Source organism: Streptomyces sp. NPDC018019, from assembly GCF_044327805.1.
In the GTDB taxonomy this organism is placed as follows: domain Bacteria; phylum Actinomycetota; class Actinomycetes; order Streptomycetales; family Streptomycetaceae; genus Streptomyces.
Genome location: NZ_JBIRGD010000001.1, coordinates 338,776 through 452,208 on the forward strand (window position 1 = coordinate 338,776; position 113,433 = coordinate 452,208).

A 113,433-nucleotide genomic window follows, 5' to 3' on the forward strand; every position below is an offset into this window, starting at 1 on the left:
ATGCTGGACGCGGCCGGCTGGAAGCTGGACGGCAAGGTCCGCAAGAAGGGCGGCCAGGAGCTGAAGCTGCGCTTCGTGATCCCCACCGGCCAGCCCGCCTCCAAGAACGAGGCCACCATCCTCACCCAGATGTGGGCCCAGGTCGGCGTGCGGCTCGACGTCCGGACGGTGCCGGTCAACGAGTTCTTCGACAAGTACCTGGTCCCGGGCGACTTCGACGTCGCGCCGTTCAGCCTCTCCCGTACGCCGTTCTCCGCCAGCGGGTCGAGCAACACCTACGCCCGCGGCGGCGGCAACAACAAGTCCGGCACCGGCAGCGAGAAGCTGGACGACCTGCTGGCCAAGGCCGCCCGCACCACCGACCCCGGCCAGGCGGTGGAGGCCGTGAACCAGGCCGACGCGGAGGCGTGGCGGGTCGCGGGCGTGCTGCCCACCTACCAGCTCCCGGAGATCACCGCGGCCCGGAAGGACCTGGCCAACCTCGGGGCGCAGGGCATGGCGGACATCACGTACGAGCGCATCGGCTACACGAAGTAGCTCCGCGGCGGCTCAGCGCGGCGCGGGCCGGCTGCCGGGTCCGCCTACGGGCCCGGCGACCGGCCGGGCGGCGGCGTCCGCGCCACCGGCACCGCCGTCCCGGTCGTCACCGCTGTTGATACGGGCCAGCACCGCGTCCCGCTCCGGGGTGTCCTCCGGTTTGAGGAAGCCGACCAGGACGTACAGCACCAGCGAGGTGGCCACCGGTGCGACGATCTGGATCTGGAGCCGGACGCCGGCCAGCCCGTAGTTGGTGAGCCAGAAGGCGAAGAGCCCGGCGGCCCAGGACACCAGCGCGGCGGTCGGCCCCGACCTGCGGAACCGCGGCACCATGCCGAGCAGGAACGGGATGGAGATCGGCCCCACCAGTCCGGCCACCCACTTGATGACCACGGTGATGATGTCCTTGAACGTCGGCGAGTTGACCTGGGTGGCCACGGCCATCGACAGGCCCAGGAAGGCGACGGTGGACAGGCGGGCGGCCAGCAGGCCCGCCCGGTGCGACCAGGTACGGGCCCGCGCGCCCAGCTTCGGCAGCGCGGGCGCGATGTCCCGGGTGAAGACGGCCGAGATCGCGTTGGCGTCGGAGGAGCACATGGCCATCGTGTGCGAGAAGAACCCGACGATGACCAGGCCCAGCAGGCCGTGCGGCAGCAGGTGCTCGGTGAGCAGCGCGTACGCGTCGGACGCGTCCGGCTTCTCGGCCCTCACCAGGAGCGGCGCGGCCCACATCGGGAAGAAGAGCACCACCGGCCACACGAACCACAGGGCGGCGGACAGCCGCGCCGAGCGCCGCGCCTCATGAGCGCTGCGGGTGGCCATGTAGCGCTGAGCCTGGTTCCACATCCCGCCGCTGTACTCGAAGGTCTTGATGAACAGGTACGCGAGCAGGAACGTCAGCGTGTACGGCCCGGCCGTCGGCTGCGCGTGGCTGTCCGGCAGCCGGTCCCACACCGTCCACAGCGCGCTGACGCCGCCCAGCTCGGCCAGCACGGTCACCAGCATCGCCACGCCCGCCAGCAGCTGGATGACGAACTGGCCCAGCTCGGTGAGCGCGTCCGCCCACAGACCGCCGACCGTGCAGTAGACGCCGGTGACCACACCGGTGATCAGGATGCCCTGATTGAGGGTGAGGCCGGTGAAGACGGACAGCAGGGTGGCGATCGCCGCCCACTTGGCCCCCACGTCCACGATCTTCAGCAGCACGCCGGACCAGGCGAGCGCCTGCTGCGTGGGCAGGTTGTAGCGGCTCTTCAGATACTCCAGCGGCGAGGCGACGTGCAGCCGCGAGCGCAGCCGGTTGAGCCGCCCGGCGAACAGGCGGGCCCCGATGGCGATGCCGATCGCGATGGGGAACGACCAGGTGACGTAGGACGTGATGCCGTACTGGTACGCGATGCCCGCGTAGCCGGTGAACATCACCGCGCTGTAGCCCGACATGTGGTGCGAGATGCCGGAGAGCCACCACGGCATCCGGCCGCCCGCAGTGAAGAAGTCGCCCACGTCGTCCACCCGCCTGTGGGACCAGACGCCGATCGCGACCATCACGCCGAAGTAGCCGATGAGCACGGCCCAGTCGAGACTGTTCATGCCCCCTCCAGGGGTCCGCCATGTGAACGGGGAAACACGTCGCCGTACGTTCCGCGGGGCGGCGCCCCCGTGCGGGAGCGGGGACTTCGGGGATTGAACCGTTCACGGCGAGGGCCGGTCAAGGGGCCGTCGGTCATGGATATGAACTGCTGTCAGCTCAGCGAACGATTTTGCGTTCTCTTGGGCTCGGGGGTGGTTGTTGGGCGCGCCCGCCGGAAACCACGATGAGCGGACACTTCGCCGGGTGCGGGACGGGTGCGGGCCGCTCGGGGCCGTGGGCCGTCAGCCGTCAGCCGTCAGCCGTCAGCGCATGATCTCGCCCGCGTTCACCAGCAGCGACTGGCCGGTGATCGCCCGCGCCCGGTCGGACGCCAGGAAGACCGCGCTCTGTGCCACATCGGCGTCCGTGGCCATCTCCGGCAGCGCCATCCGCGCGGTGAGCCGGTCCAGCACCTCGCGCTCCGGGATGTCCTCGGCGTCCGCCGTGTACCGCACGTACGCCTCGACCTGCGGGCCCCACATCCAGCCCGGCTGCACGGTGTTGACCCGGATCCGGCGCGGCCCCAGCTCGCGGGCGAGCGAGTACATCGCCGAGACCAGCGCGCCCTTGGACGCCGCGTACGCCGCCTGCCGCACCTCGGACGGCGCGGCCACCGACGACTGGGTGCCGATCAGCACCACCGAGCCGCCACCGCGTTCCGCCATCGACGGCAGGCAGGCGCGGGTCATCCGCAGCGTGCCGAAGAGGTTGATGTCCACGACCCGCTGCCAGGCGTCGAAATCGGCGTCCGCCAGCCCGCCGAAGTGCGAGTCCAGCGCGGCCACCTGGATCACCGCGTCGATGCCGCCGAACCGCTCGGCCGCGAGCGCGGCCAGCGCCGCGCACTGCTCCTCGTCCGCGATGTCCGTCACCCGCCACGCCACGCGCTCGCCCGACGGGTCGGCCCGCGCCGCCGTCTCCGCCAGCCGGGACTCCGTACGGGCGCCGAGCACCACCGAAGCGCCGTCCCGTACGCACGCCACCGCCACCTGGTGTCCGAGCCCGGCGCCGACACCCGACACGACGACGGTCTTGTCCCGCAGCAGCATGCGCGCCTCCCGGCCGGGCCGGCCGTCGGCGACGGACCTTGGCCGCCCGCCGACAGCATATGACGGCCCGTCAGGATAAGGCGGTGAGCGGACAATGGCTACGGTGGCCGCGCGATGGCTACGGCGAGTGCGCGACGGCTACGGCAGGCGTCGCGACGGCTCCGCCTACCGCTCCCCGCCCCGCAGCGTCCTCGCCAGTCGCCGCAGCCCCTCCCGGATCTCCTCCGGCGGATGCGTCACGAAGGACAGCCGCATCGACCCCGCGTCCGCCGGGCCCGCGTAGAACGGCGCGCCCGGAACGTACGCGACATCGTGCCGGACCACCTCGGGCAGCAGCGCCGCCGCGTCGTACCCGGCGGGCATCGTCGCCCAGACGAACATCCCGCCGTCCGGCCGGTTCCAGCGCGAGCCGTCGGGCAGGGCGCCCGCCAGACCGTCCACCAGGGCATCGCGCCGTGCGCGGTAGGCACCGCGCACCCGGTCCAGGTGCGCGTCGAGGTCCGGCCCCGCCAGGTAGCGGGCCACCGCCGCCTGGTCGACCGTGGAGGTGTGCAGGTCCGCCGCCTGCTTCGCGACGACGCAGGCGCGGCGCAGTTCGGCCGGCGCGCGCAGCCAGCCCAGCCGCAGGCCCGGCGCCACGGTCTTGGAGAAGGACCCGAGCAGCACCGTACGGTCCTCGGCCCCGGGGAACGTGCTCAAGTAGGGCACCGGCTCGCCCTCGAAACGCAGTTCGCCGTACGGGTCGTCCTCGATGACCCACAGCCCGCGCCGGGCCGCCACCTCGGCCACCGCGGCCCGGCGTCCGGCGGCGAGCGTCCGGCCGGTCGGGTTCTGGAACGTCGGCACGAGATAGAGCAGCTTCGGCCGCTCACGCGCCGCGACCGCGTCCAGCGCGGCCGGGTCCAGGCCCGCGTCGTCGGCCGGCACCGGCACCACCCTGGCTCCGGCGAACGCGAAGACCTGCAACGCCGCCAGATAGCACGGGTCCTCGACCAGCACCGTGTCGCCCGGCTCCAGCAGTGCCGTGGCCAGCAGCGACAGGCCCTGCTGCGAGCCGGTGGTGACCAGCAGGTCGTCCGCCCCGGTGGCGAGGCCGCGGGCGCTCACCCGGGCCGCGACGGCGGTGCGCAGCGCCGGGTCGCCCTCGGTCGTCGAGTACTGGAGCGCCTGCCGCGGCGCCTCGTCCAGGACGTGCCGGAAGGCCGCCGAGATGCCCCCGGTGTCGAACAGCTCGCCCGCGGGCAGCCCGCCGGCGAAGGATATGACCTCGGGCCGCGCGGTCAGGGCGAGGATCTCGCGTACGGGGGAGCCGCCGGTCCGGGTGGCGCGCGCGGCGAGCGCGGGGGTGGGGCGGCCGGCTTCCGGCATGGCGTTCTCCCGTCGTGGTACCGCCTGCGCCGCGGGCGCACGCGGGCGCCCGCCCCTCGACAGGTGCAGGATGCAGGGAGCTTAGGCGGGCGCGCCGGAGCCGTGCAGCACTGCCCGCATGGTGAACCGGGGCCGCCGCACCCCTCCTCAACTGATGGCCCGTCAGCTACACCTGGTGCCATGACCCACGACCCCGGTACGGACGAGCAGGACCGGGCCCCCGGCGCGGACGGGGCCCCGGACGCGGACACCCGCAGCGCCGCCTACGCCGAACTGGCCGCCGTCGGCCCGTACGGGGTGCACCCGGGACACGCGCTGATCACCATGGTCGAGCCGCACCCCGGCCACGAGTACGCGTACAACCGCTGGTACGAGGACGACCACTACCTCGCCGGCGCCATGGCGATGCCGTGGATCTTCGCGGGCCGCCGCTGGGTCGCCACCCGCGACCTCCAGCTCCTGCGCTACCCGGCGCGGTCCGCGGTCGCCCGGCCGGTCACGGCGGGCTGCTATCTGTCGACGTACTGGATCACCGACGGCCGCTACGACGACCATCTGCGGTGGACCGTCACCATCAACCGGCGGCTGAACGCCGACGGCCGCATCCACCACGCCCGTACGCACGTCTTCACGGCCTTCCACGACCACGCGGCCACCGTCTACCGGGACGGCGCGCGTGGCCCGCGCGACTTCCACGCCCTGGACCACCCGTACGCCGGGCTGGTCATGGAGGTCATCGACACCGAGGACGCGGACGGCCGCGCCGCGCTGCTCCACCGGCTGCGCACCGAACTGCTGCCGCGCCGGCTGGCGGACTCGCCCGCCGCCATGGTGACGGTCTTCCGGCCCACTCCGCTCCCGGACGACCGGATGCCCTACGTACGGCAGGTGGAGGGCGTGGGCCACCGGCTGACGCTGCTGTGGTTCCTCCAGGAGGACCCGCGCGCCTGCTGGGCGCCGTGGTACACGGGGCTGGACGCGGAGGTGGCCGCCACGGGCCTGGGGCGGGTGGAGCTGGTCGCGCCGTTCGTCCCCACGGTGCCCGGCACCGACCGGTACGTGGACGAGCTGCGCTGAGCGCCGGGGCGGCGGCCGGGCCCGGCGCGGGCGGCTCCGGGCAAGGCCGAGCCCCCTCGGCCGGGACGGCGATCCAGTCGAGAGGGCTCTGGGTGGTGCTGGTTATGCGGTGTACGGTCGGCGGTTCACCGCCGGCTCAGCTCACAGGTCGTCGGCGCCTTTGCGCACGTCCGCCACGAAGGTGCTCCACGCGGAGGTGTCGAAGGTCAGACGCGGACCGTCGGGGTCCTTGGAGTCACGCACCGCGATGGCGGCGGGCGCCGGCACGGCGACCTCCACACAGGCGCCGTTGCCACCGGAGTACGAGGACTTCGTCCAGGAAAATGCGGAATTGGGCTGAATGGCCATGTTCACTCCGACTCGTTCTGAGGTGCACCGCGTTGCCGCGGATTCGGTAGACCCGACGCTACGCGCCAACATCACGGTGAGCAGGAGCAGTTCACTCATCCGTATGGCATATTCCTTGATCTCTTCTCAAGGGGGTAGGGGTCGGTGTACGGTGCCGCACTTCTGTCCGGAATCTCCGATTCAGCCATCCTGGCGCCGTGATCAGGCCATGCTGTCCGCGTGCTTCTTCGACGCGGCGGCGATGAACTCCCGGCTCTGGTCCGCGCTGAGCGCCTGCGCCCGCAGATGCTCGTACATGATCGTGTACTTGTGGACGTCGTTGGTCTTCTCCAGATACAGATCGCTTGTGACGCCTTCGATGTAGACCACGCTCGAATCGGCCGCGTCGTCGAACTCCAGGATCGAGAACGTCCCCGACATGCCCGCGTGCGCGCCCGCGTCGTACGGCAGCACCTGCACCGTCACGTGCGGCAGGTTGCTGACCTCCACGAGGTGGTCGAGCTGCTCGCGCATGATCAGGTGGCTGCCCACGACCCGGCGCAGCGCGCTCTCGTCCAGGACGACCCACAGCCGCAGCGGGTTGTCCGGATGGTTGACCCGGTCCTGGCGGCGCATCCGCACCTGAATGCGTTTCTCCAGCTGCTCCTGGGTCAGCTCCGGGACCGTACCGGGAATGACGGCCTCGGCGTACCCGGGCGTCTGGAGCAGGCCCGGCACGAGCAGCGACTCGTACACCCGCAGTGAGGCCGCCTCGGTCTCCAGACCGATGTAGACGCTGTACGGGATGTCGCCGAACGCGTGCCACCAGCCCTGCTGTCGGGAGTCCTTGGCCATCTGCATCAGCGAATCCACGACCCGGTGGTCGTCGACCTCGTAGACCCCGCACAGGTCCCGGACGTCCCGCTGGCTGATACTGCGGCGGCCGTTCTCCAGCCGGCTGATCTTCGACTGGGACACGAGCAGACGCTCGGCGACCTCCTCGGCCGTCATGCCCTTCAGCTCGCGGAGCCTGCGCAGCTCCTGGCCCAGCCGGCGTCGCCGGACGGTGGGATTGATGTTGGACGCCACGGGACGTGCACCTCCGGCTCCGTACTGCTGCTTTCTCCTGCTCAGCAGATTGCCATCCCAGGTCCGCGCAGCGCAGTGGAATGGACACACAAGGCGAGCGGACGTGCGCGCGGGGTGGCGGCCCGGCCGTCGTCCGGAGCGGCCGGCCCGCCACCCCGCGCTTGCTGCGGCTCCCGAACGGGACTGTGGGGACGGTGGTGCTGTGGTGCCGGTCATGCGGTGGTGCGGTGATCGATGTGGTGCTGCGGTGATGCCGTGTGCGGTGGTGCTGTGATGTGGCGGTGCTGTGCTGCGATGTGGTGTTGCTGTGCCGCGTGGGTGCCGGGCTACGTGGTGTACGACGTGCGACGTGCCCGCGTGGTGCCGTGTTCCGTCAACGCCCGCTGTCGCGGGGCGTCATCGCGCGCCGACGCGGGCCATGGACCCGTGCCGGGGCTGCGCCGGTACGCCCGCCGGCTCCGCCGCGACACGGGTGGCGGGCTGCCGGCCCGCTCCCGGCCCGGAGGCGGCCGTCACCGGTGCGCGCCTCGGCTGCGCCGCGACGCCGTTCTGCACATCCATGACGGCATGTGCGACCAGCCCGCCCATCGGGTCGTGCCGGATCAGGTCCCGGAGGCGGGAGCGCGAGGAGCGCCCCTCGTTCCCGGGATACAGGTGCTTGCCGAGACCGACCGCGTGGGCCAGCGCGGCGAGCGCCGCGGTCCGCGGGTCCGGCGGTACGCCGGTGCGGATCGCGCTGTCCAGCCGGTTCTTGATCTCCCGGCTGATGGCCGTGTCCGTCGCCTGGTAGCGAGTCGTCGGCAGCACCCCGCACATCTGGCCCGCCACGGCATGCACCATGCCGCACCGCTCCAGGTGCGTGAGATACGTCTGGCGCAGCCCCAGCCGGGGCCCGCCGATCCAGTGGACCGCGCGCACCGGGCTGCCGCGGCGTCGCAGCAACTCGAGCGCGGAGTCCAGAGTCGGATCTCCGGTCGGCCGTGGCAGCACCACGGCGATACGATCCCCGTCAGGGGCTATCCGTCCGGCCAGTGCCAGCTCTACTAGCTGCGCCCCGGCCAGACCGAGGTCGAGCGACTGCGGCTGCGCTGTGGTTCCCGTTGCCGGGTCCAAAGCGAGCAGCAGAAGCTCCTCCGGAATTGTTCTGCGGCTCCTGCCCATCCATGCCTCCCCGCGTGGATGAATGACAGGGTGACCCCTCTCACATTCATCTGTCGAGAGTGCGTGGGGGGTTAGGCAGGGAACCTGTAGGTATGTCGTTCTCGTCTAGCTGCTTGGCGACACCTCCTGTGGGGCGGGGCGCCCATCGTTTCGCGTGGCGGTGCGGACGCGCCTCGCGGACACAGGACACTTGGGAACACTGGGCCAGACAGAGCGCGACGTATCGCGACGTGTGAAGGAGACATAGGTGGCGGGCGAGTCCCCCGGCAAGCCGGAGCAGAAGCAGTCGTCGGGGGAGACGGCGGGGAGCGAACGCGATCCGCGACTTGCGGTCTTCCGTGAGGTACCGAGCCCGGCCGGTGAGGCCGGGAAGCCGGAGAAGAAGTCCGGGAAGCCGGAGGAGAAGTCCGGCGAGCCTGACAGGAAGACAGGGGCGGCCGACACGGCCGGGAAGCCGGAGGCGGCCGGGAAGGCCGCTTCGGCGGACGCGGACCGGGCCGATGCCGGTACGGCGGCCGATGCCGGTACGGCGGACGAGGCTGCCGCCGAGGAGAAGGCCGGGACGAACGGCGAGGGCCGGGACGCGCGGCTGCGCGAAGCGGTCGCCGCGTGGGTCGCTGCGTCGGACGACGAGGGTGACGACGGTGACGAGGGAGCGGCGGCCGACGGCGACGCCGAGACCGGGCCGGAATCCCGTGCGAAGGATGAGGCGGCCGAGGCGCCTGTGACGAAGGCGCCGGCAACCACCGGTACCGCGGCCAAGGGCGCCGGAGGCGCCGCGAAGGACGCCGCCGAGGACGCCGCCGAGGACGCCGCCGAGGACGAGGCCGGGGACGAGGCCGGGGATGCGCCTCAGAAGGGCTCCGAGGGGGCCTCTGAGAGGGCTTCTGAGGGCTCGTCCAAGGGCGGTGGCAAGGGTTCCGGCTCCACGGGCTCCAAGAGCGGCACCGGGGCTTCCGGGGCGCGTAGCGGCGCCGAGGGCGCCGGAACCGCGGGCAAGGGTTCTGCGGGTGCCGGTGCCGCGCCTGCGTCCGAGGAGGAGACGGCCTCCGAGGAGGAGACGGCCGAGGACGAGCCGGGGGCCGCCGGGCCGTCGAAGTCCGTCGACCAGCCGACGGCGATCTTCAAGGCGCCGGGCGCCGCGCAGGGCGGGCGGAAGCCGGTCGACGACGCGACGCGCGCGTTCTCGATCGCAAAGCAGAAGGGTCCGGACGACAGCGGTCCGGCGAAGGCGGCGAAGACCGCGCAGGACGCGGACGGAGCCGGGAAGGCCGACGCGAAGGCGGAAGGCGCCACCGAGACGGAGGCGGAGGCCAAGACCGGCCCGAAGTCCGCCTCCGCGCCCGGAAAGCCCGCCTCCGCGCCCGGAAAGCCCGACGCCGCGCCCGAAAAGTCCGACGCCGGCCCGTCGAGCTCCAAGTCGTCGACCGCCAAGCCGTCGCCCTCCAAGCCGTCGCCCTCCGAGCCCTCGGCCGACCAGCCGACCACGGCGATCAAGGCCGTCCGGCCGCCCGGTGCCGCGGAGTCGGACGGTGAGCGCACCAGCCAGTTCGTGGCGCTGAAGTCCACCGACCCGCAGCCGATCAAGCCGCCGCGCCCGGTCACGGGCGACAAGCCCGGCAAGCCGGGCAAGGCGGGTAAGTCCGGCAAGGCGGAGAAGGATGCCGCACAGACCGGCACCAAGGCAGCCGCCGGTACGGACGCGAAGCCGGCCGCCGACCCGGATGTCGCCCCCGGCACGAAGTGGGGCGCGAAGGCGGCCGGGACCGCCGGGACCGATGCGAAGGCCGGTACGCCCGAGGCACCCGCCGGGGCGACGACCGGCACGGCCGCGGAGCCCGGCGCACTGCCGGACGCCGAGCAGACCAAGCAGCAGCCGCTGCCGCCGCTGGACCTGCTGGCACAGCTGACCAACACCCCGCCGCCGCCCGAGACCCCGATGCGGACGGTCGCCCGCCGGTTCAAGATCTGGACCCCGGTGGTGGTCCTGCTGGCGATCATCTTCGTGGTCGTCCAGCAGGTGCGTCCGCTGCCGGATCCGGAGCTGGCGCTGGGCGAGAAGTCCTCGTACACCTTCGGGGGCAGCCCGTTCCAGATGCCGTGGCCCGGCCAGGGGCAGGCCGCGGCGAAGGTCGTGGGCGCGGGCAGTCTGGGTACGTACGGCGATGAGAAGCCGGTGTCGACGGCGAGTGTCGCCAAGATAATGACGGCCTACGTGATCTTGAAGAACCACCCTCTGAAGAAGGACGAGGAGGGCCCGAAGCTCACGGTCGACGCCAAGACGGTCAAGGAAGGCGAAGCCGAGGGCGAGTCGACGGTCAAGCTCAAGGAGGGGCAGCAGTACAGCGAGTACAAGATGCTCCAGATGCTGATGATCCCCTCGGGCAACAACATCGCCCGTGCGCTGGCTCGCTGGGACGCCGGGTCGGAGGCGGAGTTCGCCAAGAAGATGAACGCCGCCGCCAAGGACCTCGGCATGAAGAACACCACGTACACCGACCCCAGCGGTCTGGAGAAGACCACCGTCAGCACCGCCGTCGACCAGCTGAAGCTGGCCGAGGAGGTCATGAAGCAGGACGTGTTCCGGAAGATCGTCGCGATGCCCAACGCGGACAAGGGCCTTCCGCAGAGGATCTTCAACAACAACGACCTCATGGCCAAGTACCCGGAGCTGAGCATCAAGGGCATCAAGACCGGTTCCAGCACGGCGGCCGGCGGTGCCCTGGTGTGGGCCGCGTACAAGGGAGTCGGTGGCAAGGACCAGCTCATCCTCGGCGCCACGATGGGGCAGCACGTCAAGGGGCTGGACCCCAACGGAGGCAGCAGCCTGCAGCTCGTCCAGCAGCGCACCAAGAAGATGATCGAAGCCATCCGCAACGCCCTCACCTCCGCCACCACCGTCAAGAAGGGCCAGGTCGTCGGCTACGTGGACGACGGTCTCGGCGGGCAGACGCCCGTCGTGGCGACGGAGGACCTGAAGGCCATCGGCGTCCCCGGCCAGAAGATCGACTTCAAGATCGGCCCGGCCGCCGGCAAGCCCGTCCCCCACGAGGCGAAGGCCGGCACCGTCGTCGGCAAGCTGACCGTCGGGACCGGGGCGAGCGCCGCCAAGGTGGACGTGGCGCTGCAGAAGGATCTCGCCGAGCCGTCGTTCGGGTCGAAGCTGACGCGGATCGGCTGAGCCCCGGCGGACCGTACGGGCCATCGCGCACCGGTGGGCCCTCGCCTGCCGGTGCGCGACGGCTGTCGTACGGTCTATTCGTACGGTCCCCGTGTGTCCGCACAGTCCCGCCCGGCCCGGTGAAGCGGAGTCCGCCATCGATGTAGCGCAGACCGCATACGCGTCTCCCGCGCGCGCCCGAGGTGCATGGGCGGCGCGGGGGGCGGTCGCGCTGTACCCGGCCGCGCTGATGCTGGTCCTCGGCCTGTGGGGCATCCGCCGCCAGGGCAGCATGTGGCGGGACGAGGCGGTCACGTACGACATGGCGCACCGCACCCTGGCGGAGCTGTGGCCGGCACTCCAGACCGTGGACGCGGTGCACGGCCTCTACTACGTCCTCATGCGCGGCTGGTTCCTCGTCTTCGACGGGGGAGTGGTGGCCCTGCGGCTGCCGTCCGTCGTCGCGATGGCGGCTGCCGCCGCCGGTGTCGCCCTCCTCGGAAAGCAGCTCGCGGGACGGCGGGCGGGGCTCTTCGCGGGCGTCGTCTTCGTCCTGCTGCCGATGGTGCAGCAGTACGCGCAGGAGGGCCGCTCCTACGCGCTGGTCTGCGCGCTGGTGGTGTGGTCCACCTATCTGCTGGCACGGGTCACCGCCCGGCCGGGCAGGCGCCTGTGGGCGGGCTACGGGGCGCTGTCGCTGGCCGCCTGCCTGATGCACGAATTCGCCGTACTGGTGCTGCCCGCGCACGGTGCCGCCGTCGTCCTGTCCGGCCTGCCGCGTGCCGTCCGGCGGGCCTGGTGTGTGGTGGCGGGCGCGGTGGTCGTCGCGCTGGTCCCGCTGGCCCTGTTCAGCATGGGGCAGTCGGAGCAGTTGAGCTGGCTCCAATGGCCCAACCCGGTCCAGCTGGGCACGTTCACCGCCCTGGTGCTGGGCGGCCTGCTCTGCGCCCGCGCCCCGGTCGGCCGGGCGGGCCGGCAGCGGCTGCGGCTGCGGCCGGTCGCGCTGCCGCTGCTGGTGCTGCCCACGGCGCTGCTGGTGCTGCTCTCCCAGCTCAAGCCGATGTACGTGGACCGCTACGTCCTGTACTACGTGGCCGGCTTCGCCCTCCTGGCGGGCGCCGCGCTCGACTGGGTGCTGCGGCCGGCCGGTCACCGTGGCCAGACCCGGCGCCGGCTGCTGTACCGGTCGGTGGCGCTGGCCGTGGTGCCGGCGCTGCTCGTCCCCGTCAACCTCTTCCTGCGCAGCCCGCAGAGCCGTACGGACGACGCGATCGCGGTGACCCGCGCGGTCCAGGAGCTGTCGTCGCCCGGCGACGGGCTGCTGTTCCTGCCCGCCCGGAGGCGGGTGTGGGCGGCGGCCGAGCCGCACGAGTTCCACCGCCTGCGGGACCTGGCACTCGACCGGAGCCCGGTGGCCTCGCACACCCTGTACGGCACGGAACTGTCCGGTGACCGCATCCACGCGCACATGATGCAGATGCGCCGGATCGTCGCGGTCGGCGACGCGAAGGGCCAGCCGACGGACAAGACCGATCAGGAAATCGCCAAGCGGACGACCTTGAGCGCCGCGTTCGAGGTGTGTGCGACGCGGGACCTCACGGGGGCGCGGGTGACGTTGTACGCGCGTCCGGGGTATTGCTGATGGCCGTGCCCCGTCCGGGGTACCGCTGACGGCCGTATGCCCGCTCCGGGGCTGCTGACGGCCGGGCAGTGCCGAGGGCGCCCCTCAGACCAGCCCCGCCGCTTCCGCGTCCAGCCCGAGCAGGTCGCGCAGTGCGCCCGCGCCCGTCGGCGTCAGTCGTACGGCCCGGCCGCTGCCGACGCGCCGTACCCATGCCCGTTCCAGCAGTCCCGCGCACAGCCGGGCGCCCGCCACGCCCGCCAGGTGCTGCCGTCGTTCGGTCCAGTCCAGGCAGCCGCGGGCCGTCGGGCGGCGGTCCGTGCGGAGGGCGGCGGCGTCGGCGCCGAGGGCTTCGGCGAACCACTGGCGGCCCGTACCGGTGAGTGCGAAGCCGCCGTCCTGGTCGATCAGGCCGCGTTCGGTCATCGCGTCGGTGACGGCCACGCCCAGGCGCCCGGCCAGGTGGTCGTAGCAGGTACGCCCGCGGGCCAGCGCGGCCGAGGCGTTGACGGCGCGCAGTCCGCGCGGCGGGTCGGCGGGCGGGTCCAGGTGCGCGGTGAGCGTTTCGAGCAGTTCGGCGACGCGGGGGCTCGCGAGCTGCACGTAACGGTGGCGGCCTTGGCGCCGCTCCACCAGCAGCCCGCCCTCGGCCAGCCGGGTCAGGTGCTCGCTCGCGCTGGACGGCGCGACCCGCGCGTACGCCGCCAGCTCGCCCGCCGTCCAGGCCCGCCCGTCCAGCAGGGCCAGGCAGAACGCGGCGCGGGTGCGGTCCGCGAGGAGGGCCGCGAGGCCGGCCAGCCCGGCGCTGTGGGCGGACGCCGCATCCGGTGACGATGCCCGTATGGTCATGGGCCCATTGTGCGCGGGCACGTTTCGGCCGGGCCCGAAACGAGGCGGTCCTACGGTCCTGGCATGCAGACCTCGGACGACATGCGGGATCAGGGCGACGTACGAGTCCTGGACGACATACGGGTCAGGGATGACGCACGGGTCCCCGACGGCCCCCGGGCGTCCGACGGCCCCCGGGCATCCGAAAGCCCCCGGGCATCCGATGACACCCGGGCACCCGATGCCACCCGGGCAGGCGTCGGCCCGGAGGTGCTCGCCGGCCCCGGCTGGGTGGTGCCGCCGGTGCCCCAGGACGTACCGGAGGGCGGGACGGCCTGGCTGCGTGCCCGGGTCGCCCGCTTCAGCAGCGGGGGCGCGCACGCGCGGCGGCGGGCGCTGGCGGTCGGCCCGCTCGGTGGGCCGGACGCGGCCGACGCGCTGCGCGGCGCCGCACGCGCGCGGGCGGCGGAGCTGCTGCACGGGCCGGGCACGGTCGAGGTGATGGCGCGGCTGGCGCACGTCGTCCCCGCCGAGGTGCTCGCCGGTTTCCTCGGGCTGCCGGTAACGGACGAGACGGCCGGGCCGGTCGGAGACGTGACCCGCGCGTACCACGCGCACGGCGAGGCCGTCCCGGCCGCCGACCGCGCCTTCGCCCGGCTGGTGACGGCCTGCGGCGGTACGTGGGACGAGGCCACGGCGGCCCGGATCGGGCTGCTGGTGCAGGCGTACGACGCGACGGCGGGACTGATCGGCAACGCCGCGTACCTGATGCTGGCGCACGCGCCGGAGCCGCTGCCCGGACGGGACGCCGATCCCGTCATCGCCGGGCCGGCCGGACCGGGCGCCGACCCCGTAGCGGACTGGCTGGACCGAACCCTGCGCACCGATCCGCCCGTACGGGGCACCCTCCGTGCCCCCGCGGACGGCGGCGACCCGGTACGGATCAGCCTGGTCGCCCCCGACGGGTCGCCGGCCTTCGGCGCCGGGGCGCACGCCTGCCCGGGACGCGCCCACGCCCGGGCGCTGGCAGCCGGAGTGCTGGACGCGCTGCACGCCCGCGGCTGCCGCCTGGTCCGCCCGGACCTCGTGTACGAGCCGTCCGCGAACCTGCGGGTGCCGGCCGCGCTGGAGGTGAGGTGCGGATGAGCGAGGCACACAGGGGTGACATGACCCCGGCCCCCGGAGCGCCGCCGAGCCGCGCCGACCGTACGGACCGAACCCGCGCCTTCCACGCCCTGCACCACCGCGACGAACCGCTTCTGCTGCCCAACGCCTGGGACGCCGCCTCGGCCGCCGCGCTCGCCGCCGCGGGCTTCGCCGCGATCGGCACCACCAGCCTGGGCGTCGCCGCCGCCCTCGGCGAACCCGACGGGCAGGGCTCGGCCCTCGTACGGGATGCGACGCTCGCCCTCGCACGGCGGCTGGGCAGCCGCCTGCCCTGCCCGTACACGGTGGACGTCGAGGGCGGCTTCGGCGGGGGCCCGGAAGAAGTGGCGGAGCTGGCGCGAGAGTTGGCCGACGCGGGGGCTGCCGGCATCAACCTGGAGGACGGGGTTCCGGGGCGCGCGGGCGACGGCCCGCTGGTCCCGGCCGGGCAGCAGGCCGAGCTGATCCGCGCCGTCAAGGCGAGCGCGCCCGGCCTCTACGTCAACGCCCGCATCGACACCCACTGGCTCGTGCCGGACCCCGCGGCGCGGCCGCTGGACGAGACGCTGGCCCGCGCCGAAACGTATCTGTCGGCCGGGGCGGACGGCGTCTTCGTGCCGGGAGTCGCCGACGAGCGGGCCATCGCCACGCTCGTCGCGGCGGTCCCGGCACCGCTGAACATCCTGTACGCGCCGGGCCGGCACCGCCTCGCCCGCCTGGCGGACCTGGGCGTACGGCGTGTCAGCACCGGTTCGCTGCTGTTCCGTTCGGCGCTGCACGCGGCCGTCGGGCTTGCCGAGGCGGTCCGTACGGACGGGGACGCGGGCGGCGGGGACGGCCGGCCCGGGGTCGATCTCGCCGGTGTGCCGGGTTGCGGGGAGGTGCAGCGGCCGGCGGAGCAGCGGTGACGGTGACCGGTCCGCTGCCGAAAAAGTTCTGTAGCCGAAAAGGTTCTGTAGCCGAAAAGGATCTCTATACGCAGACAGAGGGGAGGCGGGGCTCGGCCTTACTGCGCCTGCCGGCGCCGGTGTACGGCGACACCCACGCCCGCCGCGCCCAGCACGCCCACCGCGCCCGCGAGGCCGCCCGCGGGGTGCTGGCCGATCCGCTCGGCGATCCCGGCGAGCCCGTTCTCCGGCAGTACGGCGGACTTGCGGCCCATGGCCTGCGAGGTGGTGGCGTCGCCGGTGCCGGCGGCGAACGCGCCGCTCGCCGGAAGGAGCAGAACGGCTGCGACACCGGTGGCGACGGCGGCGGTACGGATCACGGAGCGGCGCTTTGCCCGCATGGGACTACTCCTCGTCGTGGCGGTCCTGGCCGCCGTAGGTCTGCTGCGTTCGTCGTACGTGGATCTGCTGCTGCGTCGTGCTGGCGGAGATCAATCTACGAGGTGTGTTTCACGGCGATCCGTAGGTTGTGTAACAGCCTGGACCCGCTCTGCGGGCGGTGATGTCACGGCATGGGCGTGACCAGCCGTCCGCGCGCCCCCACTATGGGTAACTTTGTCTCGTTGTATAGGTCTGTGTCCGTATTGGGAGAGGTGGTGGGCCGTGCGGCGCCGGACGCTCTCGGCGGTGATGCCGCTCGTGGTGCCTCTCGTGGTGCTGCTGCCGCTCGCCCTGACGGCGGGCTGCGCGGACTTCACGGGCCTGCACGACGACGGGCGGGCGCGGAACGTGAAGGCACCCCTCGCCCTGTGGGCGGACCGGTCACCCGCGCCGCGGAACGGCGAAGCCGACCCCGGCGACCAGCGCGCCGTGCCGGGCATCGCCCGGGTCCCGTCCGGCGACATGAAGGACACCGATCCGGCGGCCGTCGTCCGGGCGGACCGCGCGGCCGACGGGGAACGGCCGCCCGCCGCGAACGCCGTACGCAGCCCGGCCTACCACGACCTCACCGACGACGGACGGCCCGACCTGATCAGCGCCGTCGACCTGGACGGCCGCGTCAGCGAACTGCGCGTCTACAGCGTCCGCAACGGGGTGGTGACCCGCGTCCTGACGCTGCGCGCCGTCCTCGCGGGCGTCGAACTGGCCGCCGGACACCTCTCCGTACGCGAGCCCACCAAGGACCCGCGCTACGTCAGCGTCACCGACTATGTGTGGGACGGCAGCCGGATGGGCCTGTGGGACCTCACCCTCGACGAATACCGGACGGCGCGGAACCCGCGGCCCACGGCGACGGCCGGCACTCCATCGGGCGCCCCGCCGAGCGCTTCGCCGGCGCCCTCCGGCGGGGGCCGCACATGACCCGGCTCGCACCCTCCGGCGGAGGCCGGACATGACCCGCCCGGCGCTCTCCCTCCGCTGGAAGATCGCGCTCACCGTGACGGCGGTGTGCTGCGCCGTGGCCGCCGTACTCGGCGTGCTGGTCCACAACGCCGTCGCGCGCCAGACCGTCGGCCAGGTGCACAAGGAGACGCTCGCCGACCTCGACGAGGCGCTGGAGCTGTACGAGTACGGCACCTCACGCGAGGGCCTGAACTCCGTCCTCGACCCGGCCGAACTGCCCGCGCAGCTGCGTACGTTGGTGCACCACGGCCGGCGCGGCAGCATCGTCGGCACCTACCGCGGCAAGCGCGTCATGTGGGCGGCGGCGCCGGCCGGCGACCAGGTCATGGCGGTCTGGTCCCCGTACGAGGACACCCGCCGCTCCCTGGAGAACCTCGACACGGCCATCTTCGGCTCGGCCGTCCTCGCCGCCACCGCAGTCGCCCTCGCCGGGCTGTTCCTCGCCCACCGCATCAGCCGGCGGCTGAGCACCACCGCCGCCGTCGCCCGCCGTATCACGGCGGGGGACCTGGACGCGCGGGTCGGCACCGAGGACGAGGGGCGCCGCCGCCCGGCGGCACAGGACGAGGTGGCGGCGGTGGCCGCGGCGCTGGACTCGGTGGCCGGTTCCCTCCAGGGCCGTCTCCAGGCCGAACAGCGCTTCACCGCCGATGTCGCACACGAGCTGCGCACCCCGCTGACCGGCATCCTCGCCTCGGCCGAGCTGCTGCCCGAGGGCCGCCCCAAGGAGATGATCAATGACCGGCTGCGGGCGCTGCACCGGCTCACCGAGGACCTGCTGGAGATCTCCCGGCTCGACTCCGGAGCCGAACGCGCCGACCTGGCCCCGTACGAGCTGGGCGCGCTGGTCCGCGGTTCGGTGCGGGGCACGGGGCTCGACACCGAGGTACGGATCGTGCGGGACGCGGTCGTACGGACGGACCGCCGCCGGCTCGACCGCATCCTGTGCAACCTCGTCCTCAACGCGCACCGGCACGGGGAACCGCCGGTCGTGGTGACGGTGGACGTGCCGCGGGGTCCTGCCGCGGCGGCGCGGGAGGGCGGAGACGCGTACGGCGACGATCCCGCCGCCGTCCCCGTCGTGGAAGTGCGCGACCACGGACCCGGCTTCCCGGACGTGCTGCTGCACCACGGCCCGCAGCGCTTCCGCACCGACGCGCCCGGCCGCGGCAAGGGCCACGGCCTCGGCCTGACCATCGCGGTCGGCCAAGCCGCCGTGCTGGGCATCGAACTGAGCTTCACCAATGCGCCGGACGGCGGCGCGCGGGCCGTGCTCCGCCTCACTCCGCCGCCGGCCGGTCCACCCGGATCGCCAGGGCGTACACCCGGGTGATCTGGTGCGGGCTGCTGTTGTTGTCCGAGACGAGGAACAGCGGCAACCGCCCTTTGTACGGGCCCGAGGACAGCGGCGCGGCGCCGAGCGCCATCCCCTCCACGTTCTCCAGCAGCGGGTTCAACTGCGGCTGCGCGGCGGCCGAACCGCCCCTCGGGCACGTCACGAGATCGACGGGCTCCCACTTCTTGGCGAACGCGTCGACCGGCTCGGACTGGAGCGACTCGACCCGGGAGACGTCCTTCGCACGGCTCAGATCGGCGCCGAAGATCCGTACCGCGTTCCCCTGGCCCTCGGCATGATTGGTCTCCAGGACCAGCAGCCGGTCGGCGCCCAGCACCACCAGCTCCGACACGCGCAGACCGGCCGCCGACTGGTACGCGTACTGCTTGTCCGGTACGTACGTGCCGCCGGGCGTCCCCTTGAAGCGCTGGATGCGCAGCAGGCTCCGGCCGCGCGCCTTGCCGTCGCGGAAGAGCGGCGCCTCCATCCCCGCGTACAGGTACCGCCCGTCCGGGGACGCGCCCAGCGCTTCCAGGTTCTCCGGGCCGGACCACTCGACGAGATGGCGCGGCAGCTCGATACGGCCCGTCTCGACACCGTCCGACACCCGGAACCTGCGGATCGACGGGCCCGCCTCCGAGGCGACCAGGACGGTGCGCCCGCCGTGCTCCAGGACCAGGCCCTCGCCGTCGAAACGGCCGCCGCCGGTGGGATGGAGGGTGCGCATGTCGACGGCGCGGGCGGCGGGCGGGGAGGCACCGGTGGTGCCGAGGTCCAGGTCGAAGATCCGGCCGGGCGGGTTGTCGGCCAGCGCCCAGGCGCGGGAGGGGCCGGCCATCGCCAGGCCGGACAGCCCGTCCACCGGGACGGCGGCCTCGTACTCGACGCCGTCCAGCGCGTCGCTGTGGCCGATCAGCGCCACATCGTCGGAACACGCCCCGGAGGACGGCTCGTCGTCCCGCGACTGCCACCACACGACGGACGGGACGGCGACGGCCGCCACACACAGCGCGGCGACCAGGGCCCGGCGGCGGGTCCGGCGCGTCTTCGCCGCCCGCTCCTGTTCCTGCTCCCGCAGCTGCGCCAGCGCCCGTTCCGGGTCCGGCAGACTGTCACCCGGTCCGCCCGCCGCCGTACCGTCCCGAGGCACCTGGGGGACGGGTCGCGCCGCCCGGTTCCGTACGAACGGCAGCTTCTCGATGCCGTTCTGGCTCTGCTGCTGGGGCAGCGGCCGGTTCTTCGCCCGCAGCGAGCGGCGGACCTCGTGATAGATCGCCTCCAGAGTCAGGTGGCTGTCCACCGCGCCCCTGTCAGGGGGCCGCCTGCCGGAACCGCCGGGCACGGATTCCGGTGCCCGCTCGGCACCCGACTGCCGTGGCCCCGGAATGCCCTCCCGCAACACCCGGAGGAACTCACCGGTGAACGCGGTGTACTCCTCGCCGTCGAAGGTCAGCGCCTCGACGTTCCAGGGCGTCGAGGTGAGCAGGTACGAGACGCCCTCCATGCCGTCCATGCCCTCGAAGAGGGCCTCACCGAGCCGGCTGGACGCCTGCTGGGTGGCCGCGGCGGTGGACATGACGCCCGCCATCGACCCGGCGGACATCCCCTTGATCACACTGCCGCTGTAACAGCAGTCGAGGATGACGATACGGAGCCTGGGCGGCGTACGGGTGCCCAGCACGCTGCGCAGCCAGGCGTACGGGATGCCGCTGTGCAGCTTCCCGGCCTCCGTACCGGGCAGCGTGAGATACAGCCCCGCCTGCTTCGAATCCAGGAAGCCGTGCCCCGCGTAGTACACGATCAGCGTGTCCTTCGCGGTGTGCACCGCCTGCTCGACGGGGCGTAACGCGGCGGTGATCGTCCGCGGGTTGAGCACGACCCGGCAGTTCCGCTTCGGTATGCCGCCGATGCTCCGGTCGGTCAGCGCGGCCCGGAGCGCCTTGAGGTTGTTCCGCACCGCGGGCAGCTGCGGCAGGCTGGTGTACGTATCCACGCCGATGATCACACAGGCCGACTCCTCGGGATCGAACGCCGGAGCCGGCACGCCCCCGACTTCATCCATGGGTCAGGCCTCGTTTCGGGGGTGTGGGTGGGGGAGGGGCTGGGGTGCGGGGTGGTCGTGGATCCGGCCCTGTCCCTGGTCCGTACGAGCCTCGCCCGCGCCCGTACCGTCCGAGCCCGCCTCCGTACCGGCCTCGTCCGCGCCCGTGCCGTCCCCGTCCGTACGGCTCTCGCCCGTACTGCCCTCGCCCGTACGGCTCTCGCCCGTACGGCTCTCCTCCGCCGTCGTGGGGGAGGAACCGGTCGCCCGGTCCAGCTCTTCCAGCGCGCGCAGGATGCTCCGGGCGCCGTCCGGGTCCGCGGTGGCGAAACTGACCCGTACGCCGTTGCGTTCCACCGTCATCTTGGCGCGCGCCGCGTACGCCCTGCGCCAGCCGTCGATGGCGATGGCGAGGCTGCTCAGCTGGAACGCGCTGTCCACGATCAGCTGTACGGCGTCGAACCCCAGCCCCATCCGCCCCGGCTCGGGCGCGCGCGCCAGCAACGAGACCTCCGCGGTCCGGCCGACCGCGGGATCGTCCGCCAGCCAGTCGCACAGCGACCGCAAATCCTGGCCGCTCTCGGCATCGTCCAGCCTGACCTGAATACTCATCAGCCCCCCATGGTCCTGTCCGGCCTCATGCCAACTCTCGCCCCATACCCCACCGCTTGGCGGGGATTCACGGAATGGTGGGCGTGCTCGTCGGGCGATCCACCCGAACGGGCCAGACTGGGTACTGGGGTTGACGTGAGGCGGGCCGGGCCGAGTGGCCGAGCGGCTGATCAGGCTGGGGTGGGCAGCCTCTCCCTGCCCCACCCCGCTCCTCTGCTCTCACTCCTCCTCGAACGGCGGCTCCTCGAACGGCGGCTCTCCCCAGTCCGGCTCCTCGCCCATGGCGTCACCGAAGCCGGTGTCCGGGCCGCCGGCCGGCGCCACCGCACCCGCATCCGGCCCCGCCAGTACGCCCAGGATCTGCTCGCCGTACTTCGCCAGCTTGTTCTCGCCCACGCCGCTCACGGAGCCGAGCGCGCCCAGGCTCGCCGGGCGGGCCGTGGCGATCTCGCGCAGCGTGGCGTCGTGGAAGATCACGTACGCCGGTACGCCCTGTTCCTTGGCCGTACGGGCCCGCCAGGCCCGCAGCTCCTCGAAGACCGGCACGGCCTCCTCCGGGAGGTCGACCGGTACCGAGCGCTTCCCCTTGGCCGCCTTCGCGGCCTTGGCGGCCCTGGTCTTCTCCGGCTCGCGCCGCATCGGCACCTGGCGCTGCCCCCGCAGCACCTCACCGCTGTCCTCGGTGAGCACCAGGGTGCCGTAGTCGCCTTCCACCGCGAGCAGCCGTTGTGCCAGCAACTGCCGTATGACGCCCCGCCATTCGGCCTCGCGCAGGTCCTCGCCGATCCCGAAGACGCTCAGCGCGTCATGATCGAACTGGATGACCTTCGCGGTCTTCCGCCCCATCAGGATGTCGATGATCTGCCCGGCGCCGAACTTCTGCCCCCGCTCCCGCTGCAACCGCACCACCGTGGAGAGCAGCTTCTGCGCGGCGACCGTGCCGTCCCACGTCTGCGGTGGCGTCAGGCACGTGTCGCAGTTCCCGCACGGGCCGCTCTCCTGCCCGAAGTAGGCGAGCAGCCGCACCCGCCGGCACTCCACCGTCTCGCACAGCGCGAGCATCGCGTCGAGGTGCGCCGACAGCCGCCTGCGGTGGGCGTCGTCGCCGTCCGACCCGTCGATCATCTTGCGCTGCTGGACCACGTCCTGCAGCCCGTACGCCAGCCACGCCGTGGACGGCAGGCCGTCCCGCCCCGCGCGCCCCGTCTCCTGGTAATACCCCTCCACCGATTTCGGCAGATCCAGGTGGGCCACGAACCGTACGTCCGGCTTGTCGATGCCCATCCCGAACGCGATGGTGGCGACGACCACCACCCCGTCCTCGCGCAGAAAGCGCGCCTGGTTCTCCGCGCGCGTCCGCGCCTCCAGCCCCGCGTGATACGGAAGCGCGGTGATCCCGTTCTGCACCAGGAATTCCGCGGTCTTCTCCACCGATGCCCGCGAGAGGCAGTACACGATTCCCGCGTCACCGGCGTGCTCGGTGCGCAGCAATTCCAGCAGCTGCTTCTTCGGGTCGCTCTTCCCGACGATCCGGTACTGAATGTTCGGCCGGTCGAAACTGGCCACGAAATGCCGGGCGCCCTCCATGCCCAGCCGCGAGGTGATCTCCTGGTGGGTGGCCTCCGTGGCCGTCGCCGTCAGGGCCATCCTCGGCACTTCGGGCCACCGCTCGCGCAGCATCGACAGGGCCAGGTAGTCCGGCCGGAAGTCGTGGCCCCACTGCGCGACACAGTGCGCCTCGTCGATCGCGAAGAGGGAGATCTTGCCCCGGTCCAGCAGGCTCAGCGTCTGCTCCACCCGCAGCCGCTCCGGCGCCAGGTACAGCACGTCCAGCTCCCCGGAGAGGAACTCGGCCTCCACCATCCGCCGCTCGTCGAAATCCTGCGTGGAATTGAGGAACCCGGCCCGGACCCCCAGCGCCCGCAGGGCGTCGACCTGGTCCTGCATCAGCGCGATCAGCGGCGAGATCACCACCCCGACCCCGGGCCGCACCAGCGCCGGAATCTGGTAGCACAGGGATTTCCCGCCGCCGGTCGGCATCAGCACGACCGCGTCGCCACCCGCTATGACGTGGTCGATGATCGCTTGCTGTTCCCCGCGGAACGCGTCGTACCCGAACACCCGCCGCAGCACACCCACCGCACCACTGGCGTCACCCCTCGCGCCATGGGCAACGTCCACCGCACCATTGGCGCTGTCCACCGCGCCATTGGCGTCGCCCATCGCGCCACTGGCGTCGTCGACCGTTTCCCCGGTCCCGGGAGCCATCTCCACCTCGCTCATGCCAGCAGCGTACGAGCTATCCCGCCCCGCGCGCTCAAGCCTGTGGATAACTCGGCACCGGACCGGCCGCCTCTGCTACTTCCGCAGGATTCGCGCAGCGGGCATGGCGCCCGGCCCCGAGCGCCCTCGTACAACGAAATCGACCACCCAGCCGTCTCATAAGACGACGAGGAACACCGAACGCCGTCCGTGATCCCGGCGATCTTCGCCACCGTGCCCCTGCGCCCCTGCACCCGCCGACTCGTTAACCCGGCCCCTTGTCATCGGCCCTGCCGCCGCCCCTTCCGAAGGACGGAGACCCACCATGCGCACCCATCGTCCCGACCGCCTCCGCTTCCACCGCCGCCCGGCCGTGACCGCCTCGGCCACTGTCCTCACCGCCGCACTCGTGACCCTCGCCACGCTCACCACCACCGCATCAGCAGCCACGCCCACGGCCTCCTCCACCCCCTCCGCAAACCCCACCCCCCACTGCCCCGAATCCGCCCTGAAGATCGCCGCCTCCGTCCTCACCCCGCAGCACCCCGACGTGCTGCGCATCAGCGTCACCAACCGCACCGCCGAACCGTGCGTCGTCGACCGCATCCCCACCGTGACCTTCGGCGATCTGGACGGCGCCGCGCAGCCCGATCCGCCCGCCGAGAGCGCCCCGTACCGCCTTGCCCCGGGGGCCACCGCGTACGCGACGGTCCGTACCGTCACCGGCCGCCCGTCCCCGTCCACCCGTACCGTCGACTTCGTCACCGTCGCCGCCGACCCCGCCCACCACGGCCGCCGCTTCGACGCCGCGGCGCTGGGCGCCCCGCCCACCGGCATCCGTGTCTGGTCGCCGACCACAACGCTGTGGCGCCCCACCGCCGGTTGATCCTCGTCAGCGGCGTACGCCCCAACTGGCGTCACCCGGGGGCGGGTTACCGCGAACCGCCCGCCCCCACCCCCGCCATCCACCAGAGTGAGCGCATGAGCCTCACCACCGCCGGCGAGCCGCCGGGGCCCGTGCGCTTCTTCCTGCTGTGCGACCGCATGGGCTGCGATGCCCGAGCCGTCCTCGACCTGGTCGTCGCCGACCCGCCGCCGGACATCGAGCAGGACCTCTTCGGCCACCTGCTCCACAGCGCCAAAACGGCCGCCCCGCACATCGCCGACCTGGGCTGGACGTATTACCAGGGCGACGGCTACTGGTGCCCGCGCTGTTCGGGGCCGCGCTCCCCGCGCCCCCGCCGAGGCCGCACCCGCTCCTCCTGACCCGAGCGTGCCCGTCCTCCGCCCGCCCTTCCCCTCCCCCTCCCTCGAACAGGAGTAACTGGCCAGTAGCACTCCGTAAGATTTTGCCTTCTTTCATTGCACGACTGAGCACTCCTGAGCGCTATTGCGGACAGAGAGCTCGTACTGGCTCTCCGGTGCCGGGACGAGCAGGCACCGTCCATCCACCGGAGGGACCGAGGGCTCCGTGAACCTTGATCTCGTACGTGACTGGGCCGTGGCCGCCATCGCGGTCCGCGTGTTCAGTGCCGACATACGGCTTCTGCTGCGCCGTCTGGCCGCCGCCCAGGTGCTGGCGGGCGTCTCCGAACTCACACGTTCCGATGCGGAAGCCCGTACCCGTGGCCGTACCGACAGCCGTACCCGCGCCCGTATCCGCACGCACCCCCGTACTCCTGCCGGCTCCCGCGTCCACCGTGCGGACGACTACGGCTCCCCGTACGGCCCTCAGCGCGACCACGACCTCCAGGAGGGCGAGCGCTGATGTCCGAACGCGAGCCGATCGCCGACCACGACCCACGCCCCGGGCAGACGCCGCACGCGGCCCCCGCCCGTACCCGCCGGACCGCCACCGGGTACGAGAAGTATCCCTTTCGTCCACCCGGCGCACCGGGCGCGCCCACTCTCGCCGGCTTCGGTCTGCCGGCCGACTTCCGCGCCTTCCACCAGCTCTACCGCGCGGGCTACATCCGGTACGCCGAACTCCACCTGGAGTCCCGCGCGGACGCCGAGGAAGCCGTCGACCTGGCCTTCGAGCAGCTCATGCTCTCCTGGCGGACCGTTCTGCAACAGCCGGTCCCCGAGGCGTACGCCTGGCGCGTCGTGAAGAACCGCACCATCGACCACGCCAGGGCACGCGGCCGGCGGCCGGTCGTCGTCGACGTGGCCGCCTTCGAGACCCACTCCCTGCGCCACTCCATCGACCCCATAGGCGAGTTGGAGGAGTCCCTCACCCTCTACCAGGCCGTCGCCGCGCTGCCCGAGCGCCAGCGGGACGTCATGCTGCTGCGCTACGCCCTCGGATACGCCACCAAGGAGACGGCGCGCCTCATGGGCATCACCGAGGCCGGTGTCCGTTCGACCACCCGCCACGCACGCCGCCGACTGCGCCAGGCGTTCGGCCTGGAGGAAGGGGAAGACGATGCCCGCCTTGCCGACTGACCTCGACCGAATTCTGGCCAAGGCCCGCCTCGACACGCCGCCGTACACGGAACGCGAAATTGCCGCTGCCGAGGCCAGGTTGAGCGCCCGCGTCGCCGATCGCGTCCTGTATGGAGCCCTGTCCTTCGACGCCGCCATCCAGGCCCGCGTGGAGGCCGCCATCGGCCGCGGCCGTACGACGGGCGAACGCGAGCCCACCGAACAGCGCCAGATGCACGACGCCGCGCAAGACCTCCAGCGCCTGTGCGCCCTCGTGGCGGGCGAACCCGAAGCGCTGCACCAGATGTCCGTCTTCATCGGCGGCCGGCTCCTCGAACCCGACGGCGCGCGCGTACTGGCCTGCGTCCTCCAGCTCGCCGGCCGGGAGGACTCCGCCCGCTTCTGGTGGCAGTACGCCGCCGGTGCCGGCGACACCTCGTCCGCCTACTGCCTCTACCTCCACCACCTCTCCCTCGCCGAGGTCGGCGAGGCCCACTGGTGGCACGCCCACGCCGACCCGGACCGCCCAGCCCGCACCCGCCCCTCCGCCGACGCGTACGACCTGGTCATCTCCTGGGCCATCAACCTCGAAATAGCCCGCGGCAGCGGCACACCCCCGCCCCCCACCACCGCGGCCGCCGTGGTCGGCTACGTCTCCAAGGCCATCCAGTTCACCGACGAAGCCGACCTGGACCTCCCCCTACCCCCCGCCGGCTTCGCCGAACGCATAGAACAACTGACCACCTCGAACCACGCCTGACCGCGTGTGTCGAGCACAGTCGCGGGGCAAACCGCCCTCTAATGCAACTCCTTCCGAACCAACACCTCAGCAATCGGCTCCCCACTCACCCGTGCATAAGCCATCCGCTCCCGCACTTCCCCGAGCGAGCGAGGCCGATAACCGGGCCCACCGCAACAACTCTTGTGAAAGCGAACCCCGGCATGCAGCAACACGGACAGCACCCGCCAAGCAGCGGCATCCCGCCTCCTGGGCGCGGCGAAGGCAGAACCGACGTGGGTCAGCGGTCCGGTGCACCGAGGGCAGATCCGCCCGTCGTCGTGACGACCGGGGTAGGGCTGCTTGTAGGAGGCCCGGCAGGGCAGGCAGACAAAGGAGGTCTTTGCGGAAGGCATGCGGAAAGGTTAAGGCCGTGTGCAACCGAACGCGACACATTTACGCGCGCTCAGCACCAGCCCTGCCCTTCCCTCATGCGCACACCAGGCAGCGTCACTCGCCCAGTCGTCAATCCGAGGCGCGGTTACCTGATCCGGGCTGCAGGTAGTCCCGAAGCGCCTCCGAGGGGCGGAATTCAGGACCGCTGATGAAACCCTCGCCCGTGGCCAGTACCTCATGGTTTCTCAAGGCTCCCTCGCAGAAGTATTCCGCGAACGGCAGCAAGTGATCGGTGAAATACCGGGACGCGAAATCCTTGTGAATCACATCGACGGCCAGGTGCCTTCCCGCTTCCCCCAGGAACTCGCCGTGTTCCTTGGGTTCGTGCCGGAAGAGCCTGCACCACGGCCTCGCTTCGAGTTCCACTCCGGAAGCATGGTTCTTGGCGACTATCATCGGTGCATCGAGAACAGCCACCGCGCAGATCAGGTACGCGTCGAACCAATGGGCGGTCGACGGTGGTCGCGAAGCTTCGATGAAGTGGGACGCGGCGCTGATCAACGGCATGACGATGCCGTTGTATGCGTCGGTGCCCGAGAGTTCGAGGCGGGGTCCCTTCCTCGCGCACTTGCTTACGATGGAGAAACCCTCTACCTGGTGAAACGGTTGCTGGGTGAGGTCCAGCGCTTCCACCGCAGAAAAATGCCAGGACGAGGGATTGTCGTCCGTCGTGACCACGACGTCCTTGACCCCCAGGCCGCAGATGGTGGGCAGGTCCAGCTTCCAGGGCGCTGGGCTGGTCGAGAAGAAGACATACGGCAGGTCCGACTGTTTGCATTCGACCATCACCGTAAGTGTCGGCCGAACTCTGGACTCCTGGGGCGCGGGGCGGGCCAGCTCCCGTGTGGCCAGCAGGTCGATCGAGCGCATGTCTCCCGAGATCCGGTCCCTGAACCCCCACTCCTGCTGCACTCTGAAATTTCGCTCAAGCAGCTGGAATACGGTGCTTTGCAGGGGGTAGCCGGACTTTTCCACGGCCTCGTGCAGTGCGTCGAGTGTAAGACCGGCCCTGAGCTGCCCCCAGGCTGGCGCGTCAGGTTCATCGGTGGGTTTCATCTGCCGTCCCCCGTCTTCCGGCTCGGCCACCGAAGAGGATAAGGGCGGAGCGAAGCGCAAGTCCCGAGAATTGTTCGACAAGCCGGCGCAGCGGGCGGGGGAGCGGCCAGGGACCGCGCTGCTTCTAGGTGAGCACCTGCATGCGCTGATGCCGGCTGCATACGTGAAGGCCCCGGACCATGACCGGTCCGGGGCCTTCGCGCTGGTGCCCCCGGCAGGATTCGAACCTGCGACACCCGCTTTAGGAGAGCGGTGCTCTATCCCCTGAGCTACGGAGGCGGGGAGTCGTCGGCGCCTGGTGGGCGCGGACGGGCTGCTGGTGGGCAGCTTTGGACAGGGTAGCGGATGTGGGCTGGCGGGGTGGGGACGGGCCGGGCCCCGGAGGCTGTGGGCAGCCTTCGGGGCCCGGTGGGGTCGCACCTTGGTGGTTATGGGGTGCGGGTGGGCGCCATGGGGTTATGTGAGGTCATGGGCCCAGGGGTGGATGGTGTCTGTTAGGGGGCGTGGGCCGGGTTGTCGGGGGTGGGGGAGTTGGTTGTGGTGGCGCTGCGGGTGGTGGACCACGTGGTCAGGGCTGTGGCGCAGGCGTGGTCGAGGTGGCGCAGGCCGGTGAGGTCGAGGTTGACCTCCCGGTCGTGGGGGAGGGCGTCCAGCTGGTCGAGGAGTTTGGGGAGGCGGAGGAAGGTGGCGTTGCCGAGGGCGCGTACCTGGACGGGCTCGGTGGCCGGGGCGTCCAGGCCACTGATCTCCAGGTGGACGTGGGAGGTCTCCCACGCCGTCTTGGCGACGGCCAGGAGGAGGCCGATCAGTACGCCCTCGAACATGTTGGTGACGACGATCGCGATGGCGGTCGCGGCGAGCACGACGGCCTCGCCCCGGTGTTCACGCCAGAGGGGGCCGAAGTCGCGCAGCGGGAGGAGCTTGAAGCCCGCGTGGACCAGTACGCCCGCCAGTGCCGCCACCGGGATGACGCCCAGGGCCGCCGGGAACGCCGCCGCGAAGATCAGCAGCCAGACGCCATGCATCACCCGGGACGCCTTCGTGCGGGCCCCCGCGTGGACGTTCGCGGAGCTGCGGACGATCACCGCGGTCATCGGCAGGGCGCCCAGGATGCCGCAGACGGTGTTGCCCGCGCCCTGCGCCATCAGCTCCTTGTCGTACTGCGTACGCGGTCCGTCGTGCAGCCGGTCCACGGCCGCGGCGCTGAACAGCGACTCGGCGGACGCGATGAGGGCGAAGGCCAGGATGGTGCCGATCGCGCCGACGCTCGCCAGCTGGGCGAAGTCAGAACCGCCCGGCGGCTGGATCGAGGACAGCAGGCCCGTCACCTCGACCCGCGCTATGGGCAGGTCGAGGGCGAAGACGGCGAGCGTGGCCAGGGCCACGGCCGCGAGCGGGGCCGGCAGGATGCGGGCCGCACGCTTCCAGCGCGGCCACAGTACGAGGACGGCGATGGTGCCCGCGCCCACGGCGAACGCGGTCAGCGCCGCGCCCGACCCGGCGGTGCCGGTGACCAGGCCGGGCAGGCCGCCGAGGTTGGCGAGGCCGCTGCCGGGGGCCTTGGCGTCGGTCAGTGCGTACAGCTGGCCGGCGATCAGGACGAGGCCGATGCCCGCCAGCATGCCCTGGACGACGGCCACGGAGATCGCCCGGAACCAGCTGCCGAGGCGCAGCGCGCCCATGGCGACCTGGAGGAGGCCCGCCACCAGGACGATGGCGCCCAGCGTGCCGAGCCCGAATTCCTTGACCGCTTCGTAGACGAGGACGGTCAGTCCGGCTGCCGGGCCGCTGACCTGGAGGCTGCTGCCGGGCAGCAGTCCGGTGAGCAGGCCGCCGACGATGCCGGTGATCAGGCCGAGTTCGGCGGGGACGCCGGAGGCGACGGCCACGCCGACGCACAGCGGCAGGGCCACCAGGAAGACGACGAGGGACGCCGTGAAGTCCGCCCGGAGGAAGGGCCAGCGGGGGGAGGAGGAGGGAGTGGCGGAGGCCGATCCCCCGGTCGGGGTGCCGGTGGGACGGGTGGAGGACGGAAGGGTGCTGGGACCGGCGGTGGGGCGGGTTTCCGCGCCGACCGCGGAGGGCGTCGCGCCCGGGGTCGTTTTCGATGTCATGTGGGGAGCGCCTTCGGCGTCAGAGGGGGAGGAACGTGTCGGTGGCGGGCTGATGCGCGGTGACCAGGCCGGTGTGGACCTCGTAGTACCAGCCGTGCAGGCCCACCTCGCCCGCGTCGACGCGCTCACGCACGCAGGGGTACTCGCGCAGCCGTGCCAGTTGCTCGACGACGTGCTTCTGGACCGCGGTCGCCACCGTCGGCGCCTCGTCCCGGGGCAGTTCGTCGGAGAGCTGCTGGGTCAGCCAGGCGCGTACGTCGGGAGCGCCGGCGAGGTCCTCGCGGCGCGCCATGGCGCCGACCGCCCCGCAGTGCGAGTGGCCGCACACCACGATGTCCGCGACGCGCAGCACACGCATCGCATACTCGATCGTGGCGGCCTCCGCGCTGGCCGGCATGTCCGGGTGGTGCGGAGGTACGGCGTTGCCCGCCGTACGGAGTTCGAAGAGCTGGCCCGGGGAGGCTCCGGTGATCAGGGACGGGATGATCCGTGAGTCGGAGCAGGTGATGAAGAGGGCGAGCGGCGACTGGCCGTCGGCGAGCCGCTGGTAGGTCTCACGCTCCTCGTTCACGGCCGCGATGCGGGCGTTGAAGGAGCGGGCGTGTTCGATGAAGGTTTCCACGAGGGAATGTCTCCTGCTGGTCGGTTAAGTGGTGCCATTGAGGGCATGGCAGAACCCGTTCGACTGGTGCGGAGCAGGAAGCCCCGGCGGTACTCCTCAGCAGCGGAAGACGCAGTGCAGACAGTGCAGGGATGGACGGGTGGCGACGCCTGGTCTTGATGTGGTGAGTGCGGCGGCGCCGGGGTGTGCGTGTGCGGTCAGGAAGCCGGTGCGCGGGTACGACCGGGCCGTACGGAGGCACGGCGGGGTCGGGCGGCGGTACGGGGACGGCTCGCCCTGCGCGGTCCGCGTGCAGCGACGCGCCTGATTGCGGTCCTTCTCCTTCTCCCGCCCGGGGTCGCGTTCGTTGTCACGCCGGTACTGGATGCCCGTGTTGCGGGCTTTGATCGCCGGGGACAGTTCGGTGGGTGGCCCGTGTGCGCCGGGCGGAGCCGCCGGGGTGGGGGTGGGGTCCGGGGCGGAGGCGAGGGTGTGCGCGGGCGTGGTGCCGGTGGCCGTGAGGAACGGGGTCTTGCCGCCCTTGGCCGCTGCCGTGCCAGAGAAGAGCAGGGTCAGGACTACGACGAGGGTGCCGAGGGCGCGGAGGACGCTGAGGGGGCGAAGGTCCGGGGTGGGGCGGAAGGAGCGATTGGAGCGCGTGGAGCGGTTGGGACGGGAGTTCTGGGGGTTGCGGGTGCGCTGAGGCCGTTGGTTGCGTGCCTGGTTGTGGTACGGCCGGTGGCCGTACTTTCCCCCGCCGTACGTCCGGGGCCCGGACTCCTTGAAGGAGGCGGTGCGCATACGGGCCCGCGGCGCGGTGCCCCGGGTGGCACTTGGCGTGCTGGTCGGCGTACGGCCGGAGCCATGGTCCGGCGTGCGCACCGGCGTACGGGCTGTGGCGCGCGCCGCCGTGCGCACGGGCGTACGCGTCACCGTACGCTCCGGCTCCGCGCCCGGCGGGCTGTGCGGGCGGTGGGAAGCCGTGTAGTGGGCAGGGTGGCCCGCCGTGTCCGGGCGGATGGACAGCGGCCGGGGGAACCAGGTGAAGCGGTTGCCGTTCGATCCCTTCATGACTGCTCCCCGGAAGGGGGAGAGGCGGGTGCGGGGGCAGGCGCAAGCGTGGTTACGGGCGCGGGTGTGGCCACGGGCGCGTTGCGGGCATCGCCCTTCGAGCGCCCGGCCAGCGACAGCAGAGGGACGACGGCGAGCGCCACGAACCCACCGGCCAGCGCCAGCGTGGTGTACCCGCCGGTGGCCACGACCAGCCCCGACGCCATGCCGCCGGTAGCGCCCGCGACGGCGATCCCCACGTCGACCAGGCCCTGCGTCGAGGCGCGGGTGGCCAGCGGTACGGCGTCGGTGACGATGGCGGTGCCGCTCACCAGGCCGAAGTTCCAGCCGATGCCCAGGAGTACGAGTGCGGTGGCGAGGGCCGGTACGGAATGCGCCGGCGCCAGCGCGGCCAGGGCGCCGGCGGCGAGCAGGACGATGCCGGAGGCCGCCGCGACCCGCAGCCGGCCGACCCGGTCCACGAGCCATCCGGTGAGCGGCGACGGCAGGTACATCGCCGCCACGTGCAGGGCTATGACCAGCCCGGCGGTCTCGGTCGCATGGCCGTGCGCCCGCATGTGGACGGGCGTCATCGTCATGATCGCGATCATGACGAGCTGGGTGAGCGTCATCACCGCGGCACCGCTGACGAGCCCGCGCACGTTCGGGCGCGCGGCCGTACCGGGCGCCTGCTCCGAAGCACCCTCGGCCTTCTCGACCCCCTCGGCCTTCTCGACCCCTTCAGCCCCCTCGGCCCCGTTCCCGTCGCCGGAGGCTGCCGCCGCACGCGCCCGCGCCAGGTGCAGCGGGTCCGGGCGCAGGAACGCCCCGAGCACCACCGCGGCCGCCACGTACGCGACCACCGCCAGCAGGAACGGCCCGGCCAGGCGCGGAATGCCCCAGCCGTGCGCGACGTCGCCCGTGACGCCGACGAGGTTCGGCCCGACCACCGCGCCGAGCGTGGTGGCGAACAGCACGAGGCTGACCGCGCGGCCGCGCCGCGCCGGCGAGGCCAGGTCGGCGCCCGCGTACCGGGCCATCAGGGTCGTCGCCGTACCCGCCCCGTAGACGAGGAGCGAGAGGAACAGCAGCCACACGTTGCCGACGACGGCGGCGATGACGACGCCGAGGCTGCCCAGACCGGCGGTGGCGTACCCCAGGGTGAGCCCCGGGCGCCGGCCCCAGCGCTGGCAGATTCGCCCGATGCCCACGGCACCGAGCGCGGCACCACCCGTGAACAGGGCCGCGGGCAGGCCGGACAGGCCCGTCGAGCCGAGCATCTCCTCGGCGAGCAGTGCACCCACCGTGATGCCCGCGGCCAGCCCCGCGCCACTGAGCGTCTGCGACAGCGCGAGCACGGTCAGCACACGTTTCTGCTCCGGCGGCTCGGTGCCCTCCGCGGGCTCGACGGGCGCAGACCCGGTGCCGGGCATCTCGGGCGCGCCGTCCTGTAGTTCGTGCACCTCGGGTGAAGCACCGTGCACCTCGGGTGAAGCACCGTGCGCCACGGGTGAAGCGCCGTGTGCCTCCGTCATGTGGTCGTGGGATTCGTCGTGCGGGCCATGGAGGTTCGCGTGGGGGGCCGGTTCGCCGGGCCGAGCGCTCATGGGTCCGTTTCCTCGTGATCGGGCTGCCCCGGAGGCACGCTCAGGGCGCGCCGGCAGGTTGGAGTGCCGCGATGTCCCGCAGCGACATGTTCAGCTGGTCGTGCAGGAAGCGCACGATCGTCCAGTGCGGCAGCGCGCACTCGTCGAAGGGGCCGAACTCGCGGACGTACAGCGGTATCCAGCGCAGGGCTTCCTCTATCGCCTGCTCGCGGCCGGGTTCCTGCTGGTAGTCCTCGTAGCCGATGCTGCGGTGCTCGATGAAGAACCGTCCCGGCAGCCGTTCCTCGCAGAACTCCCGGTACTCGCGCGTCTGGAGGATGAGGTAGTGCCAGATCTCGTCGATGTCCTGCTCGACGGGCAGGAAGAGCCCGCTCAGCCGGTCGCGGTGGCGGGAGACCAGGTAGAGGTACCGCAGGCACTCGACGACCTGGCGCTCCACGTACGCGGGCGACGCGCCGGTCAGCGCCACGAAGTGCTCCACCACTTCGGTGTGCAGACGCTCGCCGAGCAGGGCTATGAGATCGGCCGTGGTGACGTGCGGTCCTTGGTCGTGCGGCGTCCGGTCGGGCGCCCCCTGAACGGGCGCTGCCTCGACGTCCGGCGCCTGGTCGTGCGCTTCCGCTCCGGTGGGGGCCGGAAGCTGGTCCTGCGGCTGCGTGGTCATGGTTCTCCCGTTGGCTTCGCGTGTTTCCGTACGCGGTTGGACGGCCTGGCGCGGGCGGACGCGCGGTGGGCAGGGCGGGTTCGGAGCCGGTCCCGGCTCCCTCAGCCCTCCACACCAGCCCCCCGATCGAGCCACGCGTACTTCCCCGACTTCCCGATCGGGATGTGCGCGCAGTGCTCGACCCGGCACGTCAGGCCGGTCAGCCGCTCGACGCCGGCGCCCAGCGCCGCCGCTTCCGCCGCGTCCAAGGGGTCGCCGTCGAACGTCGTGTACCGCAGCTCGGCCTCGGTCCCGGTCCCGTCTCCGGCCCCGGCTCCCTGCACACGCAGCTGGTGGACGAATACACGCGACGACGCGTCGCTCACGCAGTCGTCCAGATCGCCCTGCGCGACCGGCCCCCGGCCGTGCGCCGACGCGAGCAACTCCTTCTCACGGCCGCAGAACCTGGTGATCTTCGTAGGGTCCGGTGTGCCGTCCAGCGTGCGCGCGCAGTCCCCGGACCGGTAACGGATCAGCGGCATGTACGGGTTGCGCACACTCGACACGATCATGCTGAAGATGCCGCTGTCCGGCGCCACCGGGACCAGTTCGACGCTCATCTTGTCGAGGTAGGGGTGGTACCGCCCGTTCCGGTCGCTGTAGTAGAGGTAGCCCAGTTCGGTGCTGCCGAAGAGGTCGATGACCGGGCAGTCGAAGTGCTCGTACAGGAAGCGCCGCACGTTCACCGGCGTGTACTCGTAGGCGTGCACGATGCTCGCCGGCTGCGGGAACAGGTCCCACAGGCCCCAGTCGGTGACCTTCCGCACGAGATGCGCCAGGTGGTAGCCGGAGCAGTCGAGGTGGTACCGGCCTTCCGGGTGCGCCTGCCGGGCCGTACGGATCTCGGCGAGCATCCGTTCCACGTCCGCGCGGTCCCAGAGTGCCGGGTCCAGCGTGAGGTTGACGTAGCAGGTGCGGTCGTCGAGCCGCCGGTCGTCCAGGTCCGGTACGGGCGCGAGCGCCTCCCGCCCGCGCTTCCTGGCGTTGACGCGCGCGACGTGTTCGGTCGCCAACACCGTGGTCAGCGAGACGCGTTGGCAGCCGTCGCGCCAGGTGTGGGCGATGTCCGGGTGTTCGCTCCACAACTGGTAGTAGGAGTTGAGGAGGAAGTACGGGGGCCGGATGATCTGCATACGGGCGTGGTTGGTGCCCGTGGAAAGCACGTACTCCGCCTTGCCGGCGGCGAGCGCGTCGGCCAGTGCCGGTGTCATCCAATTGTCCGGAAAACCCCGGGCGATCTCCGGTTTGTCGAGTATGGGGAAATGACCCCGCTCTATCGACGCGCGGTAGATCGGTATGTCCCTTATCCGGTTCACGATGTCGGCGGTCGGTTGTCCCGGCCGGCTCGGCTGGCCATCCATGGTCACCCTCGGGTCTGTCTTGTCTGGCGGACGGGGAGTGATCGGTGTCGCGGCGTACGGGAAGCGGGTACGGGAAGCGGGTACGTGGAGCGGATACGTGGAGCGCGGCACGGAATCTGCGTGGTGCGTCGCGGATCGCGCGTCGCGCCTCGTGCCGGTGACGCGTGCTGTTCCGGGTCGGCCGTCGCACGGTGTGCCGGACGCCCGGCGATTGTTGTGCTTTGGACTTCTCGAAGTCGTGCGGCTTCTCGAAGTCCTGTGGCTGCTCGAAGCCGTGGAGCTTCTCGAAGCCGCATGGAGCGGGAAGTGGCGGGGAGCCGGCCGGTGGTGTGCGGGCCGCCGGCCGGTTCCCCGCCGGGAGGGCTCAGCGCCCGGTCAGGAAATGCATCCCGTCTTGGGCGCGGCCTTGGTCGCGCTGATGCAGCCCGACTTCGAGACGCTGATGCAGCCGTCCTTTCCGGCGCCGCGCGGGGAGTTCAGGGCGACCCACTCACGCCAGACGCCGTCCTGGGCCATCTTCTTGATCAGCTGTTCCATGTCCGTCGAGCCTCCGCAGGCAGGGGATGGTGGAAAACGGCGTTGATCAGCCACGCGAGCCGCGCGGGTGCCGCTCCCTAGAACGTAAAAGAAAGACCAAGTGATCGTCAAAGGCTCTCAATCGCGTGATGGCTCAAACGCGGACTTCGGGCGGCAGTTTGGCTTGTTCTTTCCCGTTCTGGCCACAGTTCGGGGATGTCCAGGGGCTTTTGGTGGCCGATTGTGGTCGGTTGTGGCCGGAATCGCACGGTGAAGCCAGGTTCGGACAGATGATTGGTCTACCATGTACATGTCAAGCAAGCCGATGGCCGGAACGGTGTCGGATGGCCGGTTTGCGACCAGGCGCCCACCAGGTGAACGCCCAGTGAATTTCCCGAAGTCGCGTCGGGATGGCGGCCAATGTGCGTCCGTCGGACGGGTGCGTCGAGCATCCGGCGAGCGCTGCGGGGGGAGCCGCGGCGACCCTCCCCGTCCGTCGTGCCGAGCCCGTTCAGGGCCTCGTTCCGGAGGCAAATCCCGGCGAAATTTCTACGGAATCCATACGCGGTTCCCTGCGCACCTCCGGCCCTCCCGCACGCGCCCTACGTGGGCCCCTGCGCGTACCTCTGAGCGGGCCGCATGCGCACCCCTGCGCGGATCCTTACGCGCGTCCCGACCCGCGCTCCGCCCCACAGGCCCGCCTGTATCTCCGCCCCATGCCCCTGCCCGGAACCTTGTCCGCGCTCCACATGGTTCCCGTCAGGAATCTCCGCGCGTATACCTGCAATGGCCATGCAAATTGGGGCTCCCGTCGCGCGCGGGACCGGTGCCGCCCCTGCGCGAATCCGCACGCGATGTCGCCCACGAATCCGCGCGCGGTGCGGCCGGTGAGTCCGCGCGCCGCGCCGCCTACGAATCCGTACGCGACACCTCTTCCAGAGGCCGTGCCGTAACCCTGGCGGAGAACAGTTCCTGACCATTCTGGTGCGCGGTGACGCGCGTGTGGATGAGACCGGAGGCGTCGGTTTGCGAGAGCGTTCCGGCGCTCCCGCCGGAGCCCTTCTCGGGACCCTCTCCCGTGTTCGTGCCGGCGTCCGCCCCGGTCTCCGAACCGCCCCTCGACTGCGTTCCCACCGCCGACTTCGGGCCCGGTTCCGCGCCCGACTTCGTCATCTTTTCCCTGCCCGCTTCCGGGCGGCCGAGTACCGTCGCCTCTATCCAGCACGGGGCGTCCAACTCCGCATACCGTGTGAAGACGGTGCTCAGTCCGACGGGTATGACCTCCAGCGGATGGAGCGCCGCGTGGACGGCCTGGTGGGCGGCTTCCAGCAGCAACATGCCGGGGGCGTGGTCGACCGGGTGGTCGAAGATGACCGGGTGGGTGGTGTCCGTACGAAGCTGCCAGCGGTTGCGGGTGTCCGTGGGCGAGAGCATGACGCTCTCGAAATGCTCGCGGGCCACCCGCTGCGGCGCCACCGGCGGCGGCAGCGGTACAGCGCGGGCCATCGCCTCCCGGGCGTCGCCGTATGCGCCGCGCAGGCGGCGGTAGATGGCCGGCGCGTGGCTGGTGAAACGTGCGACCGCGGTACCGAGGAGGACACCGTTCCGTGTGGCCTCGACATCCATGGTCAATGCACTCAGTGTGTCCTTACGGCGTTTGATGTCGGAGCAGACGATGCGTAGTTCGATCTCGGTGGGGGCAGTCTCGGTACGCAGTACGTGAGGTTCGAGCGAATAAGTGAAGTGGTCCCAGATGAGTTGGTGTCCGAACGGCACGTTGTAAGCGAGATGTGAGAGCAGCGGAATGGTCTGCCGGATCGTTTCGATGAGCAGAAGCGGGTCGTGCAGCCGATTTCTTGAGGAGTAGAACGTATGGGCCCGCGGCCATTCCGCGGTCACGGTGTGGACATCCGGGGCCGTCTCCTGCCAGCTGGTGAGCAGGACTTCGGACAGCGCCGTCTTGTGCACATACTCCTTGGGCACGGTGGTGGTCAGCGTGCGCGGGGAAGGGCCGGCGGCAGCAGGTGCGGGAAACTTCGGAAGCTGGCCGGTGGTGCTCATGCGGGTATCCCCCTGAGGAGTGTCTGCAGGTCCGGTCCGTTGCGGCCCGTTGTGGTCCGCCGGGGCGCTCGAACCGGTCCGCTACGTTCCTGAGCGGGCCGGCGGGTGGCCAACGTGGGCCGCCGTGCGGTCGGTTCGGCCGTCACAGCGTGAGAGCCTCGGCTTTCATAAAATAAATAGTATTCGTTTTGTTTGTCGAGGGAGCTGGTGCTGTCCATGCAGGAGCGTGCGGTCAGGACACGTGAGGTCATCCTCCGGGCGGCCGCCGAAGTGTTCGACGAGTTCGGGTTCAGCGGCGCCAGTATCAGCAAGATCATGAAGCGGGCCGGAGTGACGCAGGGTGGGATGTACTTCCACTTTCCGTCAAAAGAGGCACTGGCCCAGGCCGTGATGATCGAGCAGGGCGGCGGACTGGAACTGCCGCCCGGAGAGGACGGCCTCCAGCGCCTGGTCGACATCACCCTGTATTTGGCCGAGGAATTGCAGACAAATCCCACACTGCGAGCGGGCGTCCGGCTTGCGGTGGAACAGGGCGAGTTCGGGGTGCAGGACGACTCGGCTTACCGGCACTGGGCCGAGGAGTTCGGCGGCCAGCTGCGCGCCGCGCGCGAAAAGGGCGAACTGCTTCCCGAGGTCAATGTGGACGAACTGGCCTGGGTCCTGGTCAGTGCGTACACCGGTACGCAACTCTTCTCCCAGATCTCCTCCGGCCGGGCCGATCTGCACCAGCGGGTGGTGTCCCTGTGGCGCTATCTGCTGCCGGGTGTCGCCGCGCCGCCCGTCCGGCCGCTGGTGACCTTCGCGGCGCGGCGGCGCCGGGCGGTGGCCTGAGCGCCCGGGCGCTGAAGCCGTAGCACGGGGCCCCGAAGGGCCCCTCCGGCAGCGGTGTCCGGGAGGCGGCGACGAGGCCGGCGGACACGTGCGAGACCATGGCGCGGAGCGGTTCCACAAGCACGTCAGGAAGCGAGTGCACGAGCGTGACGGAGAACGAGGCGAACAGCGAGGCCGCGGGCGGGCCGACGGCGCGTCCGTGGCGCGTGGTGGTCACCGGAGCGACCGGCTTCATCGGGTCGGCGGTGGTCCGGGAACTCCTGCGTACGGAACCGGGCTCGTCCCCGCGCCCCCTCCAGATCCGCGCCACGTCCCGTAAGCCGTCCGCAACGCCTGACGAAAACTCACCGGCACCCGTCCCGGCACCGGCAGCGACTTCCGGCGGGCAGTCTGCCCCCGGCAGCCGAACCGCCCTCGATGCCGCCGGCGTCCCCAACGCCCCCGAAGCCCCCCGCATCGACTGGGTCCGCGCCGACCTCGCCGACCCCGCCACCCTCCGCGGCCTCTGCGCCGACGCCGATGTCCTGCTCCACCTCGCCTCCGACATCGGCCGGGACGAGGACCGCTGTGAGCTGGTGAACGTGCGCGGCACCGCCGCCCTGGTGGACGAGGCCGTACGTGCCGGTGTCGGCCGTATCGTCCACCTCTCGACGGCTGCCGTGTACGGGGCCGGGCCGCACTCCGGCCCTGGGGTGGACGAGATCCCGCCCGCGCCGGTCTCCGCCGCCAGCCGCACCCGCCTCGCCGCCGAACAGCCGGTGCTGGCGGCGGGCGGCACGGTGCTGCGGCCGGGCCTGGTGCTCGGCGTGGGCGACCGGTGGGTCGTACCCGCGCTGGCGGAACTGCTCGGCCGGGTGCCGGCGCGCTGGGACGGCGGGCGCGGCCTGCTGTCGGTCGTGGCGGTCGAGGACCTGGCCCGGCTGTTCGTACGGCTGGCCCTCGCCCCGGACGGCATCCCCGGCGGCGTACAGCACGCCAGTCACCCCACTCCCGTGAGCAACGGGGACCTCATGGACACCTTGCTCACCCACGGGGCCTTCCCCGACGGCCTGCCCGGCCTGGCCGGCCTCCCCGGCCTCACCAGCATCACCAGCTCCTCCGACAGCCCCGGTCGCCCCCGCCTCTCCGACCTCCCCGACCTCTCCTGGGACGACTGCCTCCAGCGCCTCGAAGCCACTCCCGGCCGGGTGAGCGAGCGGCAGTTCGCCCTCCTCGCCCGCGACCACTGGTACCGCAGCGACGAGGTGTGGACGGCGGCCGGCTGCGACCCGGGCCCCGGCCCGCTCGTACGGCTCGCGGAGGCGGCGGACTGGTACCGGTCCCACCTGGGCGCCCGCCTCCAGACGCATGCATAGACCCGGCCCCGTCCGCCTGTACGGACCCGCCCCCGCCCACCCGGTGCGGCCCGCCGCCCCACCGAGCCCATACGCCAACGCGCCGGGCCCACACGCGAACGCGCCGGGCCTCCGAAGAGACCCGGCGCATCGGCATGCGTCCCGGCGTCAGGAAACGAACCGCACTCTGTTCAGTGTCTGTTCGTCCGGCGCGGCCGTCAGGGCACGATAGGCGTGTGCGGCGGAGGACAGCGTCATGTGGTGGTGCCAGCCCGGGAAGGAACGGCCCTCGAAGTCGTGCAGCCCGAAGTCCGTCTCCAGGGCGCGCAGGGTGGCCGCGGGCAGCTGGTGCAGCCGGGCCAGGCCGACGAGCTGTCCCATCCGGCGGTGCGCCATGTTGGTGAGCCAGATCCGGTTCGGCCGGGGGCCGGTCTGCCCCGGCTCCGCGAAGGCGCGGTAGGTGTGGTGCGAGCCGGGCAGCCGTACGGGCGTGGCCACGGTCTGCTGGAGGCGCGGGCGGGCGCCCGGGTCGCCGGCCATGCCAGGCGTGGCCGGGGTGGCCAGCGAAGTGGCGGACGGTACGGCGATGACGAAGTCGCGCCCCTGGCGGGCCAGTGCCTCGATGAGCCGTACGGAATCGGAGTACTCGCTCAGGTCGGCCACGACGGGAGCCGGTGGGCAGCTCGTACGGGCGGCCTGCGCCTCGACGAGGTCCAGGGCGTGCACCCACATCGGGCGCGGGTTCTTCGCCTCGGAGGCGGGGATGCGGTTGCGGCGCAGCAGCTCGGCGTCGCCCGCCCACTGGGGCGGCAGGAACAGCCGCCAGTCGACCGAGACGGCCGAGCTGCCGCCGCAGTCGGCGGCCGTCGCGACCCCGGTCGTCGTGGCGGCGGGGGTCGCGGGCACGTCGCCCACCGGCAGGAACATGCCCATGGCGAGCTGGCAGCTGACGGTGCGTCCGGCGTGCGAGTCGAAGCGGCGGTGCACACCGACGGAGTGGCCGCCGCGCTTGGGCAGCACCGCCGGGGCGAGGATCCACGCCCGGGGCGGGCCGGGCACCTCGGCCCGGCGCGCGATCTCGCGCCGTACCGGGTTCCAGTCCCAGGGGCTGGCGTTGAGGAACTGGTGGAGCGACTGCGAGGCGGTGGGCGAGTCGGAGACCGCGGCGGCCAGCCGGCGGACGGACTTCTTGCCCTCGGTGGTCAGCAGCGCCAGCAGGTACGCGTGCGCCCAGCGGCGCTGGTCGGTGCGCGGCAGATGGCCGAAAAGGTCGTCCGCGAAAGCGTCGAACGTGCCGGAGGCGGTGGCGGGGGAGGCGACGGAGGCGGGCGCGGAGCCGGTGGCGGAGGCCGTGGACGCGGGGGCGGTGCCGGTCCGGCCGGTGCGGCGGGCGCTTCCGGTTCGGCCGGTCCCGCCGGTCCTGCCGGGGGCCTTGGTGGTGCCGGTCCGGCCGGCCCGGCCCGGACGTACGGCCCGGCCGGTGCCGCCGGGGAAGGCGTCGGCCGGGACTCCGGAAAGATCACGCGCGCCGGACTTGCCGGTGGCGCCGACGGCTGCGAGGGGGTGGCCGGAAGGGAGGGTGGCGGACAGGGATCGTGCGGATGTGCGGGTGGCCGGCTGCGCAGTTTCTGTCGTCATGAGTTCGTTCCCTCCCGTGGTCATCCCGTGGATCGGGCGCCGACCAGCAAAGAATAAAGAACGATCGTTTTTTTTGCGAGCCCGCGAGGTCCGGGGCTGTTTTCGTCATACCCGGAACCGTCTCGGGCGGCTGTGGAGCGGGGCTCGGACGGCTGTGGAGACACGTGTGCGCACGGACGCCGGGCAGCAGGCGCGAGCGGTGCGGCACCGATGGCGCGCCGGTTGCGTACGCGCGCCCCTGGCCCGGTCCGCGGGCCGCCGCGGAAGCGGGCGCACCGCCACCCCGGGATTCCGCTTCGCCGACCGGTCGGCCGGTGGGCGGGCCGGTCGTCCGGCCGGTCGCGAAACCCGTCCGGCAGACCCCTTGACGGAACCCGGTTCCCATACTGATCAAGTCTCCGCCAACTGCCACCGGAGCCGTGCGACCCGCCAAACCCAGCTTTAACATGGGCCGTTGGGTGTCACCGGTAGGCGCTGGCAACCGAGGGCGATCACCGAGGCGGGACAATGGCGCGACAGGACCGAGCTGAGCGGACGCGCCGGGCCCTGCTGCGGGCCGCCGCCGACGAGATCGCCGAGAAGGGTTACGCGGGCGCCTCGCTGGCCCGCATCAGCACCGCCGCCGAGGTGACGATCGGCGCCCTGACGTTCCACTTCTCCTCGAAGGCCGCGCTCGCCGAGGCGGTCCGCGACTCCGGATGCGCACTGACCCGCGGCGCGCTGGTGACCCTCAGGTCGGCGGGCGGGTGCCCCAAAGCCGGTGCGCACGGAGAGTTACGACGGGTCGTCACCTTCACGCGCGTCCTGGCCCGGCTGCTCGAAGAGGAACCGGCCGTACGGGCCGCCGCCCGCCTCGCCTGGGACTTCCCGGGCGACGGCGACACCTGGTACGCGATGTGGCTGCCGTGGCTCGGTGAACTCGTCGACCGTGCGCGCGCGGACATCGCCGGCTGGACGACCGCGGAAGCGGTCACCGCCACCGCGCTGTCGGTGGTGACCGGCGCGGAGTTCGCGGCCCGCATCGGCGTACCGCGCGGCGCCACCGCCGGGCTGTCCCCCTGGGAGCACGTGGACCGGGTGTGGGGCCTGCTGCTGGGCGCCCGGACGCCGCTCGTGGTGGGCGGCGACGAGCCCCCGGCGGGCGCCGCGGCGAGCGACGGCCGCGCGGCGGGGGACGGCGGTGCGGTGCGGCTCGGCCGGGTGGCCCAGCGGTACGACATGGTCGTACGGCCCGTCCGGGACGCTCCCACGCGCGCCCTCGGGCCGTCGGAGCGGTCGGCGAATACCTAGCTGTGCCGCATACGGCCAGGTGTCCTCGGCCCGGCCCGCCGTCCGACCGGCACATGTTTAGCCAGGAAGCGTCCCCCGTGGCACCATCGCCCGCATGCCAGGAACACCCGGGTTCATGACGTCCGATCAGCTCGCCGCCCGCACGTCACGTGCGCTGGACGCCGCCGTCGCCGCCGGGCGCGGACTGGGGCTCACGGTCACCGACCCGGCGGTGCTCCACGACGTGTTCTCCGTCGTCGTCCACCTCGCGCCCTCGCCCGTGGTCGTCCGGGTGCCGACCGTTCTGCCGCCGTACGCGACACCCGACAGCCAGGCGGCCCGCCAGCGGCTGGAGCTCGATGTGGTGGGCTGGCTCGCGGACCAGGGCGTTCCGGTGGTGCCGCCGAGCCCGCTCGTGCCCCGGGAACCCGTGACGCGGGACGGCTTCTCCATGACGTTCTGGCAGTTCGTCGAGCACGACAAGGGCAGCGAGCCTGATTACGTGCGCAACTCCGCCCTTGTCGCCGACCTGCACGCCGCACTGCGTGCGTACCCGGGTGAGCTGCCGTTCCTCTCGGCGGCCGAACCGAGGTTCACGACGGATGCGCTCGCCGCGCTCGAAGGGCGGCCCGACCTGCTCGAAGCGGCCGACCTCGACCGCGCGCGGCGCGAGTGGGCGGTCCTGGAGCCCGTGGTCAGTTCACGCGCGGCCTTCGAGGCGGAGTTCCCCGGAATCGAGGTGCAGCCCATCCACGGGGACGCGCCTGCGGTCAACATCGTCACCACGCCGGACGGCGCGCTGTACTCCGACTTCGAACTCACCACGCTCGGACCGGTCGAGTGGGACCTGGCGGCCCTCGGCCCCGAGTGCGCAGCCGCGTACAACGGTGCCGCGCGGCGCCGGGGCCTGCGGGAACTGGACGAGCGCGTCCAGCGCCTGGTCAACGCCGTGGGAATGCTCCGGGCGGTGTCGTGCCTCGCGCTCGTGCCGCAACTGCCCCTGCTCGCGGACGCCGTGAAGCCGGCCGTCGAGCAGTGGCGGACGATGCCGTTCGCGGGCGGTTTCCAGGGCTGAGGGGCGGCGGGCAGGATTTGGGGCATCGGACCGGTTCGGGGCGACGGGTCGATCCGGGCCCCGCCTGCGAACGCCCGTACCGCCCGCGCCCAGTGGTGTCGCCTCCGGCCGCCCTCGGAACTTCGTGAAGTCGTCCGTGATCCGGCTGCCGACCCCAGAAAAATAGCGAACGTTCTTTATTGTCTGGCTGTCGCCCGCCTGCCCATCATCTCCCCGGGGGCCAGTCCCTTGTCCGTGCCCGCAGCCCGCACCGCCGTTCCGCCGCCCCTCCCCGGGCGGCCGACCAGCACTCAGGAGGCGTGGATCGGGGACCTGTGCAGACACCTCTTCGTGTCCTTCGCCAGGGCGGACCACCACCTCAAGGGCGAGCAGTACGTGCGCGGGCTGCTCACCGCCCCCGGCCGCAAGTCCATCCGCAACATCGCCCGCACCCTGGACGACACCGGCGCGGCCCAGCGCCTGCACCACTTCATCTGCAACGCCCCGTGGGGCTGGCGCGCCGTCCGCGAGGCCCTGGCGGAGTACCTGGTGCAGCGCGCCCGGCCGCGCTCCTGGGTCGTCCGGCCGATGCTCATCCCCAAGTCCGGTACGAACTCGGTCGGCGTGCACCGCCGCTTCGTCCCCGCCACCGGGCAGCTGGTCAACGGCCAGCTGGCGTACGGCCTCTGGTACGCGGGCCGGTCCCTCGTCGCACCGGTCGACTGGTGCCTGCACCTGCCGCCCCCGGACTCCGGCACCCCCGCCGCCTGCGACGACGGCGTGGCGCAGATCCTCCGGCTGGCACAGCGCTCCGCGTACCCGGTAACCGAGGGCCTCCCGACGGCAACCGAGGGCGACCTGCCCCCGGTCGTCTGGGACAGCCAGATGCACCACGCCGCCGACGTGATGAGCGCGCTCGCGCCGCTCGGTCTGCCCGTCCTGGCCCGGACGCCCGGCTCCATCGTGCTCCATCTGGTGGACCGCTACGGCCGGCCGTCCCGCAGCGGCGCTCTCCCGGCCCAGCGCATCCTCGCCGCGCCGGAACGTTTCGGCCTGCCGGTGCACGACGTCGCTCCCGGTGTACGGGCGGTGCTGGTCCGGGTCGCCCCCGCGCGGGCGGGCGACGGCAGTGGCGAGCAGTTGCTCTACGCGCAGCGGTACGAGGACCCCGAGGCGTACGACGGGCGTGCGGCGGGCGACCGCGCGGACTTCTGGCTGACGACCCCGACCCGGAAGTCACCGGCCGAGTTGCACCTGCTCACCAGGACGGCCGCGCGCGTGGCCCGCGACAGTGCCCGGACCGGCGGCCGTACGGGGCTGCGGGACTTCGAGGGGCGGTCGTACGACGGCTGGCACCGCCACATGACGCTGGCGTCGGTCGCGTACGCGGTGCAGTCGCTCACGGCGCTCGACGCCGTACGGGCGGTGGTCCGTGATCCGCAGGCGCCCTGCCCGCCACCGCCCTCGTCTCCGTCTTCGTACGCGTACCCGCGCCAGGGGCCCGGCCGGGGCGAACGCGAACGGCCCCTCACCCTCGTGGGGTGACGGGCGGTCGCGTACTTCGTACTTCGTGTACGGCGGTCTCCGGGGCGCCGGGGCGGCACCTGACCGGATCAGCCGCCGAACGTCCAGCTCAGGGAGCCGTCGGCGGTGGCCAGCGTCGCCAGGATGATCAGGTCGGCGGCGCCCAGGGCCATGCCGAGCATGGCGCGGGCGCGCCGGGTGGTGTGGCGTGCCAGGGCCAGCGCTCCGAGGACGAGGGCGCAGGGGCCGAGGATGACGTTGGCGACCAGGGTGCCGACGAGGCCGAGCACGAACGCGGCCACGGCCATGCCGTCGGCCTGCCCGCGCGGGGTGCGGCGGGGGCCGGTCCCGGCCTCGGTGTCGGTCTTGGTGTCGGTGTCCGTCTGGTGTGCGGTGATGAGGGTGGTCATCGGGACGCTCCCTCGGTGTTGGTGGTGTGGTGGCGGCGCTCGCGGATGGTGAAGACGAGCAGCCAGCAACCGATGGCCACGGCCGCGATGATCGTGACAGGGACCGGGAGATGTGCCGCGGTACCCACCACGATTCCCAGCAGGAGGAGGGCTGCGACAAGGAAGAGCATGATCTGCCTTTCCATTATGGAGGACAGTTGTTCACTCAGTTCTCGGGTGCCCAGTCTAGGGGTGGAGAAACTGAGAGAACGGTTGTTTACTGGATGACATGAGTCACAGCGAGTCCGTCGGTGTCCGGCAGGCCCAGAAGCAGCGCACCCGTCAGGCCCTGCTCGACGCGGCGCTCGGCCTGCTGGCCGAACAGAGCCTGAGCAGCATGGGGTTGCGCGAGGTGACCCGCGCGGTCGGTGTCGCCCCCACCGCCTTCTACCGGCACTTCCGCAACCTCGGCGAGCTCGGAGTCGCCCTGGTCCAGGAGTCGTTGGCCAGCCTGCACGCGACGGTGCGGGCGGTCCTCGCCGAACAGGCGGGCGCGGAGGAGCGGATCGACCACACGGTGGCGGTCGTCGAACGGTATGTACGGGAGCACCCCGCGCACGTACGGTTCATCGCGCGCGAGCGGCACGGTGGCGTACGGGCGGTACGGCAGGCCATAGCGGACGAACTGGACCGGTTCGCCACGGAGGTCGCGGAGGCGCTGAAGGGCCAGCCGGCGTCGGAGGGTTGGAGCGACGAGGACGTCCGGATGCTGGCGGAGCTGTACGTGGACCGGCTGGTGATGACGGCTTCGGCGTTCCTGGACGTGCGGGACGGCGAGGGCGAGGGTTCGGAGCGGTGGCGGGCGGTGGCCCGGACCGCGCGGCGTCAGCTGCTGCTCATCAGCGTCGGGCGGCAGCACTGGCGCGACGCCGGTGGCGATTACTGATCACCGTTTGTTCGTGGCTGACCAATTAGTGGCGTGAGTAAGTCATTTGGCGCAATTGTCAGTGGGTGGGTCTAGCGTTTGTCGTGGCGTAACTACGCGGGTAGCGGGAGGCGGACGCGATGACGATCGAAAATTCCCAACCACCGATGGCGTGGCGGTACTGCGGCAATCAGATCAAGCTGTGGCGCGCGCAGGCTCAGGTGAGCCGCGAGGAGCTGGCCAAGGAGGTCGGCTATTCGGCGGAGTACGTGAAATCGATGGAACAGGGTCGGCGAAAGCCGACGGCCCACCTGCTCAGGGTGGCGGACCAGCTGTGCGGCGCGCGCGGGTTGCTGACGGCGGGAGAGGAGTATCTGCAGCCAGAGAAATTCGTGTCGTACTCGGCGGACTACATGCTGTACGAGCTCGACGCGGTTGCCCTCTACTTCTACCAGGCTTCCTTGGTGCCCGGGCTACTTCAGACTGAGGCCTACGCGCGGCATTTGATGACCGAACACTGGCCACCGCTGGACGAGGAGACGATCGAGCGGCGGGTAGCGGGACGCATGGAGCGTCAAGCCCTGCTGCGCCAGGCCACCAGGTCGTTCAGCTTCGTGATCAGCGAGCGGGTGCTGCGCTGCGCCTACGGAGGGCGTGAGCTGCACAAGGAGCAGCTGGGCCGCATGCTGGAAGTCGGCGAACAGCGCAACGTGTCCGTACAGGTTCTGCTCGACCGCGACATGGTCAACGCTGGGTTGCACGGGCCGTTCGTCTTGCTGGCAACGGAGCAGCACGAGCACCTTGCCTACGTGGAGCTGCGCGGAGGCGGTGTGATCTACGCTGAGCCGGAGAAGGTACTCGGCATGCGCCAGCAGTACGACAAGCTCCTCCAGCAGGCGCTGAGCCCGAAGGAGTCAGCCGAGTTCATCGCGCAGTTGGTGGAGAGCCTGTGAATGACATCGTGTGGTCCAAGTCGAGCCACAGCGACGGGGCCGGCGGGGAGTGCGTCGAGATATCCACCGCCCCGGACATTATTCGCGTCCGGGATTCCAAGGACCCGAACGGTCCTCAGCTCGCCTTCGGCGCCAGCGCCTGGGTCGCATTCCTCGCGTACACGCGCGGCCGTTCGGCGTGACCGGGTAGCACGCCAAGCCCAGCAGCGCGGCCGTGAAGTGGCCGATGTCGGTGAAGGTGCGGCTGGTGATCAGGGGGAGCGCGTAGAAAAGGACGACGCCTGCGGCGTATACGTAGCGCAGGGGGCGCCAGGGGAGGCGGTATGTCAGGACGGCCGCGACGCCGGCCAGCGCGTAACTGACGCCGACGTCCAGCGTGTTCACGGCGGAGTGCGGGGCCGCGCCGGTGTGGATGGCGAGGGCGAGCACGCCCTCGCTCAGATACGTCGCGCCGATGTGGGCGACGCCCATGACCGCCAGCCAGCGGCGGGTGCCGAGCCAGCGTTCGGCCGGGACGTGGAAGACGTTGAAGACGACGAAATAGAGCGGCCAGCCGCCGCCGTCGAGCCAGAGCGCGCTGGTGAGCAGGACCCGGCCGGGTGAGAGCAGCAGGTTGTGGATGTTGGTGGAGCGGCGTTGCAGGACGCGCTCCAGGATGTCGGGCGTCAGCTGGTGCATGATCACCGACGTTCCGAAGAGGATCGCCAGCCAGATGAACGTGCCGGGGGCCCGGCACACGTACGACCGGATCGCACGGAGCAGAGCGGCCGGGCGGAGCGAAACGGTCATGGCGCATGTATACGGCACGCGATCCGCCGTACCGGGCGAGGCCCGTGCGGCGCGTGTGGCGTAGGACACAGCGCCGGGTGAAATAACCGGGGAGGCCGTCCCCGTTTAACCGGGTGTCCGACCGAAACGGGGATTCACTCCCCGCTTCACGAAGCCCGGCTTCCGGGCGCGGCGAAGCCTCCGGGTACGAGGTCTTCGGTCGCGACGAAGCTTTTGGGTACGACGAGAACGAGCGAGAGAGGAACGTGCCGACATGACCGCCACCCGGTCCCGCCCCCGTGCGCACACCGCGGCCCCGCACCGGCTGCGGGCGGACGCCCTGCGCAACCGGGAGCGGATCATCGGGGCGGCCCGTGAGGCGATGGTCGAGTTCGGGGCCGAGATCCCGCTCGATGAAATCGCTCGACGGGCCGGTGTCGGCAATGCGACGCTCTACCGTCACTTCCCGGATCGCCTGGATCTGATCCACCACGTCACGCTCTCCGTCATGCACCGCACCGCGGACAAGGCGGCGGCCGCGCTCACCGAGGAGCCCGATGCTTTCCAAGCCCTGCGGCGCTTCGTGTTCGCGGCGGTCGAGGAACGCATCGGCGCCCTGTGCCCGCTGCTCTCGGACGGCGTCGACAAGGACCATCCCGACCTGCTCGCAGCGCGTGAGCGCCTGGAGGGGGCCGTCGAGGCCCTGATGGGTGCCGCGCGCGACAGCGGCCAGCTGCGTACCGACATCGCCGTCGGTGACCTGATGGTCGCGCTGACTCAACTCACGCGCCCGCTGCCTGGAAGCGGGTGTACCGACTTTGACCGGTTCGTGTACCGGCATCTGCTGCTGTTCCTGGACGGCCTGCGGGCGCCGGCGCGCTCTGAACTGCCCGGTTGCGCGGCCACGCTGGAGGACCTCCGGCACAGCTAGCGGACCACGCGGGGAACCGCGCACGGGGAACCACACGGGGGAACAGAGCCCCGGCCGGGACGGTCCGGCCGGGTGTGTTGACGCTGTCGGCCGACGCCCGGCCGACGCCCGGCCGGCCGGCGGCTGTCCGGCCGTCCGGCCAGTGACCGTCGGCGCCTGCCCGGGCGCCGGCCCTCGCCTCTCCCGTAACGGAACGACCGGTACGCGCACGACGCGGCCCGGCCGTACCGAGGGCTGTCCTGTGCGCCGCGAGCAGCCGTACCCGAAGTCGATCAACGTCTGATCAACACACGTTCAACACCAAATCAACACGCCATCAGCACCGACTTTGTCACTTACGAACACCACGCCCACGTCCCGCTGCCCGCTCACGCACCACTAGGTGGACCCACCCATGTCTGATTCGGCCACACACGTCGATCCCCGGCGCTGGAAAGCGCTCATCTTCATCGCCCTGGCGCAGCTCATGGTCGTGCTCGACGCGACGATCGTGAACATCGCGCTGCCCTCCGCCCAGGCCGACCTCGGCATCTCGGACGCCAACCGGCAGTGGGTCATCACGGCGTACGCCCTGGCCTTCGGCGGCCTGCTGCTGTTCGGCGGGCGCGTCGCCGACCTGTGGGGCCGCAAGCGGACCTTCATCATCGGCCTGGTCGGCTTCGCGCTGGCGTCGGCCCTCGGCGGCGCCGCCGCCAACGAAGGCGTGCTCCTCGGCGCCCGCGCCCTCCAGGGCGTCTTCGGCGCGCTGCTGGCGCCGGCCGCGCTGTCCCTGCTCGCGGTGACGTTCACCGAGGCCCGGGAGCGGGCCAAGGCGTTCGGCATCTTCGGCGCCATCGCCGGTGGCGGCGGTGCCGTCGGCCTGATCCTCGGCGGCGTACTGACCGAGTACATGAACTGGCGCTGGACCTTCTTCGTCAACATCCCGTTCGCCGTGGTCGCGGCGGCCGGTGCGCTGGTCGTGATCCGCGAGCCCGCGGGCAGCCGCAACCCGTCCCGCCTGGACGTGCCCGGCGTCATCCTGGCCACCCTGGGCCTGGTGTCCCTGGTGTACGGCTTCACGCGCGCCGAGTCCGACGGCTGGGGCGCCGGGATGACCATCGGCCTGTTCGTGGCCGCCGCCGTGCTGCTCGCGGTGTTCGTCCTGGTCGAGTCGAAGGTCAAGTCCCCGCTGCTGCCGCTGCGGGTGCTCACCGACCGCAACCGGGCCGGTGTCTACACGTCGCTGGGCCTGGCCGTCATCGGCATGTTCGGTCTGTTCCTGTTCCTGACGTACTACATGCAGATAGTGAAGGGCTACACGCCGGTCATGACCGGTCTGGCCTTCCTGCCGATGATCGTCGGCATGATCACGGGCTCGACGCAGATCGGTGCCCGGCTGATGACCCGTGTCCGGCCGCGGCTGCTGATGGCCCCGGGCTTCCTGCTCGCCGCCGTCGGCATGCTGCTGCTGACCCAGATCGGCCTGGACACGTCCTACCCGGTGCACATCCTGCCCGCGTTCCTGCTGCTCGGGCTCGGTATGGGCACGGCCTTCATGCCCGCGATGTCGCTGGCCACGCACGGCGTCCAGCCGCGCGACGCCGGTGTCGCCTCGGCGATGGTCAACACCTCGCAGCAGGTGGGCGGCGCGATCGGTACGGCCCTGCTGAACACCATCGCGGCCAGCGCCACCACCGCGTACGCCGCTTCGCACGCGAAGTCCGCCCCCTCGGTGGACCTGCTGAAGCTGGAGTCGATGGTGCACGGCTACACCGCCGCCATCTGGTGGGCGGTCGGCATCCTGGCCGTCGCCTCGGTCATCGCGTTCACGATGGTCACCACCGGCAGCCAGGGCGGCAGCGGTCCGGTCGCCCGCTCCGGCGACGGCGCGGACGCGGCCGAGGGCGCGGACGCCGAGGCGGACGTGCCGATTCCGGTCATGGCGCACTGAGCGGGTGCGTTCGGGCCGGTGGCCGGGGAACGGCCACCCGTCACCGGCCCCCGGTCACCGGCCCGTCCGGGCCTGAGCACGGCCCACGCCCTGCCGGGCGGGCCCACGCCCCACGCGCCGACCCGCCCCCGTTCCTCAGCGAAGCCAGGGCAGGTCGGCGCCCTGCGGTTGCAGGCCATCGGCCACCGTGCGGCAGATGTCGGCGAGCTGGCCGACCTGCTCGGGGCTGAGCCGGTCGAATATGGCCGCCCGTACGGCGGAGACATGGCCGGGCGCGGCCTTCTCCAGAACGCGCAGGCCCTCGTCGGTCAGGACGGCGTTCTGGCCGCGCTTGTCCGACGGGCAGTCCTCCCGCCGGACCCAGCCGCTCTTCTCCAGGCGGGCCACCGCGTGCGACAGCCGGGAGCGGGTGATCTTGGCGTTCTGGGCCAGTTCGGTCATCCGCAACCGGCGCCGGGGCGCCTGGGAGAGCTGGACGAGCAGTCCGTAGTAGACGTGCGGCATGCCCGCGTCACGCTGGAGCTGGCGGTCGAGGTGGTCCTCCAGGAGCGTGGTGGCATGCAGGTACGACTGCCAGGCGTACTGCTCTTCGTCGTTGAGCCAGCGCGGCTCGCCTGCGGGTTCGGTGCTCATACCATCCACTGTCTCACCGCTCCGTCATTTCTTTAAGTTTTAACTAAGGGTGACGGGGAGGAAATGTGCAGGTGAGCCGTCGTACCGGAACCCCTTGTTTGTTCAGGAACGCTCCGGAACGGGGCCGACCCGTTCAGGAATCGGCGGGAATCAGCTGCTGGGCGCGCACGGCGGCGGCAAGGGCCCGGTCGTCACCGTCCGCGGTCCGGTTCGCCACATCCAGCGCCGTATCCGTCAACTTGATGACGTGCTCATCACCGTGCCGGGCCGATCGCTCGAACACCTCCTCGGCGACGAGCGGGCCGGCGCCCTCCAGTGGCGACTGCATCTCGGCGGCCGAATAGACCGAAGTGATCGCGGCGCTCGCCGTCCAGACCGCGCCGAGCGACACCGCCCACAGTTCGCGGGGGAGCGCGGGCAGGGTGCGCAGGACGGCGTTCGGGGCGGTGGCGGTGTGCACCATCAGGACGCCGTGGCCGTGCCCGTGGTCGAGATAGTGGTGCACGGCGGCCTCGACGAGCGCGGCGGTCCGGTCGCGTACGGCGTCCGGGTCGTCGTACGGCACGTCCAGGGACTCCGCGGCGGCCGGCCAGCCCGGCGTACCGGGGAGCTGGGCCAGACCGTCGAGGGGCAGCACCTGCTGGTCGGCGACGCGCGGGAGGGCGGCCAGGGCTTCGGCGGGCGAGGCGGTCCCGGAGGGGCGCACCGTGACGGGCAGGGTGGTGTGCCGGGCGGCCCAGTAGCCGAGGGCGTGCGCCAACTCCGCGATCCTCGGCGCCTCTTCGCCGTCCTCCAGAAGCGTACGGACGACGTGGCCGACACGGATGACGGGGTGCGTGGCGGCTCCGGCGATACCGGGCAGCAGCCGCGGCCACCAGGTGGCGAGCACGTCCCGCCACGGGCGTTCGGCGACCAGCCGGGTGAAGTAGGCGGTCCAGTCGGTGACCCGGCGCGGATCACCCAGCGCCTGCTGCCAGTTGGCGTCGGTGACCGGGTCCTGCGGACTCGGCACGTCCTCCAGCTTCGTCTCGTAGTGGTCGAGCCAGCGGTGGACGGAACCCGCTTGGCCGTGTCTGACCAGAGCCTCCACCGCCATCGGTCCATGGTTGGCGAGGAAGCCCCGGAACTCCGGGCCCGAGGTGTGCAGGCGCTCCAGAGCTTCGTCGAGGATGCCGCTCGTGGTGTCCATGCGCCGAGGCTAGGACGGGCGGCGGGCGGCGGTAACGGGCGGCGGACGTACGTCCCGGTACGGCGATGGTCGTAAGGCCGCGAGCCCTTCCGCGCCATACCCGACAGGAGATGTCGGGTATCGGGAAGAGGGTGGGCGCATGACGAACGACGAGGCAGGCAAGTACGGGCGCGCGGGCGTGGGCTGGGCCGGGTTCGCGGCGGCGCAGCCACAGCCGGCGGAGCGGGTGCGGGCACGTTTCGCGGCGTACCGGCACCACATCCTGGGGACGCTCCGCCGCGACGGCTCGCCGCGCCTGACCGGCATCGAGGCGGACTTCCGCTTCGGCGAGCTGTGGCTGGGCATGATGCCGGGCTCCCGCAAGGCGCTGGACCTGCGGCGCGATCCGCGGTTCGCGCTGCACGCGAATCCGGGGCCCGGTACGGAGACGGAGGACGGTGACGTACGGGTCGCCGGGCGGGCCGTGGAGGTGACCGACCCGGCGGTGCTCGCCCGGTACGCGCGGGAGACGGAGCCGCCGGAGCCGTTCCACCTGTTCCGGGCGGAGCTGACCGAGGTGGCCCGTACGTACGTCGAGGACCCGCACATCGTGCTGGAGACCTGGCGGCCCGGCGGCCCCCTGCGCACCATCCGGCGGGGCAACGGCGCCGAACCGCCCGAGGTCACCGTGGGGCCTGTGGACGCGGTGATCCGGAATTGACGGGAGGGGCCCGTTCCGGGGGAACGGGCCCCTCGTACCCGGAGGACGGGCCGGCGACAGCGTCCTCAGCCGGACGGGTGCGGATGGCGGTGTGCCCGGCGGGGCCGGTGCCTGCCGTGGGGCTCACGGGTGCGGTGGGTCCGGAAGACGTACAGGGAGACCACGAACATCACCGCTCCCATGATCAGCCCCATCCGCACCGACTCCAGGATGGACGGCCCGGTCGCGTGGGAGATGCTGTAGAGGCAGCCCATCGCGGTACCGAAGAGCGCCCCGTACGCCAGGGCCCGTACCTCGGTGATCAGCGTCGACTGGACGCGCACCAGCAGCAGGCCGAGCACTCCGCTGACGACGGCCGCGATCAGGCCCAGCAGCCAGGCGTGGCCCAGCGAGGAACCGCTGGTGCGGTCGACGAAAACGGTCCACAGGCCGTAGAGGAGCGCCGCGGCGACGGGCAGGGCCACGGCGGTGGTGGACATGCCGTGCGGCTTGGCGCCGGGCGCGTCCGGCCGCCCCGTGGTCGAGTGGGCGGTGGTCGAGCGGGCTGTGTTCGGATCCGACGTGTCCGGGTGCGACTGCGGGTCCGCGGTCGCACCGTGCCGGTGGGCGGGCGTCTTCATGACGGGCTCCTCTCACTCGCCCCCGTCTCCAGGCCACACCCGGGCCCCGCCACCGTCAACCGGAGAAGCCGTTTCCGGTGCGGTGCCGCGCCCGGCCTCAGCCCAGGTGCTTCTCGTACCAGGCGACGTCCCAGTAGCGGCCGAACTTCCGGCCGACCTCGCCGTACGTACCGACGTGCCGGAAGCCGAAGCGGGTGTGCAGCCGGACGGACGCCTCGTTGGGCAGGGCGATGCCCGCGTAGGCGCGGTGCACGTCCTCGTCCGCGAGCGCCTCGAAGAGGGCCTTGTAGAGCAGCGTGCCGACGCCGCGGCCCACGGCCTCCCGCGCGCAGTAGACGCTGACCTCCACCGAGGTGGCATACGCGGGCCTGATCCGGAAAGGGCTACTGGACGCGTAACCCAGGAGACGCCCACCCGGTGCCCGCTCCTGGGCAACCAGAAGGCGGTGCGGGCCGTCTTCAGGGTGGGAGAGCAACCACGGGCGCCGCTGCCCGGGGGTGAAGGGCTCCGTGTCGAATGTGATGGTCGTCTCACGGACGTAGTGGTTGTAGAGGTCCGTGAGGGCACCGAGATCAGCCTCGGTCGCCGTTCTGACCTGCACTTCCTGGTACTCGGGTGGCATCCGACCCCCTTGGTGGGGATGCAGGGTACTGCATGATCACAAAAATCGGGGCTCGGCATGGGAATTCTGTCCGGATTCCAGCCGTTGTTTCCTTCGGAAGGGGTACTCGGAGGCCAGACAGCACCCGGTGTCCCACCGCCACCATCCCGCGACCGACTCACGCAGACTCATCGCAGAGGGAGCACACGCATGGCAACCCGTGCCGTCGCCCGACGTCAGGCCACCAGCAGCGGTGCCGACGGGGCCAACAGTGTTCGCGCCGTAGGCGGGGAGATCGCCGACCGCGACCTGGTCGGCATGTACCTCGACGAGATCGCGCGTACCCCCCTGCTCGACGCCGCCAGGGAAGTCGAGCTGTCCCAGACCATCGAAGCGGGTGTCTACGCCCGCCAGATCCTCGACGGCGTCGTCGAGGACGGCAACGCGGCCGGCGGCACCCGTGAGGAGCTGGAGGCCCTGGCCGCCGAGGCGGAGAAGGCCAAGGACATCTTCATCCGCTCCAACCTGCGCCTGGTCGTGGCGGTCGCCCGCCGCTACCCGCGCTCGGGTCTGCCGCTGCTCGACCTGATCCAGGAGGGCAACGCGGGCCTGGTCCGCGCGGTCGAGAAGTTCGACTACGCGAAGGGCTTCAAGTTCTCCACGTACGCCACGTGGTGGATCCGCCAGGCCATCACCCGCTCCATCGCGGACCAGTCGCGCACCATCCGGCTGCCCGTCCACCTCGTGGAGGAGCTGGGCCGCATCCGCCGTGTGCAGCGCGAGTTCAACCGGGAGAACGGCCGCGACCCGGAGCCCGCCGAGGTCGCGCAGGAGCTGGGCTCCACGCCCGAGCGCGTCACGGACGTCCTGGACTGGGCCCGCGACCCGGTCAGCCTGAACATGTCGGTCGACGACGAGGGCGACACCCAGTTCGGCGACCTGCTGGAGGACACCTCCGCGGCCTCGCCGGAGCAGTCCGTCCTGACGCTGCTGCGCAGCGAGGAGCTGGAGGACCTGATCGACCGCCTCGATCACCGTACGGCCTCGATCATCAAGGCCCGGTACGGCATCGAGGACGGCCGCGAGCGGACGCTCACCGAGGTCGGCAAGCAGCACGGCCTGACCCGCGAGCGGATCCGGCAGATAGAGAAGCACGCGCTGCTGGAGCTGAAGCGGATGGCGCGCGACACGGGGTTCGACGCGGCGGCGTAGGGCGCGCCGCGCTCCCCGGCGCCCCGCGCGTCGCGTGTCCCCGTCGGTGGTGGCCTGACGTGGGATGACCGGCGCTTCTGTACGTGCCCCGAGCGGTCTTCGCCCCTTCCCCCATAGACGAGTCCCGGTACCGTTCTCCCCCCTTCGGTACCGGGGCTCTTTGCTGTCTGCCATTTGCCGCCTCTGTCCGCCGCCCCTCGCCGCTGCCCGCCTTCCGCCGTCCGACGGTCACGGCTGCCCGGCCATGCCCGTTTATGTTGCTTGCGCGCCCGGATGTGTTTACTTCTCGCCCATCTGGTCGTACCTTTGCTTCGAAACCACACGGTCGGGCATGAGGCAGGCGTAAACACCATGTACGCAGCGGAGCGGCAGCAGGAGATCCTGCGTCTGGCACGCGAGGGCGGGCGGGTCGACGTCCTCTCGCTCGCCGAGGAGTTCCAGGTCACCGCCGAGACCGTCCGCCGGGACCTGAAGGCCCTGGACCGGGCCGGGCTGGTGCGCCGGGTGCACGGCGGCGCCATCCCCGCCGGACGCCTGGACTTCGAGCCGGACCTCGCCGAGCGGGACACCGTCGCCGCCGACGAGAAGCAGCGCATCGCGCGGGCCGCGCTCGCCGAACTGCCCGGCGGCTCGGCACCCGGCAGCGTGATCCTCGACGCGGGCACCACGGCCGCCCGGATCGCCGCCGGACTGCCGCTGGAGGCCGAGCTGACCGTCGTCACGCACGCGCTCCCGGTCGCCGCCCGGCTCGCCGACCACCCGGGCCTGACCCTGCACCTGGTCGGCGGCCGCATCCGGCACCGTACGCGGGCCGCGGTGGACGACTGGGCGCTGCGCGCCTACCGCGAGATCAACGCGGACGTGGTGTTCCTGGCGACCAACGGCTTCTCCCTCGAAGGCGGCCTGACCACCCCCGACCTCGCCGAGGCGGCCGTCAAGCGGGCGGCGGTCGCCGCCGCGCGGCGCGTCGTGCTCGTCGCGGACAGCAGCAAGTTCGGGCAGGTGCACTTCGCCCGCTTCGGCGGACTGGACGACGTGGACCTGCTCGTCACCGACACCGGGCTCAGCCCCGACGACGCCCTCGCCATCGAGCGCGCGGGCACGGAAGTAGTGCGCGCATGATCCTCACCGTCACCCCCAACCCCAGCCTGGACCGTACGTACGAGATCCCGTCGCTGGAGCGCGGCGCCGTGCTGCGCGCCACCGCCGACCGGATCGACCCGGGCGGCAAGGGCGTCAACGTCTCCCGGGCCGTCGCGGCGGCCGGGCACCGCACGCTGGCCGTGCTGCCGCTGGGCGGACCGGCGGGCGCGGCGCTGGGCGGGCTGCTGGGGGCGGAGGGCATCGAGGTCGCGGGCGTACCGGTGGCCGGGCAGACCCGGTCGAACATCTCCGCCGTCGAACCGGACGGCACCCTCACGAAGATCAACGCGGCGGGGCCCGAGCTGACGGCCGACGAGTCGCGGGCGCTGCTGGACACCGTACGGACCCACTCCGCCGGCGCCCGCTGGATCGCCTGCTGCGGCAGCCTGCCGCGCGGACTGGCGCCCTCCTGGTACGCGGAGCTGGTCGCCCAGGTGCACCGGGCCGGCGCCCGGATCGCGCTGGACACGTCGGGGCCGTCGCTGACCGCCGCCCTGCGGGCCCGGCCGGACGTGGTCAAGCCGAACGCGGAAGAGCTGGCCCAGGCGGTGGGCCGGCCACTGCGCACGGTCGGCGACGCGGTCGGGGCCGCGCGTGAGCTGCGGGCGCTGGGCGCGGGGGCGGTGCTCGCCTCCCTCGGCGCGGACGGGCAGCTCCTCGTCGACGCGGACGGGGAGCACTTCGCCTCCGCGCCGGTCGCGGCCGTACGCAGCAACGTGGGCGCGGGCGACGCGTCGCTGGCCGGGTTTCTGGCGGCGGGCGGCGTCGGCGTACGGGCCCTGGCCTCGGCCGTGGCGTACGGGGCGGCGGCGGTGCAGCTGCCGGGCAGCGCCATGCCGGCGCCGAAGGATCTGGACGCCTCGGCGGTGGTGGTGGCGCAGGCCGTCCCGCTGGGGCGAGAGCTGCGGGAGCCGGTGTCGTGAACGGGGCACCGTACGGCGGCCGGTCCCGGCCCGGGCGTGCCACGGCTGAACGAGATGGTGCCGGTCCGGTACTTGAAGCGAGCGAAGGAGCCCGCGATGAGTGAGTTGATCACCGCGGAACTGGTCGATCTGGACCTGTCCGCCGGGAGCAAGGAAGCGGCCGCGCGGTCGCTGGCCGAGCGGATGGCCGCCCGCGGCCGGGTCACCGACCTGGAGGGCTTCCTCGCGGACGTGGCCGCGCGCGAGGCCCAGATGCCGACCGGCCTGGACGGCGGCATCGGCATCCCGCACTGCCGCAGCGCCCACGTCACCGAGCCGACGCTCGCCTTCGGACGCAGCGCCGCCGGGATCGACTTCGGCGCCGCGGACGGCCCGGCCGACCTGATCTTCCTGATCGCGGCACCGGCGGGCGGCGACGCCGACCACCTGTCGATCCTGTCGACGCTGGCCCGGCACCTGATGGACGAGCAGTTCACGGGGGCGCTGCGCGCGGCGGACGATCCGGCGGCGGCAGCGGCGCTGATCCGGGGTGATGAGCCGGACGCCGCGCCCGCGGCGGAGGCCGACTCCGACTCCGCGCCGGAGGCCGTGGCCGAGCCGGACGCCGTATCCGGGGTGAAGGCCGGACCCGCTGCCGGGCCGCAGGACACGGCCGTTCCCGCCGCCCCCTTCAAGATCGTCGCCGTGACCTCCTGCCCCACCGGCATCGCCCACACCTACATGGCCGCCGAAGCGCTGGCCAAGGCGGGCAAGGAGGCCGGGGTCGAGCTGGTCGTCGAGACGCAGGGGTCGGCCGGGTTCCGGCGGCTGGACCCGGAGACCGTCGCGGCGGCCGACGGCGTGATCTTCGCGCACGACGTGGAGGTGCGGGACAAGGCCCGGTTCGCCGGGAAGCCGACGGTCGACGTCGGCGTGAAGGCGGGCGTCAACCGGCCCGCCGAACTGATCGCGGAAGTACGGGAGAAGGCCGCGCGGGGCGACGTCTCCGCCCCCGCGACGGCCGGACCCGCGCCCATGGACCGGGACGGCGAGGCGGGCGACGGCTTCGGCACCCGGCTGCGCAAGTGGCTGATGACCGGCGTCAGCTACATGGTCCCGTTCGTCGCTGCGGGCGGCCTGCTGATCGCACTGGCCTTCGCGATCGGCGGGTACGGGATCAACAAGGCGCCGTCCGTCGCCGAGCACTTCGTGTGGACCGAGTCCGCGAGCTGGGCGGCGCTGCTCTTCCAGATCGGCAACGTCGCCTTCGGCTTCCTCGTCCCGATCCTGGCCGGGTTCATCGCGTACGGCATGGCCGACCGGCCGGGCCTGGTGCCGGGCTTCGTCGGCGGCGCGATCGCCCTGACCGTCAACGCGGGCTTCCTCGGCGGTCTGATCGCCGGGCTGATCGCGGGCGCGGTGGTGATGGCGGTCCAGCGGGTGCGGGTGCCGCCCGCGCTGCGCGGGATCATGCCCGTCGTGGTCATCCCGCTGATCTCGTCGGCCGTCGTCGGATTCCTGATGTTCCTGGTGGTCGGCAAGCCCGTCGCGGCGCTCCAGAAGGCGCTGACCGACTGGCTGAGCGGGCTGTCCGGCGCCAACGCGGTCATCCTGGGCCTCGTCCTCGGCCTGATGATGACCTTCGACCTGGGCGGACCGCTCAACAAAGTGGCCTACGCGTTCGCGGTGGGCGGCCTCGCCAACCCCAACGACGGCAGCCTGAAGGTGATGGCCGCGGTGATGGCGGCGGGCATGGTGCCGCCGCTGGCGATGGCGCTGGCCACGACCGTACGCGGCCGGCTGTTCACCCGTACCGAGCGGGAGAACGGCAAGGCGGCCTGGGTGCTGGGGGCGTCCTTCATCACCGAGGGCGCGATCCCGTTCGCGGCGGCCGACCCGCTGCGGGTCATCCCGTCCGCGATGGCGGGCGGCGCGGTGACCGGCGCCCTGTCGATGGCGTTCGGCTGCACGCTGCGCGCCCCGCACGGCGGCGTCTTCGTAGTGCCGCTGATCGGGCAGCCGCTGCTGTACCTGGTGGCCGTGCTGGCCGGTACGGCGGTCACCGCCGCCCTGGTCGTCCTCCTCAAGGGCCTGCGGAAGACCGGCGAGCCCACACCCGCCGCCGCGCCGGAACCCGCGGCCGAGGCCGCGCCGGTGGCGGCCTGACGGGGAAGCCGTGACACGACGGTGGCCGGCCCCCGCGGGGACCGGCCACCGTCGTCGTATCAGGCCCTTCCCACGGCAGGAGGCGCGCCTCCCGGCCGCAGGGGCGCGGCGGGATCAGACCGCGCTGCCCGCCTGCCACTCGCTCCACGACATGTTCCAGCCGTTGAGGCCGTTGTCCGGCTTCACGGTCTTGTCGGGCGAGTTCTTGACGACCACGACGTCACCGATGAGCGAGTTCTCGTAGAACCACTTGCCCGGGGTGTCACCGCCGCCGCCCTTGTTGTCCTGGAGGCCGACGCAGCCGTGGCTGGTGCCGGCCCGGCCGAAGATCGACGGGCTGCCCCAGTAGTTGCCGTGGATGAACGTGCCGGAGGAGGACAGCCGCATGGCGTGCGGGACGTCCTTGATGTCGTACTCACCGCCGAAGCCGACGGTGGAGCCGTCCATCCGGGTCTGGGCGAACTTCTCGGAGATGACCATCTGACCGTTGTAGGTCGGGTTCTTCGCGCTGCCGCCGGAGATCGGGATCGACTTCACCGTCTTGCCGTCCCGCACCACCGTCATGGTCTGGGTGTTCATGTCGACGGTGGAGACCTGCGAGCGGCCGATGGTGAAGGTCACCGTCTTGGACTGCACACCGGTGATGCCCTGGCCGCCCTTGACGCCGTCCAGGTCGATCTTGAGGGTGACCTTGGAACCGGCCTTCCAGTACTCCTGCGGACGGAAGTCCAGGCGCTGCGCGCCGAACCAGTGGCCGACGACCTTCTGGCCGCTGCTGGAGGTCACCGTGATGTGCGACTGCACATCCTTCTTGTTGGTGATCACCTTGTCGAAGTTGAACGACACCGGCATGCCCACGCCGACGGTCTTGCCGCCGTCCGGCGTGTAGGAGCCGATGAAGCTGTTCTTCGAGGAGACGGTGGTGAAGGTGGCGTTCTCGGTGGCCGCCCGGCCCTTGTCGTCCTTGGCGTTGGCGACCAGCTTGTACTTGGTGCCGCGCTCCAGCTGCACCGACGGCTTCCAGGAGGAGCCGTCGGCGGCTATCGAGCCCTTGACCGTCGCCCCGTTGTCCACCTGCACCAGCTTGACGTCGGTCAGCTTGCCGCCGCTGACCTTGACGCCGGTCTCGTTGATGCTGGCGTTGGTGGCGCCGTCCTTCGAGGTGACCGAGATCTTCGCCGAGGAGGCGTCCTTGGCGGCCGCGGCGTCCGCGCCGGCCTGGTCCTTGCCGTCCTTGCCCCCGGCCGAGGCGTCGCCGCCGCAGGCGGACAGGGCCAGGGCACCGGCAGCGAGGAGGGAGGCCGCCGCGAGTCCGCGACGCAGCCGGCGGGTGCGGGACGGTGCGGGCGGCGCGGTGTTGTCCGGCATTGTCACGGGCTGCTCCATGCAGGGGTGTTGTCAGTCAGTGCTGGTAAACAGCAACTACGGACGGGTTTGGTTGCACTCCCGACACTGTTGTGATGAACGTCACTCCAGGAGTGTCGAGGGCGGCAGGGGAGCGTCGGCCGGGCCGGACAGCCAGGCGCGCAACGGGCCGCCGTGCTCGTCCAGGGCGGGCGGGGCGCACGGGGCGGCGACCGGCGTCGCGGACAGCCGCAGCGGGCTGCGCACCTGCGGTATCCGGTCCGCGCCGACCGGCACGACCGGCTCCAGGCCGAGCCGTTCGGCCAGCCGCAGCGCCTCACCGACGGTGTTGACCGGCCCGCAGGGGACGGACGCGGCGCTCAGCCGCTCCGTCCAGGCCGCGGGGGTGTCCGCGGCCAGCCGTCCCTCCAGTTCCCTGACCAGTGCGGCGCGGTGGCGCACCCGGTCCTGGTTGCGCGCGAAGCGCTCGTCGTCGGCAAGCGCCGGCGCGCCCAGCGCGTGCGCCAGCGCCCGGAACTGCCGGTCGTTGCCGACCGCCACGGCCAGCGGCTCGCCGTTCCGGCAGGCCAGCGTCTCGTACGGGGCGATGCTCGGGTGCCGGTTGCCCATCGGGCCCGGGTCGCGGCCGGTGGCCAGCTGCCCGGACACCTGATTGACCAGCGAACCGAGCAGCGACGACAGCAGGTTGACCTCGACGTGCTGGCCCTGCCCCGTACGGTCGCGGTGGCGCAGCGCGGCCAGGACGGCGGTGGCGGCGTCCTTGGCGGTCAGGACGTCGACGAGCGCGACGCCCGCCTTCAGGGGCGGGCCGCCCGGTTCGCCGGTGATGCTCATCAGGCCCCCGGCGGCCTGGACGACGAAGTCGTAGCCCGGCAGCCGCGCGCCCGCTCCGGAGCCGAAGCCGGTGATCGAGCAGTGGATCAGACCGGGGTGGGCGGCGGTGGTCGCCGCCGGGTCCAGGCCGTAGCGGGTGAGCGCGCCCGGCCGGAAGTTCTCGATCAGCACGTCGGCCCGGCGGGCCAGCTCACGGGCCGCCGCCGCGTCTTCGGGGTCGGCGAGGTCCAGTGCGAGGCCGCGCTTGGAGCGGTTGGCGGCGTCGAAGTACGCGGCCGTGCCGTCGGGGGCGAAGGGCGGGCCCCAGGAGCGGGTGTCGTCACCGGTTCCGGGCCGCTCCACCTTGATCACGTCGGCGCCCAGGTCGGCCAGCGTGGCGGCGGCCAGCGGCCCGGCCAGGACGCGGCTGAAGTCGGCGACGAGGACACCGTCCAGGGCCTTCGGCGCGGCGGGCGCCTCCTGGGCGGTGCCGGGGACGGCGGTCGGCTGCGGCACGTGCGTACTCCTCACGTCGCGCGGGCGGTGTGCCGACATGCTCGTGGACGATCTTGCGCGAGGGGAAGGGGGCGTCCTGTGGAGGGGGCCCGCGACGGGGCGTCCCGCGCGTACCGGACGGGCCGCCGGGTGTGGGTGAAGCGTGGGGACGGCGGGAGGGAGGTGGGGAGGTGTGGGAGATACATCACTTGTGGGACGTAAGTCCTTTCAATCCCCTGACGTTGGTCCCTGACATGGTGTCTACTACTGGAATCCGTCCCGCCGGTGCCCGCACGGGGCCCGGACCCGCGCACCGACCTGGAGGACCGCATGCTCCCCTCCGTCTCGCTCCTCCAGCAGATCGGCCTGGTCATCCTGCTCGCCGTCACCATCGGGTGGGCCGTGGGCCAGGCCCGGATCGTGCGCCGGCACCGCTTCGAGCTCCCGGGCGGGCGCGGCCCGGGACCGCTGCTCCGCGCGGTGCCGCGGCAGACCGGCCCGGCCGGACCGCCGTCCGAGCGGGTGGAGCTGAGCGCCGCCGAACGGGAGGCGTTCGCGGGGCTCGTACGGCAACTGGACGGCGACGAGCGGCACTGAGGCGGCGGGCGCCGAAACCGGGACCGGGGCCGGGTGCCGGTGGTCGGCGGCCGGGCAGCCGGTGGCCGTCAGCGCACCGGGCCCAGTTTCAGCAGTGCCAGTGACGCCAGCATCTGCACCGCGACCGCCACGGCCGCCTTCAGGGTGGACAGGTGGTGCTGCCCCCGGATGAGCAGTATGGCCAGCAGGTAGCCGAAGCCCCAGGTCGTCCAGGCGACGGCCTGCACGAGGGTGGAGTCGTGCGGCAGCCATGTCGCCAGCGCCAGCCGCGGCAGGTCGGTGACCCAGAACAGCACGATGAACAGGCTGACCGTCGGCTCGAACCGGCCGTTGCCGCCGATCGTGCGGGCGATGGCGTGGGTGACCACGCCCAGCGCGAGGCTGGCGGCCAGCACGCCCGCCTCCGCGATGGCCGCCAGCTGCAGCGCGAGGTGCTGGTCCAGCGCCCACTGCTTGCGGAAGGCGTCCACCGAGACGATGCCGAGGGCGCCGCTGACCAGGCACAGCAGCACGGCCGCACTCCAGGCGCTGCGGTCCCGTGCCTCGTCCATCACCTCGACCGGCCGGTACCAGAGCCCGAGGACCAGACGGTGCCACCACAGCCGGCGCCGCTTCGGCGGGCCGGGGTCCTTCCCGGGCGGTGGCTGGACGAGCGTGGGGGGAGGCGGCGGCGCGGACATATGGCCGTTTCTACCACCGGAGTCGGGCGGCGGGCTCCGACGGGTTGGCGGACCGGGGCGACGTCCGTGGCGCTGTCCGGGCGAAGTCCCGCCAGGGGGCTGGGGCGTGGTCCGTCCAGAGGCTCGTCTAGAGACCCTGGTCGAAGTCCGGGTAAAGGGCGCGGTACGACGGGAAGCAGCCGCCCGGAGTGTCCACCGTCTCGGCCGCGAGGACGCCCTTGACCACCGCCCGGGTCAGCGCGTCGGCCCCCGCGGCCAGGATCTCGTTGAGCGCGCCGGCCTCCGCGTGCATCCCGAACACCGGGTCGGCCGCCGCCGTTTCCGGCACCAGCGGCCGGTCGCCGGTGGCGAGCGTGAAGACGGCGTCGCCGTCGTTGAGCAGGTGCACCGGGCGTACCGCGCGGGCCAGGCCGTCGTGCGCGGTGCCCGCCAGTTTCTGGGCCTGGGCGCGGGTGAGGACGGCGTCGGTCGCGACGACGGCGAGGGTGGTGTTCAGCGGCGGGTGTACGGAAGCGGCCGAACGGCGCTCGGAAGCGGCGAGGGCCTCGGCCAGGCGGCGCTGCGCGGCGGCGTGCGCACCGGGGGAGGGCATCCGCTCCGCGCTCAGCTCACCGTACTGCCCGTACAGCACCCCGGTACGCGGATCGATCACCGAGCCCGCCGCGTTGACGACCGCCAGCGCGGCGACCGTGATGCCCGACGGCAGCACCAGACTGGCGGTGCCGACGCCGCCCTTGACGCCGCCGGCGAGCGCGCCCGTACCGGCGCCGATGTTGCCCTGGGCGACGGGTGCGCCCAGGTCCGTACCGGCGGCGTCCTCGGCGGCGGCGCGGCCGAACGCGGCGTCCGGGCGGGCCCGCCAGTCGCCGCCCCGGCCCAGGTCGAACAGGGCCGCGGCCGGTACGACGGGGACGACCTGCGCCGGGTCCGGGCCGACCCGGTAGCCGCGGCCGTGTTCCTCCAGCCAGGCCACCGCGCCCGACGCGGCGTCCAGGCCGAAGGCGCTGCCACCGGACAGGACGACGGCCTCGATGCGCTGGACGAGGTTGCGCGGGTCCAGGGCGTCCGTCTCACGGGTGCCGGGGCCGCCGCCGCGTACGTCCACGGCGGCGATGGCACCGCCCTCGGGGGCCAGGACGACGGTGGTGCCCGACAGCCACCCGTCGCCGGTGCGCTGCGTGTGGCCGACCCGCAGACCGCGGACGTCGGTCAAGGCGTCACGGGGGCCGGGCCGTTGCGGGTCCGCCTGGGCGGAAGCGTGGGCGGCGCGGGGTGCGGCTGCGTCGTGCGACTGCTGAGGGTCGTCGGCCATGGCACATGCGTACCACGGGTGATGTGGGGGCGGAATGGTTCGCGGCGGGGACCTCGTCGGGCTCCGCCGGGCCCTGCCGGGGCGGAGCGCGCCGGGGCGGTGTGAGCCGCGACGAGGGGTGCTCCGCCGGGGAGGTGACAGGGCCACGACGGTGAGTGGCCCGCCGGGATGGTGCCAGGGCCGCGGCGGGGGAGTGGCCCGCCGGGGTGGTGGGTCAGTGGCCCGCCGGGCCCATCACGATCACCGGGTGCTGCGCCGGGTCGAGCGTCCGCAGCAGCTCCTGCATCACCTCGGGTTTGAGGCTGATGCAGCCCTGCGTGGGCCCGTTGTGGTCCACGTGCAGCCAGACGCCGCCGCCCTTCTCCGCCCCCAGCGGGCGCCGCTGGTCCAGCGGGGACGAGCCCTTGACCCGGTTGTAGTCGATGGCGATCACGTAGTCGAAGGCGCCGCCCAGCGGCTCGCCCTCCACGCCGGTGCCGTGCGCGACGAAGCTGTCGTTGCGGTCGTACGGCAGCTTGGTGCCCTCCGGCGGCGGCAGCTTGCCGCCCGCGTCGCTGAGCGAGAACACGCCCTCCGGCGAGCGCAGGTCGCCGTAGCGGTGGTCCTTGGTCCAGCCCCGGGACGCGTTGTGCGCGGCCCAGCGGGCGCCGGGCCGCCAGTCGTCGGAGTTCTCCGCGCGGGTGTAGAGGACGACGGAGGAATCGTGCGCGTCCACGCCCTGCCCGGTGACGACCAGCACCTGCCGGGAGTCGGCCGGGATCTGCTTGCGGGTGGCGTCGCTCAGGCCGGGGATCGCACGCGGTACGGGCGCCGACACGGATCCGGCGGCGGCGTGCGCGGGCGCGTCCGACGCCGAGGGGGCCGGCCGGGCCTGCTCGGACCGGTGGCCGTTGTGGTCGTCGCCCGAGGCGGGCCAGGCCCACAGCGCGGTGCCCACCAGCGTGGTCAGGGCGAGGCCGCTCACGGCCTTGCCGCGCCGGGTCATCCTTATTCGCGTACCGCGTTGCTGGGCGTGGCGGGCAGCCATGTTCGTGGCGTCTCCTCGCCCGTCGGCTCCGGGCCGGTGGGCTGTCGTAGGCATAAAACGGGCAATCCGCACCCTACACCGTCCTGGGAAACGTCCCGCACCACACCTCGCGACTTCATGCGCCGCGACGGACCAATGGCCGAAAGAAAGGGGACCATTGGCCAGAAGTGGGGGGGCCGGGGGCCCGGAGGAGCCTGGGCCTGGGGTTCCGGCTTGGGGGCGTGGGTACGGGGAGGTGGCGTACGGTCAGTTTCCGAGTGCTTGCCCCTGGCGGGCGGTCAGTGTCGCGCCCACCGCGACCGTCACCGCTGCCACCAGCCCGGCCAGCAGCACCGCCGCGTGCCCCGCGAACGTACAGACGAGGACCAGTACGGAGGACACCGGCAGCACCAGTTGCTGCGCGAGGTCGCGCTTCTGGTGGCGGGAGTGGATCAGCCACACGGTGAACATGAACAGCGCGCCGGGCACGGTGACGCACGCGGACGCCGCGAAGACCGAGATGTGCGCCTTGCCCACCGACTCCTCCACCGCCGCCTCGATGCCCGCGCCGATCGCCGCCGCCGACCCGAAGACCAGGTAATGGCCGTAACCCCAGAGGAACGCCTGGCGGTTGGAGGCGAGGTGCAGGTGGATGGGGACCGCGAAGTAGATCCAGTACGCGGCGAAGATCAGCAGCAGGCCGCCCGCCGCGATGGGCAGCAGGTCACCCAGCGCTTCCTGCTCGTCCACCGCGGACTGCACCGCGACCGTGGCGGCGGCCACCGTCTCCCCGAGCATGATGATGACGAACAGGCCGTACCGCTCCGCGATGTGGTGCGGGTGCCAGGAGGTCTGGTGGCCGCGCTCGGCCAGTGTGGGAACGGACATCTCCGCGACCGCCAGCAGCAGGAACACCCACGGGCGGGCGGAGCCCGGCGACAACAGCAGGACCAGCCAGCCGGCCTGGCACAGCGTCACCCCGGCGGCGTAGCGGAGCGCGGTGGTCCGCTCTGGGCCGGTGCTGCCGTGCGCGGCCCGCAGCCACTGCGTCACCAGCGCGAGCCGCATCACCAGGTAGCCGAACCAGACCACCGCGAAGTCGCCGTCGAAGGCCCGCGGCACCCCGGCGGCCAGGATCAGTACGCCCGCGATCTGCACGAGCGTCACCACCCGGTACAGCGCGTCGTCCGTGTCGTACGCGGACGAGAACCACGAGAAGTTGACCCACGCCCACCAGATGGCGAAGAAGAGCATCAGATAGCCGGGGATGCCGTGACCCGGGTGGCCCTCGGCGAGCGCGTGCACGAGCTGCCGGCCGGCCTGGGCCACGGCCACGACGAAGCACAGGTCGAAGAAGAGTTCCAGCGGGGTGGCGGCACGGTGCGCCTCGGAGCGGCCGCGTGCCTTCATACGGGCCATCATGGGCGGCCTGAACGGTTCGTTCGGACCGCCCTGTCGATCCGGCTCATCCGGCGCTCCTTGCTCCTGTGCCGTGTCGCGGGCTGCGTCTCGGTGTCGAGAGGCGCGTCTCAGTACAGCCCGCACGGCGGCGGGCCGCCACGGGACGCGCGGGCACCCCGCCGGTCGGAGGAATGCCGGTCTGGCGGGCCGCGGGAACTTCTCGCGCTTAACGCACGTTCCCGGTAAGGAATTTGCGAGAAGAGGAGTAGGAAAAGAGCAAGGGGGGAGCGGAAAAGGAGTGAGGTAAGGAAGCAGCCGCGACGCCCGCGGTTTCCGGTGTGTTCCGGCCCCGCCACGGCCGGTCCGGGCCTCGCCCGTACGTCCGTTACATGATCAAATGCTACGTATGAGCGATAGCGCGCGTGACACCGTACTGGCCCCGCTCGACGCCCGCATGGCGGACCTCGAATCCCTCTACGAAGACCTCCACCGGCACCCCGAACTCGGCTTCCAGGAAACCCGTACGGCCGCCGAGGCGGCCCGCCGTCTGACCTCGTACGGCTACGAGGTCACCACCGGCATCGGCCGGACCGGCGTGGCCGGCGTGCTGCGCAACGGCCCCGGCCCGGTCGTCCTGCTGCGGGCCGACATGGACGCCCTGCCCGTCACCGAACGCACCGGCCTGCCGTACGCCTCCGCCGTGCCCGGTGTCATGCACGCCTGCGGCCACGACGTGCACGTCACCTGTCTGGTGGGCGCCGCCGACCTGCTCGCGGCGGGTCGGGAGCACTGGTCCGGCACCCTGGTGGTGCTCTTCCAGCCCGCCGAGGAGATCGGCGACGGGGCACGGGCGATGGTCGACGACGGGCTGTTCGGCGGGGCCGGGGGCGCCGCGGCCGGTGACGCGGGTGGCGATGCGGGCGAGGGCCGGGTGCCGGCCCCCGACGTGATGCTCGCGCAGCACGTCGCTCCGTTCGGGGCCGGGCTGATCGCGTACGCCCGCGACGCCTGTATGGCCGCCTCGGACAGCCTGAAGATCACCTTCCATGGCACTGGCGGCCACGGTTCCCGCCCCGAGACCGCCGTCGACCCGATCCTGATGGCCGCCGCCTTCGTCCAGCGCCTCCAGTCCGTCGTCGCCCGGGAGATCGCGGCCAAGGACCGGGCCGTCGTCACCGTCGGCTCCTTCCAGGCCGGGGACGCCCCCAACGTCATCCCCGACCAGGCGGTGGTGCAGCTCAGCGTCCGTACCTTCGACGAGCACATCCGTACCCAGGTGCTGGCGGCCATCGACCGCATCGCCAAGGCCGAGGCCGCCGCTTCCGGCGCGCCGCGGGAGCCGGACACGGAGGTGCTGAACACGTTCCCCGTCACCCGCAACGACGACCGGACGCTGGAGCAGGTCAACGCGGCCTTCACGGACCACTTCGGCGCGCCGCGGCTGTTCGCCTACGAACCGGCCGCGGGCAGCGAGGACGCCGGACTGATCGCCACGGCCGCCGGGGCGCCGCTGTACTACTGGTGGCTCGGCGGCTGGGAACCCGACGAGTTCCGCACCGCCATGGCCTCCGGCCGGCTCGCCCAGGACATCCCCTCGAACCACTCGCCGCACTTCGCGCCGGTCAAGCAGCCGACGCTGACCATGGGCGTCGAGGCCCTCACCGTCGCGGCGCTGAGCCACCTCGACCCTGCCCGGTGAGCCTGCGACCCGACCGTACGTACGCGACGGCGGCCTGAACGGCCAAGGCCAGCACGATGGACGGGGCCACACTCCAGGGCAGCACTCCCGCCACGGCGAGCACGGCACACAGGGGGACGGTGAGCAGAGTGGGGAGGACGGAGGTAAGGGCGAGACGGGCGCGGTGACGGCGGGTCAGGGAGTGCATGGGTGGTTCTCCGGAAATGGGTGGGGCGTACGAGGGGCGAAGGTTGTCCGAGGTGTGTGAGGTGTAGGTGATGTGTGGGGTATCAGGTGCGTGTGTTGCCGCCGGGTGCGGGCCCCGTGCCGGTGCCGGTCCCGGCGGCCGGGGCGGTGCCGTCGGTTCCGGTACGGGCCCGGTCCAGGTATTCCGCCAGCTCCCGCCAGGCATGAGCCCCCGTACCGGGCTGCGAACCGGCCTGTTCCGCTTCGCCCGCCATCGCCTCCGGTTCCGTACGCCACGCCGCCCGCACCCCGGCGGACACGCCCGCGTCACCGCCGCTGAACAGCACGCCCAGCTCGTCCATCCGGGCCACCAGCCGCCGCACCCGCCGGTCCGTGGGCGGCACCCCGGCCTCGTGCAGCCGGGCCGCCCGGCGGTACAGCTCCGGCCACTCCACCTCCAGCAGGTAGTGCGCCGCCGGGCCCAGTGCCGCGCCCCGCGCCGCGAGGACCTGGAGCTGGTCCGCGTCCAGATGGCGGCGCAGGGCCCGGTCCGCCGTCGGGCCGGTGCCGCCGATCGCCTCCAGCGCCGCGAGCAGGTCGGGTGTCTCCGGCGCCGTACCCGCCGCCAGCGACTCCTCCAGCCGCCGCAGCCGCCCGCGCAGCGCTTCGAGGGCGGCCAGCGACTCCTCGACACCCGCCAGGTGGTCCCGTACGAGCCGCAGCGGATCGACCCCCGAGTCCAGGCAGGTGGCGATGGTCTCCAGGCTCAGGCCGAGGCCACGCAGGGCGAGCACCTGGTAGAGGCGCGCCGCGTCGTCCTCGGTGTACTCGCGATGGCCGCCGGGGGTGCGACGGGAGGGGCTGAGCAGCCCGATGGTGTCCCAGTGGTGCAGGGTCCGGACGGTCAGCCCGCTCGCCTCGGCGAGCTGCCCGACCTTCCAGGTGGCGTCGGTGGTCATGCGTCAACGATGCAACCTCACGTCGCGTCGGGTTCAAGTCGGCCACCTCGTACGGCCCGGTCCGATACTTGACCTTGCCCTTGGGGGAAGACCCAGGCTCGGGGCCGCGGGGGACATCCCCGTACGAGGAGGGTGAGCGGGTGGACAAGGACGCGGGAACGGAGCCGGTGGGCGCCGGGCGGGGCGGGACCGGCGGCGAGTTGTTGAGCATCGGGGCGTTCGCCAGGGCTTCGCGGCTCTCGCCGAAGGCGTTGCGGCTGTACGACGAACTGGGGCTGCTGCCGCCCGCGCAAGTCGATCCCGTCAGTGGTTACCGTCGGTACAGCAGCGCTCAGCTGGAGCGTGCCCGGCTGGTCGCCTGGCTCCGCCGGCTCGGTATGCCGCTGGCCCGTATCCGGGACGTGTGCGGGCTGGCGGCGGGACCGGCCGCCGACGCGGTGGCGGCGTACTGGGCGCAGACCGAGGCCGACACCGCCGCCCGTCGCGAACTGGCCGCCTTCCTCGTCGACCAGCTGAGCAGGAAGGGCACGACCGTGGACGCGAGCATGGACATGAGCATGGACGCGAGTGTGGACACGACCGCAGCGGGGGCGACGGAGGGAACACCGGCAGGGGGGCCGCGGGCACGGCGTCGGCTGGAGATCCGTTACGCGGCCCGCTCGGACACCGGGCTGGTCCGGGAGAGCAATCAGGACACGGCGTACGCGGGGGACCGGCTGCTGGCCGTGGCCGACGGGTTCGGCGGGGCCGGGGCGTCCGCCGGGGCCGCGGCCGTCGCGGTACTGCGCGGCCTGGAGAGCTTCGACGGCGGGGCGCTGCGGCCCGGTGACCTCCTCAACGCCCTGGCGGACGCGGTCCGGCAGGCGGACCGGTCCGTACGGGACGTGGTGGCGGCTGCGGCCGGGCCCGGTGCCGAATCCGGTTCGGGGCCCGGTGCCGAGTCCGGTGCCGGGGCTGGTCCCGGTGCCGGAGGCGGTCCGGGGGCCGGGAGTGGTCCCGGTGCTGGGAGCGGTCCCGGTGCCCAGCCGGTCCCGGACGTCGCCGGGACCACCCTGACCGCCATGCTCTGGACGGGCTCCCACCTGGCCCTCGTCCACGTGGGCGACTCGCGGGCGTACCTGCTGCGGGACGGCGGGCTGTTCCAGATCACGCACGACCACACCCACGTACGGTCGCTCGTCGAGGAGGGGCGGCTGACCCCCGAGGAGGCCGAGTCGCATCCGCAACGCGCGCTCCTGGTGCGGGCGCTGGGCAGCGGCGCCGACTGCGAGCCGGAGGTGGGCCTGCACGAGGCGCGCCCCGGCGACCGCTACCTGCTGTGCTCCGACGGCCTGTCCGCGGTGGTGCCCGCCGACTCCGTACGGGGCGTCCTGACCACGGCCCCGGACCCCGGCCAGGCCGTGCGGGACCTGGTGGCGCTGGTCCATGACGCGGGGGCGCCGGACAATGTGAGCTGCGTGGTGGCGGACGTGTCGGCCGCGGCTTAGACCGGACGTACGCCGGTATGGTCCTACGGGCGCGCACCGTACGGCCTCCGCCCCTGTGCCGCCCCCCGTCCCCGCCCGTCGCCGTGCCGTCCTCGTACCACTCCGCCCCGTACCCGTCGTACCGCCGTACCGTCGCAGGAGCTTTTGTGAACGATCCGATGGCGCACGAGCCGGTTTCCGGTGGGAGCGGGGCCGGGAGCCGGGCCCAGGACGAGGGCCGGCGGCGGACCCTGATCGAGGCCGCGCTGCGGGTCATCGAACGGGACGGTGCGGCGGGGGTCGCCCACCGCACCGTCGCCCGCGAGGCGCAGCTGCCCGTCACGGCCGCGACATCCTGTTTCGAGAACGTCGACGCGCTGCTCACCGCGGCGCTGACCGGTGCCATGGAAATGGACGCCGAGCGGGTGCGGCAGCTGACCGCCGCCCCCGTGGACGGGCCGGGCGAGGCAGGCGCCCGCGGGGACAAGCGGCGGATGCTGGCGCGCCTGATGGCCGGCTCCCTGGAGGACCGCGGGCTGCTGCTCGCCGAGTCCGAACTCTTCCTGCTCGCCGTCCGCCGCCCGGAGCTGCGCAGCCGGACGCACAGCTGGTCCGACGCGCTCGCCGGCTTCGCCCGGCTCTACACCCGGGACCCCGTGCGCATCAGGCTGTTCACCTGCGCCTACGACGGGCTGCTGCGGCAAGCCCTGCTGGCCGGGGAGCCGCCCACCGCGGAGGAGTTCGAGACGCTGCTGTGGGCGCTGCTGCCGGACGAGGGGTAGACGGGGGCGGCGTTACGGGGCGTGCGGCGCGGCAGGCGGGGGCGCGCTGTCGGGCGCCCCCGCTCTCCCGGCCTGCTCAGGCCGGCCCTTGGTCCTCTCAGGCCGGCCTTTCGGTTCCCTCAGGCCAGCCCCTTGAGCATCCCCTTGAAGTACAGCTGCGGCAGCCCGTACCGCTTCAGGAACCACATGTCCGTACGCTCCTTCGTCGTGTCGATGAACGGGATGGACGGCGCCGGCTCCAGGTCGTAGTCGAACTCGGCGAGCAGCATCTTGTGCCGGGCGGTGACCAGCGGGCAGGACGTGTAGCCGTCGTAGCGGGCGGTGGCGGGCCGGCCGCGCAGCCCGGCGCGCAGGTTGGCGACGACGACCGGGGCCTGCTTGCGGATCGCGGCGCCGGTCTTGGACGTCGGCAGGTTGGCGACGTCGCCGATCGCGAAGACCTCCGGGTAATCCGGGTGCTGGAGCGTCGCCCGGTCGGCCTTGGCGTAGCCGAAGGGCGAGGCCGGATCGGCGAGCGGGCTGTCGGCCACCCACTGCGGCGCGCGCTGCGGAGGCACCGCGTGCAGCAGGTCGTAGTGGATCGTCTCCTTCTCGCCGGTCGCGTGATCGACGATCTCCGCCTCCCGCGCGGCGCCGTCCACCTGCGTCAGCTCCGACTGGAGCCGCACCTCGATGCCGTACCGCCGTGCCGTCTCCTCCAGCGCCTTGTTGAAGACCGGCACCTTGAACATGGCGGGTTCGGGCAGCACCAGGATCGTACGGATGCGGCCCAGCACCCCGCGCTTGCGCCAGTAGTCGGCGGCCAGGTACGCGATCTTCTGCGGGGCGCCGCCGCACTTCACCGGCCCGGACGGCATCGTGAACAGCGCCGTGCCGCGCTTGGTGCGGCGGATGAAGTCCCAGGTGAGCGGGGCGAGGTCGGGGCGGTAGTTGCTGGAGACGCCGCCGTGGCCGAGGGCCTGCGCCAGGCCCGGTATGCCGTCCCAGTCCAGACTCAGCCCCGGGGCGAGCACCAGCCGGTCGTACGAGACGGTCCGCCCCGAGGCGGTGCCGACCGTGCGCGCGGCCGGATCGACCGAGGCGGCGGACTCGCGCAGCCAGCGCACACCGGGCGGCATGACCTCCGCCTCCGTGCGCAGCGCGGCCCGCAGCGGCGCCTGGCCGCCGCCGACCAGCGTCCACAGCGGCTGGTACCAGTGCGTCTCGGACGGCTCCAGTACGGCGATGTCGCGCAGTCCGGCGCGGCGCAGCCGGGCGGCGACGGTGATGCCCGCGGTGCCACCGCCGATGATGACGACCTGGTGGTGCGACGAGGCGGGAGACATGAGTTCTTTCCTCCTGGGATCGAGGACCGGGGGTGTGCAGAGGGCGCTATAAGCGCGGGATGCTGGTCACCGCCATCGATACGGCGAGCACGGTGACCAGCGATGCGAACGCCGTGGACAGGGTCTGCGGCCGTACCCGCGCGGCCAGGCGGTTGCCGAGCCAGCTGCCGAGTGCGGCGGACGCGGCGAAGGAGGCCAGCAGCGGCCAGTCCAGACCGCCCGCACCGGCCCGGGTGACGAACGCCGTGGCGGAGTTGACGAGGATGACGAGGAGGGATGTGCCGACGGCGACGGGCATCTCCAGGCCGAGGACGAGGGTCAGGGCCGGTACGACGACGAAGCCGCCGCCGACGCCGAAGAAGCCGGTCAGCAGGCCGACGGCGGTGGCGGTCGCACCGATGCGCAGGGCGGACGCCAGGCGGGCGGGGGAGACCGGGGTGCGGGAGGCTCGGGAGGTGCGAGAGGTGGCTGAGGCGCTGGTTGTGGTGGAGGTGGTAGGAGTGCTGGGGCCGCCAGGGGTGGCGGGGGAGGCGGATGTCGAGGTTCGGCGAGTGGCCTGTGGGGCGCCCGGGGTGCCCGGGGTGCCCGGACCAGGGCCCGCCTTCTCCCGCTCACGCCACGTCCGTACGAGCAGCGCCCCCGCCACCGCCAGCATCAGCCCGGCGAACGCCGTCATCAGGACGGTCGGGTCCAGCGACGCGCTCCAGCGCGAGCCCAGGAACGTACCGGCGGTGCCCAGTCCGCCGAAGGCCGCGCCCGCCGCCCAGCGGACCCGGCCCGCGCGGGCATGGCAGGCCAGGCCGGAGGCCGCGCCGATCCCGACGATGACCAGCGCGCCCGCCGTGGCCTCGTGCGGCGACTGGTGCAGGAGGTAGACCAGCGCCGGTACGGCGAGGATCGACCCACCACCGCCGAGCGCGCCCAGCAGCAGCCCGATGACCAGCCCGCAGGGGAGCGCCGTGACGGCTAGGAGCGGCGGCATGGCAGAGGGCGGGGGGTCGACGGTATCGGCACCGGCGATATCGACGGTATCGGCGCCGCCGCGTACGGCTGCTGATCGGTCGTCATGACGGACACGAGGCCCGGGGCGCCAGTTCGACCGCCCGGCTGTCGCTGGTCCACTCGGCGACGAAGGCGAAGCGGTCGCCGCGCACGACGGTCTCGCGCCACTCCACCGGCCGCTCCCCGGACCGGCCCAGCCGCTCGATCCCGAACGCCGGCTCGCGGTCGGCCAGCCCCAGCAGCCACGCCTGCCGGATGTCCGGCAGGAAGGGGTGGATGCGCTCCCGGCCGCCGGTGACCTTCACCCCGCAGCGCTGCTGGAGCTCCCCGTACAGCGAGGTGTGCCGGAAGTCGGCGTCGAGCAGCGGCTCGGCCACCTCGGCGGGCAGATACGTGGTGTCGTGGGCCAGCGGCTCGCCGTCCGCCAGCCGCAGCCGCTCCAGCACGACCAGCGGCGCGTCCGGTACGAGGCCGAGCTGGTCGGCGATCGGACCGTCCGCCGTCCGCTCCAGCCGCAGCACCTCGCTGCGCTGCTCCACGCCCTGGCCCTCCAGCTCGCGGAAGAGGCTGTAGAGCGAGCCGAGCGGCTGCTGTATGCGCCGGGTGTTCAGGCGGCTGGCGCGCCCCCGCTCGGCGATCACCAGGCCGTCCGCGCGCAGCTTGCGCAGCGCCTCGCGGACGGTGTGCCGGCTGACCTCGTACTCCCCGGTGAGGCGGTGCTCGGCCGGGAACTCGTCGGTGAATTCACCCTCTTCCATGCGGCGCCGCAGGTCTTCGGAGAGCTGGGCCCACAGGGGAAGCGGTGAGCGCCGGTCCACAGGACGCGGGCCCGGGGGATGTGCGGTCAATGAAGTCGCCTCCGAGCGGGTACGGGCTGTACGGGCGGGTGCCGTCCGCGGACTTGGCACCGAAGCCCCACTGCCGCCCACGGCCTGACTTGTCGTGGGCAGCCTGGGATGCCTAATGTACGTACATCCGTGCATCCGCACAACAACCCCCCGCGGGGTCCGCGGTTCGGCGGGCCCGCAGGACCACGGAGGTCGACCGTGCACTTCGCGCAGTACTACCTCGACTGCCTCTCCCAGGCGTCGTACCTCATCGGCGACGAGACCACCGGACGTGCGGTCCTCGTCGACCCACGCCGCGACATCGACGACTACCTGCGCGACGCGGAGGCGGCCGGACTGCGCATCGAGCTGATCATCGAGACGCACTTCCACGCCGACTTCCTCTCCGGGCACCTGGAACTGGCCCGCGCCACCGGCGCCACCATCGCCTTCGGCGAGGCCGCGGAGACGGGCTATCCGATACGGCGGCTGCGTGACGGCGAGCGGATATTCCTGGGCGCCGATGGGGCGGGCGGGACGGAAGGGATGACGACGGGTGCGCCTGGAGGGGCGGACGGGGGTGCGGCGGGTACGGCCTCCGGCGTGACGCTCACCATCCTGGCCACGCCCGGCCACACCCCGGAGTCCATCTGCGTCGTCGTCCACGAAGAGCCGGACGCGGCCGAGCCGTACGGCGTACTGACCGGCGACACCCTCTTCGTCGGCGACGTGGGCCGCCCCGACCTGCTCGCCGCGGCCGGGCTGACGCCGGAGGAGATGGCGGGCCGGCTCTACCGCTCCCTGCACGGCAAACTGCTCACCCTCCCCGACGCCACCCGCGTCTTCCCGGCGCACGGCGCGGGCTCGGCCTGCGGGCGCAACCTCTCCACCGAGACCACCTCCACCATCGGCGAGCAGCGCCGCTACAACTACGCGCTCCAGCCCATGCCGGAGGACGAGTTCGTCCGCCTGGTCACGGCCGGGCAGCCCGCCACTCCCGGCTACTTCGCCCACGACGCGGCCCTCAACCGCGACGGCCACCCCCTGTTGGACGCCGCGCCGCCGGCCGCCCTCACCCTCGACGCGGCACTGGCCGCCTGCCGGGACACCGGCGCCGTCCTCCTGGACAGCCGTCCGCTCGCCGCGTACACGGAATCGCACTTCACCGGGTCGCTGCACATCAGCCTGGACACCCGGTTCGCCGAGTACGCGGGCAGCGTGGTGGAGCCCGGCACGCCGATCGTCCTCATCAGCGACCCGGGTACGGAGTCCGAGGCGCGCATGCGGCTGGCCCGCATCGGCTACGACTACGTCCTCGGCCACGTCCCGGACCCGGCCGCCGAACTCGCCCGCCGCCCCGACCTGGTGTCGCGCACCCGCCGGCTGCCCGCCGGCGAAGCACCCTCCGCCGACGCCCAGCTGATCGACGTACGCAACCCGTCCGAGTACGCCGCGGGCGCCCTCCCCGGCGCCGTCAACCTGCCCCTCGCCAACCTCCCCAGCAGCTGTACGACGCTGGACCCCGACCGCCCGGTCGTCCTCTACTGCCGCAGCGGCAGCCGCTCCGTCATCGCCGCGGCCCTGCTGGAGGCACGGGGCTTCCGGGATGTGCGGGACATCGTCGGGGGGTACGAAGGGGCTGTTTCTGCTTGTGGGTGATGGGTGATGGGTGATGGAGGCGGGGTGGGTGAGAAGTGACGGGTTACAGGTGCCGCCATTGTCTGCGCCTTCGAAGGTGTCGGAGGAGCAGCGCCAGGCAGGCGGCCACGCATCCGGCCGCGGCCCCGTACAGGGCGGCGGCCGGGGCGGCCCCGGCGGGGGCGAGGCCCAGCCCGGCCGTCACCGTGATCGCGCACTTGGTCAGCCCGGACGCCTCGCCCACCCGGTCCGGCCGCACTACGGCCTGAGTGGCGGTCAGCACCAGGGCCCCCGCCACGCCCAGCGCCGCGGCGGCCACGGTGGCGGCTGAGAGCAGTACGAGCGGGACGCCGCCACCCGGTGCCGGGCCGGTGCCGGCCGGTACTCCGCCGGTGCCACCCGGTGCCGGGTCGAAAATCGGCGGTGCCGCCAGTGTTCCCAGCGCCGCAGCCGCGAGGCCGAGGCAAGCGGCCATCACGGGCTCGGCGACGCGGGCCGGTACCTGTCCGGCCACCGGCCCGGCCATGGCCATCACCGCCGCCGGTACGAGGAAGGCGGTCCCCGCGCCCAATACGGTCATCCCCCACACCTCCTGAAGTGCCAGCGGGACCACGAACAGCAGCACCACGGTGGCCGCGTTGGCCACGGCGCCGGCCGAAGTCAGCGCTACGTATGGCGCGTTGCGTATCAGCGCGAGGTCGATCAGCGGCGCGCGCGATCGGCGCTCGGCCCGCACGAACAACGCCCCGAGCGCCAATGCACCCGTCCCCCAACCAGCGGTGCGCCACCAAGCCCCCACGCTCTCCACAGCCATCACCAGACAGGCGGGCACCCCGGAGCCCAGAGCGAGCGCACTCCACCACCGCCGGCCTTCCAGACCGCCGCAGCGGTCCCGACCACCCCTTCCCTCCCTAATGCCTCTTTCGCTGCTACCGCCCCGGCTGTCCTGGCTGCCCCGGCCCTCCCGGTCGTCCTCCCCGTCCCGGGGCTCCGGGGCCCGCCGGGCGCACAGCACCGCCGCCATACACAGCGGCACATTGACCCAGAACACGGCCCGCCAGGACAGGGCCTGGGCCAGCGCTCCCCCCACGAAGGGCCCGCAAGCCGTGGCAAGACCGGCCAGCCCCAGGGCGTACCCGGTCGCGACGGAGGCCCGGCCCGGAGGGAAGGAACGTGTCAGCAGAGCCAGCCCCACCGGCATGACCAGCGCCCCGCCCGCCCCCTGCACCACACGGGCCGCCACCAGGAACGGCAACGATGGCGCCAGCGCGCACGCCGCCGACGCAACCCCGAAGAGCACCAGCCCCAGAACCAGCAGCCGCCGCCTCCCGAACACATCGGCCAACCGCCCGGCAGCGGGCATCAACGTCCCGGCCGCCAGCAGGTATCCACTGATCACCCACGGGCCCGCGGCCACGGAGGCATGCAGGTCCCGGCGGATCACCGGCAGCGCCATGTTCAGCGCAAAGGCGTCCAACTGCACACAGAACCCGCCGATCGCCACGGCCACCACAGCCCACACCGCACGCCCTCGCGCGCCACTCCGCTCAACCATTCGGCACACCGGCCCACCTCTCACGCCGCGTGGGTCGGCGCGGCGCATCACGTAGGGAAGAAGAAGGTGAAGGCGGGGATTGGGTGTGCCGGAGACGGGGCAAAGACGTGAGGGTGCTTCACGGGCACCTGGGAGCCACAGGTACTGAGGGGTGTCGGCACCTGAGGGCACGGGCACCTAGGAGTCCTTGCGGGCACGTCGCCCGAGGGCACGAGAAGCGACGTCGTCCTGGGACGCCGCGAAAGCGGTTCCGCACAGGGTGCGCCGCGTGAGCCGCCCGTACGGTACGGCCGGCGCCGTACAGCGGACGTTCAGCAATCGTTGATCTTTGATCTTCATGCTGGTCCGCATGTTGCGCCGTGTGATCTCCGAGCATGCAGAAACGACCCGGGAACCGCAAGGGCCACCCGCGTCCCCGTCCCCGGTAGCCCTCACCTGGCACGGCGAGCCGGGACGTCACGAGGAGCTGACCCACACCATGCTCATGGGCCAGGCCAAGCGGGCAGCCGCGGCGCTCGCCCGGCTCGGGGTGCGGGCGGGCGACCCGGTCGCGGTGCATCTGCCGCTGGTCCCGGAGTCGGTCATCGCCACGCTCGCCTGCGGCCGGCTCGACGCCGTGCGCATGACCCTGCCGGTCTACCTGACCGTGCCGGAACTCGCCGACCTGACCCGGGACTCCGGCGCCAAGGTGATCATCACGGCGGACGCCGCGTTCTGGGACGGTGCGGTACGGCCGGTCAAGCCCGTACTGGACCGGGCGCTGCGGCGCGACTGTCCGCAGGTACGGACCGTACTGGTCGTCAACCGCACCAGCCGCCCGGTGTCCTGGACAGCAGGCCGCGACCACTGGTGGCACGAAGCCCTCGCCACCCGCTGACCCGCCCCACAGCACCACCGGCCGGCCCTCGACGGAGCGGCCGACCTCCGACCACACGGCCCACGGCCGCCCCACCGCGCAGCCCGCGCGCCCAGCGCCATGCACTCAATCCGCGCACCCGCGCGCTCAACTCGCACCCCGCACGCAACCTGCGCGCCCGCGCCGGCACCGTCCGCCTCAGACGCCGCACTCCAGGCGCCACACCCCAGGCATCGCAGCTCGAATGCCACAGCCCAGACGCCTGCTTGCGACGTCCCGCCTCTGGCGTCCCGTCTCTGGCGTCCCGCCACAGGGGCCAGCTGCCGCAGGGGCGTAGCCGCTTGTCCGCGTCCTCAGCCCCGCCTCGCGGTGTCCGCCGGGCCCGGCACGGCCCGGCGGAGCGCGGCGCTCAGTACCTTCTCCTCCTCGGTGCCCAGTTGCGCTGCGAACGCGCGGTCCCGTAGGGAGATCACGCGCAGCGCCTCGTTCAGGAGTTGTTCGCCGGATTCGGTCAGCTCAAGGTTCGCGCGCCGCCCCTGGCCGGCGAGGTTGCTGCGCACCGCCCCCTGCTCCTCCAGCATCAGGATGGTGGCGCGCATGCTCTGTGTCGTGATCCCGGCACGCCGGGCCAGGTCGCTGTAGGACAGCTCGGGGTTCCTGGCGATGTGGCCGAGCGCCCCCAACTGGCGCAAGGACAGGCCGATGCCGGAGAGGTCCGCCTCCAGCTCGCGTTGCAACTGCCGCCCGGCGGCGATCATCAACATCACTGTCGACGAGGGCATCTCGGGCGCTGTGCTCACTGCGGCTCTCCTTGACGGCGTGCGCGACGGCCGGAATCGTCCCCCCAGTTTCGCAGGTGGCGGCCCTACACGGTGGCCCGAGCCCTATGGTCAGGCCGAATCGGCGTCCACGCCGAGCCGTCGGGCCGCCCGCTTCGAGACCTGCTCGAAGCCGTCGCCCATGTCGGCGGCCATGGCGCGAACCTCCTCGGTGAGCTGGGGGCCGGCGAGTTCCGGGGTGCCCACGCCGAAGAGGGGCTGCGGCGCGTACTCCATCATCAGCTCGGATTTCCGCGCGGCATCGTCACCGAAGAACACCTGGATCAGCCGCAGCCCGATTTCGAAACTGCCGGTCGCCGGGCCGGAGGTGATCCGATTGCGGTCTTCCACGACATTGCCGCGCGCCGGTATCGCCCCGTAGCTGGGGAGGTACTCGTGCAACTGGAAGTTGGTCGTCGCCCGGTAGCCGCGCAGCAACCCCGCTGCTCCCATCAGCAGCGAACCGGCGCACACCCCGGCTATCCAGCCCGCCCGGCTGCCCCGGTCGGCGAGGAAGTCGAGGACCTCCTCGTCCTCAAGCATCTCCGCGGGCCCGGCTCCCGCGTACAGGACGTCCAGGTCGGCCGGGCAGTCCTCGAAGGTGGTGGTCGCGCGGGTGGGGAAGTGGGGGTGGCCGACGACCTCGTCGAGGTTCTTCCAGACGAGGTGCATGTTCACGCCCGGCAACAGGCCCATGGCGGTGTGGAACCCGATGATGTCGACCGGCATGTAGCCGGGGGTGACGAGGACGGCGATCTCAAGACTGCGACGTTCGGATGTCATGGCCGACTCCTTCTCGACAGAACTTGCAGTCAAGCTAACAGCCTGTCTGTAAGTTCCTTGTGAGGGGAGTGAGAAAGGGGAACCGGCCGGTCGAACGGTCCCGGCGTTCCTGCCCCGACCATGGCCTGACATCCGCCGCGACTGCTCACTCACTGCGCCCGCAGCAGAGGCAACGGCTCGCGGAGAGCGAGGGAGCCCGCTCCGTGCGAGCCCGCTCCGCGCCCGGCCCGCCCAGCCTGGCCGGCCCTTTTCCCGTCGGCCGTACTCTTGAGGGGTGAGTACCTCCCCTGAATCCCGGTCCGAGGCCGCGGAGGCTTCCGGCGCCTCCGAGGCCGACGAGGAGCAGGCCGTGCGGCCCGCGCGGTCGGAGCGGTCCGAGGCGCTGGCGGCATTGATCTTCGATGACCCGCTGAGCCGGCCGTCGTCGGACGACACCGACCGTGGCTGGGGCGAGCGCCCGGCCGGTAATGACAGCGCCGCCGACCTGGCGCGCTTCCTCGACGAAAAGCCGCCCCACCACCTCTGACCGAGGCGCCGGGACGGCTTCGTCGTAGGGCTGGGCCCGGAGCCCCCTACCGCTGCGTCTTCTGTGTGACCACCGAGCCGGCGCCGCCATTGGCCGAGCCGGGCGCCGAGCCGTTGCGCTGCGCGACGAGCGCGTCGCGGATCTCCATCAGCAGCTCGACCTCGGTCGGGTCCGCCGGGGTGTTGTCCACCGGCTTCTTGGCCTCCTGGCGCGCCTTCCACTTGTTCATCGGCAGGATCATGAGGAAGTACACGACCGCGGCGGTGATCAGAAACGTCAGGACCGCGCTGAGCACCGATCCCCACAGGATGTAGATGCCGTCGGTGAAGTCGCCCGACTTCGCGTCCGTGTGGCAGGTGGTGAGGCAGGTCTTGTAGTGGTCCAGGTTCTGCGAGCCCAGCGCGCCGACGATCGGGTTGATGACGCCCTTGACCACGGCGTTGACGATGTTGGTGAACGCGGCTCCGACCACGACGGCCACAGCGAGCTCGATCACGTTGCCGCGCATCAGGAATTCCTTGAATCCCGCGAATACGCCCGTCTTCTCGCTCACCTGAAAGCCTCTTTCCACACTCACTACGAACCGTGCAACGAACAGCACCGCAACCTACGGCAGGGCAGGGCTCAGCTGTCCAATCCCATGACCTGAACCGGTGAGCGGACAGAGCGTCCGTACGGATCGGCGCCGCGTCCCGGCCGGCCGGGGAAGAGCCTTCCCACCGGCACGCCGAACGCACCCCGCCACGTTCGCCAGTGTGGCGACCATATCGGGCAAAGGCCACTTGATCTTTCCTGAGGACGATCGCATTCCTCATGATCGACCCCGCTCGGAAGGTGCGTCCGGTGTCGCTCCCGATACCGGTGCGGCGCAGGCGCCCGCGGTCCCCGAAGCGCGCCCTTCACCGCTCTGCTGCGCCGTGGCGGCCAGGGCCGCGGCCGTCATCGCGAGCCCCGCGGTCCAGGTCCGCCGTCGCCGCCGGACCGCGCGGCGCAGGCGATGGCGTCCGCCCCGGGCCCGTACGGGAGCGAAGTGCGCAACCTCACACGGCGGTGGGAGGGGGAGCGGGGGAGTGGGGACGGGGGCCGGGGAGGGGCCGGAGAGGCCGGAGAAGTCGGAGAGGGTGTGGAGGGACGAGGACTGGGACACGGTAACCACCGCCTGCGGAGCCGGAATCGGTGCGGACGAGCTCCACCGTGCCGGACTTCGCCGGAGCCCGCTCGGGCCTGTGGACGGCCGAAACCGCTACCCGCTGGTTGTGGAAAATCCGGTCACCCGGCCGAGTGCCCCAGCCCCGGCCCAGCCCTCAGCCCAGCGCCGCCCCGTCATCGGCCGAGCGCCCAGCCCCCAGCTCCGCCCCGCCTCCCCGCTCCCCCCCCTCACGGCAACTGAATGCCCAGATCCCACCCCGCATGCGCGTCCCCACACGGGCAGGCCGGATCTGCCGTCGCCGGCAGTGCTCCCACCGCGTCGAACAGCACCTCGCGCAGCCGCCCCACGTTCCGGCCGAAGACGTCCAGCACCTCCGCGTGCGAAACGCCCTGGCCCGTCTCCGTACCCGCGTCCAGGTCCGTGACCAGCGTCAACGACGTGTAGCAGAGGCCCAGCTCGCGGGCCAGCACCGCTTCCGGGTGGCCGGTCATGCCGACCACCGACCAGCCCTGCGCCGCGTGCCACCGCGACTCCGCGCGGGTCGAGAAGCGCGGGCCCTCGACGACCACGAGCGTGCCGCCGTCCACCGGCTCCCACGCGCGCCCCCGGGCCGCCGCGAGCACCGTTTCCCGCCCGACCGGGCAGTACGGGTCGGCGAACGACACGTGGACCACGTTGGGCACGCTGCCATCCGGCAGCGGCGTCCCGTCGAAGTACGTCTGTTCCCTGCCCTTCGTGCGGTCCACGAGCTGGTCCGGGACGAGCAGCGTCCCCGGCCCGTACTCCGCGCGCAGCCCGCCCACAGCGCACGGTCCGAGCACCTGCCGTACGCCGGCCGATCGCAGCGCCCACAGGTTGGCGCGGTAGTTGATCCGGTGTGGCGGCAGGTGGTGCCGGCGGCCGTGCCGGGGCAGGAAGGCGACCGTACGTCCGGCCACCTCGCCCAGGAAGAGCGAGTCGCTGGGAGCGCCGTAGGGAGTGTCGACCGTGACCTCGGTCACGTCGTCGAGGAAGGAGTAGAAGCCGGACCCGCCTATGACACCGATCTCCGCGTCAGCCATGCGGCCACAGTAATCGCGGGCAGGGGCCCCGAGGAGGGGGCCGGGCTGGGCACGGCCCGGGAACGCCGCAAGGCGCGCCTAGGAGTACGCAAAGCGCGCCCAGGAGCACGCGAGGTGCCCAGAAGGCGCGGCACCAGCACGGCGCGGCCCCAGAACACGGCGGCGCCCCCCATACGCCGAAAGCCCCACCGTCGGCGACGGCGGGGCTTCCATGAAGACGCGAAGAGGTGCCGGGCGCCCCGGCGTACCGGGAGCGCCGCTGGAGTGCTGTCGGGCGAGGCCCGGTGCCGGGGCTGCCCCCGGCCCTGGCCGGACCGCGGCTCAGGCAGCCGACGTGCTCGGCGTCGAGCTGGTGCTCGAAGAGCTGGAGGAGCCGGACGACCCGGAGGACGACTTCGACTCGCTGCCGGAGGAGGACGACGACCCGGAACCCGAGGACGACGAGGAACTGGTCGAGGACGACGCGGGGCTGCTGCTGGACGACGAGCCGCGGCTGTCGTTCCGGTAGAACCCGGAGCCCTTGAACACGATGCCGACCGCGGAGAACACCTTCTTGAGACGTCCCTGGCAGGCGGGGCACTCGGTGAGCGCATCGTCGGTGAACTTCTGCACCGCCTCAAGGCCCTCGCCGCACGCGGTGCACTGATACTGGTAGGTCGGCACTGTGACTTCCTCCTGGCACTCTCACTCAATGAGTGCTAACGACGCTCCATAGTGCAGTATTCCGGCCCGTCAGTCCACTGTTGCCGGGGTTCGGTGACCCACCCCACGTTCGACGACCCGGGTTGCGGAGCGCGGCACGAGGTGTCCGCGGAACACCGCCAGCACCACCAGCGCCAGCCCCGTACCGCACAGCGGCACCAGGAAACCGGCGTGCGGACCGAAGTGATCCGCCAGCAGACCGGCGATCGTGGACGCCGCCGCCTGGCCGAGGCCGACCGCGCCGGTCAGCCACGTGAAGGCCTCGGTGCGGGCCGCGGCCGGCACCAGGGAGTCGATCAGCGTGTAACCGGTGATCAGCGCGGGCGCGATGCACAGACCCACCAGGAGGCCCACCGCACCCATCAGGGGCGCCACGCTCACCGCCCACAGCGGGGTGGTCATCAGCGCGAGCAGTGCGTACGCGATCAGCAGGCGGCGCCGGGGGCCGACCTTCCAGGAGATCGCGCCGCAGACGATGCCGGCGAGCATGTTGCCCGCCGCGAAGACCCCGTACAGCAGGCCGTTGATGCCGGGCTGCCCGATGTCCTCGGTGAAGGCCGTGAGGGAGACCTGCATGCCGCCGAAGACGGTGCCGATGCCGAAGAGCGCCGCGATCAGGACCCGCAGGCCGGGCACCGACAGGGCGGAGGCGCGCTTGGCGGAGCTGTCCGCGAGCCGGTGGACCGGCGGCTGGCTGCGCCGCTGCGCCGCGAAGAGCAGGCCGCCGCCCAGCGTCAGGGCGCCCTCGGCGACCAGGCCCGCGGCCGGGTGGATGCCCGTGCACAGCGCGGTCGCCAGCACCGAGCCGATGACGAAGGTGAACTCGTCGGTGACCGACTCGAAGGCGGTGGACGTCGGCATCAGAGGCGAGCCGGTCAGCTTGGCCGCCCACCGGGAGCGCACCATGGGGCCGATCTGCGGCGTCGAGGCGCCGGTCGGTACGGCGACGACCAGCAGCGCCCACAGGGGGGCGTGCGACAGCGCCAGCGTGATCAGCGCGGCGACCGCCGCGGCGTGCACCAGTACGCCGGGTACGAGCACCGCGCGCTGCCCGAACCGGTCCGCCAGCTTGCCGCTCTGCGGCGCGAACAGCGCCATCGAGACGCCGGTCACCGCGGAGACGACACCGGCGGTGCCGTACGAGCCGGTGGTGTGCTGGACGAGGAGCAGGATGCTGAACGTCAGCATGGCGAAGGGCTGGCGGGCCAGGAAACCCGGCAGCAGGAACGCCCATGCGCCGGGGGTGCGCAGCAGCTGTCCGTAACCGGGGCGGGCTTCCTTGCCGGGAGCCTGCTGCGCGGGGGTGGCCCTGTCCTGGGCGGCCTCGTCCTGAGCGCCCTTGCCCGCGTTGTTCTTGACCGCGGATGCCACGGCCGAGCCTTTCTGCCGCCTGGTAGCGCGCTGCCCGCGAGATTGTCACGGGGTGCGCGCCGAGAGCTGTCCTCTCGCGCAGGACCGAGTGATACCGCGTGGTCCACACCTGGGAGGTGGCTGCGTGTGGCAGGGGACCGCGGCCGCCGAGCGGTCGCGCCAGCTCTGCGTCAGGCAGAGTTGGTTCCTTTGGATTGCTGTTTCATAGTACAGGCCGATACGCGTGGAGCCTCGGCGTCGACCAGGGCTCCACGCGTATGTTCCTGCGGTCCGGCGGCGGGCCAAAAGCCCGTTTCCGGACCGATCCGGGACCGCCCGCGTACTGCCCCCGAGCCGCCCCAGTGCTGGCCCGAGCCGCCCCCGGTCCCGCCCCCCCCCCGCCTCAGCGCGCCGGAGTATGCGGCGGGCGCCCTCCGGTCCGGCCGTCCGGCCGCGCCCCCGGCCGTTTCGCGGGCGACCGTCCGCCCGGTGTGCCCGGTGCCAGCCAGCCGGCCAGCTTGCCGTGCTGGGAGACCGCCTGGAGCCGGTTCTCGACCGCGTCCCGTACCGGGTCCGTCGCCACGACCAGCAGGTCGTCCCCGCGCCGCAGCACGGTCGTCGGCGACGGGACGAAGCTGGTGCCGTCCCGTACGACGAGGGTGACCGCGGCGCCCGGCGGCAGCCGCAGCTCGCTGATCTCCACGCCGTGCATCCGCGACTTCGGACCGACCGTGGTGGACAGCAGATGGCCGCGCAGCCGCTCCAGCGGCGCCGACTCGATCCCCAGGTCGGCGGCCTCCTCGTCGTCCCCCAGGCGCAGCTTCCTGGCCAGCCAGGGCAGCGTCGGCCCCTGGAGGAGCGTGTAGACCACGACCAGCAGGAAGACGATGTTGAAGACCCGGTCGCTGCCGGGCACGCCGCCCACCATGGGGATGGTGGCCAGCACGATGGGCACCGCCCCGCGCAGCCCGGCCCAGGACAGCAGGGCCTTCTCGCGCCAGGGCACCTTGAAGGGCAGCAGCCCGAGGAACACCGAGGTCGGCCGGGCCACGATCGTCAGGATCAGACCGATGATCAGGGCCGGTACCGCGTCGTCGTACAGCGTGTGCGGGGTGACCAGCAGGCCGAGCAGCACGAACATGCCGATCTGGCCGATCCAGCCGAGCCCCTCGGCGAAGCCGCGGGTGGCGGCCGAGTGCGGCAGTTTCGCGTTGCCGAGGATCAGCGCGGCCAGGTAGACGGCGAGGAATCCGGAGCCGTGCGCCAGCGCGCCGGCCGCGTAGGCGGACACCGCGATGGCCATCACCGCGATCGGGTACAGGCCGGAGGCGGGCAGCGCCACGTGCCGCATGCCGTACGCGCCCAGCCAGCCGATGGCCAGGCCGACGGCCGCGCCGATCGCCAGCTCCAGCGCGATCTCGCCGATGAGCAGGTACCAGTGGTCGACCGGGCCGGCGGTGGAGAAGGCCACCACGAGGATCACGACGGGGGCGTCGTTGAAGCCGGACTCGGCCTCCAGGACGCCGGTCAGCCGGGTGGGCAGCGGAACGTTGCGCAGTACGGAGAAGACCGCCGCCGCGTCGGTGGAGGACACCACCGCGCCGATGAGCAGCGCCTGACGCCACTCCAGGCCGACGAGGTAGTGCGCTCCGGCCGCGGTGACCCCCACGCTCACCGCGACGCCGAAGGTCGACAGCACCGCGGCTCTGGGCAGCGCCGGTTTGATCTCTTTCCACTTCGTGCCGAGGCCGCCCTCGGCCAGGATCACCACCAGGGCGGTGTAGCCCAGTATCTGGGTCAGCTCGGCGTTGTCGAAGACGACGCCGCCGAAGCCGTCCTGCCCTATGGCGATGCCTATCCCCAGATAGATGAGCAGGCTGGGCAGGCCGCTCCGGGAGGAGACGCGCACCGCGGCCACCGCGACGAGCAGCACGAGGGCGCAGATCAGCAGGAGTTCGTTGAGGTGGTCGACAGTCAGGAGCTGGTCCTTCCTCGTGGCGGGCCGGATCGGCACGGGGGTCGGGCACTGGGTCGAGCGGGTGGGCTTTCCTTACCGTATCTAGTTACTGAGACTAACAATTTACCATTGCTTGAATCTTGGAGGTGCCGGCGGCTACACCGCGTAGGGCTCGGCGGACCCGTGCGCCTATGGTTGCTCCAGCACTCCCACCCTGCCCCTCGAAGGACAGAGATGCCCGCCAACAAGTCCGCCCCCGCCCCTGACAAGGCTGTGAAGAAACCCAAGAAGAAGGGGCGGCGCGGCCGCCTCGTCGCGATCACGGTCGTGCTTCTGCTCGTGGCGGGCATCGGCTACGGCGCGTTCTGGGGCGTCAGCACCGTCCGCGCCTCGTACCCGCAGACCACCGGTTCCCTGAAGCTGGCCGGCCTGAGCGCCCCCGTCGACGTCGCGCGCGACGCCAACGGCATCCCGCAGATCTACGCCGACACCGACGAGGACCTCTTCCGCGCCCAGGGCTTCGTACAGGCCCAGGACCGCTTCTGGGAGATGGACGTGCGCCGCCACATGACGGCCGGCCGCCTCTCCGAGATGTTCGGCCAGAGCCAGGTCGACACCGACGCCTTCCTGCGCACGCTCGGCTGGCACGACGTCGCGCAGCGGGAGTACGACACCAAGCTCTCCCCGCAGACGAAGAAGTACCTCCAGGCGTACTCCGACGGCGTCAACGCCTACCTCAAGGACCACGAGGGGGCGGCGCTCTCCCTGGAGTACGCGGCGCTCGGCTTCCAGAACGACTACAAGCCGCAGAAGTGGACCCCGGTCGACTCGGTGGCCTGGCTCAAGGCCATGGCCTGGGACCTGCGCGGCAACATGCAGGAGGAGATCGACCGCGCCCTGCTCACCAGCCGCTTCAGCCCGACCCAGATCGACCAGCTCTACCCGAAGTACCCGGCCAAGCGGAACCGGCCGATCGTCGAGGGCGGCGCGGTCGACCCGGCCACCAAGGAGTTCGACGCCAAGGCCGCCCCGACCGGCGGTGCGCAGGCCGGCTCCGGCACGGGCACCGGTACCAACCCGGGCGGCGGCACGGGGAACGGCAGCAGCACGGGGAACGGCACCGGTACGCGTACCGGCTCGGGAAGCACCGGCGGGACGGGTACCGGCACGGGCACCGGGACCAGCTCCGCCTCCACGGCCACCCAGGGCCTGAAGTCCCAGCTCTCCTCGGTCTCCAAGTCCCTGGAGAAGATCCCGGCCCTGCTCGGCCCCAACGGCAACGGCATCGGCTCCAACTCCTGGGTGGTCTCCGGGGCGCACACCACCACCGGCAAGCCGCTGCTGGCCAACGACCCGCACCTGGCCCCCCAGATGCCGTCGCTCTGGTACCAGATGGGCCTGCACTGCCGCACCACCAGCGCCAAGTGCAACTACGACGTCGCCGGCTACACCTTCTCCGGCATGCCGGGTGTGATCATCGGCCACAACCAGGACATCTCCTGGGGCATGACCAACCTCGGAGCCGACGTCACCGACCTGTACCTGGAGAAGATCAACTCCAACGGGTACCTGTTCAAGGACAAGCTGGAGCCCTTCAAGACCCGCAAGGAGACCATCAAGGTCGCCGGCGGCGCGAGCCGTGAGATCACCGTCCGGTCCACCAACAACGGCCCGCTGATCTCCGACCGCGACGACGAGATGACCCGGGTCGGCAAGCAGGCGCCGGTCGGCAACGCGGCACCGGACCGTGGCGACGGCTACGGCATCTCGCTGCGCTGGACCGCCCTGGACCCGGGCAAGTCGATGGACGCGGTCTTCGAACTGAACCGCGCCAAGAACTGGACGGACTTCCGCAAGGCCGCCGCCCACTTCGAGGTGCCGTCGCAGAACCTGATCTACGCCGACACCAAGGGCAACATCGGCTACCAGGCGCCGGGGCGGATCCCGGTCCGCGGCAAGGGCTACGACGGCACGCTGCCCGCTCCCGGCTGGGACCCGAAGGCCCGGTGGGACGGCTACGTGCCCCAGTCGGCGCTGCCCAACGAGTACAACCCGGCGCGCGGCTACATCGTCACCGCCAACCAGGCCGTCATCGACCCGGACAAGTACCCGTACCTGCTGACCAAGGACTGGGGCTACGGCGCCCGCAGCCAGCGGATCAACGACCTCATCCAGTCGAAGATCAAGGACGGCGGCAAGGTCTCCACCGACGACATGCAGACCATGCAGATGGACAACAGCAGCGAGATCGCCAAGCTGCTGACGCCCTACCTGCTGAAGGTCGACGTCGAGGACGCGTACGTCCGCGAGGCGCAGAAGCTGCTGGAGGGCTGGGACTACACCCAGGAGCCCGACTCGGCCGCCGCCGCGTACTTCAACGCCGTCTGGCGCAACACCCTCAAGCTGGCCTTCGGCAACAAGATGCCCAAGGAGCTGCGGGTCGAGGGCCAGTGCCTCAACGTCCGCCCGGCCGACGACACCGGCCCGGTCGACGACCAGGACAAGCCGGTCCGCGAGTGCGGTGAGCGGGCCCCCGACCAGGCGCAGCCGGACGGCGGCGACCGCTGGTTCGAGGTCGTGCGCTCGATCCTCGACGACCCGAAGAACGACTGGTGGAAGACCGAGTCCCGGCCCGGCCGCGTCCTCGACGCCAACCGCGACCAGCTCCTCGGACACGCCATGCGGGACGCGCGCTACGAGCTGACCAGCAAGCTGGGCAAGAACATCGACAACTGGAGCTGGGGCCGCCTGCACCAGATGACCCTGAAGAACCAGACCCTGGGTACCAGCGGCCCGGGCCTGCTCCAGGGCCTGTTCAACCGCGGCCCCTGGAACCTCGGCGGCGGCGAGGCGGCCGTGAACGCCACCGGCTGGAACGCGGCCGGCGGCTACGGGGTCACCTGGGTCCCGTCGATGCGGATGGTCGTCAACCTGGCCGACTTGGACAAGTCGCGCTGGATCAACCTGACCGGCGCCTCCGGCCACGCGTACAACGCGCACTACTACGACCAGACGGACAAGTGGGCCAAGGGCGAACTGCTGCCGTGGGCCTTCTCCCAGAAGGCCGTCAAGGCCGCGGCCAAGGACACGCTGACGCTGTCGCCGTGACGGCATCCGCGGCGGCCTGCGTGCCGTCGTCCGCGACGGGGCGCTGACCTCGTACACCGGGCGGGCCCGAACTCTTCGGGCCCGCCCGGTGGCGTTTACGGGGCAACTGCGCGCCGGGTACGTACGTCCCCGTAACGTCCGAACCGCCCCTTACGCGGCGAACCGGTGCACACCCCCCGGCGTCACCGCCACGTCCACCGGCCGGTCGTGCTCCTCCGCCGGCACCTCCGGCAGCACCTCCGCGTCGTACAGCAGCACCACCCGCGCCGGCCGCACCCCCGCCTTCTCCAGCCGCTCCAGGACCCGGTCGTACGAACCGCCGCCGCGGCCCAGCCGCAGCCCGCGCCGGTCCACCGCCAGCCCCGGCAGCAGCACCGCGTCGGCGCCGGTGACGGCCTGCGGGCCTAGCCGGGGACCGGCGGGCTCCAGCAGCCCGCGCCCGGCGCGTACGAGACCGTCGGCGCCCTCGTACGGCGCCCAGTCCAGGTCGTTGTCCGGCAGCAGTACGGGCAGCAGCACCTGGACCCCCGCCGCGTGCAGCTGGTCCAACAGCGCGTGTGTGGACGGCTCGCGCCCCACCGAGACGTACGCCGCGACCGTGCCCGCCCCCGCCAACTCCGCCAGGGCCAGCGCCCGGCGCGCCAGCACCGCGCCCGTCGCCCGGACTTCACCCGGCGGCAACTGCGCCCTCGCGTCCAGGAGGGCGCGCCGCAACCCGCGCTTCGTACCGTCGTAACCGCTCATGATGCGCCGCCGCTCCCGCTTCTGTGACCCGTTCTCAGGACCCCATCTTCCGGCGCAAAGTGCCGGTTATCGTGATCCGCATGACTCCATCGCGTACTCGGATCACCAAGGCTGTCATTCCGGCAGCCGGTCTCGGGACCCGCTTCCTCCCGGCGACCAAGGCCACGCCCAAGGAGATGCTGCCGGTCGTCGACAAACCCGCCATCCAGTACGTCGTGGAGGAGGCCGCCACCGCCGGTCTCAGCGATGTCCTGATGGTCACCGGACGCAACAAGCGTCCCCTTGAGGACCACTTCGACCGCAACTACGAACTCGAAGAAGCGCTGGACCGCAAGGGTGACGAGTCCCGGCTCGCCCGCGTCCAGGAGTCCAGCGACCTGGCGACCATGCACTACGTGCGCCAGGGCGACCCCAAGGGCCTGGGGCACGCCGTACTGTGCGCCGCCCCGCACGTCGGCGACCAGCCCTTCGCGGTGCTGCTCGGCGACGACCTGATCGACCCGCGCGACCCGCTGCTCCAGCGCATGATCGAGGTGCGGGAGCGGCACGGCGGCTCCGTCATCGCCCTCATGGAGGTCGATCCCGCGCAGATCGGCCTCTACGGATGCGCGGCCGCCGCCCCCGACGGCGACGACGACGTCGTGCTCGTCTCCGACCTGGTGGAGAAGCCCGATCCGGCCGACGCGCCCAGCAATCTCGCCATCATCGGCCGCTACGTCCTCGACCCGGCCGTCTTCGAGGTGCTGCGCACCACCAAGCCGGGCCGCGGCGGCGAGATCCAGCTGACCGACGCCCTCCAGGCGCTCGCCGCCGACCCGGGGCTGGGCGGCCCCGTGCACGGCGTGGTCTTCAAGGGACGCCGCTATGACACCGGCGACCGTGGCGACTACCTCCGTGCCATTGTCAGACTGGCATGCGAACGTGAGGACCTGGGCCCGGAGTTCCGGACCTGGCTGCGCAGCTTCGTCAGCGAGGAGATGTGACACCGTGAGCGCCACCACCGACCGGACCACTCACCAGGAACGCGTCTGGTCGGTGGCCGACCACCTCGACGACGTACTGTCCAAGGTCCATCCGCTGGAGCCGATCGACCTCCACCTGCTCGACGCGCAGGGCTGCGTCCTGGTGGAGGACGTGACCGTCCCCACCGCCCTGCCGCCGTTCGACAACAGCTCCATGGACGGGTACGCGGTCCGGGTCTCCGACGTCGCGGGAGCCACCGCCGACTTCCCCGCCGCGCTGACCGTGGTCGGCGACGTCGCGGCGGGCAGCGCCGAGCCGCCCGCCGTCGGCCCCGGCGAGGCCGCGCGCATCATGACCGGCGCGCCGCTGCCGCCCGGCGCCGAGGCCGTCGTCCCGGTGGAGTGGACCGACGGCGGTACGGGCCGCGGCCCCGCCGAGGCGATGCGCGCGCACAGCGCGGCGCCGGAGGCCGCCGGCGGCGAGGTCCGGGTCTACCGCCCGGTCACCGAGCGGCAGCACGTCCGCGCCCGGGGCAGCGACGTCCCGGCCGGCGAACTGGCCCTCCCGGCCGGCACCGTCCTGGGCCCCGCCCAGACCGGCCTGCTCGCCGCCATCGGCCGCGCCACGGTCCGGGTCCGGCCGCGCCCGAGGGTCGTGGTGCTGTCCACCGGCAGCGAACTGGTCCAGCCCGGCGAAGCCCTGGCGCCCGGCCAGATCCACGATTCGAACAGCTTCCAGCTCACCGCCGCCGCCCGCGCGGCCGGCGCCATCGCCTACCGGGTCGGCGCCGTGGCCGACGACGCCGAGACGCTGCGCGCCACCCTGGAGGACCAGCTCATCCGCGCCGACATCCTCGTCACCAGCGGAGGCGTCAGCGTCGGCGCGTACGACGTGGTCAAGGAGACCCTCGCCGAGCTCTCCGCCGAGGAGGGCACCGTCGAGTTCCGCAAGCTGGCCATGCAGCCCGGCAAGCCGCAGGGCTTCGGCCTGATCGGCCCCGACCGCATCCCGCTGCTGGCCCTGCCCGGCAACCCGGTCAGCTCCTACGTCTCCTTCGAACTGTTCGTACGCCCCGCCATCCGTACGCTCATGGGCCTGCCCGACGTGCACCGCCACACCTCCAAGGCCACCTGCGACACGGCCATCGCCGACTCGCCGAAGGGCAAGCGGCAGTTCCTGCGCGGCCGGTACGACGCCGACTCCACCACCGTGACCCCCGTCGGCGGTGCCGGCTCCCACCTGATCAAGGCACTGGCCCAGGCCAACGCGCTGATCGTGATCCCGGAGGAGACGACCGAGGTCGCGGCGGGGGCGGAGGTGGAGGTGGTGTTGCTGGGGTGAGGGGATGAGGGCGCGCTTACGGGCTTGCGTACGCGGATGGGCGCGTGCGCTTGCGGGCTTCTGTATACGTGGATGGGCGCGTGCCTACGGACGCAGGCGCGCGCGGGGTGTGCGCGCCGGGACCGGTGGGGCGTGGGCGCCGTCCTGGCCGGGTAGCCGGATGACCGCCGACGCCTGCGGGTACGGTGTCGTCGCACAGGCGGCACGGTCCGGACCGGGAGAACGATGAGCAGCGGCCAGCAAGACCTCACCCACCTCGACGCATCGGGCGCGGCCCGCATGGTCGACGTGTCCGAGAAGGACGTCACCGCACGTACCGCCCGCGCCAGCGGCCGGGTCCTGGTCGCGCCGCGCGTGATCGAGCTGCTGCGCGGCGCGGGCGTCCCGAAGGGCGACGCGCTCGCCACCGCCCGGATCGCGGGCATCATGGGCGCCAAGCGCACCCCCGACCTGATCCCGCTGTGCCACCCGCTGGCGGTGTCCGGGGTCGAGGTGGACCTGCACGTGGCCGACGACGCGGTGGAGATCCGGGCCACGGTCCGCACCACCGACCGCACGGGCGTCGAGATGGAGGCCCTCACCGCCGTCTCGGTCGCCGCCCTCACCGTGATCGACATGGTCAAGGCCGTCGACAAGGGCGCGGTCGTCACCGACGTACGGGTCGAGGAGAAGACGGGCGGCAAGTCGGGCCGCTGGAGCCGGTCGTGAGCGGGGGCAACGAGCCGGAGCGGGGCGTACGGGACACGCCCGCCAACCCGGGACCGGGCACTGCCGCCCCGGCCTCCGGCTCCGGCACTCCGACTCCCGGGCCCGCCGTCCCGGCCTCCGGCACGCCGGCTCCCGGCCCTGTCACCCCGGCCTCCGACACCTCGCACCCCACCAACCCGGGGCCGGGGGCCACCGAGGAGCGCCCCGGAGGCCCCGTCGCAGTTGAGCAGGCAGCAGAGACTCCCTCCCTCCCGTCCCGCGCCCTGGTCATCACCGCGTCCAACCGGGCGGCGGCCGGCGTGTATGCGGACAAGGGCGGGCCGGTGCTCGCCGAGGGCCTGGCCGCGCTGGGCTTCGCGGTCGACGGGCCGCAGGTGGTGCCGGACGGCGCCCCCGTCGAGGCCGCCCTGCGCGCCGCCGTCACCGCCGCGTACGACGTGGTCCTGACCACCGGCGGTACGGGCATCTCGCCCACCGACCGCACCCCCGACGTCACCCGCCGCGTCATCGACCACGAGATCCCCGGCATCCCCGAGGCGATCCGCGCCGCGGGCCGCGCCAAGGTGCCCACGGCCGCGCTCTCCCGCGGGCTGGCCGGTGTCGCGGGCCGTACGTTGATCGTCAACCTGCCCGGCTCCACCGGCGGCGTACGCGACGGCCTCGCCGTACTCGCCGATCTCCTCCCGCACGCGGTGGACCAGCTGCGCGGCGGCGACCACCCGCGCCCGGACACCCCGGGGGGCGCACACTGAACGCCCCCTGGCCGGTCGTACTGGCGGACGGCGACACCGCCCTCCGCCCCATAAAGCTGCGCGACCAGCGGGCCTGGCGGGAGGTCAACCGCCGTAACCGCGACTGGCTGCGCCCCTGGGAAGCGACCATCCCGCCGCCCCCGCCCGGCATCCCGGCGCCGCACCGGCCCACGTACCGCCAGATGGTCCGCCATCTGCGCGCGGAGGCGCACGCGGGCCGGATGCTGCCGTTCGTCGTCGAGCACCGGGGCCGACTGGCCGGGCAGCTGACGGTGGCCGGGATCACCTGGGGCTCGATGTGTTCCGGGCACGTCGGTTATTGGGTCGACGAGGCGGTGGCCGGCCGGGGCGTCATACCGACCGCGGTGGCGCTCGCCGTCGACCACTGTTTCCGTTCGGTGGGCCTGCACCGCATCGAGGTCTGCATTCGCCCGGAGAACCTGCCCAGCCGCCGGGTCGTGGAGAAACTCGGTTTTCGCGAGGAGGGCCTGCGCCCGCGCTACCTGCACATCGACGGCGCCTGGCGCGACCATCTCGTATTCGCGCTGACCGCGGAGGAGGTGCCCGAGGGGCTGCTCAACCGCTGGCACCAGGAGAAGCCCAGCACACCCCACAAATGAAATACGTGTTCGAATTGTTTCACCAATCGACCACAATCGCATGCGGCTGATCTCAACAATCACAAAAAAAGTTCGAGATATCAGCCAGATCGTGCGACACACCGGCCCAATTGGCGGATGGCCCCATGCAAACCCCTCTACCGTGTGAGGCGTGAGCAGCAGCGGCCTCATCTACGCAGTCATCGTCGGGGCCTGGGCCGCCTACTTGGTGCCGATGTGGCTCCGTAGGCAGGACGAGCTCAATGAAGCCCGGCCGACGGAGCGCTTCAGTACCGCCATCCGGCTCCTGTCCGGGCGGGCGGCGATGGAGCGCCGTTACGCCAAGGGGCTGGAGGGGCGCGCCGACGATGCGAGCGATGCGCGGGACCCGGACGCAGCGGCCGACGCGGCCGACGTCCGGAACTTCGACGCGCCCGCGGACGAAGCGCCGCCCGCCGCTCACCGCCGTCCGGCGGCCCCGTCCGGTGGCGGGCCGTCCAGCGGTGGACCGGCCGACAGCGGTCCGTCCGGCGGGTCCGCCCCTGCGGGCGGCGCCGCGCCGCGCTCCGGCAAGAAGACCGGCGCCCGACGGCCCTCCACCGCCGAGCGCATGAAGCGGGCCAAGGTCCTGGCCCGTCGCCGGCGCACCACCACGGTGCTCTTCCTCACGTTCACCATCGGCACGATCATCGCCGCCGTCGGGGGCCTCGCCTTCCTCTGGGCACCGGCCATCCCGGCCATACTCCTCAGCGCGTACATCGTCTACCTCCGCGCCCAGGAACGCCGCCGCTTCACCTTCGTCATGGACCAGCGCCAGGCGGAGGCGGCGGCCCAGCGGCTGCGGGAGGGCAGGCCACGCCCTCCGCAGGCGTCCCAGCAGTCCGCCGCCGACGAGCCCCTCGCTGAGGACGCCGCCGCACCGCTCCCCGACCCGGCGCGCCCCGCCGCGCCGGCCGCCCGCCCCGAGCCGGCGTCCACGGCCGGCCGGCGCGCCCTGGTGGAGGAGACCGACCACGCCGAGTGGGTCGACCAGCAGCGCGAACGCGACCGCACCGAGCCCGGCGGCTGGGACCCGGTCCCGGTCCCGCTCCCGACGTACGTCACGGCCCCGGTGGCCCCCCGTGCCACCAGCCACGTCGACCTGGACGCCGACGACGCCTGGAGCTCCGCCCGCTCCGGCCCCGCCACCGAGACCCGCCGCCCGACTCCGGCCGCCGACCCCCACCACCGCCCCACGCCGTCCCGCCGCACCCGCGGCCGTACCCCCTTGTTCGACCAGTACGCCGACGACGACCGCCCCCGCGCGGCAAACGAGTGACCCCCCGCAGCTGACCAGCAGGGGAAGCGATTTCCGAGCACCCCGACATGGATGCTAGAGTTTCACTCGTCGCAAGGGCCTGTGGCGCAGCTGGTAGCGCACCTCGTTCGCAACGAGGGGGTCAGGGGTTCGAATCCCCTCAGGTCCACCGATGTGCCGTTCTTGAGTTAGATGAGGAGCGGCTGGCGAGATCCCGGCCGATCGTGATGATCGGTCGGGATCTTTGTCGTATCCGAGGGCTGTTCGAGGCTGTCCGGGGTGGTGGATGACAGCGGATCGCGAAGATGTGCGTGCTGATTCGCTGTCATGCGGTTGTCTGAGCATCACGGCCAGCCCCGGGGCTCCGGGGGTGGCCGTGATGCTGTGCGATTGTTGCGCCGACCGGCCAGCCTGCGGGTGGGGGCCGTCCTGTCGATTCGGTTGGGCCGGTGTGCGGCTTTCTCGGCGTTGGGACGGCTGTGTAGTCGGTATCCGTGAGATGGGTGCCGGTGCGCTGGTAGGGCCAGGTCGAGGATGTCCAGATTGCCAGCCGTGACGAGGATGGCGACCAGGAGAGTCTGGGCGACCTGACCCGGTGCTGCCCTGTTTCCCCCGGGCCCTCGACCTTGTAGTCCAGCGCGAACCGGTAGCCGAGACGGCGTACGGGGAGCTGAAAGTTCTCGGGCGCGCACCCGGTGTAGGTCCGGTCGGCCGCGCACGTGCCCACGGGCAGTCCGAGCTTGCCCAGCTGCGTGAGCGCGGCGACCGCGTTGGGGCCGGTGCGGACGGTGGGGGCGTTCAGTATCAGGCCGACGCACATCTGCGGGTAGACCAGCGGCTTCCCCGGACTTTCGTCCGAAGCACGACAGTGGGCAGCGACCTCGAAGCTGGCGCTGTAACCGAAGGTGCCATCGTCGGCGCCGCCGCTGTAGTGCCAGCCGGCGGTGATCTCGACCGAGCCGAAAAGCGAGGGAGTGGTGGCGCACTTCACCGCGTCCGCGGGGACAGACCGGTCAGCCCCTTCACTTGGGCTCACCCCTCATTCTCGGAACAGCCCTGGAATATCCTTCCAGCGCGGATCACGGCTCGGACGTCGAACAGAGTCTCCAGGTGGTGTATGGGGTTGCCGGCCACTGCAACGAGGTCGGCGTCGTAGCCGACGTCGATCCTTCCCTTGCGGTCAGCCAGCCGACATGCTTGGGCGGCGAGGGAGGTGGCCGAAGCCAAAGCTTCGGTGTTGCTGAGGCCGAGAGAGCCGAAGTGGATGATCCCGTGCGGAAGCACGCCGTGCGGTTTGCGGGGGCCGGCGCCGGCATCAGAGCAGCAGACCAGCCGCGCTCCTTCGCGGTGCATCCGTGCGAAATTTGCACTTCGCTGCTCTACGCGCTTGGCCATGTGTGGTGCGACCATCGAGCCTGTCGGGAGCCATGCTTCGGTGGCGCCGATGAAGATGCCTGCCTCCACCACGGCGGCAACGGTCTTCCAGTCGGGTTCGACGCCGTCTTCGGTGAAGAAGGAGGCGTGCTCGATGCCGTCGACGCCGGCTGCGACGGCATCAGCCATGCCCTGCCGGCCGTGGGCATGCGCGGTGACCGGTCTGCCGAGTGCATGGGCTGCCCGGGTCACCGCCGCGAGTTCGTCGCGTGTGTACTGTGACTGGTGTGGCCCCCACCCGGGGGTGATCACGCCACCGGTCGCCATGATTTTGACTACGTCGGCGCCGCGTGCGATGCGTTCCTGGACCGCGGCCTCCACGGCCGCGATGCCGTCGGCTTCGCCGCCCAGGAACCAACAATGCCCGCGAGTTCGCGTGATGGGCGGTCCGGCCGCGACAACCTCCGGGCCCACCTCCGTCCCTGCCGTGTAGTGGTCACGCAGCGATACGGCGAGGTAACGGCGATCGCCGAGGTCCCGTACGGTGGTGACGCCCGCCCGCAGCTGTTGCCTGGCGTGGAGGCGCATGCGTGCCAAGGTGGCGTGAGCATCCTCATCTGCCATCGTCTGCTTCGACTTGTCATCAGGGTCGAAGGCAAGGTGTACGTGAGAGTCGATGAGCCCGGGCAACAGCGTGGCATCGCCAAGGTCCAGAACGCGCAGGTCTGCAGAAGGAGGCGCTCCCGTCATATCGATACCTGCAATACGCGAGCCATCGATGAGCACAAGCGGGCGCCCTGGCCGCACCGCGTACCCGTCAAACAGCCGAGCCGCGCGGACCGCCCATAACCCCCGACGCTGCACGTGCTGTTGTCCACCGCTGGCAACCACCTGGCTGTGCCTCCCCACCGATCAGTACCGCAACTGTGGCAATCGTTCACCGATGCCGCGACGAACCGGTGAATGCGCGAAGGCTACGCGGATGCGGTGAAGTGCGCTGCTGATCCCTCGTTGTCCGGCTCGGTCGAGGGCAACACCGACTCCCTGGCCGCGTACGTCGATCGCAACACCGACACCGACTGGCGGGACTGACCACCGGCACGGAAACGCGGGGAACGATCACCGGAGCCACGGGGAACGATCAGCAAGAAGCCCACAACCGAGCAGTTCAAGGCCCCTCGTGAACACCCCACCGGCGTGCCGTTGATGAGGCGGTGCGAAGGTGATTGACGAGATCCCGTCCGGGCCGTGAGGCGCGGGCGGGATTCGTTCGTTGCGGGTGGTGTTCGTTCGTTCCGGGGAGGTGTTGGGTACGGGTTCGACGCGAGGAGCGGCCCGGAGAGCGCGCGGGCGCTGGGCTTTGGCTGTTGTGCTCAAGAGTTGCCGGTGAGCACCTGCGTGCGATCACTCGCGGAATCGAGAACGGTACTCGCCAGGGGCCGTGCCTCGGGCACGTTTGAAGGCACGGCTGAAAGCGTGCGGAGAGCCGTATCCGACCGCGCCGGAGACCGACTCGACCGGCTCATCCGTATCACGGAGCCGGACAGACGCCAGGTCGATGCGCCACTGCGTCACGTACGCGCCCGGCGTCTGTCCGAGGGCGGACCGGAAACGCCTGGACAGCGTCGCCCGGGAGACGCTCGTCGCGGCAGCCAGGGTCTCCGTGGTCCAGGGATGTCCCGGTCGGGCGTGGACACATGCCAGAGCGTCGCGTACGACCGGATCACGCATCGCTCCCAGCCATGAGCCGGACTGCTCCTGCGGATGGCGGGCCAGCCAGGCGCGTACGAACTGGACGAGCAGAAGGTCGACGATGCTGTTGACGGCGGCGGTGGTGCCGATCTGCGGCTGTGCGAGCTCCGCAGCGAGAAGTTCGACGGTCCTTCTGAGCTGCGCGTTCTCCCGGGCCGTGACGTGCATCGGCCGAGTGAGGGAGGTCAGCACCGGTGTGCGCACCTCCGAATCCTGCTCATAGTGCAGGACGACCACTTCCGTCTGCACCGGCGCCGAGCCCAGACGCAGTGCCCGGCCATCGCCAAAAGACCGGGCCGCCGCCTCACGGTCGCAGGACCCCATCGTCACGGCGGCGCCGCCGCCCATCCCGTGCGCGGTACCCGGCGGCACCAGGACGGCGTCCCCGGCCTGCACCTGAAGGGGTTTCTCGCCTGGGACGTGGAGCCACATCGTGCCACGGGACACCATGTGCAGTGCCGCGCCTGGAGAGGAGTCCAGCCACAGGCCCCAGGTTCCTCCGGCCTTCAGCATGACCCCGAGCGCCCCACGCGCACCCGAAACACGCAAGACCTCCGCCAGCACATCCAGCGGCCCATCCTCGTCCACTGCCGCGAACCGCCCACCGGCGGGCGGCGGCGCATGTGCCCTCGTCCACAGCGTCAGACCACGTCAAGAACGACCTTTCCGAGCACCTTCCGAGCGAACAGCGCCTGGACGGCGTCGTCCACGTCCTGCCAGTCGCCTCGCAGTCCGACCGGCGCCGAGAGCCTCCCGGCGGCCATGAGGCCCAGCAGGTCCGTCAGTTCCCCGCCGGTCGGTGTCATGTCGCCGTAGGTCGCGATGCTGCGGGGTTCACCGAAGCCGAACAAGGCCCCCGGCGGGAAGGTGGTTTCCTGCCCCGAGGAGTAACCGACCAGGTGGATGGTGCCGCCCTCGGCGAGGGAATTCCACGCCTGAGCCACCAGCGGCCCGCCGACCGTGTCCAGGACGAGGTCGAACCGGTCCCCGGTCCCGGCCAGGTCGGTCAGGACCTTGTCGGCACCGAGTTCACGGAGCCCGGCGGCCCGCTCCGGCGAACCGACGAGCGCCGTCACCCGGGCGCCCGCCAGCGCCGCCAACTGGACGGCGAAGTGCCCCACGCCCCCGCTGGCGCCGGTGACCAGAACGCTGCGTGCCAGCAGGGAACGTTTGCGCAGCACCCGGAACGCGGTGACTCCGGCGATCCCCAGCGCAGCGGCGTCGGCCAGGTCCACGCCCTCGGGGACGGTGCCGAGCGAGGCGGGACTGACTGCCACCCGCTCCGCCCACGTGTGGGGAGCCATTCCCACTGCGACGCGCGTGCCCTCGGGCGGCCCCGAGCCGTCGGATGCGGCGCGCACCACGACGCCGGCCGCATCGTGACCGTGCACAGCGCCGGCCGGCCACTGGTCCACGTAGTTCAGCTCTCCGAAGTTGAGACCGATGTGCCGTATCTCCACCAACGCCTCGCCGGTGGACGGTACGGGCTCCTCGACATCGGCGAACCGGACGGGTCCGGCCTCACTGTGATCGACCACAAGGGCGCGCATAAGGGACGTGTTTCCTTCGCTCGTGGATGCGCCTGAACACTCGGCGCGGCAACAGATCGAGTGCGCAAATGCCGCGCTGCCGCCTTCTTGGAACCCTACGCAGCACCGGGACAGCGACCAGCCCCGTGAGAATCAATCAGTTGACCATCTGTGTCAGTGCGACTCGCGGCGCGTCGAGTCCTGCTCTTTCGCGTTGCTCGGGCTTGGGAGCGGCGCGAGCGCGGGTGTGGATGTGCGTGTGAGTGTGGATACCGGTGTGAGTGTTGGGAATGTGGTGGTGAGAGTGAGTGAGGGGGTTCTGAAAGTTTCGGGATGACGTTGGTGGTGGCGGGGGTGGGGGAACGCGGGTTGTGGATAAGCGAGTTGGTGTCAGCGGTGGGGCCTAGAGTTGGATTTCGCGGGGCCGGTGGGCTTCGTCATGGGTACGTGATCGGGTATCCGATGGCGAACGGCGACGGGAGGGCACATGGCCAAGGAACGGGCGTTCGGGCCGCATCAGCTGGCCGAATGGCTGGGGATCGAGCCCCGGCACGTACGGCGTGCCGAGACCAGGGGGCTGATCCCGCCCCCGGACGTGGGTGACGAGCGCTGGTCGGAGGGGGTGGCCAAGACGCTGCCGGACCGGGTCGAGGAGATCCTGTCCGTGGTGGGGGACGAGAAGTACGCGGCGGAGCAGGAAGCCGGGAAGGCGGGGCGCCGGAAGGCGGTCAAGGGGGATTCGTTCGGGCCGCATCAGCTGGCGAGCGAGCTGGAGCTCCAGCGGTGGCAGGTCGGCCGGGCCGAGCAGCGGGGGATGATTCCGCCGCCGGACGTGGACGGCAAGCGCTGGTCGCGGGAGGTGGTGGAGGGCCTGCGGGGGGAGGCGGAGCGGATTCGGGAAGTGCTCGGTGAGCATCCCGGGCTCGGGTCGATAGATGCGGCGAAGCGACTGGCGGAGCGTACGGAGCTGGAGGTCGAGCGGGAGGACGTGCGGGCCCTGGCCGAGGCGGGGCAGCTGCGGCCGGTGGGGGAGTTCCGGGGGTACCCCATGTTCAGCCTGGAGAGCCTCGACAGGCTCGACCGGGAGCGGGTCGCGGCCGTGGTGGACGAGCGGCAGCGGTGGCTGGAGCGGAGTGTCACGGCCAAGGAAGCTGCGGCGTTGCTCGGGTGGCCGGCTGGAAAGTTCGAGGTGACGGCGGAGCGGAACGGGCTGGTGCCGGGGCGGCTCGGCCGGTACGACCGCGCGGAGGTCGAGCGGTTGCCGGAGCAGGCGGGGCGGTGATGGCGGTGACGCGGTGATGGAGGCAGGGGGAGGTAGGGGGAGGTAGGGGAGGCAGAGGAGGCAGGGGACGGGCGTGGGGGGCAGGGCGGGGGCGATGAGAGTGGGGAAGGCGGGGAGGGCGGGGAGAGCTGGGGCGGTAGCGGGGCTTCCGAGGGGCCTCGGCGGTCAGTACGGGGTGCCTCGGCGGTCAGTAGGGGAGGGCGGAGCGGGGGGTGATGCGGATGCCGCGGCGGGCCAGATAGGTGAGGGGGTTGATGTCGGAGCCGTAGTGGCGGGTCTTGCGTACTTCGAAGTGGAGGTGGGGACCGGTGGTGCGACCGGTGGCGCCGCTGTAGCCGATCCGGGTGCCGGCCCGGACGTGCTGGCCGACGCGCGCCGTGATGCGGGAGAGGTGACCGAAGAGGGTGTAGTAGCCGTCGGTCATGTGGATGGTGACGGCGAGGCCGTAGTCGCCCGACCGCTTGGCCAGGATCACGGTGCCGGAGCCGACGGAGGAGACCGGGGTGCCGGTGGGGACGGCGAAGTCCACCCCGGTGTGGTGGCCGGCGGCCCAGTTGCCCCTGACGCCGTAGGGCGAGCTGATGCGGGCATGGGCGGTGACTGGGCGGGTCCACGGGCCCGCTGCCACGGCCGGGACCGCCGCGGTCGCGGTCAGGCCGAGGACGGTGCCGATGGCCGCCGGAACCACGCCGTGCAGCAGGAGTCGTCTGCGGAGCCGTTTCATAGTTGTGAGGACACGCCCTGCGCCGGGCGGGCGCATCCGGAAACGCCGGGCGGACGCCCGAACGGCCGATAGGTTCCCCGTACCGAGTGGTAACAGACGGGTTTGCGTGACGGGGGCTCAGGGGGCGGGGGCGGTGCTTTCGCGGAGTTCCAGATGGGGGAGTTCGGCCTGGAGACGGCGGGTGGGTGCGCCGTCGAGGAGGGAGAGGAGTTCCTGGGCGGCCAGGCGGCCGAAGCCGGCGGTGTCGCGTACGAGTGAGGTGAGGCGCGGATGGGTGACGCGGCACAGGGGTGAGTCGTCCCAGGCCACGATGGACAGGGCGGCGGGTACGGGCACGCCGCGGCCGGCGGCCACGGCGGCGCCCGCCACGGCCATCACGTCGTTGTCGTAGACGATCGCGGTGGGCGGGCGAGGGGCGGCCAGGAGGCGGCGGGTGGCCTCGGCGCCCTGCTCGTCGGAGTAGTCGGTGGACACGGAGCGGACGTCGGCGGCGTCCAGGCCGAGACGGGCGGCCTCGGCGCGCAGGGCCGCGACCCGGCGTTCGGTGTGCGCGAGGCCGGGCAGCCCGGCGATGTGGACGATACGGCGGTGCCCGAGTGCGTACAGGTGCTCGATGATCGACCGCATCGCAGCCGCGTCGTCGGCCCAGATGGTGGAGAGGGGGGCGGCGGAGGGGGAGGTGACGGCGGAGTCGGAGGCGGTGGAGAGGGCGGTGGAGGCGGCGGCGGAGGTGGGGGTGGGCGCGGGGGAGGGGGAGGACAACGGGGGAGTGGAGGGGGAGGCGGGGGAGACGCGGCCAGTGTGAGTGGTGTTCGAGAGGGGGACGACCGGGAGAGCAACGGTGGTTGGGAGAGCAGCGGTGCTTGGGAGAGCTGTGGTGGTTGGGAGGGCGGCGGTGTGTGGGAGGTCGGTGGTGCTTGGGACGTCGGTGGTGGTCGGGAGGGGGGTGGCTGAGGTTGTGCGGGTGTCGCCTATGACGACGGTGGGCAGTGCGAGGGAGGAGAGGAGGGCGGGGCGTGGGTCCTCGGCGCGGGGGTCGACGACCAGGACGCCGTCCACGCGGCGCTCGGCCCACCAGCGGCGGTAGGTCGCGCATTCGGCCTCCAGGTCCTCGACGACCTGGAAGAGGAGGGCGACGCGCTGGGCGGCCAGGGCCTCTTGGATGCCGGAGACCAGTTGGAGGAAGAAGGACTCGACGCCGAGGGTGTGGGCGGGGCGGGCGAGGACGAGTCCGATGCAGCCGGAGCGTTCGCCGGACAGGGCGCGGGCGGCACTGTTGGGCTGCCAGCCCAGTTCTTCGGCGACCTTGCGGATGCGGGCGCGGGTGCCGGGTGAGACGCCGTCCCGGTTGTTCAGGGCGAAGGAGACGGCGGAGGGGGAGACGCCGGCGCGTTCGGCGATGTCCTTCATGGTCGGGCGGCGGCGCGGTGGGGTGGTGGGGAGGCGGAGGGCGTCGGTGCGGGGGCCGGGGGTGCGGGGGCCGTCGGCGCCTGCGGTCGGGGGGCCGGTACCGGTGGTCATGTCGTGGGTCAGCTCCTCCGGTCGCCCGGATGGTCCAGTTGTTGGCTTGGTCGGTGTGGGGAGGGGGTGGGGTTGGCTCGGGTGCTCGGGTGCTCGGGTGCTCGGGTGCTCGGGGCCCCGGATGCCCAGGTGCCCCAGGTGCTCCGCCCGGGTGATCCGGTGTTCCGGTGCTCCGGGCCTCCGGCGGTGTCCCGGTCCCCGGTCGGCCGCTGGTCATCCGTCCGCCCGTGCGCGGGACCCGCTGGCTAAACCGCATTAGTGCGGTTCGCTAATGCGCTTTAGGGGATCAGGATCACGGGCGGTCGGGAGAGAAGTCAATCGCTGTGCGGGAGTTGATGTGAGAGGGAAGTCGCGGGCTTCGTTACGGGATTGAGATGACGGGTTCCGCTGCTTTCGGCTTTAGCGCATCAGTGCAGGTGGGGAGAGGGGGAGAAGCGAGGTGTGGGTGGGGGCGGGTGGTCGTTAAGTGGAGGTGGCAGAGGCAAAGTTGGGGCTGGTGCATTGACGGGAGTGGGGGCGGGCGACAACGTTGGCAACGCCATCCGGCAGCGCGGCCGGCCAGGTGCTGGTCCGTGCGTGGTTCGTTGCTGTTTCCTCGCGGTTTCCCTAGGTGGAAGTGCTCTCCTCCGTGGATGTGCTTCCCGAGCAGAAGCGTTTCCCCGACGCAGGAGTGACCATGACGCGCAGGCACTTGGGTCCGATACGTAACCCTCGCGATGTCCGTATCCGCCTCGGCGGCCGTACGGTCCCCGGCCCCCGGCCGCCGCGCACCGACCGCGACTCCCAGCAGCCGCCACGCGCCGACCGCGACACCCAGGTCCCACGTGCCGACCGCGTCCCCCGTGCGCCGGCCGATGACCGTGGCTCGCGCACCTCGCGCACCTCCCGCCCAGCCCGTCCGTCCCGACCCGCCCTCGCCGCTGCCGCAGCCGTCGCCCTCATGGCGCTCGCGGCTGCCTGCGGCGTCGGTGGGACTGAGGGGTCGGCCGCGAAGGGGCAGCCTAAGCGGACCGGGAAGGTGGCCGGGGAGATCACCTTCCGTACGTTGCAGCTCAAGCCGAACTTCACCGCGTATGTGCAGGGCGTCATCGATGCGTTCGAGAAGAAGTACCCGGACGTGAAGGTGAAGTGGGAGGACGTGCCGGGCGACGGCTACAACGAGAAGCTCGTCGCGGACGCGCAGGCCGGCGGGCTGCCGGACGTGGTCAATCTGAACACCGACTCCTTCCAGCTGCTCGGTGACCGGGGCCTGCTCGCGGATGTCGCCCAGCTGGATCCCGAGGCCGCCAAGGAGTACGTGCCGGGCGCGTGGGAGCAGTACAAGCTGCCGGGCAAGGGGGGCGGGGTGTACGCATACCCCTGGTACGTGACGCCCGAGATCCTCACGTACAACAAGGACCTCTTCGCCGACGCCGGGCTGGACGTGAACAAGCCGCCGACCAGCGTGGAGCAGTTCTTCGACTACGCGGAGCGGATCGCCGGTGCCGCGGACGGCCGGTACACGGCGTTCATGGCGGACCCGAAGGGGCGGTTGCCCGGCGACTGGCAGAAGATGGGCGTGCCGATCCTGAACGAGGAGAAGAGCGCGTTCGTCTTCGACACGCCGAAGGCCGTCGAGTGGGTGCAGCGGATGAAGAAGCTGTACGCGATGGGGGCGATGCCGAAGGAGTCGCTGACCAAGGCCGACGATCTGGCGCAGCTCTACGGGGCGGGGAAGCTGGTGTTCGGGCCCGGCTCGCCGGGCGTCCTCAAGGACGTGAAGCGCAACTCCCCGGCGGCGTACGCGAAGACGAAGGTGGCCGGGGCCGTGACCGGCAAGCTCGGGCACATCGGCATCTACACGCAGTCGCTGGGCGTGCGCAAGGACACCAAGCACCCGGACGCGGCAGCGGAGTTCGCCAAGTGGGTGACCAACGGGCCCAACCAGGTGGCGTTTTCGAAGCAGGTGACCATCTACCCGTCGAACGCGAAGGGGCTCGCCGACCCGTACTTCGCCGACAAGGGCGACGGCAAGGACCCCGAGACGATGGCGCGGGCCATCGGTGCCGAGGAACTGAAGTCCGCACAGCTGGACGCCAATACGCCCGTGGAGTGGACCACGCAGGTCGGTGACGCGGTGGTACGGGAGATGCAGAAGGGGATCAGGGGGGAAGAGGACGCCAGGACGGCGGTCAAGAACGCGCAGGAAGCGGCAAACAAGATCCTCGCCCAGCAGAAGAAGCGGCAGTGACCGGCCATGCCACGCACCGAACGGACGGACGCGGACGAGACCGCGGGACGGCGGGGAGCGGCCACCGGGCGACGGGGGAAGTCCGCCGGGCGGCGGGACGAGGCTCCGCAGCGACGGGGCGAGGCCGCTGGGCGACGGGACGAGACCGCCGGGCGGCAGGGCGAGACCCCGGGACGGCCGGGCGAGTCCGCCGGGCGGCGGGACGAGGCCCCGCAGCGACAGGGCGAGGCCGCCGGGCGACGGGACGAGGCCGCCGAGCGGCGGGACCAGACCGCGGGCCGACGGGGCGAGGCGCCGCTCGCCGGCGCGCGGACCCCGGCGCCCCCGACGGCAGCCCAGGCGCCGGCACCCGGAGCCCCTGACCGGCGCGCCGTCCGGCGGCGTCGCAAGGCCCTCGACGTCGAGCCCGGCCTGGTGCACCGCCGCTGGTGGACGCCGTACCTCTTCCTCCTGCCGGGGCTGGTCATGGTGGTGCTGTTCAGCCTCTGGCCGTTCGTCAACACCGTCATCCTGTCGCTCACCGACGCGCAGATTCTGCGGGGCGGCCGGTTCGTGGGCCTGGAGAACTACGGGCGGGCGCTCGACGACCCCGACTTCTGGACGGCGACCGTCAACAGCGTCGTCTACCTGGCCGTCGTCGTGCCCTGCCTGGTGCTGCTGCCGCTGGCGCTGGCCGTGCTCGTCCAGCGCAAGGTCCCCGGGATCGGCTTCTTCCGCTCCGCCTTCTACACACCCGTCATCGCCTCGGCGGTCGTGGTCGGCCTGATCTGGCAGTGGGTGCTGCGCAGCGACGGCCTGGTCAACACCGTGTTCGAGAAGCTGCACCTGATCTCCGGGCCGGTTCCGTTTCTGACCGATTCCACGATGCTCCTGGTGTCGGCCATGATCGTTACGGTCTGGAAGGGCCTGGGCTACTACATGGTCTTCTACCTCGCGGCGCTGGGGAACGTACCGGCGTCGCTGTACGAGGCGGCGGCGCTCGACGGAGCGGGGGCCCTGCGCCGCTTCTTCAGCATCACCATCCCCAGCGTGAAGCCGATGATGCTGCTGGTCGGGACGTTGTCGGCGATCTCCGCGCTGCGCGTGTTCACCGAGATCTACATCCTCGGCGGGGAGAGCGGCGGGCCCGGCGGCGGCGCCCGGACGCTGCCGTTCCTGATCCGCCAGGTCGGGCTGGGCTTCGCGGGCGAGACCGGTTACGCGGCGGCCATCTCGATCCTGCTGTTCCTGCTGACACTGGCGTTCAGCCTGCTGGGGCACCGGCTGTCGAAGGGAGACGAGAGGTGAGCGAGCTGTCCTCACCCGGCGCGCGGCACACCCCGCGTGCTCCATCCGCACCACGCGCACCACGGGCACCACGCGCGCCCCGAGCCCCACGCACCCGCCCCGCAGGCCGCGGCCGGCCCCGTAGCCGCAAGGCGGTCATCGGGCTCACCGGCCGCTACCTCACCCTCTGCCTGATGCTGGTGGTCATGCTGGGCCCCATCGTCTGGCAGTTCCTCACGTCGCTGAAGGGGCGCGGAGAGAACGTCTACGGGGGCGTGCTGCCCAGCCAGCCGACGCTCGACAACTACGTACGGGTCGCCGAATCGTTCCCGCTGGTCCAGTACGTCGGCAACACGCTGATCGTCGCCGCGCTGGCCGTCACCTCGAACTGCGTCTTCGCCGCGATGGGCGGCTACGCGCTGTCGCGGGCCGGGTGGCGCGGACGGCGGACCGTCTTCACCGTGCTGGTCGCGACGCTGATGTTCCCGTTCGAGTCCGTGATGATCTCGATGTTCCTCACGGTGCGGTCGATGGGCCTGGTGGACACGCTCATCGGCGTCTGGCTGCCGGGCTCGGTCTCCGTGCTCAACCTGATGATCATGCGGGCCGCTTTCCTCGCCGTGCCGAAGGAGGTGGAGGAGGCCGCCGTCCTGGACGGGGCCAACGAGTGGCAGCGCTTCACCAAGGTGTTCGTGCCGGCCGCGAAGGGCGCGCTGGCGGTGGTCTGCCTGACCAGCTTCATGGGCGCCTGGGACGACTTCCTGTGGCCGCTGATCGTACTGACCAACAGCGATCACTACACGCTGCAACTCGGACTGAAATCGCTCGCCGGAGCCACCACGGTCAACGACCAGCGGCTCATCGCGGCGGGGGCGATGGCCGCGCTGCTCCCGATGATGGCGCTGTTCTTCGCCCTCCAGCGGTACTTCTTCCGGGGCGTGGGCGAGGGGGCGCTGAAGACGTGAAGGGAAGCGATGTGACGACACCCGCCGGTCATGTGACGACACCCGCGGATCGTGTGACGACACCCGTAGGTACGGCATCCAGCCCGTCCCCGCTCCGGCCCACCGGCCCGGACGCGGCGCCCCGCATGGGCGCCAACTACACCCCGCGCACCGGCTGGTTCCACCACTGGCTCGACTTCGACATCGACGACGTACGCCGCGACCTGGAGGCGCTCGCCGCGCTCGGCCTGGACCACGTACGGGTCTTCGCCCTCTGGCCGGTCTTTCAGCCGAATCGTTCCTTCATCCGCCCGCGCGCCGTCGAACAGCTCGGTCAGCTGGTCGACGCCGCCGCGCAGTGCGGCCTGGACGTCGCCGTGGACGCGCTCCAGGGGCACCTGTCCAGCTTCGACTTCGTACCGTCCTGGCTGCGCACCTGGCACCGGCGGAACATGTTCACCGACCCCGACGCGATCGACGGCGCGGCCCGCTACCTGGAGACGCTCGCCGCCGCCCTGGCCGGGCGGCCCAACTTCCTGGGCATGACGCTGGGGAACGAGGTCAACCAGTTCTCCGGCCCGCCGCACCCGGACCCCGACCCGTGTACGTACGAGGAGGCCGGGCAGTGGCTGACCCGGCTGCTGGAGGTCTGCGAGCGGGTCGCGCCGGGGCGGCTGCACACCCACGCCGAGTACGACGCGGTGTGGTTCCAGGACGGCCACCCCTTCACGCCCGCGCAGGCCGCGCGGCTCGGACGGGCCACCACCGTCCACTCGTGGGTCTTCAACGGCACGGCGCAGCGGCACGGGCACGACGGGACCGCCACCGTCCGGCTGGCCGAGTACCTGATCGAGCTGGCCACGGCCTGGGCGGACGATCCGGCGCGGCCGGTCTGGCTCCAGGAGGTGGGCGCGCCCGCCCCGCTCGTACCGGCCGGGCACGCCGCCGCGTTCGCCGCCGCGACCATCGAGAACGCGCTGACCTGCGCGCGTCTTTCCGGCATCACATGGTGGTGTTCGCACGATGTGTCGCGGCAGTTGGCGGACTTCCCCGAGCTGGAGTACGGGCTCGGGCTGCTGACCTCGGACGGCGAGGTCAAGCCCGCCGGGCGGGTGGTGGCCGGGATGGCGGCCCGGCTGCGGGCCGAGCCGCCCCGGCCGGTGCGCCGCACCACCGCGCTCGTCCTGGACGCGGGGGACGAGAGCACGGCACCGCACCGGTCGGTGTGCGCGCCGGGCGGCCCGTTCTTCGAGGCGTGGGTACGGCTGGCCGATCAGGGCGTACGGGCGGGAGCCGTCCTGGCGGGGCGGGCACGGGACGCCGCGTACCTGGAGAGCCGGGGGATCGCGGAAGTGGTGTGGCCCTCGGACGTGAAGTGAGGCGGAAACGGGGAGCGGAACCGCACCCGGTGCGCGGGGCCGGGGCTGGGGCCGGAATCGCGGCCAGGACCGGGACCGGAGCGGAACCGGAACCGGAGCGGAACCGGAACCGGAAAGCAGGCACCAGACGGACAGGGAGGACGGAGTGGGCATGGACACAGGCGAGGACACGGGCCCCGGCCCGGCCGTGTCGCGGCGGAGGCTGGTGACCGGAGCCGCGGCGGTCGGCGCCGGGCTGGCGATTCCGCCGGGCGTCGGGATCGCCGGGGCGGCATCGGCGGGTCCGGTACGGGCCGAGGCGGTACGGGCCGGGGCAGGACGGACCGAGGCGGCGGGCTCCCTCCAGCCGTACGCCTCCTACTGGTTCCCCGACAGCTTCCCCGAGGGGCGTGAGCCGGACCCCGGAGCGGTGTGGCGCAGCCTGAAGAGCTGGCGCCCGCAGGACGACCCGGACCTCCCGTACAACACCGCGACCGTGCCGCTCGCCGAACGGTTCACGCCGGTCCCCGCCAACACCACCGCCCGCGCCGGCCAGGCCCGTATCTCGGCGCTGGTCTCCTTCGCGGGCACCGCGGGCAACCCGTCGCAGGGCAGCGCCAAGGCCGACTACTACGCCCTCACCCACTGGGCCTACCTGGACGAACTGGTCTTCTGGGGCGGTTCCTCGGGCGAAGGCATCATCCTCGCCCCCAACGCCCCCGTCACCGATGCCGCGC

The 113,433-nt window shown here is 72.0% G+C and carries 101 protein-coding genes, 2 tRNA genes and 1 pseudogene (2 of these 104 cut by a window edge); 50 read left to right on the top strand and 54 right to left on the bottom strand.

Translation table 11 applies throughout. The annotated features are described in order from the left end of the window. Positions 1–537, top strand: the 3' portion of a protein-coding gene (locus ACH4FX_RS01615) for an ABC transporter family substrate-binding protein (RefSeq protein WP_398474173.1). Its footprint begins 1,176 nt before the window's first position; 537 of the gene's 1,713 nt are visible here — the last part of the coding sequence; its start codon lies off the left edge, out of view; its stop codon occupies positions 535–537. A 12-nt stretch (positions 538–549) separates the two neighbouring features. On the opposite strand, the gene ACH4FX_RS01620 is transcribed toward ACH4FX_RS01615, so the two are convergent. The 3 genes from ACH4FX_RS01620 to ACH4FX_RS01630 all read right to left on the bottom strand — a co-directional run bounded on the left by ACH4FX_RS01620 (position 550) and on the right by ACH4FX_RS01630 (position 4,584). Further along, positions 550–2,127 carry a sodium:solute symporter family protein gene (locus tag ACH4FX_RS01620; RefSeq protein WP_398474174.1) on the bottom strand — a complete coding sequence of 526 codons (1,578 nt, stop codon included), beginning with the start codon at positions 2,125–2,127 and terminating at the stop codon, positions 550–552. Positions 2,128–2,430: 303 nt separating this feature from the next. Then, positions 2,431–3,216 carry an SDR family oxidoreductase gene (locus ACH4FX_RS01625; RefSeq protein ID WP_398474175.1) on the bottom strand — a complete coding sequence of 262 codons (786 nt, stop codon included), beginning with the start codon at positions 3,214–3,216 and terminating at the stop codon, positions 2,431–2,433. Positions 3,217–3,381: 165 nt separating this feature from the next. Further along, on the bottom strand, positions 3,382–4,584 hold the full coding sequence (locus tag ACH4FX_RS01630) for a PLP-dependent aminotransferase family protein (protein WP_398474176.1): 1,203 nt from the start codon (positions 4,582–4,584) through the stop codon (positions 3,382–3,384). Positions 4,585–4,764: 180 nt separating this feature from the next. Here ACH4FX_RS01630 and ACH4FX_RS01635 point away from each other — a divergent pair, with 180 nt between their 5' ends. After that, positions 4,765–5,661 carry a hypothetical protein gene (locus ACH4FX_RS01635; protein WP_398474177.1) on the top strand — a complete coding sequence of 299 codons (897 nt, stop codon included), beginning with the start codon at positions 4,765–4,767 and terminating at the stop codon, positions 5,659–5,661. 141 nt (positions 5,662–5,802) lie between these two features. Here ACH4FX_RS01635 and ACH4FX_RS01640 read toward each other — a convergent pair whose 3' ends face one another. The 3 genes from ACH4FX_RS01640 to ACH4FX_RS01650 form a co-directional block, all read right to left on the bottom strand. Next, positions 5,803–6,009, bottom strand: coding sequence for a DUF397 domain-containing protein (locus ACH4FX_RS01640; protein WP_398474178.1), 207 nt, complete (start codon positions 6,007–6,009; stop codon positions 5,803–5,805). Between the two features lie 201 nt (positions 6,010–6,210). Beyond that, on the bottom strand, positions 6,211–7,077 hold the full coding sequence (locus ACH4FX_RS01645; RefSeq protein ID WP_398474179.1) for a helix-turn-helix domain-containing protein: 867 nt from the start codon (positions 7,075–7,077) through the stop codon (positions 6,211–6,213). 396 nt (positions 7,078–7,473) lie between these two features. Then, positions 7,474–8,238, bottom strand: a complete 765-nt coding sequence (locus tag ACH4FX_RS01650) for a GPP34 family phosphoprotein (protein ID WP_398474180.1) — start codon at positions 8,236–8,238, stop codon at positions 7,474–7,476. 247 nt (positions 8,239–8,485) lie between these two features. Between ACH4FX_RS01650 and ACH4FX_RS01655 the strand changes: the two genes are divergently transcribed. Together ACH4FX_RS01655 and ACH4FX_RS01660 are read left to right on the top strand one after the other, a co-directional pair. Next, positions 8,486–11,419 carry a D-alanyl-D-alanine carboxypeptidase gene (locus ACH4FX_RS01655; protein WP_398474181.1) on the top strand — a complete coding sequence of 978 codons (2,934 nt, stop codon included), beginning with the start codon at positions 8,486–8,488 and terminating at the stop codon, positions 11,417–11,419. Between the two features lie 91 nt (positions 11,420–11,510). Beyond that, positions 11,511–13,040 (top strand): glycosyltransferase family 39 protein, encoded by a 1,530-nt coding sequence (locus tag ACH4FX_RS01660; protein WP_398474182.1) that lies wholly within the window; start codon positions 11,511–11,513, stop codon positions 13,038–13,040. 84 nt (positions 13,041–13,124) lie between these two features. Here ACH4FX_RS01660 and ACH4FX_RS01665 read toward each other — a convergent pair whose 3' ends face one another. Continuing rightward, complete coding sequence (locus tag ACH4FX_RS01665; protein ID WP_398474183.1) at positions 13,125–13,868, bottom strand: ArsR/SmtB family transcription factor; 744 nt, start codon at positions 13,866–13,868, stop codon at positions 13,125–13,127. A gap of 63 nt (positions 13,869–13,931) precedes the next feature. Between ACH4FX_RS01665 and ACH4FX_RS01670 the strand changes: the two genes are divergently transcribed. Together ACH4FX_RS01670 and ACH4FX_RS01675 are read left to right on the top strand one after the other, a co-directional pair. Then, positions 13,932–14,993, top strand: coding sequence for a hypothetical protein (locus ACH4FX_RS01670; protein WP_398474184.1), 1,062 nt, complete (start codon positions 13,932–13,934; stop codon positions 14,991–14,993). A 20-nt stretch (positions 14,994–15,013) separates the two neighbouring features. Next, positions 15,014–15,901, top strand: coding sequence for an isocitrate lyase/phosphoenolpyruvate mutase family protein (locus tag ACH4FX_RS01675; RefSeq protein WP_398474598.1), 888 nt, complete (start codon positions 15,014–15,016; stop codon positions 15,899–15,901). Between the two features lie 98 nt (positions 15,902–15,999). On the opposite strand, the gene ACH4FX_RS01680 is transcribed toward ACH4FX_RS01675, so the two are convergent. Next, complete coding sequence (locus tag ACH4FX_RS01680; RefSeq protein WP_398474185.1) at positions 16,000–16,281, bottom strand: hypothetical protein; 282 nt, start codon at positions 16,279–16,281, stop codon at positions 16,000–16,002. A gap of 262 nt (positions 16,282–16,543) precedes the next feature. Here ACH4FX_RS01680 and ACH4FX_RS01685 point away from each other — a divergent pair, with 262 nt between their 5' ends. Both ACH4FX_RS01685 and ACH4FX_RS01690 read left to right on the top strand, forming a co-directional pair. Beyond that, positions 16,544–17,242 carry a hypothetical protein gene (locus tag ACH4FX_RS01685; protein WP_398474186.1) on the top strand — a complete coding sequence of 233 codons (699 nt, stop codon included), beginning with the start codon at positions 16,544–16,546 and terminating at the stop codon, positions 17,240–17,242. 31 nt (positions 17,243–17,273) lie between these two features. Then, positions 17,274–18,617: a sensor histidine kinase gene (locus ACH4FX_RS01690; RefSeq protein ID WP_398474187.1), complete on the top strand. Its 1,344-nt coding sequence runs from the start codon at positions 17,274–17,276 to the stop codon at positions 18,615–18,617. On the opposite strand, the gene ACH4FX_RS01695 is transcribed toward ACH4FX_RS01690, so the two are convergent. The 3 genes from ACH4FX_RS01695 to recQ form a co-directional block, all read right to left on the bottom strand. After that, on the bottom strand, positions 18,565–20,682 hold the full coding sequence (locus ACH4FX_RS01695) for an esterase-like activity of phytase family protein (protein WP_398474188.1): 2,118 nt from the start codon (positions 20,680–20,682) through the stop codon (positions 18,565–18,567). The two genes, ACH4FX_RS01690 and ACH4FX_RS01695, sit on opposite strands and share 53 nt — an antisense overlap. 3 nt (positions 20,683–20,685) lie before the next feature. Further along, the gene (locus ACH4FX_RS01700; protein ID WP_398474189.1) at positions 20,686–21,273 is read right to left on the bottom strand and encodes a hypothetical protein; all 588 of its coding nucleotides are present in this window, start codon (positions 21,271–21,273) and stop codon (positions 20,686–20,688) included. Between the two features lie 219 nt (positions 21,274–21,492). Further along, complete coding sequence (gene recQ, locus ACH4FX_RS01705) at positions 21,493–23,556, bottom strand: DNA helicase RecQ (RefSeq protein ID WP_398474190.1); 2,064 nt, start codon at positions 23,554–23,556, stop codon at positions 21,493–21,495. 304 nt (positions 23,557–23,860) lie between these two features. On the opposite strand from recQ, the gene ACH4FX_RS01710 reads away from it, so the two are divergent. The 5 genes from ACH4FX_RS01710 (at position 23,861) to ACH4FX_RS01730 (ending at position 26,719) form a co-directional block, all read left to right on the top strand. Then, positions 23,861–24,421 carry a DUF4232 domain-containing protein gene (locus ACH4FX_RS01710; protein WP_398474191.1) on the top strand — a complete coding sequence of 187 codons (561 nt, stop codon included), beginning with the start codon at positions 23,861–23,863 and terminating at the stop codon, positions 24,419–24,421. 95 nt (positions 24,422–24,516) lie between these two features. Beyond that, positions 24,517–24,801: a hypothetical protein gene (locus ACH4FX_RS01715; RefSeq protein WP_398474192.1), complete on the top strand. Its 285-nt coding sequence runs from the start codon at positions 24,517–24,519 to the stop codon at positions 24,799–24,801. A gap of 205 nt (positions 24,802–25,006) precedes the next feature. Next, positions 25,007–25,303, top strand: coding sequence for a hypothetical protein (locus tag ACH4FX_RS01720; protein ID WP_398474193.1), 297 nt, complete (start codon positions 25,007–25,009; stop codon positions 25,301–25,303). Further along, positions 25,303–25,980 (top strand): RNA polymerase sigma factor, encoded by a 678-nt coding sequence (locus ACH4FX_RS01725; protein WP_398474194.1) that lies wholly within the window; start codon positions 25,303–25,305, stop codon positions 25,978–25,980. Before ACH4FX_RS01720 ends, ACH4FX_RS01725 begins: the two co-directional genes overlap by 1 nt. Next, a complete protein-coding gene (locus ACH4FX_RS01730; protein WP_398474195.1) occupies positions 25,970–26,719 on the top strand; it encodes a hypothetical protein in 750 nt (249 codons plus the stop codon). Before ACH4FX_RS01725 ends, ACH4FX_RS01730 begins: the two co-directional genes overlap by 11 nt. Before the next feature lie 38 nt (positions 26,720–26,757). Here ACH4FX_RS01730 and ACH4FX_RS01735 read toward each other — a convergent pair whose 3' ends face one another. The 11 genes from ACH4FX_RS01735 to ACH4FX_RS01785 form a co-directional block, all read right to left on the bottom strand. After that, positions 26,758–27,093: a deoxyxylulose-5-phosphate synthase gene (locus ACH4FX_RS01735; protein WP_398474196.1), complete on the bottom strand. Its 336-nt coding sequence runs from the start codon at positions 27,091–27,093 to the stop codon at positions 26,758–26,760. A 109-nt stretch (positions 27,094–27,202) separates the two neighbouring features. Then, positions 27,203–28,219 carry a hypothetical protein gene (locus ACH4FX_RS01740; protein ID WP_398474197.1) on the bottom strand — a complete coding sequence of 339 codons (1,017 nt, stop codon included), beginning with the start codon at positions 28,217–28,219 and terminating at the stop codon, positions 27,203–27,205. Between the two features lie 173 nt (positions 28,220–28,392). After that, positions 28,393–28,468 (bottom strand) — tRNA-Arg (locus ACH4FX_RS01745). Between the two features lie 215 nt (positions 28,469–28,683). Continuing rightward, positions 28,684–30,303 (bottom strand): SulP family inorganic anion transporter, encoded by a 1,620-nt coding sequence (locus tag ACH4FX_RS01750; RefSeq protein ID WP_398474198.1) that lies wholly within the window; start codon positions 30,301–30,303, stop codon positions 28,684–28,686. 19 nt (positions 30,304–30,322) lie between these two features. After that, positions 30,323–30,925, bottom strand: coding sequence for a carbonic anhydrase (locus tag ACH4FX_RS01755; protein WP_398474199.1), 603 nt, complete (start codon positions 30,923–30,925; stop codon positions 30,323–30,325). 96 nt (positions 30,926–31,021) lie between these two features. Next, entirely contained in the window at positions 31,022–31,975 is a 954-nt protein-coding gene (locus ACH4FX_RS01760) for a hypothetical protein (RefSeq protein WP_398474200.1), read from the bottom strand. After that, entirely contained in the window at positions 31,972–33,387 is a 1,416-nt protein-coding gene (locus ACH4FX_RS01765; protein ID WP_398474600.1) for an MFS transporter, read from the bottom strand. Before ACH4FX_RS01765 ends, ACH4FX_RS01760 begins: the two co-directional genes overlap by 4 nt. 214 nt (positions 33,388–33,601) lie before the next feature. Further along, positions 33,602–34,225, bottom strand: coding sequence for a hypothetical protein (locus ACH4FX_RS01770; protein ID WP_398474201.1), 624 nt, complete (start codon positions 34,223–34,225; stop codon positions 33,602–33,604). 101 nt (positions 34,226–34,326) lie between these two features. Continuing rightward, entirely contained in the window at positions 34,327–35,625 is a 1,299-nt protein-coding gene (locus ACH4FX_RS01775; RefSeq protein ID WP_398474602.1) for a hypothetical protein, read from the bottom strand. 375 nt (positions 35,626–36,000) lie between these two features. Further along, positions 36,001–36,162, bottom strand: a complete 162-nt coding sequence (locus ACH4FX_RS01780) for a hypothetical protein (RefSeq protein ID WP_398474202.1) — start codon at positions 36,160–36,162, stop codon at positions 36,001–36,003. Between the two features lie 888 nt (positions 36,163–37,050). Then, the gene (locus tag ACH4FX_RS01785) at positions 37,051–38,202 is read right to left on the bottom strand and encodes a ScbA/BarX family gamma-butyrolactone biosynthesis protein (RefSeq protein ID WP_398474203.1); all 1,152 of its coding nucleotides are present in this window, start codon (positions 38,200–38,202) and stop codon (positions 37,051–37,053) included. A 216-nt stretch (positions 38,203–38,418) separates the two neighbouring features. On the opposite strand from ACH4FX_RS01785, the gene ACH4FX_RS01790 reads away from it, so the two are divergent. Beyond that, the gene (locus ACH4FX_RS01790; protein WP_398474604.1) at positions 38,419–39,033 is read left to right on the top strand and encodes a ScbR family autoregulator-binding transcription factor; all 615 of its coding nucleotides are present in this window, start codon (positions 38,419–38,421) and stop codon (positions 39,031–39,033) included. Between the two features lie 146 nt (positions 39,034–39,179). Beyond that, on the top strand, positions 39,180–40,388 hold the full coding sequence (locus tag ACH4FX_RS01795; protein WP_398474204.1) for an NAD-dependent epimerase/dehydratase family protein: 1,209 nt from the start codon (positions 39,180–39,182) through the stop codon (positions 40,386–40,388). Between the two features lie 147 nt (positions 40,389–40,535). Here ACH4FX_RS01795 and ACH4FX_RS01800 read toward each other — a convergent pair whose 3' ends face one another. Beyond that, positions 40,536–42,005 (bottom strand): IS701 family transposase, encoded by a 1,470-nt coding sequence (locus tag ACH4FX_RS01800; RefSeq protein ID WP_398474205.1) that lies wholly within the window; start codon positions 42,003–42,005, stop codon positions 40,536–40,538. Positions 42,006–42,512: 507 nt separating this feature from the next. On the opposite strand from ACH4FX_RS01800, the gene ACH4FX_RS01805 reads away from it, so the two are divergent. The 3 genes from ACH4FX_RS01805 (at position 42,513) to ACH4FX_RS01815 (ending at position 45,873) form a co-directional block, all read left to right on the top strand. After that, positions 42,513–43,295, top strand: a complete 783-nt coding sequence (locus tag ACH4FX_RS01805) for a TetR family transcriptional regulator (RefSeq protein WP_398474206.1) — start codon at positions 42,513–42,515, stop codon at positions 43,293–43,295. Between the two features lie 115 nt (positions 43,296–43,410). Further along, complete coding sequence (locus tag ACH4FX_RS01810) at positions 43,411–44,349, top strand: phosphotransferase family protein (protein WP_398474207.1); 939 nt, start codon at positions 43,411–43,413, stop codon at positions 44,347–44,349. 330 nt (positions 44,350–44,679) lie between these two features. Beyond that, positions 44,680–45,873 (top strand): IS701 family transposase, encoded by a 1,194-nt coding sequence (locus tag ACH4FX_RS01815; protein ID WP_398474208.1) that lies wholly within the window; start codon positions 44,680–44,682, stop codon positions 45,871–45,873. Positions 45,874–45,941: 68 nt separating this feature from the next. Here the strand turns inward: ACH4FX_RS01815 and ACH4FX_RS01820 are convergent, their stop codons facing one another. Beyond that, on the bottom strand, positions 45,942–46,262 hold the full coding sequence (locus tag ACH4FX_RS01820) for a hypothetical protein (RefSeq protein WP_398474209.1): 321 nt from the start codon (positions 46,260–46,262) through the stop codon (positions 45,942–45,944). After that, on the bottom strand, positions 46,259–46,432 hold the full coding sequence (locus ACH4FX_RS01825; RefSeq protein WP_398474210.1) for a hypothetical protein: 174 nt from the start codon (positions 46,430–46,432) through the stop codon (positions 46,259–46,261). Before ACH4FX_RS01825 ends, ACH4FX_RS01820 begins: the two co-directional genes overlap by 4 nt. Positions 46,433–46,530: 98 nt before the next feature. Here ACH4FX_RS01825 and ACH4FX_RS01830 point away from each other — a divergent pair, with 98 nt between their 5' ends. The 3 genes and pseudogenes from ACH4FX_RS01830 to ACH4FX_RS01840 all read left to right on the top strand — a co-directional run. Beyond that, positions 46,531–47,187, top strand: a complete 657-nt coding sequence (locus ACH4FX_RS01830) for a TetR family transcriptional regulator (protein ID WP_398474211.1) — start codon at positions 46,531–46,533, stop codon at positions 47,185–47,187. A gap of 119 nt (positions 47,188–47,306) precedes the next feature. Next, entirely contained in the window at positions 47,307–48,119 is an 813-nt protein-coding gene (locus tag ACH4FX_RS01835) for a helix-turn-helix domain-containing protein (protein ID WP_398474212.1), read from the top strand. A gap of 8 nt (positions 48,120–48,127) precedes the next feature. Continuing rightward, positions 48,128–48,223, top strand: a pseudogene (locus tag ACH4FX_RS01840) (DUF397 domain-containing protein); the annotation flags it as partial. Here the strand turns inward: ACH4FX_RS01840 and ACH4FX_RS01845 are convergent. Further along, the gene (locus ACH4FX_RS01845) at positions 48,198–48,908 is read right to left on the bottom strand and encodes a rhomboid-like protein (protein ID WP_398474213.1); all 711 of its coding nucleotides are present in this window, start codon (positions 48,906–48,908) and stop codon (positions 48,198–48,200) included. The pseudogene ACH4FX_RS01840 and the gene ACH4FX_RS01845 sit on opposite strands and share 26 nt — an antisense overlap. Before the next feature lie 253 nt (positions 48,909–49,161). Here ACH4FX_RS01845 and ACH4FX_RS01850 point away from each other — a divergent pair, with 253 nt between their 5' ends. Together ACH4FX_RS01850 and ACH4FX_RS01855 are read left to right on the top strand one after the other, a co-directional pair. Further along, positions 49,162–49,818 (top strand): TetR/AcrR family transcriptional regulator, encoded by a 657-nt coding sequence (locus tag ACH4FX_RS01850; protein WP_398474214.1) that lies wholly within the window; start codon positions 49,162–49,164, stop codon positions 49,816–49,818. A gap of 394 nt (positions 49,819–50,212) precedes the next feature. Then, a complete protein-coding gene (locus ACH4FX_RS01855; protein ID WP_398474215.1) occupies positions 50,213–51,748 on the top strand; it encodes an MFS transporter in 1,536 nt (511 codons plus the stop codon). A gap of 135 nt (positions 51,749–51,883) precedes the next feature. On the opposite strand, the gene ACH4FX_RS01860 is transcribed toward ACH4FX_RS01855, so the two are convergent. Then, positions 51,884–52,381 carry a MarR family winged helix-turn-helix transcriptional regulator gene (locus tag ACH4FX_RS01860; RefSeq protein ID WP_398474216.1) on the bottom strand — a complete coding sequence of 166 codons (498 nt, stop codon included), beginning with the start codon at positions 52,379–52,381 and terminating at the stop codon, positions 51,884–51,886. Positions 52,382–52,514: 133 nt separating this feature from the next. Further along, positions 52,515–53,570 (bottom strand): questin oxidase family protein, encoded by a 1,056-nt coding sequence (locus ACH4FX_RS01865; protein WP_398474217.1) that lies wholly within the window; start codon positions 53,568–53,570, stop codon positions 52,515–52,517. Positions 53,571–53,709: 139 nt separating this feature from the next. On the opposite strand from ACH4FX_RS01865, the gene ACH4FX_RS01870 reads away from it, so the two are divergent. Beyond that, the gene (locus ACH4FX_RS01870; RefSeq protein ID WP_398474218.1) at positions 53,710–54,270 is read left to right on the top strand and encodes a pyridoxamine 5'-phosphate oxidase family protein; all 561 of its coding nucleotides are present in this window, start codon (positions 53,710–53,712) and stop codon (positions 54,268–54,270) included. 65 nt (positions 54,271–54,335) lie between these two features. On the opposite strand, the gene ACH4FX_RS01875 is transcribed toward ACH4FX_RS01870, so the two are convergent. Beyond that, entirely contained in the window at positions 54,336–54,890 is a 555-nt protein-coding gene (locus ACH4FX_RS01875; protein WP_398474219.1) for a hypothetical protein, read from the bottom strand. Between the two features lie 97 nt (positions 54,891–54,987). After that, a complete protein-coding gene (locus ACH4FX_RS01880) occupies positions 54,988–55,512 on the bottom strand; it encodes a GNAT family N-acetyltransferase (RefSeq protein WP_398474220.1) in 525 nt (174 codons plus the stop codon). A 189-nt stretch (positions 55,513–55,701) separates the two neighbouring features. Between ACH4FX_RS01880 and ACH4FX_RS01885 the strand changes: the two genes are divergently transcribed. From ACH4FX_RS01885 to ACH4FX_RS01900, 4 genes are all read left to right on the top strand, one after another. After that, positions 55,702–56,703 (top strand): RNA polymerase sigma factor RpoD/SigA, encoded by a 1,002-nt coding sequence (locus ACH4FX_RS01885; RefSeq protein WP_150237735.1) that lies wholly within the window; start codon positions 55,702–55,704, stop codon positions 56,701–56,703. 351 nt (positions 56,704–57,054) lie between these two features. Beyond that, positions 57,055–57,825: a DeoR/GlpR family DNA-binding transcription regulator gene (locus ACH4FX_RS01890; protein WP_398474221.1), complete on the top strand. Its 771-nt coding sequence runs from the start codon at positions 57,055–57,057 to the stop codon at positions 57,823–57,825. After that, the gene (pfkB, locus tag ACH4FX_RS01895; RefSeq protein ID WP_398474222.1) at positions 57,822–58,769 is read left to right on the top strand and encodes a 1-phosphofructokinase; all 948 of its coding nucleotides are present in this window, start codon (positions 57,822–57,824) and stop codon (positions 58,767–58,769) included. The genes ACH4FX_RS01890 and pfkB overlap by 4 nt, the downstream gene beginning before the upstream one ends. Positions 58,770–58,865: 96 nt before the next feature. Continuing rightward, positions 58,866–60,914, top strand: a complete 2,049-nt coding sequence (locus tag ACH4FX_RS01900; RefSeq protein WP_398474223.1) for a fructose-specific PTS transporter subunit EIIC — start codon at positions 58,866–58,868, stop codon at positions 60,912–60,914. Positions 60,915–61,028: 114 nt separating this feature from the next. On the opposite strand, the gene ACH4FX_RS01905 is transcribed toward ACH4FX_RS01900, so the two are convergent. Then, positions 61,029–62,282 (bottom strand): Ig-like domain-containing protein, encoded by a 1,254-nt coding sequence (locus tag ACH4FX_RS01905; RefSeq protein ID WP_398474606.1) that lies wholly within the window; start codon positions 62,280–62,282, stop codon positions 61,029–61,031. A gap of 99 nt (positions 62,283–62,381) precedes the next feature. Further along, positions 62,382–63,608, bottom strand: coding sequence for a CaiB/BaiF CoA transferase family protein (locus ACH4FX_RS01910; protein WP_398474224.1), 1,227 nt, complete (start codon positions 63,606–63,608; stop codon positions 62,382–62,384). A 264-nt stretch (positions 63,609–63,872) separates the two neighbouring features. Between ACH4FX_RS01910 and ACH4FX_RS01915 the strand changes: the two genes are divergently transcribed. Continuing rightward, the gene (locus tag ACH4FX_RS01915; protein WP_398474225.1) at positions 63,873–64,184 is read left to right on the top strand and encodes a hypothetical protein; all 312 of its coding nucleotides are present in this window, start codon (positions 63,873–63,875) and stop codon (positions 64,182–64,184) included. Between the two features lie 68 nt (positions 64,185–64,252). On the opposite strand, the gene ACH4FX_RS01920 is transcribed toward ACH4FX_RS01915, so the two are convergent. The 4 genes from ACH4FX_RS01920 to ACH4FX_RS01935 form a co-directional block, all read right to left on the bottom strand. Next, entirely contained in the window at positions 64,253–64,864 is a 612-nt protein-coding gene (locus ACH4FX_RS01920) for a YIP1 family protein (protein WP_398474226.1), read from the bottom strand. Positions 64,865–64,991: 127 nt separating this feature from the next. Continuing rightward, positions 64,992–66,176 carry a P1 family peptidase gene (locus ACH4FX_RS01925; protein WP_398474227.1) on the bottom strand — a complete coding sequence of 395 codons (1,185 nt, stop codon included), beginning with the start codon at positions 66,174–66,176 and terminating at the stop codon, positions 64,992–64,994. Between the two features lie 214 nt (positions 66,177–66,390). Beyond that, positions 66,391–67,203 carry a L,D-transpeptidase family protein gene (locus tag ACH4FX_RS01930; protein ID WP_398474228.1) on the bottom strand — a complete coding sequence of 271 codons (813 nt, stop codon included), beginning with the start codon at positions 67,201–67,203 and terminating at the stop codon, positions 66,391–66,393. A 246-nt stretch (positions 67,204–67,449) separates the two neighbouring features. Next, complete coding sequence (locus tag ACH4FX_RS01935) at positions 67,450–68,601, bottom strand: low temperature requirement protein A (RefSeq protein WP_398474608.1); 1,152 nt, start codon at positions 68,599–68,601, stop codon at positions 67,450–67,452. Between the two features lie 388 nt (positions 68,602–68,989). Between ACH4FX_RS01935 and ACH4FX_RS01940 the strand changes: the two genes are divergently transcribed. Then, the gene (locus ACH4FX_RS01940; RefSeq protein WP_398474229.1) at positions 68,990–70,282 is read left to right on the top strand and encodes a M20/M25/M40 family metallo-hydrolase; all 1,293 of its coding nucleotides are present in this window, start codon (positions 68,990–68,992) and stop codon (positions 70,280–70,282) included. Between the two features lie 269 nt (positions 70,283–70,551). Here ACH4FX_RS01940 and ACH4FX_RS01945 read toward each other — a convergent pair whose 3' ends face one another. Beyond that, entirely contained in the window at positions 70,552–71,406 is an 855-nt protein-coding gene (locus ACH4FX_RS01945; protein WP_398474230.1) for a MerR family transcriptional regulator, read from the bottom strand. 140 nt (positions 71,407–71,546) lie between these two features. On the opposite strand from ACH4FX_RS01945, the gene ACH4FX_RS01950 reads away from it, so the two are divergent. Together ACH4FX_RS01950 and ACH4FX_RS01955 are read left to right on the top strand one after the other, a co-directional pair. Continuing rightward, positions 71,547–72,893, top strand: coding sequence for a MerR family transcriptional regulator (locus ACH4FX_RS01950; RefSeq protein WP_398474231.1), 1,347 nt, complete (start codon positions 71,547–71,549; stop codon positions 72,891–72,893). Positions 72,894–73,039: 146 nt separating this feature from the next. Continuing rightward, positions 73,040–73,654 carry a TetR/AcrR family transcriptional regulator gene (locus tag ACH4FX_RS01955; RefSeq protein ID WP_398474232.1) on the top strand — a complete coding sequence of 205 codons (615 nt, stop codon included), beginning with the start codon at positions 73,040–73,042 and terminating at the stop codon, positions 73,652–73,654. 119 nt (positions 73,655–73,773) lie between these two features. On the opposite strand, the gene ACH4FX_RS01960 is transcribed toward ACH4FX_RS01955, so the two are convergent. From ACH4FX_RS01960 to ACH4FX_RS01970, 3 genes are all read right to left on the bottom strand, one after another. Next, complete coding sequence (locus ACH4FX_RS01960; protein WP_398474233.1) at positions 73,774–74,979, bottom strand: FAD-dependent oxidoreductase; 1,206 nt, start codon at positions 74,977–74,979, stop codon at positions 73,774–73,776. A 46-nt stretch (positions 74,980–75,025) separates the two neighbouring features. Beyond that, the gene (locus tag ACH4FX_RS01965; RefSeq protein ID WP_398474234.1) at positions 75,026–75,961 is read right to left on the bottom strand and encodes a sulfite exporter TauE/SafE family protein; all 936 of its coding nucleotides are present in this window, start codon (positions 75,959–75,961) and stop codon (positions 75,026–75,028) included. Positions 75,962–76,043: 82 nt separating this feature from the next. After that, positions 76,044–76,889, bottom strand: a complete 846-nt coding sequence (locus tag ACH4FX_RS01970; protein ID WP_398474235.1) for a GntR family transcriptional regulator — start codon at positions 76,887–76,889, stop codon at positions 76,044–76,046. Positions 76,890–77,027: 138 nt separating this feature from the next. Here ACH4FX_RS01970 and ACH4FX_RS01975 point away from each other — a divergent pair, with 138 nt between their 5' ends. After that, positions 77,028–78,467 carry a rhodanese-like domain-containing protein gene (locus ACH4FX_RS01975; protein WP_398474236.1) on the top strand — a complete coding sequence of 480 codons (1,440 nt, stop codon included), beginning with the start codon at positions 77,028–77,030 and terminating at the stop codon, positions 78,465–78,467. Between the two features lie 43 nt (positions 78,468–78,510). Here the strand turns inward: ACH4FX_RS01975 and ACH4FX_RS01980 are convergent, their stop codons facing one another. Then, positions 78,511–79,956 (bottom strand): MFS transporter, encoded by a 1,446-nt coding sequence (locus ACH4FX_RS01980; RefSeq protein WP_398474237.1) that lies wholly within the window; start codon positions 79,954–79,956, stop codon positions 78,511–78,513. A 394-nt stretch (positions 79,957–80,350) separates the two neighbouring features. On the opposite strand from ACH4FX_RS01980, the gene ACH4FX_RS01985 reads away from it, so the two are divergent. Next, complete coding sequence (locus tag ACH4FX_RS01985) at positions 80,351–80,878, top strand: AMP-binding protein (RefSeq protein WP_398474238.1); 528 nt, start codon at positions 80,351–80,353, stop codon at positions 80,876–80,878. 332 nt (positions 80,879–81,210) lie between these two features. On the opposite strand, the gene ACH4FX_RS01990 is transcribed toward ACH4FX_RS01985, so the two are convergent. Next, positions 81,211–81,657, bottom strand: coding sequence for a MarR family winged helix-turn-helix transcriptional regulator (locus ACH4FX_RS01990; protein WP_398474239.1), 447 nt, complete (start codon positions 81,655–81,657; stop codon positions 81,211–81,213). Positions 81,658–81,747: 90 nt separating this feature from the next. After that, entirely contained in the window at positions 81,748–82,458 is a 711-nt protein-coding gene (locus tag ACH4FX_RS01995; RefSeq protein ID WP_398474240.1) for a DJ-1/PfpI family protein, read from the bottom strand. A 274-nt stretch (positions 82,459–82,732) separates the two neighbouring features. On the opposite strand from ACH4FX_RS01995, the gene ACH4FX_RS02000 reads away from it, so the two are divergent. Continuing rightward, positions 82,733–82,984 carry a hypothetical protein gene (locus ACH4FX_RS02000; RefSeq protein WP_398474638.1) on the top strand — a complete coding sequence of 84 codons (252 nt, stop codon included), beginning with the start codon at positions 82,733–82,735 and terminating at the stop codon, positions 82,982–82,984. A gap of 46 nt (positions 82,985–83,030) precedes the next feature. On the opposite strand, the gene mscL is transcribed toward ACH4FX_RS02000, so the two are convergent. The 5 genes from mscL to ACH4FX_RS02025 all read right to left on the bottom strand — a co-directional run bounded on the left by mscL (position 83,031) and on the right by ACH4FX_RS02025 (position 89,261). After that, a complete protein-coding gene (mscL, locus tag ACH4FX_RS02005) occupies positions 83,031–83,537 on the bottom strand; it encodes a large conductance mechanosensitive channel protein MscL (protein ID WP_398474241.1) in 507 nt (168 codons plus the stop codon). An 824-nt stretch (positions 83,538–84,361) separates the two neighbouring features. Further along, positions 84,362–85,195, bottom strand: a complete 834-nt coding sequence (locus tag ACH4FX_RS02010; protein WP_398474242.1) for an S-methyl-5'-thioadenosine phosphorylase — start codon at positions 85,193–85,195, stop codon at positions 84,362–84,364. Between the two features lie 321 nt (positions 85,196–85,516). Further along, on the bottom strand, positions 85,517–85,858 hold the full coding sequence (locus ACH4FX_RS02015; RefSeq protein ID WP_398474243.1) for an FmdB family zinc ribbon protein: 342 nt from the start codon (positions 85,856–85,858) through the stop codon (positions 85,517–85,519). A 69-nt stretch (positions 85,859–85,927) separates the two neighbouring features. Then, positions 85,928–87,268 carry an MFS transporter gene (locus ACH4FX_RS02020; protein WP_398474244.1) on the bottom strand — a complete coding sequence of 447 codons (1,341 nt, stop codon included), beginning with the start codon at positions 87,266–87,268 and terminating at the stop codon, positions 85,928–85,930. A gap of 382 nt (positions 87,269–87,650) precedes the next feature. Next, positions 87,651–89,261: a potassium/proton antiporter gene (locus ACH4FX_RS02025; RefSeq protein ID WP_398474245.1), complete on the bottom strand. Its 1,611-nt coding sequence runs from the start codon at positions 89,259–89,261 to the stop codon at positions 87,651–87,653. A 177-nt stretch (positions 89,262–89,438) separates the two neighbouring features. Here ACH4FX_RS02025 and ACH4FX_RS02030 point away from each other — a divergent pair, with 177 nt between their 5' ends. Next, positions 89,439–92,312: a penicillin acylase family protein gene (locus ACH4FX_RS02030; RefSeq protein WP_398474246.1), complete on the top strand. Its 2,874-nt coding sequence runs from the start codon at positions 89,439–89,441 to the stop codon at positions 92,310–92,312. A gap of 150 nt (positions 92,313–92,462) precedes the next feature. Here the strand turns inward: ACH4FX_RS02030 and ACH4FX_RS02035 are convergent, their stop codons facing one another. Next, positions 92,463–93,056 carry a 5-formyltetrahydrofolate cyclo-ligase gene (locus ACH4FX_RS02035; protein ID WP_398474247.1) on the bottom strand — a complete coding sequence of 198 codons (594 nt, stop codon included), beginning with the start codon at positions 93,054–93,056 and terminating at the stop codon, positions 92,463–92,465. Between the two features lie 80 nt (positions 93,057–93,136). On the opposite strand from ACH4FX_RS02035, the gene galU reads away from it, so the two are divergent. From galU to ACH4FX_RS02070, 7 genes are all read left to right on the top strand, one after another. Further along, the gene (gene galU / locus ACH4FX_RS02040) at positions 93,137–94,039 is read left to right on the top strand and encodes a UTP--glucose-1-phosphate uridylyltransferase GalU (RefSeq protein WP_398474248.1); all 903 of its coding nucleotides are present in this window, start codon (positions 93,137–93,139) and stop codon (positions 94,037–94,039) included. A gap of 4 nt (positions 94,040–94,043) precedes the next feature. After that, the gene (gene glp, locus ACH4FX_RS02045; RefSeq protein WP_398474249.1) at positions 94,044–95,360 is read left to right on the top strand and encodes a gephyrin-like molybdotransferase Glp; all 1,317 of its coding nucleotides are present in this window, start codon (positions 94,044–94,046) and stop codon (positions 95,358–95,360) included. 225 nt (positions 95,361–95,585) lie between these two features. Continuing rightward, positions 95,586–96,068, top strand: coding sequence for a cyclic pyranopterin monophosphate synthase MoaC (gene moaC / locus ACH4FX_RS02050; protein ID WP_398474250.1), 483 nt, complete (start codon positions 95,586–95,588; stop codon positions 96,066–96,068). 263 nt (positions 96,069–96,331) lie between these two features. Continuing rightward, positions 96,332–96,820, top strand: coding sequence for a molybdenum cofactor biosynthesis protein B (locus tag ACH4FX_RS02055; protein ID WP_398474610.1), 489 nt, complete (start codon positions 96,332–96,334; stop codon positions 96,818–96,820). Further along, positions 96,817–97,440, top strand: coding sequence for a GNAT family N-acetyltransferase (locus ACH4FX_RS02060; protein ID WP_398474612.1), 624 nt, complete (start codon positions 96,817–96,819; stop codon positions 97,438–97,440). The genes ACH4FX_RS02055 and ACH4FX_RS02060 overlap by 4 nt, the downstream gene beginning before the upstream one ends. Before the next feature lie 151 nt (positions 97,441–97,591). Next, positions 97,592–98,737, top strand: a complete 1,146-nt coding sequence (glpR, locus tag ACH4FX_RS02065) for a gephyrin-like molybdotransferase receptor GlpR (RefSeq protein WP_398474251.1) — start codon at positions 97,592–97,594, stop codon at positions 98,735–98,737. A 75-nt stretch (positions 98,738–98,812) separates the two neighbouring features. Next, positions 98,813–98,885: transfer RNA gene (locus ACH4FX_RS02070), tRNA-Ala, on the top strand. Between the two features lie 863 nt (positions 98,886–99,748). On the opposite strand, the gene ACH4FX_RS02075 is transcribed toward ACH4FX_RS02070, so the two are convergent. Beyond that, positions 99,749–100,876: an amidohydrolase family protein gene (locus ACH4FX_RS02075; RefSeq protein WP_398474252.1), complete on the bottom strand. Its 1,128-nt coding sequence runs from the start codon at positions 100,874–100,876 to the stop codon at positions 99,749–99,751. A 177-nt stretch (positions 100,877–101,053) separates the two neighbouring features. On the opposite strand from ACH4FX_RS02075, the gene ACH4FX_RS02080 reads away from it, so the two are divergent. Continuing rightward, positions 101,054–101,182, top strand: a complete 129-nt coding sequence (locus ACH4FX_RS02080) for a hypothetical protein (protein WP_398474253.1) — start codon at positions 101,054–101,056, stop codon at positions 101,180–101,182. 312 nt (positions 101,183–101,494) lie between these two features. Here ACH4FX_RS02080 and ACH4FX_RS02085 read toward each other — a convergent pair whose 3' ends face one another. Together ACH4FX_RS02085 and ACH4FX_RS02090 are read right to left on the bottom strand one after the other, a co-directional pair. Continuing rightward, positions 101,495–102,355, bottom strand: coding sequence for a cupin domain-containing protein (locus ACH4FX_RS02085; protein WP_398474254.1), 861 nt, complete (start codon positions 102,353–102,355; stop codon positions 101,495–101,497). A 128-nt stretch (positions 102,356–102,483) separates the two neighbouring features. Next, the gene (locus ACH4FX_RS02090; RefSeq protein WP_398474255.1) at positions 102,484–103,392 is read right to left on the bottom strand and encodes a zinc-binding dehydrogenase; all 909 of its coding nucleotides are present in this window, start codon (positions 103,390–103,392) and stop codon (positions 102,484–102,486) included. A gap of 466 nt (positions 103,393–103,858) precedes the next feature. On the opposite strand from ACH4FX_RS02090, the gene ACH4FX_RS02095 reads away from it, so the two are divergent. Further along, entirely contained in the window at positions 103,859–104,653 is a 795-nt protein-coding gene (locus tag ACH4FX_RS02095) for a hypothetical protein (protein ID WP_398474256.1), read from the top strand. Between the two features lie 187 nt (positions 104,654–104,840). On the opposite strand, the gene ACH4FX_RS02100 is transcribed toward ACH4FX_RS02095, so the two are convergent. Both ACH4FX_RS02100 and ACH4FX_RS02105 read right to left on the bottom strand, forming a co-directional pair. Beyond that, positions 104,841–105,377 carry a M23 family metallopeptidase gene (locus tag ACH4FX_RS02100; RefSeq protein WP_398474257.1) on the bottom strand — a complete coding sequence of 179 codons (537 nt, stop codon included), beginning with the start codon at positions 105,375–105,377 and terminating at the stop codon, positions 104,841–104,843. 117 nt (positions 105,378–105,494) lie between these two features. Beyond that, the gene (locus ACH4FX_RS02105; RefSeq protein WP_398474258.1) at positions 105,495–106,898 is read right to left on the bottom strand and encodes a LacI family DNA-binding transcriptional regulator; all 1,404 of its coding nucleotides are present in this window, start codon (positions 106,896–106,898) and stop codon (positions 105,495–105,497) included. Positions 106,899–107,916: 1,018 nt separating this feature from the next. On the opposite strand from ACH4FX_RS02105, the gene ACH4FX_RS02110 reads away from it, so the two are divergent. From ACH4FX_RS02110 to ACH4FX_RS02130, 5 genes are all read left to right on the top strand, one after another. After that, the gene (locus ACH4FX_RS02110) at positions 107,917–109,128 is read left to right on the top strand and encodes an ABC transporter substrate-binding protein (protein WP_398474259.1); all 1,212 of its coding nucleotides are present in this window, start codon (positions 107,917–107,919) and stop codon (positions 109,126–109,128) included. Between the two features lie 474 nt (positions 109,129–109,602). Continuing rightward, positions 109,603–110,415, top strand: coding sequence for a carbohydrate ABC transporter permease (locus ACH4FX_RS02115; protein WP_398474614.1), 813 nt, complete (start codon positions 109,603–109,605; stop codon positions 110,413–110,415). Between the two features lie 173 nt (positions 110,416–110,588). After that, the gene (locus tag ACH4FX_RS02120) at positions 110,589–111,359 is read left to right on the top strand and encodes a carbohydrate ABC transporter permease (protein WP_398474260.1); all 771 of its coding nucleotides are present in this window, start codon (positions 110,589–110,591) and stop codon (positions 111,357–111,359) included. A gap of 125 nt (positions 111,360–111,484) precedes the next feature. Then, positions 111,485–112,717, top strand: a complete 1,233-nt coding sequence (locus ACH4FX_RS02125) for a glycosyl hydrolase (RefSeq protein ID WP_398474616.1) — start codon at positions 111,485–111,487, stop codon at positions 112,715–112,717. 151 nt (positions 112,718–112,868) lie between these two features. Continuing rightward, positions 112,869–113,433: the 5' portion of an endo-beta-N-acetylglucosaminidase gene (locus tag ACH4FX_RS02130; protein ID WP_398474261.1), read on the top strand. The gene runs 1,592 nt beyond the window's last position; 565 of the gene's 2,157 nt are visible here — the first part of the coding sequence; the start codon lies at positions 112,869–112,871; its stop codon lies beyond the right edge, outside the window.

Bases quoted from the DNA above. Each gene is read 5' to 3' on its own strand.
- ACH4FX_RS02035 (WP_398474247.1), bottom strand. From the start codon at position 93,056: ATGAGCGGTTACGACGGTACGAAGCGCGGGTTGCGGCGCGCCCTCCTG.
- ACH4FX_RS01695 (WP_398474188.1), bottom strand. From the start codon at position 20,682: ATGGATGAAGTCGGGGGCGTGCCGGCTCCGGCGTTCGATCCCGAGGAG.
- ACH4FX_RS01725 (WP_398474194.1), top strand. From the start codon at position 25,303: ATGTCCGAACGCGAGCCGATCGCCGACCACGACCCACGCCCCGGGCAG.
- ACH4FX_RS01735 (WP_398474196.1), bottom strand. From the start codon at position 27,093: ATGCCTTCCGCAAAGACCTCCTTTGTCTGCCTGCCCTGCCGGGCCTCC.
- ACH4FX_RS02010 (WP_398474242.1), bottom strand. From the start codon at position 85,195: ATGGCTGACGCGGAGATCGGTGTCATAGGCGGGTCCGGCTTCTACTCC.
- ACH4FX_RS01625 (WP_398474175.1), bottom strand. From the start codon at position 3,216: ATGCTGCTGCGGGACAAGACCGTCGTCGTGTCGGGTGTCGGCGCCGGG.
- ACH4FX_RS01835 (WP_398474212.1), top strand. From the start codon at position 47,307: ATGACGATCGAAAATTCCCAACCACCGATGGCGTGGCGGTACTGCGGC.
- ACH4FX_RS01765 (WP_398474600.1), bottom strand. From the start codon at position 33,387: ATGCCCGGCACCGGGTCTGCGCCCGTCGAGCCCGCGGAGGGCACCGAG.
- ACH4FX_RS01675 (WP_398474598.1), top strand. From the start codon at position 15,014: ATGACCCCGGCCCCCGGAGCGCCGCCGAGCCGCGCCGACCGTACGGAC.
- ACH4FX_RS01810 (WP_398474207.1), top strand. From the start codon at position 43,411: ATGACGTCCGATCAGCTCGCCGCCCGCACGTCACGTGCGCTGGACGCC.
- ACH4FX_RS01965 (WP_398474234.1), bottom strand. From the start codon at position 75,961: ATGCCGCCGCTCCTAGCCGTCACGGCGCTCCCCTGCGGGCTGGTCATC.
- ACH4FX_RS01960 (WP_398474233.1), bottom strand. From the start codon at position 74,979: ATGTCTCCCGCCTCGTCGCACCACCAGGTCGTCATCATCGGCGGTGGC.
- ACH4FX_RS01680 (WP_398474185.1), bottom strand. From the start codon at position 16,281: ATGCGGGCAAAGCGCCGCTCCGTGATCCGTACCGCCGCCGTCGCCACC.
- ACH4FX_RS02125 (WP_398474616.1), top strand. From the start codon at position 111,485: ATGGGCGCCAACTACACCCCGCGCACCGGCTGGTTCCACCACTGGCTC.
- ACH4FX_RS01825 (WP_398474210.1), bottom strand. From the start codon at position 46,432: ATGCTCTTCCTTGTCGCAGCCCTCCTCCTGCTGGGAATCGTGGTGGGT.
- ACH4FX_RS02095 (WP_398474256.1), top strand. From the start codon at position 103,859: ATGGCCAAGGAACGGGCGTTCGGGCCGCATCAGCTGGCCGAATGGCTG.
- ACH4FX_RS02100 (WP_398474257.1), bottom strand. From the start codon at position 105,377: ATGAAACGGCTCCGCAGACGACTCCTGCTGCACGGCGTGGTTCCGGCG.
- ACH4FX_RS01775 (WP_398474602.1), bottom strand. From the start codon at position 35,625: ATGGATGGCCAGCCGAGCCGGCCGGGACAACCGACCGCCGACATCGTG.
- ACH4FX_RS01805 (WP_398474206.1), top strand. From the start codon at position 42,513: ATGGCGCGACAGGACCGAGCTGAGCGGACGCGCCGGGCCCTGCTGCGG.
- ACH4FX_RS01780 (WP_398474202.1), bottom strand. From the start codon at position 36,162: ATGGAACAGCTGATCAAGAAGATGGCCCAGGACGGCGTCTGGCGTGAG.
- ACH4FX_RS01635 (WP_398474177.1), top strand. From the start codon at position 4,765: ATGACCCACGACCCCGGTACGGACGAGCAGGACCGGGCCCCCGGCGCG.
- ACH4FX_RS02105 (WP_398474258.1), bottom strand. From the start codon at position 106,898: ATGACCACCGGTACCGGCCCCCCGACCGCAGGCGCCGACGGCCCCCGC.
- ACH4FX_RS02030 (WP_398474246.1), top strand. From the start codon at position 89,439: ATGCCCGCCAACAAGTCCGCCCCCGCCCCTGACAAGGCTGTGAAGAAA.
- galU (WP_398474248.1), top strand. From the start codon at position 93,137: ATGACTCCATCGCGTACTCGGATCACCAAGGCTGTCATTCCGGCAGCC.
- ACH4FX_RS01875 (WP_398474219.1), bottom strand. From the start codon at position 54,890: ATGAAGACGCCCGCCCACCGGCACGGTGCGACCGCGGACCCGCAGTCG.
- ACH4FX_RS01900 (WP_398474223.1), top strand. From the start codon at position 58,866: ATGAGTGAGTTGATCACCGCGGAACTGGTCGATCTGGACCTGTCCGCC.
- ACH4FX_RS01930 (WP_398474228.1), bottom strand. From the start codon at position 67,203: ATGGCTGCCCGCCACGCCCAGCAACGCGGTACGCGAATAAGGATGACC.
- ACH4FX_RS01985 (WP_398474238.1), top strand. From the start codon at position 80,351: ATGTTGCGCCGTGTGATCTCCGAGCATGCAGAAACGACCCGGGAACCG.
- ACH4FX_RS01630 (WP_398474176.1), bottom strand. From the start codon at position 4,584: ATGCCGGAAGCCGGCCGCCCCACCCCCGCGCTCGCCGCGCGCGCCACC.
- recQ (WP_398474190.1), bottom strand. From the start codon at position 23,556: ATGAGCGAGGTGGAGATGGCTCCCGGGACCGGGGAAACGGTCGACGAC.
- ACH4FX_RS01905 (WP_398474606.1), bottom strand. From the start codon at position 62,282: ATGCCGGACAACACCGCGCCGCCCGCACCGTCCCGCACCCGCCGGCTG.
- ACH4FX_RS01870 (WP_398474218.1), top strand. From the start codon at position 53,710: ATGACGAACGACGAGGCAGGCAAGTACGGGCGCGCGGGCGTGGGCTGG.
- ACH4FX_RS01920 (WP_398474226.1), bottom strand. From the start codon at position 64,864: ATGTCCGCGCCGCCGCCTCCCCCCACGCTCGTCCAGCCACCGCCCGGG.
- ACH4FX_RS02090 (WP_398474255.1), bottom strand. From the start codon at position 103,392: ATGCGCGCCCTTGTGGTCGATCACAGTGAGGCCGGACCCGTCCGGTTC.
- moaC (WP_398474250.1), top strand. From the start codon at position 95,586: ATGAGCAGCGGCCAGCAAGACCTCACCCACCTCGACGCATCGGGCGCG.
- ACH4FX_RS01935 (WP_398474608.1), bottom strand. From the start codon at position 68,601: ATGGCCCGTATGAAGGCACGCGGCCGCTCCGAGGCGCACCGTGCCGCC.
- ACH4FX_RS02120 (WP_398474260.1), top strand. From the start codon at position 110,589: ATGCTGGTGGTCATGCTGGGCCCCATCGTCTGGCAGTTCCTCACGTCG.
- ACH4FX_RS02080 (WP_398474253.1), top strand. From the start codon at position 101,054: ATGCGCGAAGGCTACGCGGATGCGGTGAAGTGCGCTGCTGATCCCTCG.
- ACH4FX_RS01640 (WP_398474178.1), bottom strand. From the start codon at position 6,009: ATGGCCATTCAGCCCAATTCCGCATTTTCCTGGACGAAGTCCTCGTAC.
- ACH4FX_RS01945 (WP_398474230.1), bottom strand. From the start codon at position 71,406: ATGACCACCGACGCCACCTGGAAGGTCGGGCAGCTCGCCGAGGCGAGC.
- ACH4FX_RS01665 (WP_398474183.1), bottom strand. From the start codon at position 13,868: ATGACCATACGGGCATCGTCACCGGATGCGGCGTCCGCCCACAGCGCC.
- ACH4FX_RS01845 (WP_398474213.1), bottom strand. From the start codon at position 48,908: ATGACCGTTTCGCTCCGCCCGGCCGCTCTGCTCCGTGCGATCCGGTCG.
- ACH4FX_RS01710 (WP_398474191.1), top strand. From the start codon at position 23,861: ATGCGCACCCATCGTCCCGACCGCCTCCGCTTCCACCGCCGCCCGGCC.
- ACH4FX_RS01865 (WP_398474217.1), bottom strand. From the start codon at position 53,570: ATGGACACCACGAGCGGCATCCTCGACGAAGCTCTGGAGCGCCTGCAC.
- ACH4FX_RS01890 (WP_398474221.1), top strand. From the start codon at position 57,055: ATGTACGCAGCGGAGCGGCAGCAGGAGATCCTGCGTCTGGCACGCGAG.
- ACH4FX_RS01925 (WP_398474227.1), bottom strand. From the start codon at position 66,176: ATGGCCGACGACCCTCAGCAGTCGCACGACGCAGCCGCACCCCGCGCC.
- ACH4FX_RS01785 (WP_398474203.1), bottom strand. From the start codon at position 38,202: ATGAGCACCACCGGCCAGCTTCCGAAGTTTCCCGCACCTGCTGCCGCC.
- pfkB (WP_398474222.1), top strand. From the start codon at position 57,822: ATGATCCTCACCGTCACCCCCAACCCCAGCCTGGACCGTACGTACGAG.
- ACH4FX_RS01800 (WP_398474205.1), bottom strand. From the start codon at position 42,005: ATGACGACAGAAACTGCGCAGCCGGCCACCCGCACATCCGCACGATCC.
- ACH4FX_RS01750 (WP_398474198.1), bottom strand. From the start codon at position 30,303: ATGACATCGAAAACGACCCCGGGCGCGACGCCCTCCGCGGTCGGCGCG.
- ACH4FX_RS01850 (WP_398474214.1), top strand. From the start codon at position 49,162: ATGACCGCCACCCGGTCCCGCCCCCGTGCGCACACCGCGGCCCCGCAC.
- ACH4FX_RS01880 (WP_398474220.1), bottom strand. From the start codon at position 55,512: ATGCCACCCGAGTACCAGGAAGTGCAGGTCAGAACGGCGACCGAGGCT.
- ACH4FX_RS01885 (WP_150237735.1), top strand. From the start codon at position 55,702: ATGGCAACCCGTGCCGTCGCCCGACGTCAGGCCACCAGCAGCGGTGCC.
- ACH4FX_RS01670 (WP_398474184.1), top strand. From the start codon at position 13,932: ATGCAGACCTCGGACGACATGCGGGATCAGGGCGACGTACGAGTCCTG.
- ACH4FX_RS01830 (WP_398474211.1), top strand. From the start codon at position 46,531: ATGAGTCACAGCGAGTCCGTCGGTGTCCGGCAGGCCCAGAAGCAGCGC.
- ACH4FX_RS01820 (WP_398474209.1), bottom strand. From the start codon at position 46,262: ATGACCACCCTCATCACCGCACACCAGACGGACACCGACACCAAGACC.
- ACH4FX_RS01855 (WP_398474215.1), top strand. From the start codon at position 50,213: ATGTCTGATTCGGCCACACACGTCGATCCCCGGCGCTGGAAAGCGCTC.
- ACH4FX_RS01760 (WP_398474200.1), bottom strand. From the start codon at position 31,975: ATGAAGGGATCGAACGGCAACCGCTTCACCTGGTTCCCCCGGCCGCTG.
- ACH4FX_RS01790 (WP_398474604.1), top strand. From the start codon at position 38,419: ATGCAGGAGCGTGCGGTCAGGACACGTGAGGTCATCCTCCGGGCGGCC.
- ACH4FX_RS01860 (WP_398474216.1), bottom strand. From the start codon at position 52,381: ATGAGCACCGAACCCGCAGGCGAGCCGCGCTGGCTCAACGACGAAGAG.
- ACH4FX_RS02085 (WP_398474254.1), bottom strand. From the start codon at position 102,355: ATGCTGAAGGCCGGAGGAACCTGGGGCCTGTGGCTGGACTCCTCTCCA.
- ACH4FX_RS01715 (WP_398474192.1), top strand. From the start codon at position 24,517: ATGAGCCTCACCACCGCCGGCGAGCCGCCGGGGCCCGTGCGCTTCTTC.
- ACH4FX_RS01770 (WP_398474201.1), bottom strand. From the start codon at position 34,225: ATGACCACGCAGCCGCAGGACCAGCTTCCGGCCCCCACCGGAGCGGAA.
- ACH4FX_RS01995 (WP_398474240.1), bottom strand. From the start codon at position 82,458: ATGACATCCGAACGTCGCAGTCTTGAGATCGCCGTCCTCGTCACCCCC.
- ACH4FX_RS01940 (WP_398474229.1), top strand. From the start codon at position 68,990: ATGAGCGATAGCGCGCGTGACACCGTACTGGCCCCGCTCGACGCCCGC.
- ACH4FX_RS01690 (WP_398474187.1), top strand. From the start codon at position 17,274: ATGACCCGCCCGGCGCTCTCCCTCCGCTGGAAGATCGCGCTCACCGTG.
- ACH4FX_RS01700 (WP_398474189.1), bottom strand. From the start codon at position 21,273: ATGAGTATTCAGGTCAGGCTGGACGATGCCGAGAGCGGCCAGGATTTG.
- ACH4FX_RS01650 (WP_398474180.1), bottom strand. From the start codon at position 8,238: ATGGGCAGGAGCCGCAGAACAATTCCGGAGGAGCTTCTGCTGCTCGCT.
- ACH4FX_RS01620 (WP_398474174.1), bottom strand. From the start codon at position 2,127: ATGAACAGTCTCGACTGGGCCGTGCTCATCGGCTACTTCGGCGTGATG.